The following is a 115,343-nucleotide window of genomic DNA, read 5'->3' as shown; positions in this document are numbered from 1 at the left end:
TGTTCCCGTGGTTGGGTCCAGAACAAACAGTTGCGCAGCGGTTCCTGGGGTTATCAATGCCAAGCCTTCCGGGGTGATCTCAATGCCGCTGATCCGCACGGCCTCCTCGGGAAGGGTGATGCTCCCGGCAGCCGCCCCGGTGGTGTCCATTCGCCAAACTTGGGGATTGGAGAAATCGGAATCGGAGACCAGCACGTAGAATTGGTCGGCAGCCGGGTCCCATGCAAGGTCCCGAATCTCACCCGTGAAGCCTGTACGAACGATCGGAATTTTGGTGAGGATTGAGGGGAGCTTCATCCGGTAGATGGTGTCGCTTCCGCGAGTGCTGGCCCATAGATAGCCGTGGCGAATGGCCAACGCCTGCGCAACAAACCCGCGTTGGTTCAGCGATTGGGTGTTGGCCGCAGCGGTCAGCGTGAAGAAAAGGGATTCCACTGTTCTTCCGCTCTCCTTCTCAATCACTTTCACTTTTGCGTTGGTTGCGCGCGCCAACGGCAGCTGGACCTTTGTGGAGTTTCCGGCGACATCATCCGCCACGGTTTCCCAGGTTCTGCCGCCATCGTAGCTGATAAGAATCTGGACGTTCTTCGTAAAACCAAGCCATGAGACGGTAAGCTCGCTGGGGGTTTCGATCACCTCTCCTCCGGCTGGGGCAACCAGCAGTGGCTGCACCTGTGGGTTTTCGATGCTGATTTGGAACATGGAGCGGCCAAAGGTTGCGGCCACGAGGGTTCGGCTGTCGCGGTGAATTTTCAGATCGAACACCAGCGTCACCGGAAGCCCTTCGCTGAAGGGATACCAGGTTCCGCCGCCATCCAGCGAGACGAACACGCCGATATCGGTGCCAACAAACAAACGATCCTTGTTGATGGGGTCCACCTCAATGGCATTGACCGGGATGTTGGGGAGGTTGTTGGTGATATCCACAAAATTGGCCCCGTCATCATCGGAGCGATAGACGTGGCGGCGGTTGTACCCGCTGAAGGTGGCATACACCCGATGCTCCACCCCGAAATCATACACCAGATCGGTAACGTACAGGTTGGGCAAGCCTTTGCAGGCTTTCCATGTTTGGCCATCATCGGAAGAGTAATAGACCCCTCCGCTTCCTTTCCCCACAAGCATGGAAACGCCATCGTGGGGGGAGACGGCCATTGTTGAAGCAAGCCCCCCAGGCACAGGATTACTGCTCCACGATGTGCCGTAGTTAGTGGTGCGCCAAAGCTGGGTGCGGGCGGTGTAGAAGGTGGTGTAGTCGGCAGGGTTCATTGCCATTGGGGTGGACCAATTCCCCGGATCGCTCTCCATCGGCGCGGTGTTTAACCAGCGAAGATTGTTGGTTCTGGTGTTGAACAGGTACATCGTCTCCCCATTTTGCGACTCGGTGAAGACTTGGTCCGGCACGTTCAAATCCACCACGGCCCAGAAGCCATCCCCTCCTGACATGAATCTCCACTGTTGGCCGAACTCTGTTTTCCCGCTGAAGGTTCCATGTGTTCCGTTGTCCTGGGACCCGCCATAGGCGCGGTACGGGCGCGACTGGTCAACATCCATTTTGTAGAACTGCGTGATTGGCAGCAGTGCGGAGCGTTGCCAGTTGTTGCCACCATCATCGCTTCGGTAATATCCGCCGTCGTTTCCATTGTGAACCACATCGGGGTTGATGGGATCGAACGCAATAACGTGCTGGTCCGGATGAGTTACGTCGAAGGGTGGATAGGCGGTGTAGTTGTTCGTCAAGTTCACCCACTCCACGCCGCCGTTGATTGTCTGGTAAAGGTCAATCCCTCCTGCAATCACAATCTCAGGATTGGTGGGATGGACCTCGATGCAGTTGTTGTAGTAGCCCTGATTGCGGAAGAATCGCTCATCAAATTTTTTGGAGAGCGTCCAGGCATTTCCGCCATCCTTGCTGACATAGATCTCCGCAAGGTTGTTCCCCCCTTGCCCACCGAATGTTGAGAACAGGGCATAGACCCGGTTGGTATCGCTTGGGGAAATGGCCACGCTAACCCGGCTGGCGTTTGGGAATTTGGATCCACCCAACGCAACGAAAGCAATGCCGCCATCGGTTGAGCGATACAGCCCGTTGGTGGTGGCAACAATCAGGGTGTTGGGATTTTTTGCATTGACCGACATATCGAACAGATCGTTATTGAAGGTCTTATTCCACGTTTTTCCGGCATCGTCCGAGCGATAAAATCCGCCATTACTTCGTGCGGCGGCGGCATAGACGATGTTCCGGTTTTGCCAGTTCACGGCAATCTTGCTGAATGCCCCCACCGAACTCAATCCCAGCGGTTCCCAAGTATTCCCTCCATCGCTTGATTTGAAGATGCCCTCGCCTTCGTAGGTCGGGAAGGCCGGCACGTTCTCGCCAGTTCCGGCGTAGATGGTGTTGGTATCCGTTGGGTCAATGGCGATTGCCCCCATAACCAGCGCAGGCTGTTTATCGAACGTGGTGGACCAGTTCGCCCCTCCATCCATTGTTTTCCAGACACCACCGCCAGCCGCGCCAATGAAGATCGTCTGCGAGTTATACGGGTTCAGCACCACACTGCGGATGCGCCCGCCAGAGTTGAACGGACCGATGGATGTCCAGGCGGTTGCCCCAAGGAATCCTGCTGTTGCTTGCTTCTTCATCGCCGTTGCCAGCTGGTGCTGCATCGCCTCCATTTCCTGGAGTGCTTGGATGCGCCCCTCGCTTGGGATCACGTCGTACGGGTATGCACGCTGGTACCGGAACCATTCGTCGCGCCCGCGAACATCCTCTCCGGTCTCCTCACGGTTGCGGTCTTTCAGCGATTCCTCAAAAATTTTCTGATGCTTCTCGGCCTCTTTTTCGGGGTTAAACACGGGCGTGCGCTGCTGCGCAACCAGCGTTGAACTGAGCAACACCAGCAGCGCAGCGGCGCAGCCGTAAAGTCTGTTTTCAGTAGCAGTCATGGGCAGGTACTGTTTGGCGTTCGTGCATTGTTGACGAACGCGCAAGGTAAGGAAGGAAAGGAAAAAACGGGGCAAGGAAGGAACGCATTTTCAGCGTGCCCAACACCGCCCCGACTGGATCGTGGGTGATAAAACTTGAGCCTTCGGCTCAGTCAGGGTAGCCGAAGGTCTTTAGCCTTCGGTGTCTTTTGACTGGGCAGGCTAAAAACCTGTTATCAATCCCGACGGATGTCGGGGCCGCTACCTTTTGGTGCCGCGGCTCCGGTAGCCGAAGGTCTTTAGCCTTCGGTGTCTTTTAACTGGGCAGGCTAAAGACCTGTTATCAATCCCGACGGATGTCGGGGTCGCTACCCTTCGGTGTCACAGCTCCGGTAGCCGAAGGTCTTTAGCCTTCGGTGTCTTTTAACTGGGCAGGCTAAAGACCTGCCGCTACCCTTTCTACTGGGAAGGCTAAAGACCTGTTATCAATCCCGACGGAGGTCGGGGCCGCTACCTTTTGGTGCCGCGGCTCCGGTAGCCGAAGGTCTTTAGCCTTCGGTGTCTTTTAACTGGGCAGGCTAAAGACCTGCCGCTACCCTTCGGTGTCTTTTAACTGGGCAGGCTAAAGACCTGTTATCAATCCCGACGGAGGTCGGGGCCGCTACCCTTCATGCAGAACGCGCTGCGGGCGTTACCGCATCAGCACCACTGGGCGGACGGCGCGGTGGCCGTTGGCATCGGAAAGCGCCACGTAATAGATCCCGCCGGCCAAGCCGTGGACGTTAAAACTGAGGTTGCGCGTTCCGGCTTCTACCCAGCCGCTGAACAGCGTTGCGGCGCGGCGGCCATCGGCACTCCATAGCTCCAACTGGATATCCCCGGCATTGCGGACGCTGAAGCTGATGTTCCCTTCTTCGCGGAAGGGATTCGGGGTCACCGTGCCGATTGCAACCGTGGCGGCCTCGGTCGCGCCGGTTGCGGGGGCTGCGCCAATCGCCGTCCCCCCTTGCAGGGTCAGCCGATAGATCGCGCCGTTGGTATCGGTGGCGTAGAATATCCGTTTTTCGGCATTGCTGTTGCCGTTGTCCCATGCCAGCCCAACAAACTCCAAATTCAGCTGGTTGTTCAGGATCACCGGGGTTGCTTCGGTAACGGTCAGCGGGTCATTCAATCCAAGCCGCTGAAGCTGGGTTGGGAACTGGCTTCCCACAACCGCTTCTGGGATGCCTTGCATCAATCCTTGCCCGTCCCATGCAAGCGAACGGCGATCCTGGCCGTTGGCTCCTTCCAGCTGGCCATACTGCGCCACCACGCTTCCGCTGGAAGGATTCACCACATAGAGCGTTGCTTGGTTTCCCGGGGTTATCAGTGCCAATCCTTGCGGGGTCATGTCAATGCCGCTGATTGCCGTCACCCCTTCCGGCAGCGGGATTTGGCCAAGCGCGGTGCCGGTGGTGTCCATCCGCCAAATGCCGGGGTTGGTGTAATCGCCATTGGCCACAAGTGCGATAAACTGATCGGTCGCGGCATCGTACGCCAGGTCCCGAATCTCCCCGCTGAACCCGGTGCGGACGATTGGAGTTTTGGTGAGAATGGAGGGGAGCTTCATGAAGTAGAGCGTGTCGCTGCTGCGCGAGGCAGCCCACAGATAGCCGTTGCGCACGGTTAAGGCCGTGGCCACAAACCCACGTTGGTTCAGCGATTGCGTGTTGGCCGGGGCCGTCAGCGAGAAGCTGCCCGATTCGGCGGTGCGCCCGCTGGAAATCTCCACCACTTTGATTTTTACATTCGTTGCGCGGGCCATTGGAAGGGGCGTGCTTAGGCTGCTTCCGCTGGCGCGTTGCGAAAGCGTGTCCCACGTTCTTCCGCCGTCGTAGCTTATCAACACCTTGACCTCGCTCTCGAATCCGGCCCAGCGGATTTCCACGGTGTCGGGCGTTTCAATCACCGCTCCGCCAGCGGGGTTTATCACGATTCCCTGCACATCAGGGTTATCAATGTTGATAGCAAACATCGAGCGGCCAAAGGTGGCGGCCACAAGGGTGTGCGTTGCTTGATGGATACGGAGGTCGTTGACGACCGTCAGCGGGAAGCCTTCGTTGAAGGGGAACCACGTTGCCCCGGTGTCAAGGCTTACGAACATCCCAACATCGGTCCCAACAAACAGATGCCCATTGTTGGCCGGGTCCACCTCAATGGCATTCACCGGAATGTTGGGAAGGTTGTTGGTGATCTCAACAAAGTTCGCCCCCTTGTCATCGGAACGATAGACGTGCCGATTGCTATATCCGCTGAAGGTGGCATAGACCCGCGCTGGGTTGACCGGATCATACACCAGATCGGTGACGTACAAGTTGGGCAGCCCTTTCGATGCAGTCCATGTTGCGCCGTCATCAACCGAGAAATAGACCCCGCCGCTCCCTTTCCCAACCATCATTTGCTCGCCATCGTGTGGTGAAAGGGCCATTGTGGAGGCTGTGCCGTTGCCAGGAACATCAAGGTTCTGCCAGGAGCTTCCGCGGTTGCTGGTGCGCCACAAGTCGCGCCGGGCGGAGTAAAGGGTGACTTGGTCGGTAGGGCTCATCATCAATGGCGTGGACCAATCGCCGGGGTCGTTCTGCAGGGCACTCACATTCAGCTGCGAGGTGGCTCCGGTGGTCACGTTCACCCGATAAATTCTTTGGCCGTAGTAGATTTCGGTATAAACAAGGTTGGAGTTGGATTTATCAACCGCCACCCAGAAGCCATCGCCGCCGCTAAGATCGTTCCAAGTTTTGGAGAAGCCTGAAGTCCCGGCCACGGTTCCGTTGGAGCCATTATCCTGGGTTCCACCGTAGGCGCGGTAGTTCCGGTTTTGGTCAACATCCATGGCATAAAACTGGGTGATGGGTAGCTTGTTTCCGATACGGCTCCAGTTGTTTGCGCCATCCACCGAGCGGTAGTATCCGCCATCGCTGCCGATGTGCAGAATGTCAGGATTCTTTGGGTCGAAGACGATCACGTGATGATCGGGGTGGGCAACGGAGAAGGGAGGGTATTGGGTATAAACGTTCGTCCTATTCTCCCAAGCAACTCCACCATTGGTGGTGCGCCAAGCATCTATCCCCAAGGCTATGACGATATCTGGATTCGTGGGGTGAACCTCGATGGCGTTGTTGTAGTTCCCCTGGGTACGGAAGAAGGATTCGCCGAATTTTTTCGAGAGCTTCCAGGTAACGCCGCCATCAATGGAGTAGTAGGCATCGGCAAGGTTGTTCCCTTGCGAACCGCCCGTGCGTGAGATCAGGGCATAGACGCGATTGTTGTTGCTTGCCGACATGGCAATGCTGATACGGTTGCCGTTGGTTCCGTCGAATCCACTTCCGGTTCCGCTTACCCGCGTGAATGTTTCGCCCCCATCGGTCGAACGATGGATACTGTTGGTGGTGCTAACCAGCAGAACGTCGCTGTTGGTTGGGCTTACGGTAAGGTCGTAGGCATCGGAGCTTAGCGTGCGGGTCCAGGTAACGCCCGCATCCACCGATTTGTAGAACCCGCCGTTGGATCGGGTGGTGGCGGCATAGATGATATTTGGCCGCTGGCGATGGACGTACAGCTTGGAAAACGCCCCAACCTGGGTCAGTGCCAACTGTTGCCACGTCTCCCCCCCATCGGTTGATTTGAACAGCCCTTCCCCGGTCAGTGACATCGGGTGCGGGGTGTTCTCTCCGGTTCCCACGTACACGATTTGCGGATTGGCTGGGCTTATAGCAATCGCCCCCATGGCAAGGGAGCCTTGTTGGTCGAAGGTGCTGCTCCAGTTCGCCCCGCCATCGGTTGAACGCCACACGCCGCCGGCCGCCGCGCCGATAAAAATGATGTCCGTGTTCAGCGGGTTCACCGCAATCGCACGGATGCGCCCCCCCACGTTGTATGGACCGATCTCCTCCCACTGCTTTGCTCCAAGAAGCGTGGCTCCTTTTTTGGCAGCTCCATTCTGCAAAGCATGTTGCAGTTGTTCCTGCATGACCCGGGTTTGCTGCACGGCCATTCCGCGCCCGTTCGCGGGGATGCGGTCGAACGGATAGGCACGTTGATAGAAGAACCATTCATCCCGCCCCCGGACGTCTTCGTTGATGACGTCGCGGTTGGGGTCGTTGCGGGATTCCTCGTAGATTTTCTTGATTCGTTCGGCCTGTCCCTCGGGATCATACACCGGCTGCTGGGCAAGCAGCGGGCGCAGGCCAAGCGTACACAGAAACGCCAACAACACAACACTGCGTTGCAGCAAGGGTGCAATAACCATCATGTCTTTCATGCAGAATTTGAACGTGAGAACTTCAAGGCTGGATTGGGAGCCGGGTATCCAATCTACTACTACAAGCAGATCAGGGGCAAGGGAGCAATCGCGGGCGCGCCAGCACTATCATCCTAACGGGCATTGCCGGCGCAACAAAAAGCGTGCGATTCAGGACGGTTTCCGGTGGCCGATATTTCCGCTGATTCTTCTCTTTGCAATTATCTTTCTGGCGGCTGGTTGCCGCAAGGATAACGACCCAGCCGAAGCCAGCACCGCAGCCGCCATCCAGCTTGTTGACGCGATTGGCGACACCATCCGGCTGCGCCACCCCGCCGAAAGGGTAGTGGCCCTTGCGCCCAACCTTACGGAGATGATGTATGCCGTTGGAGCCGGAAGCAAGCTGGTTGGGCGAACCGCTTTTTGCGATTACCCCCAGCAGGCCCTTCAGCTGCCGATTATGGGGGATATGCTGAATATTGAGTATGAGAAAATCCTTGCAGCAAAGCCAGATATCGTGCTGATGACCATTGCGGGAAACTCCCAAGCAGGCTATGATAAGCTGAAAGAGCTTGGACTGCGCCCCGTTGCTATTGATGCCGCAACGGTGCAAGGAGTAATCCGGTCATTGGATACGGTTGGGATTCTTGTTGGTCAACAACACCAATCCAACAAACTGGTTGCAGGGCTTCAGCAGACCCTTGATTCGGTGAAGCAGCTTACGGCCCGCTTGCCAAGCGTCAGCACGTTTATCGTGATTGACCGCTCGATGCTGATGACCGTCAGCCGCGGATTTATTCAGGAAGCATTGGTGATTGCTGGGGGAGAAAACATTGCCGCCGAAGCCGCCGCTGCGTACCCGGTTATCAGCCGCGAGGAGCTGCTGCGCAAGAACCCAGAAGCAATTATTCTTCCTGCCAAAACCGAAGCCGATGCGGAGTCGTTGTTGGAGCTGTATCCCGAATGGCGCGCGCTCCGTGCGGTGCGGAATGGGCGCGTCTCCATCATCCACCCCGATCTTCTCCTGCGCCCCGGCCCCCGCCTTGTGGAAGGGATTGTGAGGCTTTATCAATTGCTTCATCCCCATTAGCAAAAGCACCAAGCGGCCACCGGGTTTTCCTGGTGGCCGCTTGGGTATTGTGTTCATCCTTCTCCCCCCCCTTGCGGAGGAGGGAAGGTTCGTTCCTTACTTCTTCACCACGATGCTCTTCACCACTGGGCTTTGGCCACCCACTTCGATCCGCACTGTGTACGTTCCGCTCGTCAACTCGCTCACTGGCAACGAGTATTCCGTCACTCCACTCACCATTGCTCCGCTGTACACCTCGCTTACCTCCTTCCCGCTTGCGTCGTACATCACGATCCGGCCTTCGCCACCCTCGGCCAACTCCACTTGCACGCTTCCACGATCCACCATCGGGTTCGGGGCTACCACCACGCTTAGGCTCATCGCCTCATCACCGCTTACCTTCACCTGACGCTGGTCGTTGATCTCTACCGTCCCGTCCGTGTTCACCGTCACCAAGCGGTAGATGTACGTCCGGCCTCCCACTACTCCTCCATCCACCGTCCGGTACTCCGCTCCCACTGTCGCTGTTCCGCGACCCGCTTGACGATCCACCACGCTGAACTCCCCGACCACGTCACCCGTCACCGCTTCCATTACCTCGGCTCGCTGAATCTCCATCGCGCTCACGTTCTCCTCGCCGGCTGTTGTCCACTCCACCGTTACCTGACGGCGACCTGTCTGCTGTGCCGCGAACGACGACAGCTTGATCGGCAGCACTTCCGATGTGTTGTATCCGAAGAAGTCCAACCCTGCCAACACCAACCGCTTCACTCCGCTCTGCGTTGGCTCCGGCCAGAAGCGACCGGCGTGACGCCAATCAAACGCGTAGTACACCACCTGCTTCTTCACTCCCTTCGAGGCCACTCCGGCTGTCGTGTCTTGACGTACCGTTGGATCCGGCACCGGTGGCAAATCTATGTACTGATGCGATGACTTCGCCACTCCGTCAGAGTTCACTGTCACCTTCAAGATCGCCGGCATCGGTGGTGCGTCGTTCGTCACCCCGGTCCCCTGGATCATCTCGAACTTGTTCGGCGTCAGCGCGATCCCCTTGATCCGCAACCCGCTGTAGTTCGCTGGCTGCGTCGGCTTCGAGTACGTTGCGCGCAGGTAGTTGTTCACGAACTCCTTGTCGGCAATCTGACCGTTCCCGGCCGTCAACACCACGTCGTGCTTCCGTGCGACTTCTTGACCTGCGATCAGGAACTTCATCTTGTCTTTTGCCGTGCCACTCTCCAGCGCGCTCTTCAATGCTGCACGCTCTTCAGCTTCCAACCCTTCGGCTTCCTCGCCTTGTGCCCAGATCACCGTCTTCCATGGGCGGAAGTCCAGGTTCTCCTTTGGCCACATATCACGTTGGAAGATGTCGAAGTCTTCCGTTCCAAGCCCGTTCGTCCGATCCCAGGCGATCTGATTCATCGCGCTGATCACCGAGTCCGCGTTCAGTTTGTTCCCAAGAACCACTGCGTCGCTGATCCCGCTGTTCGTCACGTTCGATGGCTGGTAGCTCTCGACCGATACCAACACACGGCGCGTTGCGCGCAATACGTAGAACCGCACGATCTTCTCGTACCGGTTGTTCGTCACGTTGTCGTCCGTTCCGCTCCGCAACTGCAGGCGGTACAGCGGACTCACGTTCGCATCCTGGCCGTAGTATGGATCGCTTTGGCCCAACTCGCGAAGCGTCTGCGGCATGAACATCCCGAACGCCACGTTCCGCTGCTCGCTCACGTCCACACTTGCGCTCTTGTTCATTGTCGCAACCGTCACCCACGTTGTCCCCGTCCACCGTTGCACCGTCATCGTTGCTGCGTTCGATGGCACCGGCTGGCCACCCACGTTCCGCAGGCGTCCCACAAGGCTCACCGCCGTGTCAACCATCATGTACTCTGCATCGCTAAACTGACCGCTTGAGGCACGATATCCCACCGGTCCCAAGATGTCCTCGGCCATCACATCGTGGTTGCGGATGTGACCCGTGAACTCGTCGGCTCCGATGTCGTACCGACCGTTCAATGCTGCCGAGCCGCGTGGCTCCATGTCAATATCGTTCGTCAACCCCGCAACCTTCGTCCCGCGGTTGTTCGCAATCGAACCACGGTACATCGGTTGGATATGGAGGTCAACGCCACCCGGGTACGTCGAGACGAACTCTTGGGTGATGTCACCCTGCATCGAGTTCATATCCATGCCCGTCAGGTACCGCCATTGGTTCAGGTTCGTTGCCACTGGTGGCGATGGAATCTTGTACCCTTGTGCTGACAGGTTCTGCAACGATCCCGTCATCCCGTTCGGTACCCACAGAATATTGTGGTTCGAGATCAGCTTCGTCTTCAACTCCGATCCCACCAACCGAAGTGCGGTTGGATTGTTGGTTCCTGTCAACGCCACGATGTTGTTCTGAACCGAGCCTTGCGCACGATCCATCAAAATCCCGTACTCCACCGCTTGCATGTTGCAGGCACTTGTGTTGTAGATCGTGTTGTTGTTGACCTGGTTCCCCGTCATCACGAAGTCCAGACGGTTCGTCCCTTCTGGCGTGATCGCAATGGCTGCAAGGGTGCTGCCCCCACAATAGTTCCAAATCATGTTGTTCGATACCTTCAGGTTCGATGCCCCGTTGTTCGGGAACCGATACGTCCGGTTCGATGGCGACACAAACACGTTCTCGTTGATGTCGGCAGCGATACCACCGCTGACTCCAACAACTGTGCTGATGTTTGCAATCCGGTTCCGCTCGATCGTGATGTCGCTCGAGTACCCACGGTTGTTCGAGGCGTTCCCACCACTGGTGATCGCAATGCCAACGCCATGCAACATCGTCTTCGACGTGTTCGCAACACCGTTGATCCAGTTGTCGCTCACCACCGAGTTCTTCTCATACACCAACGTCACACCTGCACGACCTGAGTTCCAAATCTGGTTCCCGGTGTACTGGTTGTTCTGGTTCGTGTACTCCACGTAGGCACCCGGGCCAACCACGTACAGCGGTCCGGCTCCCACCGAGGCGATTCCCATGCCGAAGTCACGGATCACGTTCCCGCTGATCACGTTGTTCTGGTTCCGAAGCGTGTCGCGCTTTTGCGAGTTCGTTCCTGTGGCTCCGTCAATCGGTGCCGAGTTCCGAAGCATCACACCGGCTGACATCACCTGCGCCAAGTCATCCACAAACGTGAACGTGTTGAACGACTGGTTGTAGCTTGGAATCGTCACCGTGCTGGCCGTGTTCTTCAGGCTCCACGTGTTCCCGCTTGCTGGCTCGATCCGGCTGTTGAGCACCTTGTAGTTCGATGCCCCTTGACCCAAATAGAATGGAATCGCCAAGCGTTTGTACCCGCTGGTGCTGGTTGCCGTCGTGTTCTCCAGCACGAACCGGAATACCTTGTTGGTTCCGCCATCCCACGTGATGTATCCGCTCGGGTTCGAGGTGTCCTTCTGGCCGTACCAGATGCCGATGCCCGATGGCGATTTCAGGTTGACCGTCACGTTCGTCTTGCCGGCAACTGGCCGCCACGTGATCGGGTTGTTCGCTCCCAATCCAACCACGTATCCACGCATATCCAACGCTGGCTGCGATGGGTCGTTGTTGACTGGTTGAACCGTGTAGCTGTCGTCCACCAGTTCCAGCGTCACCGGGCCGCCAACACCGTAGGTGCTGACCGAGTCCCAGGCTTCCTGGATCGTGCGGAAGTGCTCGCCGAACCCAACGCGGTACACCCCTGCGTAGCGTGCCTTCACGTTGAAGCACCAGGTCGTCGAGTTGTTCTCCGTCACCGGGTCTTGCGGATCGTTCACCGTCACCGTCAAGCAGTACTCGCCTGCTCCGTTCGGGATGAAGTCAGGAAACTCTTGCAGCATCGGCGCGCCGCCGCTTGTTACCGTGAGGATAGTTGCGGTGCGCGAATAGACGATCTGCCCCGCAGAGTTTGTAATCACCACGCTGGCCGGAACGTTTGTTGCATCGGCAAGGCCGTTGTTGCGGAAACCAGCCGACACGTGGATCGGGCGGCCATCGGGATAGAACTCACCCGCCATCGGCGAATGTGGCGTAACGCCTGCAAGCAGAGCTTCCAGTTCGATCTCGTAGTTCACGTCGAACGGTAGTCCCCATGATTTCCAGTTCGGGAGCGTATCGTTCAAACGATTCTCATCCTTGCTGAGGTTTGTCAGCACCTTCAGGTAGTAGCGTCCCGGGCGCGTTGGAACCCAAGGGGTCAGGTTCAGATCGCGGAAGGTTGCTGGCTGCCATACTCCTGGAACAATTCCCGGAGCCGAATAGACTACTAGCCCACTGTTGTCGCGGATTTCGTAGGCAACAGGAACGTCCGTTTGGGAATTGAAGCCTGCGTTCAAGAACCGAACTTCAATTGGAACGCCAACGCCAACTGGATACTGATAATTCAGCGGCGGTTTGTTCTCGTACGGTTGCAGGATGGCCCATGGGCGGACATCGTGTGGCTTCGCAATGGCGAACTGACCGGTCAGCGTGTCGTTGCTGAAATCCTGATCCATCGGGCTGGTTAGCTGCGAGTAGATCTTCACCGTGTAGATTCCGGTGATGTCGGTTATTGGCGGAGTAACCTGGCCAAGCACAATCGTTGATGTTTGGCCTTGCGCCGCTGCGGTCGTGAACGCTGTTCCGTTCAGGGTTAGCACCGGGTTGACAAGGTCCTGATCGCGGTAAACTTTTGCCTGCACCGGGACGTTCTGGCGAACGTTTTTCCCAACGTTCAAGAACTGCGCGTTGACCGTGATGGTGCTTCCGCCCAAGTGCGTGTTGCCAAGCCGTTCCGGCGTAAACCAGATAGAGTCGGCAGCAACGTCATCGAACACTGGCGACAAGCGATAGCCGATCTGTTGCCCATCCTTTGTTGGGAACTCATAGTGCCAGATTGGGGTTGAACGATAGAGAAACGTTGGTGGGGCATAGCTTGGGTAGTAAGCATACAGCACAGGATAGTTAGCAAGAACCCCAACGTAATTGATGGTTGGCACGCGGGTAATTGCCAGCGTATCGGGGTTGGTTTTGGGGTTCTGCAGGATCACGAACTTCTCAGCATCGCTTCCGGCAGGCACCCCTTGCCCTTGCCCAAGGTTTTTAATACCAACTAACGCACCATATCCACGGCGATTGGGGCCGGGCTAAGAACCGGTGCGGTCAATGGAATTGGGACCATAGATAAACTCCATCTTGCCCGATGGGGACTCGTAGAGTTTCAGTTGGAAGTTGCCAGGATTGCCAGCCGGCTGGCTGATCCCCTGCACACGCCACTCAATGGTTTGAACGCGGTTACCTGGCGTGCCATCAACTCGCCAGTAGATACCACGTTGGGTTGGTGTGGTGGTTAAGTCAGCGGAATACACCCAGATGACTTTGTTGTAGTATGCATAGGTCGAACTCGTTTGATAGTAAAGATATGGGTAGACCGCTCCATTGCGCGGGATTGCACCGTTGAATCCAAGATACCCGGACATGGATGCAATCATGTTGAACCCGGCACTATAGTTCGTTCCTAAAAAACTGAACGTAAACTGCAGCGGAATTCGCCACTCGTACGGGAAATTTTGGCCGGTGCTCCCAGACACCAGTGTGGTTCCTGTTTGCCCAATAATGCTGGTGAAGTTATTGGGAATAATTGCCGCAACATAGTTGTTCCATGGCATGTTGCTGGCGGGCGGGGTTTGCATCGCGTACTGCGCTCGCAGCGGGAACGCGATGCAACAAAGCAGCAATGCTGATAGCCACAGCCTTGCTCTCGTAGCTTGTCTCATGATTCCTCCGAATCGGTTGAAATGGTTGACGTGTATTGTTGAAGCAGAGAAGATCAATCTTATGATATGTGTGATAGTGCGTTTGTTCTGCGGTATGCTCCTGATAATGATGTTAGGAATGGACTATCCAAGACCACGTTGAGAACACGGCTTGGCCGGGAAAGGTTTCTTAAAAGTTGCTGTTTTTCCTCTCTCCGCAAAGACTTTTTTTCTCACCATGCTGGATTCCTTCGGAATTCAGCATTTTTCGGCGATGCCCCTCCCCTCTTACTCCTCAATTTCGTTGATGCAGCGGGTGGTACCCATTGCTGACCGCAAAACTTACCAAGGACTCCCTCCATGATGATGCTTGGCCTGCACGTTCTTGATTGGCTTGTTCTGCTCCTGTTCTTTGCCGTGATGATCCTGATTGGATTGCGGGCGCGAAGAAGAATCCGCACCACAAGCGATTTCTACCAGGGCGGACGCTCCTTCGGCAAATGGCTGACGGCGTTTCTGAATTTTGGGAACATGACCGATGCCGGCCAAGCCGCCGGTGTCACCCGCGAAATTTACCGGCAGGGGTTGCAAGGGGTTTGGTTCCAGAACCTTGTGCTGTTCCATACCCCTTTCCAGTGGTTCATTGCCGCGCTGCAACGCCGCGCCCGCTACCTTGGTCCCGCCGACTTGTTCCTGCACCGCTTCGAAAGCCGCTTCCTTGCCGGGCTGTACGCCGTTGTGCTGGTGTGCGGCGCGGCCTACGGCAACGCCACCGGATACCTGCTTACCGGAAAAACCTTGCAAGCAATGATGGTGAAACCCGCCGCCGAATACACCCCAGAAGAACAAGCCGCCATTGATGGATTCGCACGGCTGAAAACCTTGAAAAGCAGGGACTACGCCACGCTTCCAACCGCCGAACAATCGGAACTGAAATCGCTGCAGGAATTGGAGAAGCAAGGGAAGCTGAAAGCCTTCATCTCCTACCTTGATCTCACCACTTTCTATTTCATCTACGCCGGGCTGATCGCGCTGTACACCATTCTTGGCGGGCTGTTTGCCGTTGCCATTCTGGACGTTGTGCAGGGGCTGCTTATCATCTTCCTTTCGCTGGTGCTGATCCCGATCGCTTTATCGGCGATTGGCGGAATCGCAGGGATGCAGCAAACCGTCCCTGCGGCAATGTTCCAGCTGTTCGGCAGCAGCGCGGCAAGCGATTACACGTGGTACTTCGTGGCCAGCTTCGCACTGCTGAACCTTGTGGTGAACGCGCCAAAAAATTTCACCATGGGTGGCTCGGCAAAGGACGACCGCTCGGCACGGATCGGCTTTGTCACCGGAAGCATCTTCAAACGGTTTATGATGATCGGATGGGCGTTTACCGGGCTGCTGGCGGTGGGGCTGTACGCGGGCCAAGTTGCGGACCCCACCAACATCTGGGGGGTGATGACGCGTGACCTTCTTGGGGTGGGCGCAATCGGCCTGATGATTGCCGCAATCTTCGCGGCCAACATGGACGGCGCGGCAACCGCATCGCTGGACGCTTCGGCGGCGCTTGTGAAAAACATCTATCTCCCAATCCGCCCCGCCACCACCGAGCAACGGCAGATGCTGATTGGGCGCGCCACGGTTCTTGCCATCCTTCTCTCCTCCATCTTCTTCGCGCTTCGTGCCGACGACATTGTTGCCGTGTTCAAATACGCCTTGCAGATTGGGGCGATTGTTGGACCAACGTTCTGGCTGGTCTATTTTTGGCGCAGGCTAAACACCCGCGCCGTTGCTGCCCAGATCATTCTTTCCATCACCCTCACCATCATTATTCCAAACGCCTTGCCGGAGCTTACCGGAATGCGGACGGACCCCGCGCTAACCCAACGAACAACCGAACGGATTGTGGAAGTGGAGTCGCGTGCAACCGCTGAAGATGTGAGATCCGGGAAAGCCGAAACGCTTGGCCAAAAGATCATCAAAACCGAACGCGTGCCCCCCGTTGGAATCTATTTCGAGCGGGTGGTGGAAACGCCGCAAGGGCTGCGCGGCGAAGGATTGTTCCGAACAAACATCTATCTGATCTCCTTCGTTGGGGGCGATGTTGCCGGGTGGTTCAGTGCCGAAATCTCCACCGCCAACTTGCTGATTGATGCCACACTCCCCTTCCTGCTGCTGATCCTTTTCTCGATGCTGACCAAACCAAATGCCGAACCGGTTCTTCGCGATTTCTACGCCCGAATCCACACCCCTGCGGTGGCCGATCCGGCAGAAGATGCGCGGCTGGTTCAGGAAAAAATCAGCAACCCAGAGCTTGTTGAACGGAACAAACTTTTCCCCGGAACCAACCTGATGTTCTGGAAGCCAACCCGATTCGATATCCTTGGATTCCTTGCCTGCATCGGGTTCGTGCTGCTGATTGTTGGGCTGTACATGGCCGTGGCCAGCATTGGGATGGAGTAGCAATAACGCGGAAAGCAACAGCAACTGAAAGAGAGATCAACAAAGCATCCCCTCCCCTTTTCCAAACAGCATCCATGCAAGCACTTCTTGATTTCGCAAACCACGGGATTCTCCCGTTTGTTGGAAGGGAGCATGAGTTCCAACGGCTGGCCAATTTTTGCCAACGCCGGGCCGATGACGCGGCACTGCGTGCGGGGCTTCTGCTTGGCGAAGCTGGTTCCGGAAAGTCGCGGCTGTTCGATGAAGTCCTTCCCAATTGCGAAGCTGCCGGCGTGATTGTTGTTCGGGTGAAACTCCATCCGAGCGCGGCCAATGCCATCACCCCGTTGATTGCCCAATCGCTTTACCTTCTGCCGGCAATTCGCCAGCTTCTGCGTGCCGAGCCGGAAGCGACGCTCCCTTCGGTTATCGCCACGCTGCAGCGGTTGGCGCGGTTGCGCCCGGTGGCGATTGCGTTGGAGGATATCCATCTGCTGCCGCAGCATTCCGTGGGGGAGCTTGCAACCCTGGTTGGCGGCATTGCCGATGAACCAATCACCCTGCTTTGCAGTGCCCGCCCGCTGGACCTTCCGGTGCGGGGCGTGCTGGAACCCCACCTTGTTCTTGAGATAGAGCTTTCCGGAATACCGCAGCAAGCGTTGTTGCAGTTATGGAACGGCCTGTTCGGCAGCAATCCGGACCCGGCATTGCTGGCCCAGCTTCAGCAGCGAACGATTGGCAACCCGCTGGCGGTGCGTTCGGCATTGCGCGGTGCGTTGCGTGCGGACCCGGCACCGGACCTGCCAAGCAGCACCGTGCAACTGCGGTTCGACCTCTCCGGTTTCCAAGCATCGCTGGAGCGGAACGTGAAGCTGTTATCCGAAGGAATGATTGCTCACCTAAGCCCCAACGAACGGCAGCTTGCTGGGCGGCTTGCGTTGCTGGGGGAAGTCTTCGCACGCGAATCGGCGGAGCTTCTGCTTCAGGATTCGGAGAGCATCATCACCAGTTTGATGTTCAAAGGGGTGATTGCTCCGGCATCGCTTTCCACCACCTCCATCACTGGCTCGGCAAGCCGGTTTCCATTACTGGCATTCACCCACACCCTGCTCCATCACCACCTGCTGGAGGAAGCCGAAAGCAGCGCAACTGCGGAGACGCTTGGCCAGCTTACGGCCATACTTCAGCAGCGGCTGCCACTGTTCGCAATGGCCGCAATCGAGTATCTGGATCGCCACGCGGGGGAACTTGGCATTGCGAAGGACCAGCGTTCGGCACTGCTCCATTCCTTCATCAGCATGGCGTTGCGGCTTACGGGAACCGCCGATTGGGACATCGGTCTGCGGATCGGAACCGTGGCGTTGAAGCTGTACGATGCCAGCACCACGTTGTGGGAAGATGCCGAGTATCTGGAGCTTCGCTTGCGTGCGCTGAACCTTCGCACAACGGTTCAAACGCGGGAGTTCCGCATGGCAGAGCTGGCGGCAGCAATCCAAGAATATCTTCAGGAAACCTCCGGCGAGCTTCCCCCCCAGTTGTTGAATCATCGCCTGCGTGCGCTTGGGCTGGTCAACAGCCAGATGCCACATCCGAACCTTGAGCTTGGATTGGGGGCGTGGGAAGAAGGGGAGAAAATTTTGGAACGTGCGCCCGGCCTTCGGTTCAGCAGCGATTACCTGTACTTCCTGAACGGAATCGCCCGCCTCCATTACTACAACCAGATTGAAGGGGTTGGCCATATCGAGCAGCGCGTTGTTGACCTTTTGGACAGCGATGACCTTCCCGCAACCTTACGGCAGGAGCTTGCCCGGGACGTGGCCCCCCAGATGTTCCCCCTGTATTTCACCGCCAACGAGGTGCAGCAACGGTTGGCGTTATTGGAGCGGATCGAGCGGGAGAATTTCCCACCAACATCGGCAACGTTTGTGGCAACGCTGGGATTGCTGCATTCGGCGGGGCAGTATCAAGATTTCGCGGTGATGCTCCCCAACGCGCTGCGCACCTTCAAGGATATGGGCCACTGGCGGAACTACACCCTTGCTCTCTCAAAATCCCTGCTGGCAAAACTGATGCTTGGCCACGATGCCGATCAGGTGCTGAAGGAATGGGAGCAATTGATTGGGTGGCTGCCACCGAACAGGCTGGGTGAGTTACGGGGAAGTTTCCAACACACGCTTGGCTACCACACCATCCTAACCGGCACCACTGCCGGGGCCGACGCACTGCTGCGGAAGTTCAACCTGCCAACAATTTCGGAGGATCATTTTTGGGCCTACAGCCACGGGGTTCTTGCTGGCGACTGGGAAGCCGTGGAGCAAGCATTGCGGAAGCCATCGCACTCGCCATTTCGCCGATTGGTGGAATCGTTGGGGAGCAATCCAGCAACCGTTGCCAGCACCATCACCGACATCCTTGAGCCAGAAGTCACCACGTACGAAAGTGGTTTTTACCTGTTTACCATCGGCATAAAGCTGCTGGACTTGGTGCATCGCACCACCGGAAGCAACCTGTTAGACGGGCGCGAGCATGAGGTCCAGACAGCCTTCAGAAACCGATTGGAGTGGTACCACGCGCGCGGGATGTTCCGCTGCATGGCGATGATGATTGGGCATATCGGCCACCATCTTCCGGAGAAAGAGCAAGGAGTTTGGAAGAAACGGATTGAGGAATTGCAGAAGCAATTTCAGCAGCAGCAGCAAAGCGCAGCCGACAGCCGCCGGTGCACGCTGACGATGCTGGGCCGAGTGGAGCTTACCATGCCCGACGGAACCGTGCAGGCGGTACGTGGGGCAAGGATGAAATCCATTTTGGGGCTGTTAGTTGCCGACCGCATGAGCCGCCGCCCGTTATCGAAACAGGAATTTTACCTGCTGGCGGCCGGCGAGGACGGGAAGGATTTTGAGCTTGCCCGCAAAACCGTCAACATGGCGATTGCAAGCCTTCGGAAACTGCTGGGCGACCAAGCGTTTCAACGGAGCGAGGAGACCATTCAGCTGAATTTTGACTTCATCACGGTGGATATTTTGGAGGCTTGGAAGGCATTGCAAGGGGCACTTGCGGCGGCCAAACGCAGGTCCCTTTCCCACGCGCGAATTCAGTTGCTGCAAGCCCTGCAGGCTGCTGCTGGCGAGGTTCCGTTCCCGTCGCTGTATGACGACTATTTTGAAGCCGTTCGGGAAGATTTCGAGACACGGATGCGCGCGGCAACCGTGGATATTTCCAGGATGCTGCTACGCGAAGGGGACGCAGCCGGGGCCGAGGAGATATTGCGGATCGGTTTTGAATGGCTGCCCGACGATGAAGAAATTGCCGAGCTACTGCAGCAAGCCCTGATTGCCGACGATCGCCGGGGCGAAGCCGAGCGGGTGAAACTTCGATTAGCTGGGGAGGATTGGTAGCATTACTTACTGGCGATTGGATCAATCCGCTTGAACAGAATGAACTGGGCAACGGGGGTGCGGATTACCGTCTGATATCGCGTATTCAACAGGGAATCAACGCCCGGCAATGCGCGCAATCCTTGCTCCGAGGTCAAATCATTTCCGGTTAAGGTTGGAGCATCATCATTTTGCTCGGTTAATATCCATTGTGGCACGGAAGTGCGTAAATAATTCGCCGTTTCTTGTTTCCAATGAGTTGGCGCAAACTCTGCACGAAAGAACATCGAATACGTAAATTTGAACGGTGGCATTCGATCGGTAATCGCATATGCTAAACCAGTGGACAAAGAGCAGGCATACAAGGTATCCTGTGGCGTTCCAGAAGCATCAATTAATGAATCTATTTTCTGCAGTTCTAGGTATTGACCAACCGTTAGTGCATCATATCCCCAATAGATTTTACCCTGAACCGTTTGAAAATATACAGCAAGAGCGTTACGGAACATTCGGGTAAGTGGGCTGTAAACTATTAGCAAGCACAATGTTAGGGCCGTAGCTACTTTTCCAAAAAAATCCATTTGAAATCCATACCGCAGAAGTTTGACCAATAGCAGCACACCAGCACCAGCAAGGATTGCTCCGAATGGAAAGATTCGAGAGAATTGATAATCGAACATCTTACCTTCGATGAGTACAGTAAGGGTCATACCTAAAAATTCCATCATTACTATTCTAAGCAATGCGCTTCCTGTAAAAGAATAATCCTTGAAATTGATCAATTGTACTCCTTGCATCTGGGAAAATGGTTTTCCTGATACAACAGCATAAAAAATCCCAATAGCTGTTGAAAACACAAGGAACATCGAATAATCATCTCCAAAATACCCCGGAGTACCTGATAAATAGGATTTTACTACTCCTGCAGGATTCAACCATTGGATCATTCCATACTTTGACATAAAAGTGCTGGCCTCAAGGAAGCCCCCCCATGCCCCCGACGCAACAAGCCACGCCGCCAACAGCAGTGGAATCATCATAAATCCGGCAAATAAAAATAGCGATCGCTGTACTGCTTGCCGGAAAGAATCTCGGAAAAACCAAAACTCAGAAACCACAGCAATCGCAAAAATTATTCCCATTGGATACTTGAGCGTAAACAGTGCCCCTAAAAAAAATCCAGCAGCAACTAACCCCCAGCGAGATCGTTTGAAGAATTGAAACCACAATGCTGTAACAGCACAAATCCCCGCATAAGATTCCGTTTGTGCCGAATTCATCATCCCTAATCCAGAATAGAGGGACACGTACAGTAGCACGCTAATCACGGCCCAAACGCTGTTCCCCGTTGCCCGCCGAATAAGGCTAAGCATGACCCCGCACGTAATAAGCTGAATAAGAACATCAAGAATTCGAGCGGAATACTGGTGGGGACCGAACAGAAAAATCCCACCAGCATAAATCCATGCGATTAACGGGGGTTTATTATCAATAAAATCACGAAACATCACCTTCCCTTCCAACAACTGCTTCCCCAGTAAATAAAACACTGCGGTGTCGGGGCTCCAAGCGTACGTAACCATCATCCCCAGCAGCACAACAATAATTGCCCAAAAACCGCCCCACACCCAGCGCGGAAGCGTTGGATACAATCCGAACAGCCATTCGGGCGATAACATTGAGGTTGAATCACTCTTGATCTGTTTCATTGCTCTGGTAGGAATCGTGAACTGGGAAGAGAGAGAGTGTGTGTGTGTGTGTGCGCGCGCGTGTGTGTGGGCGCACTTGCTGTGCAGGAAAAGGATGCGCAATTTCCGGATGTCAGAGAAAAAAAGAACGCCCTTGCCATTATTGACAGGGCGTTCCTGTAAAAAACATCCGTCCAATATGTGGCTTACGCACGCTCGGTGATCGGCGCGTACTTCAGCTCCGTTGGGCCGGTGTATTCGCTTGCGGGGCGGATGATCCGGTTGTCGGCTTGTTGCTCCATGATGTGCGCCGTCCATCCCACCATGCGACTCATGGCAAAAATTGGGGTGTATAGGTCAATCGGAAGCCCCATCATGTAGTAGGCCGATGCCGAATAGAAGTCAACGTTCGGGTACAGATTCTTCTGCTCAAGGACGTAATCCTCGATAATCCGCGACATCTCGAACCACTTCGTCTCTCCCATTTCTTCCCCTAATTGCTTGGACATTTGGCGAAGGTGGGTGGCGCGTGGGTCCTCGGTTTTATACACCCGATGCCCAAAGCCCATCACTTTTTTCTTGGAAGCCAGGGCTTCGGTGATCCATTCTTTGGCCGCCGAAACTTCGCCGATTTCCAGCAGCATCTTCATCACTTGCTCGTTCGCGCCGCCGTGCAGCGGGCCTTTCAGCGCGCCGATTGCCCCGGTAACTGCCGAGTGCATATCGGAGAGCGTCGCGGCAATGCAGCGTGCGGTGAAGGTGCTGGCGTTGAATTCGTGGTCGGCATGGAGCGTTAGGGCTACATCAACAATGCGGGTGTGGGCGGCGGATGGCTCCTTGCCAAACAGCATGTAGAGGAAGTTGCCGGCGATTGAGAGGTCGTTCCGTGGCATCACCAAATCGCCACCGGAGCGGATGCGGTGGAACAGTGCCACAATCAACGGCGTTTTGGCAATTAAGCGGATTGTTTTCCGGTAGTTGGCTTCGCGGCTGTTGTCGGCAGCGTCGCCATCGAAGAAGGAAAGGTTGCTGATGATTGTCCGCAGCACCTCCATCCCGTTGGCGTTTGCGGGAAGGCGCAACATCTGCGCAAGAATTTCGCTGGGCAGGTTCTGCTCCGCACGGATCTGCCCGATGAACTCATCAAGCTGGACTTGGTTCGGCAGCGTGCCGTTTAGAACAAGGTATGCTACTTCTTCGAAGGTCGCGCCACCGTTCACAAGGTCGTGGATGTCGTAGCCTCTATAGATCAGCCGCCCTTCGCGACCGTCAATGAAGCAGATCGCTGACGTTCCGGCAATGATGTCCTCAAGACCCTTTTTTGCTACTACTGCTGTGCTCTCGGCCATAATGTCAGGTGCTCCTATCTGGGTAAAGTACAAGTGGATATGTTGCTGTTAGAACGCCAAAGATAGGGAACACAGTTTTGCAGGGAGGTTATCGAACCGTAAAAAAAGTTTTTTGAATCCGTTACCCGCCTCCCTGGTCCTCACATTCGCTTTGCTGGATGCAGCAGCGGCTGGTGTGTTCTGCTTCTCTTTCTATTTTGGAGCCATGCACGTTCGAACCTGGGCACTCTTCATTGCCCGCCGCTACCTTGCCCCGGCCCGCCGCAATCGTTTCATCGGGTTCATCACCCTGATCGCGACGCTTGGGGTGATGTTCGGAACCACCGCGCTGCTGGTCTCCCTTTCCATTTTGGATGGCTTCGACAAAACGCTCCGCAGCAACATGATCTCCTTCATGGGGCATATCGAGGTAACGTCCATCAAACAAGGCCGCCCGCTGAGCGGATACCGTGAGGTTGTTGCCAGCCTTCCGAAGTTCGAGCCGCAGGTCACCAACGTCAGCCCGTTTGTTCGCCGCGAAGGGATCATCCGCTCCAGAACTGGGCTGGAAGGGGTGCTGGTGAAAGGGATTGACGCGGCCACGGATCTTTCAACAATCCGCCAGCGAATCGTTGCCGGAACGTTCGACCTTCCCGAACCCGCGCCGGGCGAGCTTCCCACCATGGTGATTGGCGAGCGGCTTGGAATAAAACTGAAGCTGCGCCCCGGCGATACCGCCGTCATCTTTGCCCCGAACGGGACCCCAAGCCCAGAAAATCCAGCGGGGATTGAGCAGTTTGTTGTTGGCGGGCTGTACCGCACCGGAATGGCCGAACACGACGACATCTACACCTACACCTCGCTCCGCACGGCGCAACGATTGTGGAAATATCAGGACGACCAGATCACCGGTTACGACATCCTGATCCGTGATGTTGACAGCGTTGCCCAGGTTTCACAGCGGATCAGCGTTGCGCTGGGCTATCCCCATTTTGCCCAAACCTTCTACGACATCTTTGCCCCGTTCTTTGCATGGCTTGATCTGCAACGGGTCCCCATTCCCATTGTGCTGACGCTGATCAGCATCGTGGCGGTGTTCAACATCGTCAGCACGTTGCTGATTATGATTCTGGAGAAAACGGAGTCCATCGGCGTGCTGACAACGTTGGGCGCGGGGCCCGGCGGGGTGATGTCGGTGTTTGTGGGCCAGGGGCTGCTGATTGGCGGCGTTGGGACCGCGCTGGGCTGCCTGATCTCGCTGGCGTTTACGTTGGCTCAGCAGCATTTCCAGTTTCTTCGGTTGGATGCCGACATCTACTTTATTGACGCGGTTCCGGTCTCGCTCAACCCCTGGCATTATTTGATTGTGATCTCCGTTTCGGTGGTGCTTTGCGTCCTCTCGACCCTCTTCCCCGCCTACGTTGCCTCCCGATTACGCCCGGTGGATGCGCTGCGATTCCAATAACCCTCGCCAGCAAGCCACCAGAAAACAGTAAAGCCGTTTCCAGAAATCCCTGGAAACGGCTTTAGAATTTTTACGCGGCTGCTGCGCTGTTGGCGCGACTACTTCCCTTGTGCCGGAGGTGTTGCCGGAGCCGACTGTGCCGGTGCGGCTGGAGCAGAGGTTGCTGGCGCAGAAGTGGCTGGCGCAGAAGTTGCCGGAGCCGACTGGGTTGGCGCAGGAGCAACCGGAGCGGGCATTCCTGGCACGCTTGGAACCGTTGTCTCGGTTGAGATCGGGTTCTTCGTGGTGGCCACTTCGCCGCGTGGGATCAGGAACATATTGCTCAGGATTGCCAGCGCGGCGATAATGCCCGCCACCCAGACCGTCCCTTTCGCCAAAAAGTCAAGAGTGCGGCGCGAGCCGAACGTTGAGCCGAGGGTGGACCCCAACCCGCCGAACGCACCGCTTGCCCCCCCGCCCTTGCTTGGCTGAAGAAGCACCATGATAATAAGAGCCACCGCCAGCAGCAGTGTGATAATCAGAATTGCGTAGAACATGGTTGTATTGGCCTTTTGAAAACGATTTTTCGGTACGAAAGGGCGGCAAGCTACAACAGGCCGCGCTATTCAGGAAGGGGCTTTTCGGTCGCAAACTGTTTCCGAAAAGCATCGGCGGGGGCAGCCGTAATTTTTTTGGGATGCGATTGCCCCGCATCCTTCCCCCGAACGCTATCTTTGCCGGGCGTTTTCCCGCTTACGCAAACTCCCTTTTTCACATGGCCGACCCAACCCTTACCGAACGCGCAGAACAGCTGCGCCAGCAATTGAACGAGGCAAACCACCGCTACTACGTTCTTGCTTCCCCCACCATCAGCGACCGTGAGTTCGACGCGTTGCTGCAGGAGCTTCAGGCGATTGAGGCCGCCCACCCGGAGCTTATCGCCCCCGACAGCCCCACGCAGCGTGTTGGGTCCGATCTTACCCCCTCCTTCCCCACCGTTGCTCACCTTCGCCCGATGCTCTCGCTGGGGAACACCTACACCCCCGATGAGCTTCGCGAGTTCGACCGCCGCGTGCGGGACCGCTTGGGGGATGAGCCGTTCAGCTACGTTGCCGAGCTGAAAATTGATGGAGCATCGCTCAGCATGATCTACCAAGATGGGCTGCTGCTGCGGGGTGTTACCCGGGGCAACGGCGAGCAAGGGGACGACATCACCCCGAACGTCCGCACCATCCGCACGCTTCCGCTGCGGGTCCGGCGGGCAATGGCCGAAGGGGTCCCGTTGGAATCGTTCGAGGCACGGGGCGAGGTGTACATGGCCGATGCAGATTTCGAGGCGATGAACGCCGAACGTGAGCTTGCCGGCGAGAAGACGTTTGCAAACCCACGGAACTCCACCGCCGGAACGCTGAAGCTGCTGGACCCCAAGATTGTTGCCGCCCGCCCCCTGAACGTGTTCGTTTATTACCTCTATTCCGACTCCATCCGGCTGCAAAGCCACTCGGCAAATCTTGAGCTTTTGCAAGAGCTTGGATTCCCCACCAACCCGCACTGGCGGCGGTGCGCCACGATTGACGACGCGTTGGAGTACTGCGCCGAATGGGAACGCCGCCGAAGCGAGCTTCCCTACCAGATTGATGGCGTTGTGGTGAAAGTGGATTCGCTGCGGCAACAGCAGGAGTTAGGGATGATCTCCAAATCCCCCCGATGGGCGATTGCCTTCAAGTTCGAGGCACGCACGGCGCAGACGTTGATGAACGCCATCACCCTGCAAGTGGGGCGGCTTGGCCGCGTCACGCCGGTGGCGGAGCTTCAGCCGGTGGCGCTTGCCGGATCAACCATCAGCCGCGCAACGTTGCACAACGAGGACTTCATCAAGGAGCGGGACATCCGCGTTGGCGACACGGTGCTGATTGAGAAAGGGGGCGATGTGATCCCGAAAGTGAACGAGGTGGTCCTTGCGGCGCGGCCCGAAGCAACCGAGCCGTTCATCTTCCCAGAACTTTGCCCCTGCCCGCTGAAGACGCGGCTGCACCGCCCCGAGGGTCGCGCCGACCATTTCTGCGAGCACTCCGAATGCCCGTGGCAGATTCGCGGGCGGATTGAGCATTTTGCCAGCCGTGCGGCAATGGATATCGAGGGGCTGGGCGAAAAAGTGGTGGATCAGTTTGTGGCGTTGGGGTGGCTTTCCAGCTATGCCGACATCTACGACCTGCACCGCCGCCGCGACCAGATTGCGGCGTTGGAACGCTGGGGCGAGAAGTCCGCCGACAACTTGCTGGAAGGGATCGAGCAAAGCAAAACGCGGCCATACCACCGCGTGCTGTTCGCCATTGGCATCCGCCACGTTGGGGCAACGGTGGCGCGTGCGCTGGCCTCGAACTTCAACACGATTGACCGATTGCTTGCGGCAACCCAGGAAGAGCTGACCGCCGTGAGCGAGATTGGCCCGCAGATTGCCGAATCGGTGGTCCGCTACTGTGCCGACGAAGGGAACCGAGGGCTGATTGAACGGCTTCGCGCTGCCGGGGTAACGCTGGATGGCCCGGCAAAAAAAGTGATTGCCGCCGGCGAAAACCCGATTGCCGGCAAAACGTTTGTGCTGACCGGAACGCTTCCCACCCTTACTCGGGACCAAGCCGCAGCAATGATTTTGGAGCGTGGCGGGAAAACCTCATCCAGCGTCAGCAAGAAAACGGATATGGTCCTTGCCGGGGCCGAAGCGGGATCGAAGCTGGCAAAGGCGCAGGAGCTTGGCATCAAGGTGATAAGCGAGGCGGAGTTCCTGGAACTGATTGCCGAGCCGGAGTAGCGGGTTAGCGCGCGGGCGGTGGCGGGATTTCCCGATCCATTGCCCCCCTTCCAATCGTTTCCAACTGCTTGATTTCCGAAGTGCTCAATTCTCGCACGGATTCCAACAACCGATCTTCCAACACTGTGTCCCGAACCTACCGTTTAGAAAGCCGCTCCATCACGTGGGGATTTCTTTCACCCTGGCTGCTGACGCTTGGGTTGTTTTGGCTTTGGCCGTTGCTCTATTCTTTCTATCTGAGCTTCACCAGCTACAAAACCCTTAGCAACCAGATGACGTGGATTGGCCTGGGCAACTACTCGCGGTTGTTCGGGGATGAAGTCTTCTGGAAGGCGTTGGTCAACACGCTGATTTTTGTTGTTGGCACCATTCCGTTCACCACCATTTTCGCGCTGTTGCTTGCGGTGCTGCTGAACAAGAACATTGCCTGGAAAGGGTTTTACCGCAGCGGCTATTTTATCCCGTCGGTCACCTCCATCGTTGTCCTTTCGCTGATCTTCACGAACCTGTACAGCCATGATGGCTACATCAACAGCCTGCTGAAGATGGTTGGATTGCCGTGGCCGAAGGAGGGGTGGCTGCTGAACACGGGAACGGCGCTGGCGGCAATCATGGCCATGGATGTTTGGATTGCGATTGGCTACTACACCGTGCTGTTTTTGGCCGCGCTGCAGACCATTCCCAACGACCTGTACGAAGCCGCTTCGCTGGACGGGGCAACGCAATGGGACCAGTTCCGCACGGTAACGCTGCCCGGGTTGCGGCCCATGCTGCTGTTCATCATCGTTATCAACACCATCCGCTCCTTCCAAGTGTTCACCGAGGTGTATGTGATGACCAAAGGGGGGCCGCTGAACGCCACCACAACGCTGGTCTATCAGGTGTACGAGCACGCGTTCGAGCGGGCAGATATGATGGGGTATGCGTCGGCGGTGGCGTACGTTGCGTTCCTTCTGATCCTTGCGGTCTCGCTGGTGCAGTTCCGATTGTTGGGGGTGAATCGGGAGGTAGGGTCATAGAATGTGGGGGTCACAGTAGTGTGAAGGGCTGAAAGATCAATCCTTCATCGCTGAGTTGCAGGTAGTAGCGGTCCTTCAGCCATGCACCAAGGTTGATATACGTCCCCCCTTCCAACTCCACACGCCGTGGGACGTGGCTGTGGCCCATCACCACAAGCTGGAAGCCTTCCTGGGTGATCTTCTTCTGGGCAAATGCATACAGCCCGTCCGACTCCCCAGGTTGTTCGGCATCAAGCCCTTTGGCTCCGTAATTTTTTTGGGAGGTGTAATCGCGGCTTCGCTGCGAGGCCCACATTGCCAGGCCGATTCCAAGGTCGGGATGCACGGCGCGGAACAGGATGTTGGAGATGCGTGCACGCAAGATTTTTTTCAGGATCAGATAGCCGGTGTCGTTGAATGCTTTGCCGTCGCCGTGGCTGATGTAGCATCGCCGCCCGGCAATCGTGGTGGCCAAGTCGCCGGTGTGAACCGCCACGCCAAGCTCGTTCTGGAAGAAATCGCGGTGGCCGAAATCGTGGTTGCCAATCACATACTCCACGCGGGTTCCCGCCTCCACCAACTCCGCAATTGCCGATAGGGTCCTGACGAATTGGCGTGGGATCACGGTGCGGTAATCGAACCAGTAGTCGAACAGGTCGCCAACGATGAACAGGGTCTGGGCGCGCTGCTCACCCACCATCCGAAGGAACCGGAGCACAGCTTGTTCGCGCTGGCGGCTGGCGGCGGGTTGGCCTAATCCCAAGTGGGCATCGGAGAAGAAGAAGTGCATGGGGCAAAGATAGCGGGGAAGGTTGCAGAATGCTTCGGTATTCTTCCGTTACGGCGGTTGGCCTGGGGGCGTTCCTGTGTATTTTGCGGCGATGGTGCGATGGTGTTGCGGCCACCGGCATCCAGAACGCACACAATCCGCCACGAAACTTTTCGGGTTCTGGTGCATTTCAATACCGGTACAGCAATAAAATTTGTGCCGCCAGTGGCGCAGGGAAAGGCAATCCTTCCTAAATTGCGCGCCGTCTGTTGCTGCACGCGGACCAGCGGTGGTGCACACCGGAAGCGCGATTCTACCAAGGATCACCTACCAACTACTTCCGAATCGCTGTTGGCCACACACACGCTTGCTGTGCCAACCGGCGCACTTCGATTACGCAGCCGCGCCGCTTGATCCCGGCAGGTCATTCATCATTCAGGAGGAGGTTTCTTAGGGACATCTTGGTACTTCAAGCATGTGCATTTTTATCATGTGCATCGTCAGCAATGGTGCCAACGCACCGGGGCTACGTCCCTTTCCAACCATTTTCCTGTGAGCACGCCTATCGGAGCAATGTACATTGTGACCACTACCCAAACGGGCATTGTCGCTTGTGTAACTCCCATTCAACGACTTCGGCACGGTTTTGAATATCGAAAGCACGCAACAAAAGACGTATCGGCGGCAACCATTGCAGGCAGCAGTAGCAGCACTGCCCCGTGAGTACGATTTTCGGGTTACCCGAATTGCTGACGGGATAAGCGTTTCCCCCACGGAAACCCTTCACCGCCCAGAGCCTATCGCCCATCTGGCATTCCAGCCAGCCCTTACCCCGTTCCAGCAAATCGCAAAACGGGCGTTCGACCTTGCCATTGCGGTCTTGTTGATGCCAATCATCCTTCCGCTGATGGCCATTATCGCCATAGCCATCAAGATTGATTCCCCGGGGCCTATCCTCTTCCGGCAGAAACGGATCGGGGAAAAAGGGAAGGTGTTTGGGATGTACAAGTTCCGTTCGATGTATCATAACTCGGACGATATGCTTCGCCACTACCTGCGCGAAAACCCCACCGCACAGCACCAGTGGAACACCTACCGAAAACTGCGCCAGGACCCCCGCGTGACCACCGTCGGCAACTTCCTTCGCCGAACCAGCCTTGACGAACTTCCCCAATTGCTGAACGTTCTGCAGGGAACCATGAGCCTTGTTGGCCCGCGCCCGATCCTCCCCCGCGAAATTGAGGACTACGGCCATAACCTTCCAATCTATGAGCTTGTCCGCCCGGGAATCTCTGGGTTGTGGCAAATCAGTGGAAGGAATATGCTGGGATTCCATGAACGCGTCATGCTCGACATGCAGTATATCCGCAAGCAGACTTTGTGGAGCGACTGCGTCATCCTTGTGAAAACGCTTGGAGTGGTGTTCCGCCGGCAAGGGGCGTGGTAAAAAAAGAACCCAGAATCTTTGGATAAATATGAAGCAGCAACGCCTTCCGAACAGATGATTCGGAAGGCGTTGCTGTTTGAATGATTGCGGGAAAGCGATTGCACCAACCGCGCCCAGATAGTTCCTCCCCGCGTTACTTGCCCAAGCCGATCATCAGGGCCAGGCCATAGTTCAGCTTCCGCAGGTCGCTGATGTTGCCGCCGCCAATCGGGTAGTGGTAATCGGCCGTCAGCCGGATATCGAAATATGAAGCCGGCGAGAACCCGAGGCTGATGCCCGGACGCAGCAGGAAGTAGCCTTCATCACGATACCGCTCAAGGATTTCGTGGCCGGTGGAGTCAACAATGTCGGGCCGCTTTTTTATCATGGTGATCTCGCCGCCGCCAATCATCACCGTTGGCCGGATGGAGAATTTCTGGTACAAGAACTGTTGGTCGTAGCCGGTGATAAACCCGCCGAAGCTGAACGTAAGCTCGTCATACTTCGGCGTAAGGTCGTACAACGTAACGCTGGACCACCCGCCACCCAGGATAAGCCCATTGTTGATCCCCAAGATTTCCCCTCCAAAAAAGATGAACTCCCCGCTAAGGTCGGGGTCCAAATCTTTTGGCCGAAGCTCGCTGAACTGAATCGTTGCGCCCGCCATCAGCCCATCTCTTGTGGAAAAAAACGATGGCTCTTCGTAGTAGTTGCTGTAATCGTACTCTCCTTCAGTGCTATAGCCGTAGTCTTGACTGGTTCCGTCGTACGGGTCGCTGTAATCGTAGGCGGTGTCGGGGTCCATTGGTTCGTTGTACAAGCTGTCAACGATGATGGAGTCCCCCTCGGGGGCGGTGGCATCCCCATCGCCCATCTGCGCAAAGGCGGGGACGGCGGCGCACATCCAGAGGGTGAAAAGGGAAAGAAGCAGTTGTCGGTTCATCAATGAATCTCCGGTGTTGTTGGTCTCAAGTGAATACGTCGTGAAGTTGGTTGTGCGGTGCGGGGCAGCTCAGGCAGCATCAGAAATTGAATGAGGGCATTCGGACCGCGAACATCAGGTGCGCGCCGTAGCTGAAGTTGTTCAGGTCGCGGGCGTTCTCCGGTCCAAACGCCATCATGTAGCCCCCCGCCACGCGAAACAAAAACGAAGCCAACGGAAGCTGAAGGATTGGAACCCCAAGGCTTACCGATGGGCGCAGATAGAAGAAATCTTCGCGGCGATACGCCTCCAACAAGTCATGCCCGGTCGAGTCGGTGTGGGTTGTTCGCTTTATCAGCTTCAGCGTTCCGGTCCCCGCTTCCGCGCCAATGCGAAACGTGAACGTGTTCTTGAAGAAGGAGGTCTCGTACCCCGTTCCGTAGCCGCTGTAATCGAGCAAGAATTGGTCGTACGTGCTTCCCAGATCATACATATGGGAGCCAACCGTGCTGAAGTTGAAGTACCAATCGCCAATCAGGACTGAGTATTCCCCGCCATACATCACCAGCGTTCCGGTAAGCTGCGGGTCCAGCTTCGCAAGATCCAACCCCGATTTCTCGGCGGTGAATCCTGCGTACAATCCGGCAGCATAGCCATCCATAACATCTGGTTCGTAGTCAACGTAAATATCTGGCTCCATCACTAGCGTGTCGGGGTAGTCCGGTTCGGTGGTGTAGGTGGTGTCGGGGGGGGAAGGAGGCTCGCCCCCTGTGGATTGGGCAACCGCCGCGCCGCCAGCGCAAAGCAGCAGCAGCAGCAGCGCAATTGGTAGAAATCGTTGTAGCATTGAAAGTGTTGGTCTGTTGTCCGTGTTCAGCCTGCAAGTATCGTTCGCTTCCCCCTTTGCCTCCCTTCTCTGCTTAGTCCTCTTCCTCGTACATCTCCGCAAGGTCTTCTCGCAATTCGTCGCCAAGATAACGCCCAACGGCCATTGCGCCATCGTTCAGGATGCGTCGGATTTCTTCTTCCTCAAGATTGAACAACCCAACTGCGTTGCTTCCACTGCTTGCGGCATCGGCCTCCCTTTTATCGGACCCGGAAGAACTCCCCCACAGCGGGATCACCGTTGTCTCCCAGTTATCCCAAACAACCTCCCCGGTGGGAATATGAACAATCCGCGACTCCCCCTCTATCCGCGCAGCCACCCCTTCTGAACTGGAATGGATTGCATAGTCGGTCAGCGTCGTCTCCACCAGATACTCCGGCGTTTCGCTGGAATTAATCGGGGGGCGAAGCTCGAAGTAATCCATGGCCGCCTGGCGTATCCCAACGGAAAGGTTGGCCGCAAGCGAATCGGCATTGATTGCGCGGTCCAATTTTTTTTGCGCTTCCGCACTCAGGGCGATTGATCCGGCAATGGCGGCGATGTCGCCAATCCAACTGTCGGTTGGGTTGCTGATGCTGACCGATGAGGAGCCGCCGCCCGAGGCAAACGAACGGAACAGAGCGGGCTTGCCCCGAAGATGATAGCGTGCAAGATGGTTGGTGTGGCTGCAACCGGCGGCAATGGCCGCAACGGCGCAGATCGCCAAAAGGAGAAGCGACCGGGAGGTACCGAGTGTGAAGTGTTTCATGGTTCTGCTTGGTTTGTTTGGGAACGCTCCAAGCAGCAATCGCCGGAACGTTTAGCAGGGGATAAACTGGCGCGCACCGGATGAGAACGCGATAATCAGCTCGGCCTCCCCTTCGCCGATGTTGGTGGTGCTGTGTGGCGTGTTGACAGGGACCGTAAGCACCTGGCCCGGCTGCTGGCGCACCACTTCTTCCCCGATGCGGTGCTCCAGCAATCCCTGCTGCAAGTACAGCACCTCCTCGCAATTTGGGTGGAGGTGACGGTCGTTTGTGGCCCCCGGTTTCATGGTCATCAGCCCCAGCGTTAGGCCGGTGGTGTTGCCAATCTCACGGCTGCCAAACCACCACATGCTCCCCCAATGGAAATCCACCCGCCCTTGCTGGACTTCGGCAGTGGAGCGGAGGAAGAACGATGGAGTTGTGGAACAGGATTCGGTTATCATGGTGTTGGAAATGCTACGGTGTGCAATGGCAGTGTGGCTAGCGGATGTCCAGCGGGGCGCGGTCCCCTTTGCTGGTAAGCGGCTTGCGGAAGTGGACCAACGTCTCGGAAACTTGGTAGCCAAGATGTTGGTGTGCTTGCTGGCTAATGGCATTCTCAACAACAGCATCGGACCCCATTTCGTTGCACCCTTGCTGGCGCGCCCACCCTTCGGCGGCGTGCATCAGGGCGGACCCAATCCCGGTTTGGCGATATTCTTCATCCACCCACCACCCTTCGATATACCCAACGCAATCGGTGCGGCATCCTTCGGCGTAGCTGCGGATGGCAACCTCGATAAACCCCGATAACTGCCCCGGTCCCGCTTCGCTAACGAAGACGGCACAAGGTTGGGTTGGGGCAAGGTAATCGGCAAGGCCGTTTACGATGTCGGCAGCGTCCTCCTCCGGCCACAATGCTTCGCGCATGCGAAGCCACTCCACGATGTCGTGCGGTTGCAGTTGTCGAATGGTCACGGACAAATCTGAAAAAGATGCGAGAGATGTTGCCGATTGCTTGGCAACGCCGTTGTTGAAAACGTCCAGTGGAACCGGAGTGCGGTTGGAGGCGCGAAAATACAGAGAAGTGTTTGGGCTTCGCATACTGATTAGCTGTAATTAGGGATTCGGCATGACTTAGTTACCAGATCGCTGCAAGCGTTCCCCCAACGCCCCTCCTGAAAACGTCATCCTTCAGCAACTGCCTGCATTGCCTGCTCGGCAGCCCGAAGGGTGTGTGAAATCTCCCACTCCGTATGGGCCACGCTAACGAACCACGCCTCGAACTGCGACGGCGGCAGATAGACCCCACGCTGCAACATCGCATGGAAGAACGTGGCGAATTGCCCGGTGTTGCTGGCCACCGCGCTGGCGTAATCGCTTACCGGCGCGGCCCCGAAAAATGCCGTTAGCATCGAGCCGGTGCGGTTCACCTGCAGCGGAATTCCGTGGTTGCTGGCGCTTGCACGCAAACCATCGGCAATCGTTGCGGCGGAAGATTCCAATTGCCCGTACGGGTCGCTTTCTATCAACGTCCGAAGCGTGGCAAGCCCGGCGGCCACCGCCAACGGATTCCCGCTTAACGTTCCGGCCTGATAGACCGGCCCCACCGGCGAGACAACCTCCATCACCTCACGCCGCCCCCCATACGCGCCAACCGGCAGCCCCCCGCCGATGATCTTGCCAAACGTGTACAGGTCAGGGACGATGCCGTAGATGGAGGCCGCACCCCGCAACGCCACCCGGAACCCGCTCATCACTTCGTCAAAAATCAGCACTGCCCCATGCTTGCTGCAGAGTGTCCGCAGCCCCGAAAGGAATTCCGGCGTTGCCGCAACCACCCCCATGTTCCCCGCCACCGGCTCGATAATCACCGCCGCAATTTCCCCCGGGTTGCTGTTGAACAACGCCTGGACGGAATCAAGGTCGTTGAATGTGGCCACCAGCGTGTCGGCGGCGGCCCCACGGGTTACGCCCGGGGAGCTTGGGTTGCCGTGGGTCAGCATTCCGCTTCCGGCTTTAATCAGGAAGGAGTCGCCATGCCCGTGGTAGCACCCTTCAAACTTGATGAACTTCTCCCGCCCGGTGAACCCGCGCGCGGCCCGCACTGCCGACATCGTCGCCTCGGTCCCGCTGCTGACCAGCCGCACCAACTCAAGGCCCGGGATCAGCCCCGTCAACAACTCCGCAAGCTCCACCTCAAGCCGGGCGGGCGCGCCGAAGCTGGTGGCCAGGTCGGTTTGGCGATGGAGCGATTCGCGGACCCGCGGGTGGCCATGGCCCAAGATGAACGGCCCCCACGATCCAACGTAATCCACAAACTGGTTTCCGTCGGCATCGTACAGATATGGCCCCTCGGCCCGTTCAAAAAATATCGGCGTCCCCCCCACCCCTTTGAAGGCGCGGACCGGTGAGTTCACGCCCCCCGGGATAACGCTTTGTGCACGCGAAAACAGGGCAGAGCTTTGGCTGAAATCAAGCATACGTTGGTGCTGAAAGTTTTAGCTGAAAGTTTTAGAGGTTCTCGCGAAGTCGCCGCGCAGCGCGTTTGGCGAAATAGGTTAGGATGATGGAAGCCCCAGCGCGGCGTATGGCCATCAGCGACTCCATCATTGTTAGCTCAAGGTCCGTCCAGCCGTTGGCCGCGCTGGCGTGAAGCATGGCGTACTCACCGCTCACCTGGTAGGCCGCAACCGGAACATCGGTGACGTTGAAGACCTCGCGGATCACATCCAGACATGGCATGGCGGGTTTCACCATGATGATGTCGGCCCCTTCGGCAAGGTCCAGTTGAACCTCTTTCAACGCCTCGCGGATGTTCGCCGGGTCCATCTGGTGGGACCTCCGGTCGCCAAACTGCGGGACCGAACCGGCGGCATCGCGGAACGGGCCGTAGAAACTGCTGGCATACTTCACGGCATAGGACATGATCGGGACGTTCTGGAATCCGGCATCATCCAGCCCGTTGCGAATCGCCGCAACCCTTCCATCCATCATGTCCGAAGGGGCGATAATATCGGCCCCGGCGGCGGCGTGGCTGGTGGCGGCGCGGGCAAGAAGCTCCACGGTCTCATCGTTCAAGATTTCATCGCCGTGCAGCAATCCGCAATGGCCGTGGTCCGTGTACTCGCACAAGCAAACATCGGTGGCAACCAGCATCTGGGGGAACCGCTGCTTGATTGCGCGGGTTGCCTGCTGGACAATGCCGTCGGCGGCATATGCCCCCGACCCAACGCTATCCTTCGCCTCGGGAATTCCAAACAGGATCACCGCGCCAACCCCCAACCCCAGCAACTCCTCGCACTCGCGCAAGGCCATATCCACCGAAAGCTGGAACACCTCCGGCATGGACCGAACCGGGTTCCGGACTCCATTCCCCGGAAGAATGAAGAGTGGATAGATGAAGTTTGCCGCATCAAGCCGGGTTTCCCGAACAAGGTTGCGGACCGCTGCGGTGCGGCGCAAACGGCGCGGGCGGGCAATCAGCGATTCAATCGTTGCCGTATCAAGCGTTGCCATAATCAACGGTTTGGGTTTGTCGTGTGTGCAAGAAGGGTTGCGGCCAGTGCGCGGGCAGATTTCACGCAGTCGGCCACGGAAACGCCCCCGTGGTAATTTCCAACAAGATGCAGCCCCGGCAGGTCCTTCGCGGCAGCCTCAATCGCCCGCAGCACCCCGCCGTAGCCAACGTTGTACTGCGGTATCCCCCGCGGCCACACCGATAGGTTGAACGTGCGGGGCGGCGCGGCGGCACCAAGCAACGCCGCGTGTTCGCCAAAGACAAGTTGGCGGAGCCGATCCTGACCAAGCAGCGCGACTTCCGGCTGGCGCGCACCGCCAAGAAACGTTGTCAACGTCACCATCCCCTGCGGGGCACGCTGCGGGAACAAGGTGGAGGAGAAGATCACCCCAAGAATCTTCCGGTTTTCAACTTCGGGGATCAGCATCCCAAAGCCATCAAGCGGGTGGCGGATGTCGGCGCGGCGGTACGTGCTGACGGCAGCGGCAACCGGGGGATACTCAATCCCCCGCAGCGATTGCGCCGCCGGGGCGTGGTGCGGTTCCAGAAGCCCCGCAGCTGTGCCGGCATCGGTTGCAAGGATCACCCTTTTGGCGCGGAAAACATCCCCCCCCGAAACCGCCAGCCAGCCGCCATCGGCCTGGCGTTCCAAGCGGTCCACCGGCGCGCCCAGCCGAACTTGGCGACCCCATCGCGCTTCAATCGCGGCGGGAATCACCCCCATTCCTTCACGGAAGGAGACCAGCTTGGCGCGGTCGCGCGGGACCTGGCCCCGTTTTGCGGCCTGCCGCCGCGCCCGCCCGCCACGAATTGCCCCGCGAATCAAACTCCCATACTGTTGCTCAAGGGCATGGAGTTTTGGGAAGGCATGGCGCAGCGATAATTGCTCTGGCCGCCCGGCATACACCCCCGAGACAAACGGGTTGATAGCATACTCCAAAAACTCCGGCCCAATCCGCCGCCGAACGAACTCCGCCACCGATTCCTCCTGCGCCGAACCTGCCGGGGCAGGGCCAACAAACGGCTCGCGCAGAAGCCGCAGTTTTGCCGAAGCAGAAAAGAGTGAGGAACGAAGAAATGCCGGAGGTGACATCGGCACAGGGTGGAGCTTCCCGCCGCGAAGGATGTAGCGATTGCGGGCCAGCGGGTCCGCCTCAACCATTTGGTCCAGCAGGCCCAGCGATGCAACCAGATGGAGGAAATCGGGATTGCTGGTTTGGGTGCTGTTCGGCCCGGTTTCCACCAACGCCCCGGCTTCGTTCCGGTAACTTCCGATAACCCCGCCAAGCCGCTCCCCTTTCTCCAGCAGCATCACATCATCCCCAGCCTCGGCAAGGTAGTGGAGCAATGCCGCGCCGGAGATACCGCCGCCGATGATAAGGGAGGAGAGCATGATGATGGAAGCGCGTGCCGTGAAAGAAATCTTGGAAAGAATTACCCCAACTGTATGATTCGGTTATGCGTGCCGAAGGCTGTTCCGTTGTTCCTGTGGTCCCGGGTTTGCGGCTTATCCGTGGCTGTGGATCCGCCCTTTGTACCTCCGTTCCACAACGTCGGCAAGGGCGGCGATGAATGGAGGTTCGGCGTTTAGGGCGTACATCACTTCGTACTTCGCAATCCCCGCGTGGTGGGCTTCTTCGCGGAACTCGATGTCAATTTCGTGCAGCGTCTCGATGTGGTCCGTAACGAACGCAATGGGGATCACCAGCAGGCTGTTCACCCCTTTCTTCCCTAATTCGGCAATCGTATCCTGGGTGTATGGTTGCAGCCATTTCACCGGTCCCACGCGGCTTTGGAACGAGAGATGGTGGGGGTAATCGTTGCCGCGAAGCTCCATCACCAACTCCACGGTTTTCCGAATCTGCCCCGAATACGGGTCGCCGGCTTTTACTTCGGAAATTGGGGTGCCGTGAGCCGAGAAAAGCAGGTGAAGCCCGCGCCGTTCGGCATCGCTGAACTTGCTGCGGATGGTGGCTTCAATCCGTTCGTTGATCGAGGCGATGTATTGCGGGTGGCTGTAGTAATCGCGCACCGACTTCACCCGGAACCAACGCCCGAACTGGCTGCGGTGAAGGTCCCGCCATTCTTTCACGCTGGAGCCGGTGGTGGTGCGGGAATATTGCGGATACAGGGGGAGCAAGAAGACGTTCCGAATCCCCTGGCTGCGGAACTCGTTGGCGGCAGCCTGGGTGAACGGATGCCAGTAGCGCATCCCCAATTTCACATGGAACTGCGCTGTTCCGGCAAAGCGGCGGTTCAGCTCCGACTCCAACGCCTGGGCCTGGGCCACGGTTCGCTCCACCAGCGGCGATTTCCCCCCAATCTGTTGGTAGTTCGGGCGCACTTTTGGGGTGCGCCGCCACGCAACAACCTCCGCAAACAGCTTCCTGGGAAAGAGCTTTTCCAACGGCTTGGGAAGTGGGATTCTGATGATCTCTGGATCAAGAAAAAGGTTGCGAAGGAACGGGCGGATAGCCTCCAACGAGTCGGGGCCGCCCAGGTTCAACAAGATCACACCTATTTGTTCCATGCGGGGAAAATACGGCTTGCGCCAAACGGCTTTCTGTCTTGATTTGAAAATAGCCCCGACAAGGTATTTAGCCTGCCCAGTCTGATACGCCGAAGGCTAAAGACCTTTTATCAATCCCGACGGAGGTCGGGGCGGCTACCTTGGTTTGTCTCTTATCCCCCCCACCCTTGCCCAACATCATCAAAATTTTATTTTGCTGGCATCTATGACTCACCAAGAAATCTACGACGAGCTGAAGATGCTCGCGCAGGAGATGGGCCTCTCCATCCGCTCGGAACTTGGGGACTTCGATGGAGGTCTCTGCACTGTTAAAAGCCAACGCGTAATCCTTGTCAACCGCCGCCACGATATGGGGCGGCGTATTCATATCATCGCTCGGTCGCTCCATTCGGTTGGGCTTCAGGATCGTTTTATCAAGCCGGCCTTGCGCGAGGTGATTGAGGATGAAATCGCGACGCTGAAATACGCCTAAACTCCATCCGAACCACACAAACCAGCCATGTTCACTGGATTAGTTGAAGAAATCGGGACGGTCCGCAGGGCGATTCGCGAGGGGGGCGCGGTGCGGCTTGAACTTACCGGAAGCCGCGTGATGGATGATCTGAAGATTGATGACTCAATCGCCCTGAACGGCTGCTGCCAAACCGTGGTGGAACGGGGAAGCGATTGGTTCGCAGTGGTGGCCGTGGAGGAAACGCTGAAGAAAACCACACTGGGGAGCTTTGCCAGCGGAACCGCCGTAAACCTTGAGCGTGCCTTGCGGGTTGGCGACAGGATTGGCGGCCATTTTGTGCAGGGCCATGTGGATTGCGTTGGCACGGTTGCCGAAGCCACCACCCGCGAAAGCTCCTGGCTCTACTGGGTTCGCTATCCCGACAGCTTTGCTCCGTTGGTGATTCCGGTTGGCTCCATCGCCATTAACGGTGTGTCGCTGACGGTGGCGCAGGTGGGGGAATCGGCCTGCATGGTTTCGGTGATCCCCCACACGTTTTCGGTGACGACGTTCCGCGACCTGCGCGAAGGGGATGCTGTGAATCTAGAGTTCGATATGCTGGGGAAGTACATCCGCAACCTTGTGGCCCCGGCCAACGCGGGGCTAACGGAATCGCGGCTGAAAGAATTGGGGTATTAGCTCCCCAAGTGGTTTGGCTTCCCCGGGGGCGTGCATCGCAACGGTGCATCGGTTTACCGCCGGTAGATCGCGAAAAAACTCCCTCTCCTCTCTTGTTTTTCTTGGGGGGAAGTGTGATTTTTCTGCGTCTCCATTTCGGTCGTTTGTATCAACCTTATTGAAGGTGTGTTATGCCCCCGATGCTACGATACTCGACGACTTCTCTGCTGCTGCTTCTTTCCCTTGCTTGTTCTCTTTCCGCGCAATCGTTTTCGGTGTTTGGCGTGGATGCTTCGGCGTACCCTGAAATCTCGGCAAAGTACCTTTTGCTGGATGGCGCGGGAAGGCCAATCACCAACCTTTTCACCGATGATTTTTCGATTACCGATAATGGTGTCGCGGCCCAGGCCGTGGTGCAAGCGCAATGCCCCCCACCGACGGATGCCGGCCCGGCCAGCGTGGTGCTGGTGAACGACCACAGCGGCTCGATGATTGAAGAAACCGAATCGGGCGTTTCGCGGTTGGATGTTGTGAAGGAGGGGACCCGCGCATTTTTAACCACGTTCGATTTCCAGCAAGGAAGCGAGGTTGCCCTGACGGCCTTCAACACCAAGCCCTCCATCCTTTGCGATTTCCGCTCCTCCCCCTCCCATTTGATCGCCGCAATGGACACCATGCGTGCCGATGGCGGGACCGACTACAACCCCGCATTTCTTGACGCACTGCTTGGCGGCATCACCATGCTTTCCGACCGCCCCCTCAACAACCGCCGCATCTTGGTGTTCCTTACCGATGGCTTGTCGGGGACGATCACAAAAACGTCGCAGATCATCAACAATGCAAAGGCCTTAAACATCGAGATTCACGTTATCACGATCGGCCTATCCATCCCTTTTTCGCTGCGGCAGATTGCCGAGGAAACCGGCGGGACGTGGTACAGCAACGTCAACAGCAAAGGGGAGATGCAGGGGGTGTATCGCTCGATTGCCATCAGCAACCAGGGCTACGCGCCGTGCACGCTTCGCTGGAAAGTGAAACCCATTTGCGGGGACGAAAGCATCTTCCGCACCGCCAAAATTGAGTTAATCCCGCACGGCAAAAAAGCCGAGGTCCGATACATAGCCCCCGAGGAAAAAGTGGCGGTGCTGGAAGCGCAGCCAGCGTTCCTTTGGTTTGGTGGTTATCCGGAAGGGAGCGGGCGGGTGGTGCAATGCACCATCACCGCAAAGCGCGGGCCGTTCACGGTGCAGGGGGCGACCATTACCGCAGGGCAACCGTTCAGCATCACCGATTGGGGGGGAAGCGTGCCGCCGTTCACCCTGGACGCCGGGCAGCAGCGCGTCCTTAGCGTCCGGTTCGATGCCGACCGGCACGGCTCCTACACCGCACTGCTGCAACTTACCACCGACCCTTGCCCCGCCAACGACATCTTCCTTGCCGGCGGCAGCGACCGTCCGGCGCAGGGAGGGGACCAGATTCAACTCCTTTCTCCCATCAGTGGCGCAATCTATTCCGGCTGCGACAGCATCCTGATTCAATGGGCCGGCCCCCCTCCCGAAACGAAGGTCTGGGTGGAGTATTCCGGCAGCGATAAGCAATGGCACTTTATTGACACCGCCACCGGTGGCCAAATGATGTGGGCACCGCCAAGCGCCGGGCCGTACCGGATTCGCGTCTCGGCAAACGATTTTACCTCTTCCCCACTTTTCACCGTTGCTGGCGGCGGACCCGGTGGGGACCTTATCCAAGCAACCGCTGCCGAACTACGCTCCCCAACGGGAATATCCATCAGCAACAACCGATTGTTTATCGCCGAATCCGGTGGGCACCGGGTGCGGGTGGTGAACTTGCAGACAGGGATTATCAGCACCATGGCGGGAACCGGCGCGCCGGGGAATTCCGGCGATGGAGGCCCGGCCAACCAGGCACGGCTGGCGGGTCCGGCGGGGGTGCTTGCCATGAACGACCGGGCCTACATTGCCGACCACGATAACCACCGCGTCCGCATGGTGGATTTTGCCACGGGGCAGATCAGCACTGCTGCTGGTATCGGCCAAGCGGGGTTCAGCGGCGACGGCGGCGATGCACGGGCGGCGATGATCTACGGCCCGCTAAATTTCACCCTTGGGTCCTACGGATCGCAAGGCATCCCCTACCTGTTTTTCTCCGACGACAGCTACCGCATCCGCGCCATTAGCCTTACCGATGGAACCATCTCCACCGAAGTGGGAAATCGGATTTTGCTGGAACGGGGAACCGCTCGCGGGGCGTATCTGCTTGCCCCCATCGGAATCGCGATGCAGGGGGATGAGATGTTCATTGCCGAGGCAGGAAGCAACCTTGTGCGCCGCGCCGATTTGGGGGCAAACCAGATTCAAGACCTTGTTGGAGTAAGCACCGACCCCGGCAGCAAGCCAATCAGCAATTGGCAACTGCGGTCGCCAACGGGGGTGGCGGTTGTTGGCCAAAACTTATTCATCACCGATGCCAGCAACAACCGGATTCTTCGGGTGAACTTGCTGACCGGAGCAACAAGAACGGTGGCGGGAACAGGGGTTGCCGGCTACAGCGGCGAAGGGAAACTTGCCAACGAAAGCAAGATCAATTTCCCGATGTCGCCACTGGTGTACAACGGCACGCTCTATTTCTGCGATGTTCGGAACAACAGCGTCCGCGCGTTCCAGCTTCCCACCGATGCCGGCGTTGACAGCAACAGCCAAGCATTCACGGTTGCACGCCCCTCCATCCTGCTTCGCCCCTGGACCCCGAACCGCACGGTGGATTTTGGCCGCCAAGCAATCGGCAGCCGGCGCGACACGTTGCTGCCGCAAACCATCTGCAATGTTGGCAGCGTTGCCGCCGCCATTGACTCGTTCGCCATTGTTGGCCCCGACTCCGCCTCGTTCGAAGGCGTATCGGGGTTGACTTCGGACATCCTGAACCCCAACGACCGCCGCACTGTTGAGCTTCGGTTCTTCCCACAACGCGCCGGGACGCTTTCGGCAACGCTGGTGATCTTTGGCCCTTGCGGAATTGCCGACACCCTTGCGCTTCGCGGCGAAGGCCTTCTCCCCTGTGGCCTTACCTTCACCCCGCTGGCCGAGCTTGGCGAAATCGTGCTTGGCAACCAAGCCAAGGATACGGTGCTGACCGTCCCGCTGTGCAACACCGGGTCCGCACCAATCTCGGGCCGATTGGAGTTGAATCCGCCCAACGGAGCGTTCCGGCTTCTTTCCACCGGCGGGAAGTTTACGTTGCAGCCTGGGGATTGCCTAAACGTGCAGGTGCGGTTCGCGCCCCTTGCGTCGGGAAGGATCACGGCGGAATTGGAGTACAACATTCCAACCGAATGTGGATACGCTTCCACAACGCTGTACGGGCGCGGGCTTGCGCCGCAGCGGCTTGCCTCGGTTGCTGGCGTGGGATTCCCCACAACGGTTTGCACCGCCGCCCCGCACGACACCATCATTGCCGTGCAGAACCTGGGCGACATCCCGCTTAGCATCACCAATGCCGACATCCTTCCTGCCGATCAAGGCTTCGCACTGCTGAACCCGCCAACCCCAGCCGCGCCAATGGTGATCCCTGGCGGCGGAAGCGACACGTTGCGGGTGCGGTTCAATCCAGCAACGGCTGGCACAAAAGGGGCCGTGCTGCGGGTGATATCAAACGACCCCGCCAGCCCCTTTGCAATCCCACTCACCGGCCAGCGCGACACCATCGGCGCACGTGCCGAGCAAGGCTCGCTGACGTTTACCCACCCCGCAGCCAGCTTCCCGGTGGATACGTTCGTGGTGGTGTGGAACACCGGAACCTTGCCGATTTCCATCACCGATGCGGGCATTGTTGGGAACCATGCAAGCAAGTTTTTGCTGATGCCAGGGCAAACGCCTCGGGCAATCCTGCCGGGGGATTCCGCGCGGTTTGCTGTGCGCGCGTTGCAGCGTTCGGCGGGGGCGATTTTCCAAGCGGAATTACGGCTGGCCTTCAGCCCAAATTGCGGCCCAGATACGCTGCGGGTTGCCCTGAACACGCTCGGCTCGCGACCGCTGTTGGCGGCCACAACCCCAAACATCCGCCAACTGGTTTGCGACCGCGACACCATGACCGAAGGGACCTTCCAGATTACGAACGAAGGGGCCGACCCGCTGACGATTACCGAAATACGAATCGAAGATGACCCCGACGGCGAGTTCACGCTGCGGCTGCCAAGCGCGCCGCCAATCACCCTTCCCCCCCTTGCCACGCAAACGATTACGGCGCAGTTCCGCCCCCGCAGCAACGGGGTGACGCTGGCCCGCGCCGTGCTGGTGAACGACGGTGCCGACACCGCAATTCGGGTCCCATTGGTGGGGATCAAACAGACCATCAGCTTCATACTCTCGGCACAAACGATTGATTTTGGATTGCTCCCCAGCGGCGGAGCGGCCCAGCAAACAATCACCGCCACCAACACCGGGACCTTCCCGATTGAATGGAATGTGCCGCGCTCGGTTGGGGCGTTCACCATTGTTTCCGCCGCGCCGCCAATCGTGCAGCCTGGGGAATCTTCAACGCTCACCATCCGCTTTGCGCCCGCCGCCGATGGTATTGTTGCCGACAGCATTCTGGTGGCCGAAAAACTTTGCGATCAATCGCTGCCGCTGGCGTTGTTCGGGCGTTCGGGCCGGCAGACCTCCACCCAGGTGACGCTTCCGGTGGCATCGGCCTACGTGGGGCACCAGGTGCTGCTCCCAATCACGCTTCGGATACACGACCCTGCGACGTTCCAACAGATCGCGCCCGATTCCTTCAGCACCACAATCTCCTTCAGCAACGCAATCCTGCGGTGCGATTCGGTGATTGGTGCCCAGCTGGTCTCGCAGGTCCGCGACAAAACCACGGGCCAGGTGACGCTCACCATCGCCGGCGATTACCGCAACAGCGACACACTGGCAACCCTGCTTGGAACGGCGTTGCTGGGGGACCGGAAGATCACTCCGTTGCAGTTCCAATCGTTCGCTTGGAACAAGTGGAACGTGAGTGCCGACACCGTCAACGGAACCTTTGCCATTGTTGGCGATTGCTGGGAAGCGGGGCTGCGGTTTGTGGCGCAACCACGCGTGGTGAAAATCAGCCCGCAACCCGCGCGCGACCAGATCACCGTTGAGGTGGATGCTCCCGACTGGGCAACGCTCCGCTTCCGCCTTGTGGCTGCTGATGGAGCCATCCAACACCAAACCGCGCCGCAGGTGGTTGCCGCCGGGCATCACCATCTGCAGCTACCAGTTCTTAATCTTTCCAGCGGAGTTTATCAGCTGGTGTTGGAAACCGATTACGGATGGGCAGCAACGCCGGTGGTGATTCTTCGATGAGGGTGAGTAGTGGATAAGGGTTTCACCGCCGCGCCCCCCTGCTTCGCCGCAAGCGGCGAAGCGTCCCCCCAATGCTGGGGGGAAATGGGTTTGGCGGTTGATTCCGTTCTCGGTGAAGCTCATGTCACTTCTGGCAGCTACAGACACCGAAGGCTAAAGACACCGAAGGCTAAAGACCTTCGGCTACCCTGTTCCTTGAATCCTGGGGGAAATGGGTTTGGCGGTTGATTCCGTTCTCGGTGAAACTCATGTCACTTCTGGCAGCTACAGACACCGAAGGCTAAAGACACCGAAGGCTAAAGACCTTCGGCTACCCTGTTCCTTGAATCCTGGGGGAAATGGGTTTGGCGGTTGATTCCGTTCTCGGTGAAACTCACCCCACCTCTGCCAGCTACAGACACCGAAGGCTAAAGACCTTTTATCAATCCCGACGGAGGTCGGGGCGGCTACCCTGTTCCTTGAATGCTGGGGGGAAATGGGTTTGGCGGTTGATTCCTTCCTCCGTTCTCTTCATTCTCCTGCCTCAGATATTTTTTCTTCACAGCAATCATGCCCATCTGCCTTATTCTTCGGAACGTGATGCCACTGCTCTGCTGGTTGGTGTGTGGCGGGCTGGTTGCCCTTGTGCCACCGGCGGCCAGCGCGCAGCGGTTTGATCTGTTCGATGTTGACATCACCGCGTTCCCGCTGGTGACGGCGCGGTTTATTGCGTTGGATGCCAACGGGGATGTGGTTCAGGGATTGACCCCGCAAGATTTCAGCATCACCGAGAACGGCGCGCCGGTTGCAACCATCCTTTCCCCACCTGCCCGCCGCAGACCCCACCCCAGAAAACCGCCATTCGGATTCTTGCCGACCGCAGCGGATCCATGGGGAACGGGAAATTAACGCTGGCCATTTCCGGCATGATTGACTTCACCAACAACTTCAATTTCTCCACCGGGAACACCATTGGGCTGACCTCCTACCACAACATTCCCACCACCGAAACCGGTTTTATCGGCACGGCGGAGCCAATCACCAGCAGCCTTGGATTGCTGTATCACACCGGCGGAACCAACACCGCAAACGCGTTGCTGGAGGATGGTGCCGGCGCGATCGCATCGTTCAAAACCGTTCCCGCAGCCACCCGCAAAATGATCCTTCTGGTGACCGATGGCTCCTCCATCCAGCAATCGGATGCCGACTCCATCATCAAGCTGGCAAAGGCCCAGAAGATTGAGATTCATGCGGTCATCATCCGCGCCAGAATCCCTTTTGAGATGCGGCGCGTTGTTGAGCAAACCGGGGGCGAGTGGTTCGACATGGTGACGACCGAGGAGGAATCGCGCGCGGCAATGCGCGGCATTGGGTTGGGCGTTGGCGGGTATCGGCCATGCAAGATTCAGTGGATTAGCCCCATTGGCTGCGGCGCAATCCAGCGGGGGCGCGACCTTGTGATGACGCTGGTTCGGCTGAAGCTGCAGAACCGCCGCAACTACCTTGCCCCCCCCGTTCGGAATGGATTGCTGGAGGCCAGCAACACCTTCCTCTGGTTCGGAACGGTTCCGGCGGGGGGCAGCCGCGATCTTTCCATTCGGATCACCGCCCGGCACGATTCGGTGGTGGTGGCAAGCGCGTTGCTCCTTTCCGGGAAGCCGTTCAGCATTGCCGATTGGGGGGGCGCGCCGCCGCCGTTCACCCTGCAGCGCGACAGCGGGCGCACGGTGGTGATCCGCTACGCCCCGGCATTCCCCACGGTCCCCGACACCGGAACCGTGACGTTCGGAACGCTCCCCTGCCCCAGCGCGCCGGTTGTGGTTGTGGGGGGAACGCCCAAACCGCAACCAACGGGGACCCTGCGGCTGCTTAGCCCCACCGGCGGCGAATCGTTCACCATTTGCGATTCGGTGCCGATTTTCTGGGCCGGCGTTCCATCGGGGACACCGGTGCGGCTGGAGTACTCCGGGGCCGATCGTATCTGGCGGGCAATCACTTCGGTGCAGGGCTATTCGTACACGTGGAAACCGCCAATGGCGGGGGCGTATCGCATCCGCGTTTCCACCATCCCCGACCCACGCTCCATCATCACAACGGTGGCCGGCGGCGGGAACGGCGGCGATAGCATCGCGGCGTTGGGGGCAAAACTTTGGAGCCCCACTGGGATTTCCATCAGCGATAGCATCCTGCTGATTACCGAGGAAGCGGCGCACCGCATCCGGCAAGTCCATCTTCCAACAGGGGTGATTACCACCGTGGCGGGAACCGCGCAACCAGGGTCCAGCGGCGATGGAGGTCCGGCAACGCTGGCGCAGCTTCGCAACCCACGCCACGCGCTGGCCGATGCCCAGCGCATCTACCTTGCCGATGCCGGAAACAACCGGGTCAGGGCGATTGACCGGCGCACAAGGACGATTGGAACCATTGCCGGAAATGGCCAGCCCGGAAACAGCGGCGACGGCGGCGATGGAGTGTCGGCAACGTTCAGCTCCCCGCAGGCGCTGGCGGCGGGAAGAATCGGCCCGGGCCTGGACCCCACGCTGTTCGGCTCCGATGGGGTGGACCGCATACGGGCAATTGACCTGCGGACGCGAACCATCACCACCATTGCCGGCCCAATGGTCCCCGGGGATTCCACCGCTGCGCGGAGCATCCGTTTGGGGAATCCAACATCGGTGGCGTTGCGCGGCGACGAGCTGTTTGTGGTGGAGACCGCAGCGAACGTCGTCCGCCGGATTACCCTTTCCACTGGTGAAGCGGCAATCGTTGCCGGAACTGCCGACGGAGGGGTTGGAGGATTTGGTGGCGATGGAGGTCCCGCCACCGCCGCACGGCTGGACCGCCCTTCCGGGATTGCTGTGGCCGGGCGGTTTGCCTACATCACCGATGCGGCCAACCACCGGATCCGCCGGCTGGACCTGCAAAGCGGCATCATCACCACAATCGCCGGAACCGGAACGCCGGGATTCAGCGGCGACAAAGGGGACCCGTCGGCTGCCCAACTGAACTACCCCACCGCCCCCATTGTGGCCGATAACCGCCTGTACTTCTGCGACCTGAACAACCACCGGGTTCGGGCGATTGATCTTCCTATCGAGCCGCTGCAAGATTCCTCCCGCAGCTTCTTTTCCGTTGAACGCCAGCAGGTGATGTTGTTGGAAGGGGATGCTGGGTTTGCCGGGGTTGTTCTCCGCTATCAGTTTGGCCAGGCCGATTTCCCCAACGCCATTCGCAACCCGGGGACCAGGCCTCTGCAAGTGGATTCGGCGTGGGCAATCGGTCCCGACGCAGCGATGTTCAGCGTGGTTCCTTCCGGACTGCCAGCAACAATCAATCCCGGGGAATCGCTGCCGCTGCGGCTCCGCTTTGGCCCCACCCGCCTTGACACGATTCGCGCTTGGCTGGTGGTGGCCGGAAGCTGCGGCGCACGCGACACCGCAAGCATCTTTGGCATTGGGGTCCAGCCCTGCCAATTCACCCACCAAAGCGTGATAGATATGGGGAACCAGCCCGAAGGGCGAACCCGTTTCGACACCACCGTTGCCCGCAGCATCTGCAACACCGGAACCGACACCTTGCGCGGGGAAGCAGAGATTATCCCAAGCGATGGCCCGTTCCAGATTGCCAGCGGCGGCGGGGCTTTTGCGCTGGCCCCCGGGGAATGCCTGAGCCTTCTTTTACGCTTCTTCCCTGAGCCAGGGAAAGCCGCCAGCGCCGAGCTTCGGTTCACGCTGCAACAAGGGTGCGGGAGCGCCAGCACAATCGTTACCGGGCGGAGCGCGGCAATCCCCACGTTGGGTGCGGTTGCGCCCGTTGCGCTTCCGGCGATTGATTGCGGCGCAGCCGCACGCGACACCATCCTGCAGCTGAGGAACGTCGGCACGGTGGACCTTTCCATCACCACGATTGAGCTTGCCGACAACAACGAAGGCTTCCAACTGCTAAGCATCCCCACGGCAAGCGGGCCGGTCACGGTTCCGCCCCAGGGGGCAATCCAAGTTCCGGTGCGGCTTGCCCCGGCAACCTTCGGCGAAAAAACGGCGACCCTGCGGGTGGTTTCCAACGACCCCACCAGCCCAGCAACCATCGCGCTTCGTGGCCGCCGCGACTCCATCATGCTGATTGCCGAGGTCCCCAACATCACGTTCCGCACCGGAGCCGCCGCCCCGGTTGACACCTTCGTGGCGTTGTGGAACCGCGGGACGATTCCGGCAACGGTGCAGGGGGAAGCGATTGGCGGGAACGACAAAGCGTGGTTCAAATTTCTGGATGGGCAGCTCCCCCGAATCGTTGCCCCGGGCGACTCGGTCCGGCTGCATATTCGGTTGCTGGTGCTTCCGTTCAACACCACGTTCAATGCCGAAATCGCCTTTGGATACCAGCCGAATTGCGCCGACTCCGCAAGGGTGAAACTGCTGGCTTCCGGGAATCAACCAATCGCCACCATCACCCCCCCCGCGTTCGACACCTTGTGGTGCGTGGCCGAGAGCGCGAAGAGTGCGATGATGGAGATTGAGAACAATGGCGGCGCAGAATTGGCGATTGATTCGGCAACAATCATCAACGATCCCGAAGGAAATTTCCGCATTGAAGGGGCGTTGCCGTTGCGCGTTCCGGTTGGCCAGAAAGGTGTTGTGGCCATTGGGTTCCGCCCAGGTTCGGAGGGGGAGAAACGGGGGGCAGTGGTCCTGAAAAACAACGGTCCCAGCGGCCACGACACGATCCAGCTGCGCGGGTATCGCCACGCCATCCGGTTCCTGTTGCTTGACAGCGTTGTGGTGGCGGGAAATCATCCGCCGAACGAAGCCGCCAACTTCACGCTGCGCGTGGTGAACACCGGAACAGCACCGCTGGCTTGGAATCTTCCGGTGAGTGCTGGGGAGTTCCAGATCACCGGCGCAACCCCGGCCAACCCGTTGCCCGGGCAAACCGCGTTGCTGAACGTGCGGTTTCTTCCAACCGCGCCCGGGCAATTCAGCCAGACGTTGGAAATCGTTGATGGAAGATGCGGGGTTGCCGCAACCATCTATGCCAGCGGCGAATCGGGGGAGCGAACGGCAACCACCGTGCGGCTTCCCGAGGCATCGGCGCACGTCAACCAGCCGGTGCGGCTGCCGATTGTGGTGCAGCTGGCCGACCGCGCAGCGTTCAACCGAATCGCGCCCGACACCTTCCGCACCAGCATCAGTTTCAGCACGGCACTGCTCCGGTTCGACAGCGCGGCGGGGGGGGCGGCAACCTATAAGGCCAATCCAAAAACTGGCGATGCGACGGTGGAGCTTGTGGGGCATCTATCGGATGCGAACGCCGACACGATTGCCACCCTGTTCTGCACCGCAATGTTTGGGGACCGGAAGATCACTCCGTTGCAGTTCCAATCGTTCGCTTGGAACAAATGGAACGTGAGTGCCGACACCGTCAACGGGAACTTCACACTGTTGGGCGATTGCTGGGAAGCGGGGCTGCGGTTTGTGGCGCAACCACGCGTGGTGAAAATCAGCCCGCAACCCGCGCGCGACCAGATCACCGTTGAGGTAGATGCTCCCGATTGGGCAACACTCCGCTTCCGCCTTGTGGCTGCCGATGGAACCATCCAACACCAAACCGCGCCGCACGTGGTTGCCGCCGGACACCACCATCTGCAACTGCCAATTCCCGAACTTGCCAGCGGGGTTTACCAGCTGGTGTTGGAAACCGATTACGGGTGGGCCGCAACGCCGGTGGTGGTTCTTCGCTGAGGCTTCTGCGCCTGGCTTTTTCCGCCCCTCGTTCGAGCGTGGCAGATGGAGGAATCACTCACTCCAAACAAGCAATGCCGCTGCCGCAATCGCCCCCACCAAGCAGCACGCAAGGTTGACGGCATCGTTGTTGGCCCATGCGAAGCCGCGGACCAGTTCCGTTGCCGCGCCGCAATGCTCCTTCCGCTCCGTGTCGGCCAAGCAGTGGGGGCAGCGGTAGCCGGCTTGCACGGTTGCGCCAAGCGCGCTGTCGGCAAACGCGCCAGCAATCCCGGCAACCGTTGCGCCGATTGCAAACCGGAGCGAACCACCAACAAACAGCGCCCCAACCCACGCCACCAAGCAAGCCCCGGCAACGCTGCCAACGCTTCCCACCAACGACACCCCACCCGAAGTCCCCGGCGGAACCAGCCGGAAGGTGAGGACCGAGCGGACGCTTCCACGGCTTAGCACGCCAATTTCCGTTCCCCATGTGTCGGCAGCGGCGGCGGAAAGGGACCCAACAAAAGCGGCATACCAAAGCGGATCGGGATGGAGGAAGTTCAGCACCACCGCCACGCCAGCAACGCCACCATTGGCAAGCACCTGCCCGGCATCGCGCTCCCCCCCTTTTTCAAACACCTCGGCAAAATCGCGCCGCGCACGCCGCTTGCTGATTGCGGAAAGAAGGCTGCTGAACACAAAGAACGCCAGCAACGGGGCCGCCCATGCAACCCCGCCCAACCCGAACGTCACGCTTCCCAGCAATGCCGTTGCCACCGCGCCGGACCGCGAAAGCGCACGGGCACGCCGCGCCGCAATCGCCACCGCAGCCGCAGCGGCAACACCGCCCAGAAATTGTTCGGTTGGAAAGCTCATTGGAAGACTCATGCACCCAGCAGCGGGTCCAAATTACCATCTTGAACATCTTCGGCGTGCGGCAGGATTTCCGCGCCGATTATATTTGCCCTCCCTTCAGTGCGCGGAAGTGGCGAAACTGGCAGACGCACCATCTTGAGGGGGTGGCGCCGTAAGGCGTGCGGGTTCAAGTCCCGCCTTCCGCACAAACGCCGGGTGAGCAAGCTCATCCGGCGTTTTTTATTGCTTGCAACTGGCAGCCGGTTGGTGTGGCGGAAGGGTGAGGTGCCGCGCCAGACAATCCTTGCCAGTGTTGTTTGCCAACGTTATTCCCCAATCACCGCGCTGCGTGTTCCATCGGCCATGGTGATTGCAACCTCGGTTCCCGCTGGCAATTGGGCGATTCCGGTTTGGGGAACTCCATCGCGCTCAACAATCGCATAGCCGCGCCGCAGCACGTTTGCCGGGTTCAGGGCCTGCAGCGATGCCTGCATCAGCCGCAGCCCCTCCGATTGGCTGCGAAGATGCCCCCGAAGCCCGCGGTTGGCGCGCCCGGTTAGCTCGTCCAGCCGCTGCTCGTGTGTTCGGATCAGGTCCGCTGGGCGGGAGAATCCACGGCTGCGAAGCAATGCCTGCAGCTCGCGCTGGTGGGAACGGATCAGCACCGAAACTTGGTCGCCCATCTGCTGGGCGATTCCTTCCACGTACTCCAACAACTCCAATTTGTCGCGCACGGCAAGCTCGGCAGCGGCGGTTGGGGTTGGTGCGCGAAGATCGGCAACGAAGTCGGCAATGGTGAAATCGGTTTCGTGGCCAACGGCGCTGATCACCGGAATCTCCGACTCAAAAATCGCCCGCGCCACCGCCTCCTCGTTGAACGCCCACAGGTCTTCGGCGGATCCGCCGCCGCGCCCAACAATCATCACATCAATCCCCCCCACGGCATTCAGCGTGCGGATGCCACGCGCAATCTCGGCTGCAGCCGCCCCTCCCTGGACCAATGTTGGATAGAGCATCACGTTCACCAACGGCATTCGGCGGCGGAGTGTGGTCAAGATGTCGCGCAGGGCGGCCCCATCGCGTGAGGTGACAAGGCCGATGGTTTTTGGGAACTCCGGCAGCGGCTTCTTCCATTCGGGGTCGAACAAGCCTTCGGCCAGCAGCCGCGCCTTCATCGCCTCGAACGCCATTGCCAACGCCCCCTGGCCCAGCGGGAACAAGGTGGTGCAATCAAGCTGATACTGGCCGCGTGGCTCGTACAGGGTGATGCGCCCCCCGGCCACCACGCTCATTCCGTCGCGAATGGCATGGCGAAGCTGCCGCCCGCGCCACAGCACACACCCCAGCGATGCCCCGGCATCTTTCAGCGTGAAATAGGTGTGGCCGCTGGCGGCGCGATTCCAGCCGGAGATTTCCCCCTGGACCAACACTTCTGGGAACCCAACTTCCAACACCTCGCGCAGCTGGCGCGTGAACTGGCTAACGGTTGGGATTTCCGGCTGGGACGGGGTTGCGGCGGGGGGTGCTTCCGAAGCGCGACGAATAACCATAGGGCGCGAACTTAACCATTGGGCTGTATATTTGGCGGCCTTTGTGCAAACTCACACTCTTGTTGGCGCACGCGCAAAGGCCGCGATTATCCGTGGTTGTCCGTTCCCCAGAACCAGGTCTTTCATCTTCATTTTCGTTCCGACCCATGGCAAAACAGCCGTCAAAAAAACGGGAGATTGAACCCCTCACCGTCCGCAATCCACGCCGTGCAGCCGCCGCATCGAAGCCGTTATACGAGCCGCCCAACTACGTTGCCTACGGCATTTTCATCCTGATTACACTCCTGTTTTTCAGCCCCTTTCTGTTCGGGAGCGGATATTTGTGGGAAGATTTTTTGGAGCAATTCTTCCCCCACGAAGTCTTTGCTGCGCGGAACTTCAGCCAAGGGGTGATACCGTTTTGGAACCCTTACGCCTTCTGCGGAATGCCGTTTTTGGCCGATCTCCAAAACGGCTTCTTCTACCCCGGCAACCTGCTGATGTACCTGTTCAGCGGCGGCGACCTGACGGCGCGGCTGGCGCAATTTTTTGTGGTTGCCCACTACTTGGTGGCGATGATCGGCGCGTGGAAACTTGCACGCCAGTTAGGGATTGGCCAATGGGGCGGAATCTTCAGCGGCATTGCGTGGGGCCTGTGCGGAATGATGGTTGCCCACATGATCCACCCGAACATGATCTACCACCTTGCCTGGTTCCCCTTTGTGCTGATGTTCTTCCACCGTGGCGTAACCCAGCGGAGTTGGCTGCACGGCATTCTGTCGGGAATTATTCTTGGGCTGACGATGCTGAGTGGGCACCCGCAATCGGCACTGTTTATGGTTTTCTACATGGCCTGCTTCACCCTTTTTCTTCTGCTCCCCGACCTTCGCGGAAGCGATGCCGAGCGGAAAGCCACCGCCTGGAAAGGCGCGGCGATTGCCCTGCTGGTGGTGGCCATTGGCGCGGGCATTTTTGCAATCCAACTGCTTCCCGCCCAGGAGCTTGCCGGGCTTAGCGAACGCGCCGCCAGCAGTTACGAGAAATCGCTGGAAGGCTCCATCACCATTGGCCATTTGGTGACGTTGGTTGTTCCAAAATTCTTTGGCGTTGTCACCGGAAACACGCCGCAAGGGATGGAGTATTGGTACCGCCCCGAGACGTTCTACTTCTGGGAGACCTGCATCTACGTTGGCGTTGTGACGCTGCTGTTGGCCGCGATAGGGCTGGCCTCCAAACGGCTGGGCGCGCTCCGGTGGTTTGTTGCTGGGATGGCGTTGTTCAGCCTTCTGTATGCTTTGGGGGATAGCTTCTTCCTCCATCCAATCATCAACAAGCTGCCGTTGTTCGGGAGCTTCCGCGTCCCCACCCGCATGATGCTGTTTTTTGGATTGGGCGCGGCGTTGCTTGCGGGGGTTGGGCTGGAGCGTGCAATCCGCCCCGACGACGACGGCGAATCGCCCGCGCTGATGCGGACCACGTGGATTGCCGGCGGGATCATTGTGCTGATTGGATTGCTTTCGGTAAGCGGAGTTCTGGGGGGGATGTTCAACGCCCCCGCCGAAGTGGCAAAGGCAACGGGGGCAACGGGGATCACGCCAATTCTGATTGGGCTTGGCGCGGTTGCGGTGCTTTGGGCCGGGCTGAAACGGAAGATGCCCGGGGCCGGGGTGGCCGTGGCGCTGCTGCTGCTTGGGACGATTGACCTGTTCATTTTTGGCGCGGAACAGAACCCATCGCCGAACAACCCAGAGCAGATCTACCAGCGGAACGATGAGCAATTCGCGATGCTGAAAGCCCAAGCCCCCGACCGGTTGTTCCGCGTGAAGATGCGGGAATCGGGGGCGATGCTGATGCAACGGAACCAAGGGCCGTACAGCCAGATCATGCTGTTCGAAGGCTACAACCCGCTGCTGCTTGCGCGGCGCGTTCCCCCGGCCCAAGCCGCCGGCCAACCCGGGAACTACGAACCCGCCTACGACCTGATGAACATCCGCTACGCCGTGCGGGTTGATGCCGCCACCCGCAGCGCAGGGCTTGCCGAACGCCCCACCGCCTTCCCCCACGCACGGATGCTGTACGATTACCGCGTGGCCGACACCGCTGCAATCAAGAAGATGCTGGGAAGCGGCGAAATTGATCTTTCCAAAACGGTGTTGTTGGAGAAAGAGCCAAGCGTGAAACCGGACGGAACCGGAAGCGGAACCGCCACCATCAGCCACTACGACCCCGCACGAATTGAGGTGGGTGTGAAGACCGACAAAGCAGGGATTTTACTGCTGAGCGAGGTCTGGTATCCGGCCTGGCACGTTTATGTTGACGGCGCGGAGACGGAGCTTCTGACAGGCGATTACTCGCTGCGGGCAATCGCCGTTCCGGCGGGGAACCACACGGTTGAGCTGCGGTTCGAGTCATCGGCCTACTCCACCGGAAAATGGATCACGATTGCAACGCTGCTTCTATCAATCGGCGGCGCGGTGGCAATGGGGGTGAGAAGAAAACGGGGAACACCCTCACAGGTAGCGGCCCCGATTCATCGGGGCCCAGTGATAGCACTGAAGGATGACACCGAAGGCTAAAGACCTTCGGCTACCCTGTGGCGGGCGGAGCCGTGGCGATCCCACAGGTAGCGGCCCCGATTCATCGGGGCTCAGTCTTCTCGCCAAGATGATACACCGAAGGCTAAAGACCTTTTATCAATCCCGACGAAGGTCGGGGCGGCTACCCTGTAGGCGGGCCAATAACAACCGGAGGAACCGCTGTTGCCAGCGATTCCTCCGGGTCCACCAACCAGTGCCTTCGTTAGTTCGTTAGCACCAGTCTTTGTACGTCGCGGCGTGCGCCGGCAATAATCTCAACAAGGTAAGTTCCGGCTGGTTCCCCTTTGCCGCTCCATTCCACCGCATGAACGCCCGCCGGAAGCTGGCGGTCCAGCAGATCGGCAACCGTTCCCCCCAACAAATTCAGCACCCGAACCTTCACATTCCCCGACTCCGGCAAGCGGAAACCCACGGTGGCCGCGCCATTGCTGGGGTTCGGGAAAACGCGTAGGCTAAGCCCCGATTCGCGCAGTTCCCCGGTTTCCCCGGGCACAGCCTTTGCCGCGCCAGAAACCGCCGACGGCTGGAACATCAGCACTCCGCCAGCCGAGGCGGTGAACGTTCCGGCGGGATTTTCCGCCACCGTCACCACGCCGTTGCTGATGGCTATCTGATATTTCCCCGCAGGCTTCATTCCGCACAGCAGATGGGTTGCGCTGGTTGCCCCAACCAACGGGTAGTTGGTGGAAGCAATCGCCAGCGGAACCGTCCCCGCTCGGTTATTGAACAGCACCAGATACTCCTCCCCCGCTGCGGTGATAATTCGGGAACCGATCATCAGTGTGTCGGTGGTGGCGAACGCGCTGGTGGTCAGCTCCGAAAGGTTCGCCGGCCCAACTTGCATCACCGTCAGGAACGGCATTTCCAGCGGGTTCAGTGTGTCGCGCGCTTCCACCCGCCACGTGTTGCTTTGGAACAGGTAGTTCAAGCTGGGATCGTTGTAGGTGTTGTCTGGATTGCTGTTCTGCAAACTGTACTTGGTGTACCCGACGGTTGCCGGAATCACCGTGTGCATCCAAATGCGCGAGGCCCCTTTTTCGGCATGGATGCTTTTCCCGTTGATTGTTGGCTGGTCCGGGAAATGCCAGCGCAGATGCTTCCGATAAGCCCCCAAAGGGTTGTTGCTGCTTTTGGCCTTGATCTGGTCGTACGTGACAAAAATTCCGGGACCTTTCAGGTACACGAAGTTCCGGTAGAACTTCTCCAGCTTCCGCTGTGTGGTGTCGGAAAGTTGGGTGCTGGATTGCGTTGCCGGGTTCCAGCCCGCAAAGTTGTAAGCCGATGCCAAATCGCTTCGGGCGTAGCCGTAATCCTCGGTGAATTCGTTGGCCACCGGGCGGTCGAATCCGTACACATCTTGCCCGCCGATGTTCCCACTGGACTTCCGTTGGTAGTCGCCGTAGTCGTCGAAGAACAGGGTGTTCTTCACGCCGGAGTAATCGGTGTAGCCAATGCCGTTGCCAACAATTCCCAACCCTGTTGGTCCCCCTTTCCAATTGCTTGGGCTGATAAGAAGCTGATCCCGCCCGCGAACGATATGCAGGTGCCCGGCGTGCAGATGCTGGTGGTCCCCCCATTTCGCGCTTCCCATTTGCAACGATGCCCACACCGCTCCGGTGTCCCAACTGCTCCGCATCATGTAGTATGGGATTGCGCCGTTCGGGCTGCTGCCGTTCGGCGTTACGCTGTTGATGTTGTTGTACCACGTTGGCATCACCGCTGGCGTTGCGGGCCGGGTGAAGTCCTGGTAGTAGAAGGCTTCCCATTCGCGCAGCTCAATAACGCGGACATCTTGGGCGTAGAAATTCCAGGTGTGGTTCTGGGCCATTTCCACGTTGGCAAAATGCTGGGCAGTGGGTCCATCGGGTGTGGATTGCAGCACAAACGACAAGCGATGCGGCAGCCCCGGTTGGATTGCGACGGCGTTGTTCCCCCCCCAATCGCCAATTGGGTCAATCATAAAACGGCTTGGCATCAGCGAATGGCGAAGCGAGCGGTACATCCCGCTGAACCAGCCCGGATATTGCTGGAAGAAGTCTGGTCCGCCAGCAGTTTTCATTGCCTGAAGCAGGTCAATCATCTGGCTGAACTCGCCATTGCCGTAGGCCCACCCCTGGAAGTTATGCCCGCCCCGGAACGGCGTGCCGTAAATGCCCGGGGTGGAGCTTGGGATTCCCCAGATTGAGCCGACGTAGTTCCGCACGCTCCCCTCAAAATCTTGTTTGCGGTTGCTGGCGGGGATGTCGGTGGAGGCAAGGTTTGGCGTAAGCGTGCCATCCATCCGGACGATTGCCCAATCAATCAGATGCTGGGCGCGTGGGTTGTCGCCGTAGCTGGCGTAGCCCATCCACCCCGCGGCTGCCATGTGGCCGCCGTAGTGGTTGCCGTTCGATGGTCCGTTGTTCTCGTAAGCACTTCCGCCAGGAACCCGAAGCGAGTCGAACCAGCGGTTGAACAGCGTCACCATCTGGTTTTTGCGGGTCGCGCCCAGGTGGTCGTAGCACCAATCGAAGATGATGGCCGCCGCCGGGCCAACATAGCGCGACGGGAAGGCGTTCCCCAGCGTCATCGGCGAACGCCCGATTGGTGGCTGGTTTGCCGGGTCGTACTCGGCGCGGATGAACTCGTCGGCAATCGCCAGCAGCTTGTTGCAGTAGTTGGTGTCGCCGGTCATCTGCCACGCAAACGCCAGCGGTATCACATCGCTGTACCACCCCTCCCCCTGATAGCCGTAGAAGATGGTGTTGGCAAACCAGTTGTAGGCGGTTGCGGTTTTGTACTGGGTGATTGGATAGGTCAGAAGAATGTCCGCACGGGTTTTCAGCGCGGTCCATGTTGGGTCGTTGGCTTGGACCTTCGCAAGCAGCGCGGTCTTGATTGCCGGGGTCAGCAGCAATCGCGGGTGGCCAGCGATGATCGCTCCGCCGCCGTTGTTGTTTCCGCCACCGCCATTGTCTCCGCCGCCGCCGTTGTCTCCACCACCGCCGTTGTCTCCGCCGCCATTGTCTCCGCCGCCGCCGTTGTTTCCACCACCTCCATTATCTCCGCCGCCTCCATTGTTTCCACCACCTCCATTATCTCCGCCGCCTCCGTTGTTCCCATCATCGTCATCTCCGCCACCTTGCGGCGTGCCTCCGGGCGGGGTGAACTGCAGGACCCCAGCGGCGGTTGTTGTGAACGCCCCGGTTGGGTCCTTGGCCACCACCACAAACGTTCCTTGCAGCTCCACAGTGTAGGCGGTGTTTGGCTCAAGCCCGCACAGGGTGTGGGTTCCGTTGATCGAGCCAACAAGGGGATAGTAGGCGTAGGTGATTGGCTGCGGCACTTGCCCGGGGCGGTTGTTGAACAGCATCACATAGTCCCGCCCGTCGGCAAGCTCGATAGTGGTTCCAATCATCAACGAATCAGTGGTGTAGAAAAGCTCCGATGTCGGTTCCGCAAGGGATGTGGTTCCGGCCTGCATCACCGTTAGGAATGGCTGCTGGAGCGGGTTGGCCGCATTACTGACTTCGGCGCGGTAGGTTTTGCTGCTGAACAGATAGTTCAGCCACGAACCCCACGTGTTGTCGGGGTTGCTGACCAAGCTGGTGGTGGTGATTGTTGGGCTTGCCGGAAGCAGTGCCCGCATCCACAGCCGGGCATCGCTGTTATCCACGCGGATGCTGCTTCCGCTAACAACGGGCTGGGTTGGGAAATGCCAGCGCAGCCGCTTGCGGTAGGCACCGTTGGCGTTGCTGCTGGCGGCGGCTTTTACGCGGTCGTACACCACAAACAAGTTTGCCGGGCGCAGATAGACGAAGTTTCGGTAGAAATACTCCAGCTTCCGGTTGGTTGTGTCCCCCACCGAACGTGGCCAGTCCATGTTGTTGTAGGCGGTGGAAAGGTCGGCACTGATATAGCTGTAGCTGGGGTTCATCTCCTGGGCAACAACTTTATCCTTCCCGTGCGGTCCCTGGCCGCCAACGCGGGTCGAGCTTGTGGATTGGTAGTCGCCGAAGTCATCGAAATAGAGAGTGTTTTTCGCGCCGGAGTGGTCGCTAATCACCGGCCCCAAGCTGGTGACCCCTAATCCCGAGGAATCCCCTTTCCATGTTGTTGGGCTTATCAGCAGACGGTGGTTCCCTTTTGCAAGCTCGATATGCCCGGCTTGATAATGCATGAACTCATCATACACCTGCGCCCCCATATTCACGCTTGCCCAGACCGCATTGCTCCCCCAGGAAGAGCGCATGGTGAAATATGGAATAGCTCCGTTGCCGGCCCCGGCCGCTGGGTAGTTCGGCGCAAATGGGGTGTAGGCAAGGGGAAGCGCAACCGTTGCGCCGCTTCCTGCGGTGTTCCGGTACAGGAACTCCTCCCAGGGTTGCAACGCCGCAACGCTAACGCCCGCCACCGAGGAAGAAGTGGGTGGGATTTCATCCCACGCAAAGGTTGCCGCCGCCGCGCCAACGTTCGGGACCGAAGCCAGCGCGGTGGCAATCCGTGCGGGAAGCCCACGCTCCACAACGGCCCCCTGGCTTCCGCGCCACTCGCCGTTGGGATCAATCAGCAGGTTCCCCGGAAGCGTGGCTTGGCGGTGGGCTATGAAGATGTCGGCCAGATATGTTTGATACATTCCCGGCAGGTCCTCCCCCGTTGCCGATTTCACCACCAGCATGTAATCCACCATCCGCCCGAACTCGGCATTGCCGTACCACCAACCTTGCGGGAAGATTCCCCCTTTCATCGGCGCGCCGGTTGCCCCTTGCGTTGTGGAAGGAACGCCCCAGCGCGAACCGAACCACGACTTGATCCCCCCGGTGAAGCCTTGCATCCGGTAGGTGGTGGGGTAATCGCTGGAGGAGAGCGTTGCCGATTGAGTGCCGTCGAACCGGGCGCGTGCCCAGTCAATCATCCGCTGCGACGCGGTGTCGTCGCCAGCAATGGCGTATCCCATCCATGCGGCGCAGCTAAGATGCGAGCCGAACCACGCGCCGGTGGCTGGGCCATTTTTTTGATAGACATCGCTGCTGGCCGAGCCATTCCGCAGGTGGTTGAACCATTTGACCATCACCGCACGGAGCTTGGCTTTGCGTGCCGAATCAAGCCGGGAGTGGCACCAATCGTACAGCACGGCGATTGCCGGGCCAACATGGCGCGAGGTGTAGGAGCGGTCCAGCGTGATCGGGGATTTGCCCGTTCCCTGGTTGTCCGGGTCGGCATCGGCGCGGATAATTTCATCGGCCAACGCCACGGCTTTGTTGGCGTAGTTCGTGTCGCCGCTGATTTGCCACGCCAGCGAAAGGGTGAACGCCGCGTGCATCCAGCCGGAGCCGTTCCCCTCGAAATAGATGGAGTTGGAGTACCAGTTGGAGTAGTTGTTGTACTTACACTGGACGATGGTTTGGTTCAGCAGCGCATCGGCTTTGGACTTCAGCGCAAGCCATGTTGGATGGTTGCTGTTTTTCTTTGCGGTCAGTGTGGTTTTCACCGTGGGGGTCAGCAAGATTCGGGGATGCCCGGCAACCGGGGTCAACCCGGAAGCCAGCCCCTGCGTGGTGATCCCCGCCAGCGCAACAGCCCACAGCGCAAGCAGAAAGCGTAAAAACTTCATGGTGATCTCTCTCCTGTGTTGGTGATTGGAATTTGTGTGGCGGTAAAGCTGGCAACGGGAACTCACAGAATACTCACAGAAAAGGGAGGGCAGCAAGGTGGGCCAAACGATTTGGGAACGTTCGGTGCTTTGAAATATCAGCAACTCACCCTACGCAAAGCATAGGGTTGCAGCGGCCTAGGGTTCGCGCAGGTTCTGAAGGGGACTCCGCGCGCTGGTGGCCATGCCCCCACCTCTTCCGCCCAAACAGGAGATGGTAGGTGGTGATGAACAAAAAAATCAGATAAAAAGATTCAGAAAGGTTGGCTCGACACATCTCCCCTTCCTTTCTTCCCCCCTTCTCCAGTTTCCTCCCCCTCACTCCTCCACCACTTCTTCGGCAAACAGTGGTGTCTGGTGGCGGAAGGTGGCAAAGGTGTAGCCAAGGTAAAGGGAAAGAAGGTCCGATGGTTGGTCGTAGTACAGGGCGTTGCTGGTTCCGTCGGGGTTGATGGTGCGGATGTCGTAGGTGATGGTGGACCGGTAGTAACGCATGGCCAGCGCAAACCGATTCCAGAACGAAGAAACCACCCCAACCGAAAAACATGGCGCGGCGGCAATGGAGGAATGCTGCGTGATTGCCCCGCGCTCGGAAGCCAATCTCACCAACGAACTGCTCCCCACCACAAACCCAAACTGCGACTGCACGCCAATGCTCCAGTTGTTGGCCAGTTGGTAGTTCCCCTCGAATCCGGTCAGGACCGAGGCCGTGACCCAGGGGCCGGCCTCAACAATGGGGTTGGCATCGGGGGGGATGTTGAACTCCTGCGCCAGCGCGGCCTTCACCCCCGATTGATCGGAACCGTTGGCGGAAACCAACAACGTGGAAACCCACCCGGGCGAAACCAGCAACGCAAACGAATCGGCGTGGACGGTGTACTCTATCCCTGCGGAGAATCCTGGGGTTGCGAACCCGGGGCGCACTCCAGTTGTTTCGGCATACTCACCCATGGGGAACGCTCCGCCAGCAATCGCCGTCAGCTTGCTGCCGAACCGCAACGTGTCAATGGGGATAAGGATTGGAGCCGATGCCGCAACCGCCATTGCCGAGTCGTTGCTTGGCGATGGATCGTTGTTCTGCGCAGCAGCGGGATACCACGCCAGCATGGCGAGGGCGAGAAGTGGAAACAGACACCGAATTGCCATAACAGATGCTCATAGTGGAAAAGAATGAATGATTTCCCGGCGGGCATCTTCCCCTCCACGCAATGCTGCCATTGCCATGCAAGGGGAAGCGGCATCAAGATAGCGGTTGCGGTCGCTCCTCACAACGCCCCTGCCAAAGGCTAAAGATCTGCTATGAATCCCGACTGAGTCGGGGTGGCTACCGGTGTGATTCCCCCAACGAACCGGCGGTGGGTGACACCGAAGGCTAAAGACCTTTTATGAACCCCGACTTCATGTCGGGGCGGCTACCTGTTTGATTTTCTCAACGAACTGGCGGTGGAGAACGATAACCGCTTGCCCCACCCCTTTTCCCATCTACCCAACATCAGCATATTTCAGCGAGCGTTTGATGGAGTCTTGGAAGGCTTGGGCGATGCGCTGGTTGGCGGGCGATTGCAGCTCAGGGTCGCGGCGGATGACCCCGAACGCTGCGTCGCGGGCCGCCCCAACGATTGGCCCATCGGTGATAAGGTTGGCGTGGTGGAACTCCGGCAACCCGCTTTGGCGCGTTCCCACAACATCGCCGGGGCCGCGAAGCTCAAGGTCAATTTCGCTGATGCGGAAACCGTCGTTGGTCTCGGCCATTGCGGCCAGCCGGCGGATTGCGGCGCGGCGTTCCTGGCGTGCCTCGTTCGCGCTGATCCCGCGCCGCATCTGGTAGCGGTAGTGGTCCTTCGTCAGCAAGATGCAGAAGGATTGATCGGCACCCCGCCCCACCCGCCCGCGAAGCTGGTGCAGCTGCGACAACCCAAACCGCTCGGCATTCTCAATCACCATCACCGAGGCGTTCGGAACGTCAATGCCCACCTCGATCACCGTGGTGGCGATAAGAATATCCACCTTCCGCTCAAGGAAATCACGCATGGCGTCCTCCTTCTCGTACCACAGCATCTGCCCATGAAGCAGCCCCAAGCGGAGGTCAGGGAAGACGCTCTCCTTCAAGAACTCGTAATGCTCCACTGCCGACTTCAGCTCCAATTTCTCCGACTTCTCCACCAGCGGATAGACGATGTACGCCTGCCGCCCGGCCATCACCTCGCTTCGGACAAAATTCCAGACAGCATCCAACTGATTCTCGAACCGAATGGCGGTGCGGATTGGCTTGCGCCCTGCGGGAAGCTCATCAATGATGCTGACATCAAGGTCCCCGTACAGGGTCATTGTTAGGGTTCGGGGGATTGGGGTGGCGGTCATAATCAGGGTGTCGGGGCGGCGACCTTTGTTCCGCAGCCGTGCGCGTTGCTCAACGCCAAAGCGGTGCTGCTCATCAATCACCACCAGCCCAAGATTGGCGTACTCCACCCCCTCCTGGAACAGCGCGTGGGTCCCCACAATGATGTTCGTCTCGTTGTTCCGAAGCTGATATAGCACCTCCTCGCGTGCCCGTTTTTTTTGCCCCCCCACCAACTGCGTCACCTTCACCGGCAAGCCTTCCAACAGCCGTTGCAGCGTGCGGGCGTGTTGCTCGCTCAAGATTTCGGTGGGGACCATCATGGCGCATTGGTAGCCGTTCTCCACCGCCACCAGCATTGCCAACACCGCCACGATTGTTTTGCCGGAACCAACGTCCCCTTGCAGCAGTCGGTTCATTGCCGTTGGCTTCTCCATGTCGGCCAAAATCTCCTTCATTGCGCGGCGTTGCGCGGCGGTAAGCTCAAAACCGAGCTTGTCCAACAGCTGCCGCGCAAGGGCACTGTGGATGTTGAAGCTGATGCCTGGTTCGGAGCTAAGCTGGACCTCCTTCCGGTAGGCAAGGCCAAGTTCAAAGAAGAAGAGTTCCTCGAACTTCATCCGGTACAACGCTTGTTTCAGAAGCTCTTCATCGCCCGGGAAGTGCATCTGATAGACGGCATCGGCAAGGGGGAGCAGTGCGTACTCGCGGATCAGTTCATCAGTTAAGGTTTCGCGGAGTTCCTCGGCAACGTATCGCTGGAAGGTGGCTTCCATCAGCTTCCGCATGGAGCGGCTGCTAAGCCCTGCGGATTTCATCCGTGCGGTTTCGCGGTACTGCGGGATAATCCGCCCGCTGTGGATCAACCCCCGCTCCTCCTCCTCCAATTTTTCAATTTCGGGATGGGTCCATTGCAGCATTCCGCCAAAGATTTCTGCCGGGCCGCTAATCGCCAGGCTATCCCCCACTTGGTAGGATTTGATGAAATACTGCGCCCCTTGGAAGAAGACCAGATTGGCATCGCCGGTTGGGTCCCCAACGCGCATAATCAGCCGTTTCTGCCCGCGTCCGCTTTGCAGAATTTCCATCCGGCGGACCGTCACAATGGCGGTGATTTGGTCGGGGATTCCTTCCTCACCACCAAGCAGCAGCCTGGTTTGCCGAAGCGGGAGCACGGTGCGGCGGTCCAGATATGACTTGGGGGTGAACATCAGAAGGTCCCGCACGGTCCGCACGCCAGCTTCGGCCAATGCAGCGGCGCGTGCTGGGCCGATTCCTTTCACGAACTGCAGGGGGAACAGATCCCCCCCGGCGTTCTTCACATCCTCGGCTTTAATTTCTCCTTCGGGGCGTGTGCGTTTTGCGGGAGTTGTCATTACTTTTGCGCGGCACTTGAACCGGCTGGGGAATTTCCGCCATTGCCGTGCCCAAAGTTACAACAACCAACCGCCGAACCGAACGCGCAGCCTCCGGATTTGGCAACGACCAACAACCTATCTGCCGATGCAAACACCGCTACGCCTCCCCTTTCTGCTGCTGATGCTGGCAGCAATGTTGCCGGAGCAAGGAACCGCGCAACCCTTGCAGCCCCCCGCCAACAACGCCGTTGCGGTGCGTCCTTCCCCCCTGCCGTTCGACCGGATTCTGAACCCCGACGCACGCGGCATTCTGGTTGGCCCCTACGCCGGGATCAACTTCAACATGCACAGCGGGGAGTTTGTGCTGACCGAGAACGGGATCGTCTGCTGCACGTTCGATGAAGGCTCCGGAATTGGCCCGGTGTTCGGCGCAAAGGCGATGATCCCGCTAACGGACCAACTCTCCCTTTCCCCGCGGCTTGCCTACGAATCCCGCAAAGGGAATTTTGAAACCGCCAGCGACCCGGTGCCATTTTTTGGGCAGAACAATCAGGTGGAGAACGTCATCTTCACCGACCGGTTGGAAGCCAACCTTGCCACCTTCAACATTGACCTTCTGGGAACCTACACGCTGGCGGACTTCGGGCTGTACGTGGCGTTGGGGCCATCGGCAGGGATTGTGATGGGGAAAGATTTCACGAAGACGGAGGAGATCACCACGCCAAGTGGGGTGGAGTTCCAAAACGGGACAGGGACCGAGCAGGAGTTGTTCAGCGGCGAGCTTGACATCGTCAACACGTTGCAGTTCGAGCTTCGGGGCGGGCTTGGCGCAACCATTGAAATCAGCGATGCAATCTTCCTGAATCCGGAGTTGCTGTACGGCTTTCCATTCACCAAAATCTCCAAAGAAGACGACTGGAAAACCAGCCCGATTCAATTCACGCTTGGCATTCTTTTCTCCATCTGAATTAACCGAAATCTGAACCAACCAAACACAGGGTCTATGAACCGCCGCACATGTGCTACTCTATTTCTGTTGCTTGGCCTTGCCGGTTCGGCATTGGGGCAGGAGCTGTTCAACTACACGTACGAAATCCGAACCATTGATGCCGTCAACTCGGCCCAGGACGATTACGGGCCGGCACTCTCCAAGGACCGCGGCACGCTTCTGCTGACCTCCACCCGTGCGGAAGGGACGCTGGGGGAAGCGGACATCTTCAGCGCAAGCCGGGTGCAGGGGGGATATGGGACCCCGGTAAACCCAGGATCGCCACTGAACAGCAGCGGCAACGACGGCGCGGTGGCGATTGCTGCCGACGGCAAAACCGTCGTCTTCAGTGCCGATGATGGGCCCGACGGCAAGGGAAGCACCGACCTCTACATCGCGGAAATTGCCGACGGGCGGATCACCAACATTCGGAACCTGGGGGAAGCGTCAACACGTCGGCATGGGAGTCGCAACCCTCGATCAGCAGCGACGGGAAAACGATTTGGTTTGCCAGCAACCGCAAAGGGGGATATGGCAAAACCGACATCTGGTACACCACCCTGAGCGGGCAGCAGTGGTCCACGCCGATGAACGCCGGCCCAATGGTCAACACCAAAAACGACGAGCGTTCGCCAAACATTACCTCCGACGGCGGGACCCTGTATTTCAGCAGCAACGGCCGCTCCGGCTTTGGCGGCTACGACGTATTCATGGCGGTTCGCGAAGGGGCAGAATGGGGGCAGGCCTCGAACCTCGGGTCGCTGATTAACAGCAAGAAGGATGAGCTGTTTTTCTTTGCTCCATCGAAGCATGAACGGTTCTACTTCGCCAGCGGGCGCGACGGCGGGCAAGGGGGATTGGACATCTACTACGGCACGCCGAACGTTTTTGGCGAGGGGATAACCCGCATCCTTGTCAGCGTGGTTGACTCCACCACGGGGAACCCGCTTCCCAGCGTTGTGGAGGTGATTGATGAAGCCACCGGGCAGACGGTGGCCACGTTCGCCACCAACCCACAGGTGAAAGAGTACGAGCAGTTCCTTCCCGCCGAGCGGAAGTACCGGTTCCAGGCAACCGTCCGGGATCTTCCGCCGCGCTCGGCCAGCATCACCACGCCGTTCGCCAACGAACAAGCCACGGCAACCGTGAAGTTCGGGCCGATCTCGCTGGCGGAATTCGATCTTGGCCGCTACAACGTCCCCTTCTTCGTCACCGGCTACTACCGCCCCAACACCCGCGAAAACCTTGATGGGCTGTACCCGCTGTTGGAAGGCCCGCTTGGCGATGCCACCTACATCGAGCGGTTCCGCAAAGGGTCCAAGCGGTACAAAGATTACCTGAGCTACAGCGAAACAATCGAAGGGATTTTCAAGGAGGTGACGGGAACCACGCTGAAGGAGATCGTCCCACGGTTCAAAGCCAGCATGCTCCCCGGGGAAGTGTTGGAGGTTCGGATCACCGGCTATGCGGACCCGAAGCAGTTCGTGGGGAAATATTTGGAAGATGAGACGGTGACGTTCCAGGACAATGCCAAGATGGAGTATGAGATCAGCCGTGGCGACCAGATTGGGAACCTTGAGCTTTCGGGATTGCGCGCCTGGTACAGCGGCCACCACCTGGACCAAATGCTGGCCGCCAGCGGCAACGAAGATTACCGCCAGCTAAAAAGTGACGGGCGGATTCAGTTCCGCTACATCGGCGGCGGCGAAAGTCGCGACCGTGCCGACCGCGCCGCGCAACGCCGTATCCATATCGAGATTGTGCGAACCGGAGGGGCAGGCGGCGGGCAAGAGTTCGACATGAAGTAGCACCGGACGGCAGACCGCATCTGGTGCGTGGCAACGGGACACCATGCCGCGCACCAGATTTCTTTGCACCAGATTTCTTTCATTGCAGCGGCCCTCCGCTCTCCTCCGCTGCGCATTTTTTGCTTATCAACCAACCATCATGCCACGCGCACTCCGTTACTACGTCCCCGACACCGGAACCACCCCACTGCCGGACAGCATTTGGAAGGAGATCGCCAGGTTGCAGCACTGGTACAACTCCGAATTCATCTGGAGTTGCGACCGCATTGGGCTGAAGCGGTACATCCTGTTCCCCAACTACGACCACATCCCCGACATGCCCTACCACACCGCACGCTACCACTTCCGCAAGCGATTGCTGGCAAAGAAAATTGAGCTTCAAGATGAGCTTGCGGCGGTTCGGGCGATGGAGTTGGAAGGGCTGTTCACCGTCCGTTGGGGGGGCGTTCGCGACAGCTCGGTTGCCAGCGGAATCACCCACGTTGCCGACAACGAATTCAACGCCTACTTGCTGTGCGAGTTCCTGCTGAAATGCAGCACCCTTGCCCCCGAAGCGGAGTTCCATGTGGAGGATGAAGGGCGGTTTATCCTTACTGGCAAAGCGATGTTCCGCAATGGCGAAGTGGTTGTGCAGCCGGACGATGCCTGGCCCAATCGCGGGGACCAACCGATACCGCTGGATCCGCCGCAAGTCTTCGCAGTGGTGAACCCCGCCAAGTACGACGAGCACCCGGGATTCACCCAAACCGTTGACGGATTCGACGACCTTGATGAGGAAGCGCAGATTGCAGAAGTGCGGGGATACGGCCAGCTAGGATTCACCAACAACTACGAAACCGCCTGGGGCGACAACGACGGCCTGAACCTTCAACAACGGGTGCGGAAAATTGTGGTTGGATAACGCCAAAGGGTAGCGGCCCCGACATCCGTCGGGGTAGCGGCCCCGACATCCGTCGGGATTGATAACAGGTCTTTAGCCTGCCCAGGATCGAAGGCCGAAGATGACGCCGAAGGCTAAAGACCTTCGGCTACCCTTTGCAGTGGTTGTCCCGACAAAGTCGGGGTAGCGGCCCCGATCTTTGTCGGGGCCCAGCCGAAGGGTAGCGGCCCCGACCTTTGTCGGGGCCGAGGATCGAAGGCCGAAGATGACGCCGAAGGCTAAAGACCTTCGGCTACCCTTTGCGGTGGTTGTCCCGACAAAGTCGGGGTAGCGGCCCCGATCTTTGTCGGGGCCCAGCCGAAGGGTAGCGGCCCCGACACAGGTGTTGCCTATGGGCTTGGAATCACACGTTTATGGAATAATCAAATGCGCTCTTCCCTCCTTCTTCTACCTCTGCTGCTGATTGCTTGCGTAATTCAGGGAAACCAGCCGGCGCATGATGCTCCTGGCGAAGCACGCTCGGCCACGGGAATGGTCAGCGCGGCCACGCCGGAAGCAACAGAAGCAGGGTTGCGGGTCCTGCGGAACGGCGGGAACGCGGTGGATGCTGCGGTGGCTGTGGGATTTGCGCTGGCCGTCACCTACCCGCAGGCGGGGAACTTGGGAGGCGGCGGGTTCATGGTGATCCGCATGAGCGACGGACGCACCACCACCATTGACTTCCGCGAACGCGCCCCGGCGGCGGCAACCCGCGATATGTTCCTTGATTCCAGCGGCAATTTCCTTCCCGAACGGGCACAGCTTGGCGCGCTTGCTGCGGGCGTTCCCGGGTCCCCGGCGGGGCTGCTTCTTGCGCTGGAACGCTACGGCAGCAAGCCGCTTCCAGAGGTCCTTCAGCCAGCCATTGCCCTTGCTGATTCCGGGTTCACGATTCATCCACGGCTGCATGATGACCTTGCTGAAAAGCGGGATCCGTTCCTGCAATTCCCCTCAACCCGCGCCATCTTTTTGCCCGGGGATTCCACGTTGGCGGCGGGGCTGACCTTCCGCCAGCCGGAGCTTGCCGCAACGCTTCGGCGGATTGCCGACTTGGGGAAACAAGGCTTCTACGGCGGCCAAACCGCACGGCTGATTGTGGAGCAGATGCAACGTTCCGGCGGGATCATCACCGCTGCGGACCTTGCCGATTATTCGGCAACCGAGCGAACCCCACTGCGCGCCACGTATCGGGGCTATGAAATCATCACCATGCCCCCACCCTCCAGCGGCGGGGTCCTGCTGGTGCAGATGTTGAAAATGATGGAGCCGCAAGACTTCCGCCAGCTCCCCTTCCACTCCGCCCCGCACGCTCATTTCCTGGCCGAGGTGATGCGCCGCGCCTACGCCGACCGCGCCGAATTTTTAGGCGACCCAGATTTTGTTGAGATACCGGTTGCCGGACTAACCAGCCAGGAATATGCCGCCGCACGCGCCGCCAACATCACCCCACGCGCAACGCCAAGCAGTGCCGTTGGCCACGGGGACCCCAAGGCATTCCAACGCGAAAGCCAGCAAACCACCCACTACTCCGTTGTGGACCGCCACGGGAATTGCGTCAGCGTCACCACCACGCTGAACAGCGCGTTCGGGAGCAAGTTGGTGGTGGGGGGCGCGGGATTTTTTTTGAACAATGAGATGGACGACTTCAGCGCCCGCCCGAACACACCGAACCAATTTGGGTTGATTGGCCGCAGCGCGAACGCAATCCAACCTGGCAAACGGATGCTGAGTTCCATGACCCCAACGATTGTGCTGCGCGACGGCAAGCCCTGGATGGTGGTGGGAACGCCCGGCGGAAGCACCATCATCACCACCGTACTGCAGATGATCCATTCCCAAATTGATTACGGAATGGACCTTGCTGCTGCCGGCAACGCCCCGCGCATCCATCACCAATGGCTTCCCGACACCCTGTTCCACGAGCGTGGCGCGTTCACCGCCGGGGCTGCCGACTCGCTGCGGGCAATGGGGCATCGGCTGGTGGAGCGGCCAACGGTATCGGGCAGGGTGGATGCCGTGCGGATTGAAACGGATAGCTTGGCGAAACCGTTGTTTATTGGCTGGAGCGATACCCGAGGGTACGGGCTGGCAAAGGGGCCAGACTGAGAGGGGGGGCATGAGAGGAGAAGTAACGAGAGAAGAAATGAGAGAAAAATCTCGGGAAGGAAACGGAGGGAACGCCCCCTTCCCTTCCCCCACGCCAGCAACAGCTTCTGCACACATCATCAACTCCATTTTGCATTGATGACATCATTGATGCCATTCCATTTTTTGCTTCTGCTTTCCCTTGCTGCGGTGATTGGCGGTTGCGCCAGCGGCCAGGGCGCGGCCCCGCGTGGCGGCCCCCCCGACACAACCGCTCCGGAGATTATCGGCACCAACCCCACCGATGGGACGATCAATTTTGCTGGGGAGAGCGTGACGGTGGAGTTCAGCGAGTATCTCAACGAAGGTGCAGCGGCCCAAAACGTGGTGATAACGCCAATCCCCGCAACGCCGCCGGAATTTGACTGGAGCGGGCGCGAGCTAGAGATCACCTTCCGCCAGCCGCTGCTGCCGAACCGCACCTACGCCGTGACCTTTGGCGCAGGGCTGACCGACTTGTCGAACAACCGGCTTGGCCGCGGGCGCACGCTTCGGTTTGCCACCGGACCGAACCTTGACAGCGGGACGATTCGCGGGACCGTTGCCGGCGTTGCCAAACGGCGGGCGGTGGTGTTTGCGTGGCTTGTTCCCCCGGGGAACTCACGGTTCCTTGACACCCTTCGCCCCGACTCCGTCCGTCCCGATTTTGTTGCCCCCATCAGCGACGACGGGCTTTTCTCGCTGGAAGGGCTTCCCGCCGGAACCTTCCGGCTGCTTGCCGTTGCCGATGAGTTCGGCGACCAGTTGTTGGACTTCGGGAACGACGCGTTTGGGGTGTTTGATCGCCAGGCCACGATCCCCCAAAACTACACCCAGCCGGTGACGGGATTTCACGCACGGTTGCGCCCCGCACCGCTGGACCAGAAGCCCCCCAATCTTTACTCCGTTCGCTCAATCGCCAACACCCGCACCGAGCTTCGGTTCAGCGAGCCGATTGACACGGCAACGCTGCGGCCAAAGAACTTCACCATCACCGCAGGGGGTGGGGTTGGAATCAGCCCCGGCAGCGTTTGGCAAACCGCCGAAAGCCGTTTGATTGTTCAACTCCATCACGCCCCGCTTCCGCCTGACACCGGCGCGACGCTGGCGGTTCGGAACCTTGCCGACACCGCAGGGAATCAACTGCCCGACAGCAGTGGCTTGCAACGCTTCGCCGTAACGGCCCTTCCCGACACGCTTCCCCCCACGCTCCTTCCGTTGGATGTGGACACCACGCGCAGCTATGCCGTCAGCGATTCGATTCGCCTTCGTTGGAGCAAAGCGGTAACGGTGGCGCAACCGGACGAGCTTGCCACGCTTCGCGACACCGCCGGAAAGGTGGCACGGTTCCGCGTGGTGCAGGTTTCCCCGGTGGAGCTTCACGCCTTCCCGATTGACACCCTTGCTGGCGTTGGCCGCGCAATGTTGCAGTTGCAGCTTGGACGGATCAGCGACCTTTCCGGGAACCGCACCGACACCACCCTCCGCTTCCCCGTTCGGCTTGTGCCGGCGCGGCTGCGCGGGACCATGCAGGGGAACTTGACCGACACCGCCGCGCCAACCAGCACGCACAACATTTTGGTGACTTCTGTTGCGACCGGAGTGGTGTGGCAACTGCGCGGAGTGAGGGCCGGGGCGTGGGAGATGAAAGGACTTCCCGAAGGTGAGTACCGCGTGGCCGCCTTCCGCGACGCAAACGGAAATGGCAAGTACGACCAGGGAGAGATTGCCCCGTGGACCGGTCCCGAGCCGTGGACAGAGTTCAGCGGGACCGTCCGCGTCCGCCCGCGATGGACCGTGAACGAGGTGAACCTGGTGATTACGGAGTAGCAGCGTTGCGGCTGATCTTTCCTGACGATTCAATCAAGCCGTAGCTGTATTTTTCCGGGCGTCCGTTTCGTCCATCGTTATCCATCAACAGCCGACGTGAGGTCCATCATGCCTTGCCGGAATCGAACCGCGAACTCCATTGTTCTTCCGATGCCAACCCGCCCGCCGGAGCAAACGCCCGGGCGAATACCAACGCGAACGGCGACCCGCATTGGCCGGCGTGTTGGATTCCTTGCGCTTCTTTGCTCCCTTTTGTTTGGCACGGCAGCGGCCCAGCCAACAGCTGCCGACACCGCAGGGGTTCGCGGGGCGGTTGAGGGGTTTTGGAAAGCGTTTGGGGAGATGAACCCCCAGCAGGTGAAACGGCTTCTTAGCTTCCCCTGCGTGGTGATGGAAATCCCCGATGCCGAAAGCGAACGCCCGGCGAAGCATGGGCTGTTTGCCACGGCCAAGGAGTTCGATGCCGAATGGAAACGTTCGGCAGGAAGCGGCAAGAAGAAGCATGGAGATTTTTACGGAGCAACGTTAAGCAACTTCGTGATAACCTTCAGCGGACCGCACGTTGCCCAGGCAACCTACACCTTCGCGATTCCCAACACCACGCTGCAACTGCTTGCGGTGCTGGCGCGGAACGGCCCGGCAGCCACATGGCAGTTTGTGGTGATTTCCGTCCCCAAATAACGGACCCGGCGGGCGCATCCCAACGCTCCGAACATCGCGACCAATCCATCCCCGACGCGGGTGAACAACTACTAATATCCGTCTTCAGCTATGCCATCCACCATCTACCTTGTTGCCAGCGGCGATCTTCGGCTTGCCGCAAACCAGAATTGCCAAGCTGCCCAAGCGGAAATGGAGCAGAAGATCATTGCCGTTGTGGAGCGGGAAGGCCACCGCGTGCAACGTGCCCACCCGATTGATCCAGAAAAAGGGCATGGATTTATTGACAGCCAGCGATATGGGATCAAGGTCTTCCAATCCATCCCCAACGATGCCCCGCTGATTCTTGCCATAGCGGTGTGGCAGTACAGCCACCACGTCCTTGCTGGGTTGTTCACCCACAAGGGGCCAATCCTGACGGTTGCCAACTGGAGCGGGATGTGGCCAGGCTTGGTGGGGCTGCTCAACTTGAACGCCTCGCTGACGAAGGCCGGGATCCGTTACAGCACTTTGTGGAGCGAGCACTTCACCGATGATTTTTTTGTGAAAGGCCTGCGCCAATGGCTTCGCAAAGGGAAGGTACAGCACGACACCTCGCACGTTCGGCGATTCGACCCCGCCGAAGCGCCGGGGCGTGCGGTGCGGGTTGGGCAGAAGTTTGCCGCCGAGCTTCGGAAGCGGAAAGCGATCATGGGGATTTTTGATGAAGGGTGCATGGGGATGTACAACGCCATCATCCCCGACGAACTGCTTCACCCCACCGGGGTTTTCAAAGAACGCCTAAGCCAATCCACCCTCTATGCCCGAATGCTGACCGTTACCGAGGCCGAGGCCCGCAGCGTGTACGAATGGCTGCGTGCCGAAGGGATGACCTTCCAGCTTGGGACCGACGAAGCCACCCAGCTGACCGAGCGGCAGATTCTGGAGCAGTGCAAGATGTACATCGCTGCGGTGCGGATTGCCGATGATTTCGGCTGCGACACCATCGGCATCCAATACCAGCAAGGGCTGAAGGACCTTACCCCCGCAAGCGATCTGGCCGAAGGAATCCTGAACAACAGCCACCGCCCGCCGGTCTATCGCGAAGGCACTACCCAGGAGCTGTTCCCGGGCGAGGCCGTGGTGCATTTCAACGAAGTGGATGAGTGCGCGGGGTTGGACGCGCTTGTCACCTACCGACTGTGGCGGCAGCTTGGTTTCCCCCCCGAGACCACGCTGCACGACCTTCGCTGGGGCCGGCATTACAAGGGGGGCGGGGTGAACGATTTTGTGTGGGTGTTGGAGATCAGCGGCGCGGCCCCGCCGGCACATTTTATTGACGGATACGCCGGGGCCACCAGCGAACGCCAGCCGCCGATGTATTTCCATCTTGGTGGCGGATCCGTTAAGGGGATTAGCAAGCCCGGGTGGGTGGTGTGGAGCCGTGTGTTTGTTGCCAACGGGCGGCTGAATTTCGACACGGGGTTGGCCAACGTGGTCGCGCTTCCGGCGGCGGAGACCGAGGAGCGTTGGCGGCTTACCACCAGCCAATGGCCAATCATGCACGCGGTGATCCAAGGAGTAAGCCGCGACCAGATGATGGCTCGCCACAAATCGAACCATATCCAAGTTGCCTACGCGCCAAGCCGCGCCGCCGCACGCACCGCAATGTTCGCCAAAGCCGCCGCGATGGAGGCGCTTGGGCTGCGGGTCAGCATCTGCGGGGTCTAAGAGTCACCCTCTCCTCTCCCCAATTCTGTGGTGGGTCCACAACAGAAAGCGGCAATACCTTGCTGTGGTATTGCCGCTTCAAGCATTCATGCTTGGGCATCCTGCCTCACTCAACATTCGGCTTTGCAGCAGGCGGCTCCGTTGCAGCACCTGCTTGGCTATCTGATGAAGTGTTAGGCGATTCCGGCATGGCTGTTGCGTCCTGATGCCACGGGGTAGTTGCCTGCTTGGTGGTGGCGGAGCCGGAAATCTTCTCCCAGATATTGCTCTCCTCGTTCTTAGTTGGAGGCAGCAATTCGCAGGTGCCAGAGATTTGGCCGGTGCAATCGCCAGAGATTGTGCAGGCGACCTTGTTCGCTGCGCCATCAACAAACGAGAGGGTCCATGAATAGATGCTCGCCCCACAGACTTGCGAGGTTAGCTCAGCTTTGAATGCCCCTCCGGCAGGAATCCTCCATTCGTGATCTTGAAGTTCTTGGCCACTGCTGGAACTCCAATCATACCCCGCAACGCGGCCATTGCAGGTGGCAATCATCATGTAGTCGTAGGTCCCATCCCCGTTTTTATCAAGGTAGAGGATAAAGGCTTGCACAATGGTGCTTCCTGCTTGGCCCTGGGGACCCGGGACCATCAGCGGTGGCAATCCCGTTGCTGCGTTGCTAACGGAAGCACAAAGCAGAAGCAAACCAATCACCAAGAACCGTCCGTTTTTTCTCATCGTTTCTCTCCTCCACAAGGGTTAGGCATTGATGAACCGCTGGCCGTACGCACGGCCCACATTGCAAGTGGCAACAAACGTACAGAACGGGGAGCAACGCTCCAAGCCTTTATCCCCCCGATGTTTCAGGTTGTTCCCCCCACGGCTTCCCCCCCAACTTTCGTTTTGCCACCGCACCCTGCCGGACTATTTTTGTAGTCCTTTGCCTCAAAAGGGGTAAAAGAATTATTGAACACTGCACTTGACGCAGCCAACCGCCGTTGGCCGCCGACCCGATAGAGCCGAAGAGCGAAGTACCGAATGTTTGAGAACCTTAGTGCCAAACTTGACGCAGCAATCCGCCGGATTAGCGGCGAAGCGCGGCTAACCGAAGAGAATATCTCCGAAGCACTGCGCGAAGTCCGCCGCGCACTGCTTGATGCCGACGTCAACTTCCAAGTAACCAAGAAGTTCGTTGACGACGTTCAGAAAAAGGCACTTGGCCGGAACGTTGTGGCCTCGGTAACGCCCGGGCAGATGATCGTCAAGATCATCTACGATGAGTTGGTGGAGCTGATGGGGAACAACCTTGCCGAGATCAAAATGGCACCGGCGGGTCCCACCATCATTATGATGTGCGGACTGCAAGGCTCCGGCAAAACAACCCATTCGGCCAAATTAGCCAGCTACTTCAAGGGGAAAGGCCGCCAACCGATGCTGGTTGCTGCCGACACCTACCGCCCCGCCGCCATTGACCAGCTGAAGACGTTAGGGGAACAAATCGGGGTTCCGGTCTTCAATCTGGAAGGGGAAAACCCGGTAACGATTGCCGAACGCGCCGTTGTGGAAGCCAAGCGATTGGGGAAGGATATCATCATCATTGATACCGCCGGACGCTTGACGATTGATGAGGCGATGATGGAAGAGGTGGCCAAAATCAAGGACCGCACCCGCCCGAACGAAATTCTGTTCGTGGTGGATGCCATGATCGGCCAAGATGCCGTCACGACCGCCAAAGCCTTTAACGAGCGGCTGAACTTCGACGGCGTTATCCTTACCAAACTTGATGGCGACACCCGCGGCGGCGCCGCGCTCTCCATCCGCTCGGTGGTGGAGAAACCGATCAAGTTCATCGGCGTTGGCGAAAAAATGGACGCGCTGGAGCAGTTCTACCCGGACCGCATGGCCTCCCGAATTTTGGGAATGGGCGACGTGGTCTCGCTGGTGGAAAAAGCCCAGCAGCAGTACGATGAAGCCGAAGCCCGGAAATTAGAAGAGAAATTCCGCAAGAACCAGTTCACGCTGGAGGACTTCTACCAGCAGCTTCAGCAGATCAAAAAAATGGGATCCATCCGCGACCTGCTGGGGATGCTTCCCGGAATGGACCGGGCAATGAAGGGGGTCCAAGTGGACGACAAAGCAATGGGGCGGCTGGAAGCGATGATTACCTCGATGACAAAAGAAGAGCGGAACAAGCCGGAGATCATCAACGCCAGCCGGCGGAAACGGATTGCCAGCGGAAGCGGGACAACAATCCAAGATGTGAACAACCTGCTGAAGCAGTTCGACGAAATGCGGAAGATGATGCGCCAACTTAGCGGCGGCGGAATGGGGAAAATGGCAGGAATGGCCGCAAAAGGGCTGATGGGGCGGAAACGGTAATCCGAACGACGCAGACAATTCTTTCAGAACAAATACAGCAACACTAACTCAACCAACGCAGAAACATGGTCAAGCTCCGCTTGAGAAGAATGGGACGGAAAAAGGCTCCGGTGTACGATATCGTCGCCGCCGACAGCCGCAACACACGCGATGGCCGCTTCCTTGAGAAAGTCGGCCAGTACAATCCACTGGTGACCGGTAATCCTATCACCATCCTTCAACGCGACCGCGTCCACTACTGGCTGAACAGCGGCGCGCAACCAACCGACACCGTCCGCGCCCTGCTTCGCCGCGAAGGCGTTCTGATGGAACGCTACCTTCTTCGCAAAGGCGTTGCCGCCGATACCGTCGCAAAAGCGGTAGAAACCCACCTTGACAGCAAACGCTCTGCCGACGAAAAAGCACGCTTAGCCGCTGCCGCTGCTGCCGAAGCAAAAGCCAAAGCTGAAGCCGAAGCCGCCGCAAAAGCCGAGGCCGAGGCCGCCGCTGCTGCCGAAGCTGCTGCCGCTGCTGCAAAAGCCGAGGCTGAAGCCGCCGCCGCTGCCGAAGCTGCTGCAAAAGCCGAAGCCGAGGCCGCCGCTGCTGCCGAAGCCGCTGCACCTGCTGCTGCCGAAGAAGCACCCGCTGCCGAAGCCGCTGCGCCCGCAGCCGAAGAGAACGCAGGATAATTGTTCAATAATAGCGGGGAAGTTGGTCCCCCTTCTTCCCTGCTATCAACCATGAGCAATCAACCTTCAACCCTTGTTCGGCTTGGCGTGCTGACCCGCGCCTTTGGCCTTGAAGGGAAGCTCCGCTGCAAACTCGATCACGAAGTGATCCCGCAGATTGCAACCCCTTGTGCGGCATGGATTGGCTACTCCGCAAATTTTGCACGCCCGATTGAGCTGACCTTGTGCCAAGCCCATGGCGACGATCTTCTTTGCACATTTGAAGGGGTTGGCACAAAAGAGGGGGCCGATGCAATCGTGGACCAAGCTCTTTTTCTGGAGCCAGCGGCCATTCAGTACTCCGATCCCCTCACCGATCCGGGAATCGTTGGCTTCCAGCTTTACTCCCCCGAAGGGGAGCCAATGGGGGAAGTAATCGGGCTTCAGCAAACCGCCGCCCACGCGGTCTGGACGGTGCAGAGTGGTGGGAACGAGTGGTTGTTCCCGGCAGTGCCCGCATTTGTTGCTGCGCTGAACCACGAAGAACGAACCGCGACGATTGTGACGATACCGGGGATGATGGAGAATCAAGAGGATGAGTAAGCCCTTGCCCGCCCCCCCTCGCGAAACTCCGTTGCTGCGGATTGACATTCTGAGCGTTGTGCCGCAAACCTTCGCCAGCGTGTTGGATGCTTCCATCGTCAGCCGTGCGCGCAAGGCGAACCTGGCGGAGATCAACATCCACAACCTGCACGATTACGGCCTGGGCCGCTACAAGCAGGTGGACGACACCCCCTACGGCGGCGGAGCCGGAATGGTTCTTCGCCCCGAACCGATCTTTGAATGTGTGGAGCGGCTGCAGGCCGAGCGCAAGTACGATGAAGTCATCTTCCTGACCCCCGATGGCCAGCAGCTGACGCAATCGCTTGCCAATCGCCTTTCGATGGCCGCAAACCTGATACTGCTGTGCGGCCATTACAAAGGGGTGGATGAGCGGGTTCGCCAAACATTGGTGACGCAAGAAATCTCCATTGGCGATTACGTCCTAACCGGCGGCGAACTTCCGGCAATGGTCCTGACCGATGCCCTCGTCAGGCTGCTTCCCGGCGCGATGGGCGACAGCGAATCGGCGCTGGGCGACTCCTTCCAAACCGGATTGCTTGACGCGCCGCAGTACACCAAGCCGGCAGAGTTCCGGGGCATGAATGTCCCAGAGGTTTTGCAAAGCGGGGACCACGCAAAAATTGCCGCATGGCGCGAAGCCGCAGCACTGGAACGCACGCGCCAACGCCGGCCAGATATTTTGGACACTCTGGATGAGTGAGCTTGCCGATTACTGATTTCCATTTCCCGCAGCGCAGTGCGCCGCCCAACGCAGGCAGCACGCCAACGGGAACCAACAGCACGGCACAGCCAAGAAATTTTTCAGCAACAGACAACAGATACACGGAGGCATACCATGAAAGAAATTGAAGAACTGACCCAGCAGGTGATCGCGCAGACCGCCGCAACCCGTCGTGCCAAAAACAACGACGCCGATGTGATGATCCCTTCCTTCCGCCCGGGGGATATGATCAACATCGCCGTGCGCGTTGTGGAAGGGGGAAAGGAGCGCACCCAGAACTTTGAAGGGATCGTGATCTCGCGCCGTGGCGCAGGCTCCAGCGAAACCTTCACCGTGCGGAAAGTGAGCAACGGCGTTGGCGTGGAACGGATTTTCCCGGTTCACTCGCCAACCATCCAGGGGATTCGCATCGTCCGCGAGGGGAAAGTTCGCCGCGCAAAACTCTACTACTTGCGCAACCTTTCCACCAAAGCTGTTCGTTCCAAAACAACCTAACGGCAGCACAACGGCGAACCATCGTAAAAGCCATCTGCGCATATCGCGGATGGCTTTTCTGTTGCGCCCCTTCCTTCGCCCCCATGTGGCATTCCTGTGCAACCAACTCTTCCTATCTTTACAGCCATGATCTACAACCCTCCAACACTTGGCATTCTTGGCGGCGGGCAACTTGCGCGGATGACCGCAATCGCCGCATTCCAGCTTGGGATGAAAGTCCACATTATGGAAAACCATGCCAACTCACCCGCCGGGCAAATTGCCCACCGCGAAACCGTTGCCGACCCTTCGGACCACATTGCCTTGCTCCATTTTGCCAGCAACTGCGACGTTATCACGTTAGAGAGTGAGTTCATTGAGGAAGCCCATTTAATGGTGATTGAACGGGCAGGGTTTGTATTGCGGCCTGGCGCGGCATCGGTCGCGAAAATTCAGGATAAATTGATCCAGAAGCAGACGTTCGACGATGCGGGAATTCCCGTGGCGGCCTTCCGTGCGGTTGCAACCCACGGCGACGCGCAAGCATTTGGCCAGCAATTCGGGTATCCATTTATCCTGAAAAGCCGGCGCAACGGCTACGACGGCTACGGGAACGCGACGATCCGCAAACCGGAGGATATTCCCATCGGTTGGGAAAAAATCACCAAGGGAAATCCAGCACGTGAATTATACTGCGAAGCCTTTGTGCCGTTTGTGAAGGAGCTTGCGGTGATGGTTGCGCGGGGGGCAAATGGCGAAACCGCGTTGTACCCGGTGGTGGAAACCGTGCAGGAGCATCATATCTGCCGCACGGTGCTTGCCCCGGCCCGCGCAGGCGAACCGGCCACCACCCTTGCCCGCGACTACGCCCGCCACGCCGTGGAAATTATTCATGGAATTGGAATTTTTGGCGTTGAGCTTTTTCTGACCGGCGACGGCGAAGTGTTGGTAAACGAAATCGCGCCGCGCCCCCACAACAGCGGCCATTACACGATTGAAGGCTGCGTCACCTCGCAATTTGAAAATCACATTCGGGCAGTGATGGGGTGGCCATTGGGTCGCACCGATTTACGCGCCCCGGGCGTTGCAATGGTCAATATTTTGGGAAAACATAACGGGTCCGGTGCGGTTGCCAATTACGAAGAAACGCTGGCGGATCCCAGCGTGCATCTGCACATTTACGGGAAGGAGCGTTCACGGCGTGGGCGGAAAATGGGGCATATCACCGCGCTGGCCTCCACCCCCGAAGAAGCCGCCAAAGCAGCAACCGAGGCAGAGGAACGATTGCTGTTTGAGGAGGTTCTCATGTTTGCAAACGAACAATCCTGAAATGTCCAAACTTGACACCATAACTATTAAAGGCTTTAAAAGCATCAATTCAATTAAGAATCTGATGCTCGGGTCTGTTAATGTGGTAATTGGTCCAAATGGCTCAGGTAAATCAAACTTCATTGAAGTTTTCTCCTTCCTTCACGCAATTCGCGAAGGGCGATTACAGGAATATGTTGTCAAATCAGGCGGTGCAAACAGGATACTCCACTTCGGTTCCAAAATCACTTCGCAAATAGAAATAGGAATTTCTTTTGATGAAGGGGTAAACCAGTATTCCATTGAATTATCCGCAACAGAGGATGACCGATTGTACCCCATAGATGAGGTGGTAGGATACTGGAATAAAGCCAAATATGATACCCCTATGAACAATAGACTTACGTCAAAAGGGGGCGAAGCCGGAATTAATGATATAGCGTATAATAGGGTTGCTGATTATGTTCGCAACCATTTAAATAGCTGGCGCATCTATCACTTTCACGATACGGGCATAAGCTCGCCGATGAAGAGGACTTCGGACATCAATGACAATCGCTATTTGCGGCCTGATGGAGCCAATATAGCCTCATTTCTGTACTATTTACGCCAACGCCACGAAACATCATACACGCAAATCAGGCGTACAATCCAGCTTGTCGCTCCATTTTTTGATGATTTCTTGCTCGAGCCACAGCGGTTAAATCCCGAGAAAATTCGGCTGGAATGGACGCACAAGAATTCCGATTCCTATTTTGATGTCTCTTCATTTTCTGATGGAACTCTACGGTTTATTGCGCTGGCAACCTTGCTGCTGCAACCCCACCGCTACCGCCCTTCCATCATCATAATAGATGAACCAGAACTTGGCCTTCACCCCTATGCGATTGCCATACTGGCTTCAATAATTCAAGAGGTGTCGTTCCAAACGCAGGTGATCGTTTCAACGCAATCTCCGCTGTTGCTTGATCAATTTATGCCGGAAGATATTCTTGTGGCAAACAGGGTGCATAGTTCCACTGAATTTACCAGACTCAACTCAGCAGAATTAGCGTCTTGGATGGAAGATTACAGCTTGGGTCAGCTATGGGAGAAAAATGAAATTGGGGGTCGCCCCGCCATGGAATAATATGATGAGCCGCTTATTGATTTTAGTAGAAGGAATAACTGAAGAACGCTTCGTTCATGCAGTTTTGGCTCCTCACCTCTATAATTATGGTTATAGCGAGGTTAGCCCAAAACTGTTGGGGGACTCGCGAATGAACAAAAACCGCGGCGGCATTCGCTCTTGGCCATCGGCTCGTAAGGATATCATCAAGCACCTAAAAGCCGACAAGAAGCGTTTGATAACCACCATGGTAGATTATTATGCGTTGCCCTCAACTGGTGATAAATCTTGGCCTGGGAGAGGTGAAGCCTCAAGGCTTTTATTCTCGGAGAAACCAAGCAGAGTACAACAAGCCATACTGCAAGACATCGAACGTGAGCTTGGCGGCGACTTCTATCCAGCACGTTTCCCTCCTTATGTGGTTATGCATGAATTTGAAGGGCTTTTATTTAGCGATTGCAAAGCATTTGGAGAAAGCATAGGCCGCCCTGAGTTAGTAGAAGACCTAACAAAAGTGCGCAGGCAATTTGAAACTCCCGAAGAAATCAACGACTCCCGTCTCACTGCTCCATCAAAGCGTGTGGAGGCAATCATTCAAGGGTATCGAAAACCGCGAATGGGCACTTTGGCAATACAATCAATCGGATTAGCAACGGTGCGGCAGGAATGCCGTTTTTTTAATGAATGGTTGGGGAAGTTGGAACAATGGCCGAAGCAGACAATGAGCACCACCAATTAGAATATCAGGCAACTCCATGAGCGCATCTCTATTTTTCTGGCTATTCATTTTTTTTACGGCTATTCCCCTCTTTTCCCAACCTGCCAACCGCAACGATTCCGCCCTTTTTCGCTACGTTTTTGATATTCCCGGAGGATACGTCAACGACCACTGTTTAATTCAGGGAACCGATGGTTTATGGCACCTCTATTTTATTGAGGGGACTGTGAGCAACGAGGTTTGGTATCGCGACAGCAACCAGATTGTTATTGGCCATGCCACAAGCCCGGATTTATTGAATTGGACGCACCTGCAGCCAGCCTTGCGGCTTGGCCCACCCGGCACGCTGGATGCCGGACACGTTACCGCACCCTACGTGATTGAATTTAACGGCCAATATTACATGTATTACGTGGGGAAAGAAGCAGGGGTTGGATATTTTGCTGGGGAGCACATGATGCTGGCAATTTCCAACGACCTCTATACTTGGCAACGTCACTTTATTAGCCCAATTATGGCTCCCGATACTTCCTGGGCAAGCTATCATCCAAAAGGGTATTTGGGCGGTTCCGGCGGGCCGGTTTCTTGCCGCGACGCGCACGTTATTCCCCACCCACAACATGGCTGGATTCTCTATTATGTGGCTCGGTTAAAGGCCGATCCCAACCGCCCTTCTGCCGACCAAGAATATAGCTGCGTTGCGGCGGCAACCAGCCCCGACCGCACACATTGGACCGATCGCGGGCCGGTACTGACCCGCAAGACTACCGGAACCGAGGAATTCACGTACGCTCATCCCGAGTCGCCATGTGTTTTTCAGAGGAACGGGTTGTGGTATTTATTTTGGAAAGGGGGGAACGGTACCCGGTATGTCATCAGCGATAATCCGCTTGATTTTAACGACCGCAGCGAATATTTCCTTGCAACATCGCACGCCAGCGAAATTTTTGATTGGCAAGGAAAATGGTTTATCACTTCATGCAGCCGCCAAATCAACGACGTTACGCACTCCTTCAGCGACCGAACACGATGGCTTTTTTTGGCTGGTATCCAGTGGGAAGGACGCTATCCAACAGTGGTTCCATTACAGCCCAGTGGTGTGAGCAATCAAGACCAATGCAAGATTTCCCCTGAGCTAATTATTTCGCCAAACCCGGCACGCAACCGAACACTGAAGCTGCAATTACAAGGAATTTCTGCACACGCTCCATGCGTTGTTGAATTGGCAGATGTTATTGGGCAAAAAATTCCCATTGAGCAACCAATAAATCTCACCGAAACCAAGAATGGAGCAACGGCAGAGTTGGTTGCGGAAGGGATTCCAGCAGGAGTCTATTTTCTTCAACTCCAAATTGGGGAGAAATCAATGGTAGAATTATTGGTGCTGGAGTGAGCCACCCCCCTCTACCGCAGCGCCTTCTCCACGGCAGCATCAAGATCGTTGTGGCGCAATCCGTAATCCAAGTGTTGGGGATATACTCAACCGCATCGCTTGAGAGAGGTAGCCCACCTTTATTTTTCCCCCACGCAGGAACGCATCATCTACAGCTGTCTCTGTTCGGCAACGTTGCTTCGGAACTATCTTCAACGTAACCAAATGGAGGTCCCCATGATGCGCACTTCTCTGCTTGCAACGCTCTTCTGTTGTGCTGCTTTCGCCAGCATTTCGGCCCAACCGTTTACCCCTATTGACCTGCTGGGAACAGGCCTCTACAAAGGATTTTCCGGCGGACTGTATCCCGGCGGCAGCAACACCCCGCCACGCGCCCACACAACCGCGCTGGAACACGTCACCATCCGCATCACCCCGCTGGACACGGCGGGGGTTGCTTCGGCAAATGGGAAAATTGTGCTGCTGCTGCTTGGCGCAAGCAGCCCCACGCAGGAGTTCCCGGCATTTGTTGATGAGGCAATGAAGCTACCGAATCTCAACCCGTCCCTGCTGTTTGTGAACGGCGGGCAAGGGGGAATTTCGCTGGAGAAAATGAACGATCCCAGCGGCAGATATTTTGAGAACAACGTGGGGCGGACCTTGCGCGATGCTGGCGCGTCGTTCAACCAGGTGTCGGTGATCTGGCTGAAGACCGGATCGTTGGAAGGGCGCGGCGACACACTCACCTTCCCCGATGCCGTCAACCGCGAGCGTGAGGGATTTATTGAGCTGCTGCAACGGATCCGCACCACTTTCCCGAACCTTCGGGTGGTGTACGTCACGGGGCGGAACACCACGCAATACGTCTCCCCCAAACCGGAGGACGACGGATTGGTGAAGCATCTGGAGCCACGCGCCTACTACAACTCATGGATGTGGAAATGGTTGATCGAAGCACAGATTGCCGAAACGGATCCACGGCTGGACTGGCATGGCGATGACCGCAAGGCTCCGCTTGTTGCCTGGGCCGCCCCTTTCTGGACCAGCGGCGCAACCCCGAACAGCGTTGGCCACACGTGGCTGCCGGAAGATGTGGAAGCCGACGGCGTGCACCCCAGCCCAACTGGCGAAGCCAAAATTGGGAAGCTGCTGGCCACGTTCTTCAGCACCGACCCGTACACCAAGCAGTGGTTCCTGAATACCAAAGGGACATCCTTGGCAACGCCCAACGAAGCTCCCACCCCAACCCAACTTGATTTGGAGTAAGCCAAGAAGCTGCTCCATCAACAACAGGGGATCGCATCGCGCTGCTGCACCTTCGGCATCCGCTTCCACACAATTCGCCAAAACAGAATGCGCATTGTTGATTGCCACAACCTGGCCTCAACAATGCGCATTTCATTTCGGTTCGGCGGGGGACGCCGCTAATTCTCCACGGTCAATTCTCCAGGGGGGTTATTTGGCGATCAGCACTGGCTGGATGCGCCCCACTTCCCCCCCCACACTTGCCCGCACGGCATACCAGCCGGAAGGGAGATCGGGGTTGAAGAAAAGCGTTTGCGCCGATGCTGAAAGAACGCCATCAAGCAACCGCTGCCTTGTGTTTCCAAGAAGGTCAATCAGCTCAATCCTCACCGGCTTTCCTGCATACTTCTCCGCCAACTGAACCGCCACGCCTCCATTGGTGGCGCGCAACTCTATCCCCGGCGTGCCCCCCGTTTGCGACGCGGCGTGCGGTGCCGAAAGCGGCGGGGTGACGAAGACGTTGAAGTTATCCATTGCGGCAAACACAAGGCTGGTCCCAAGCGTGTCGCGGGTGCGGATGCGGAATTTCATTTGGGTGGTTAGGGGCAGATATTCGCCCGGCTCCACCGTGTCCGATGCCCAGCCGGACCGCCCTTCGGCGTGCCACCGCATCAGCTTCCAGGTTTGCCCGCCGTCGTTGGAAAGCTCAATCCAGAGCGAGTCGCGGACCGAGTCGGCAGGGTAGTGGACGAACCAGCGGTCGTACCGGATTTTCACGCCGCTCCAGCCGAACAGGTCCATCATCGGGGAGGTCAGCGTGGTTTGGCCACGGTTCACATCGTTGATCTGCGGTGGCGCGTTGCGGGGAGGTTCGCCGGTCATAAAAACGTAGCCGTTCTGCCGCGTTGGCTCGGCATCGGGATGAATCCAATTGTAGCCCAGATAGGGAACAATCCGGACCCAGCGCCCGGTGGTGGCGTTGTCGGCGGGGTCGTCGTAGCTCCAGCCAAGGTCCAGCGTTGCGTCATCTTCGTAGCCGGTTTGCAACGTCACCGTCAGATCCTTCCCCCCTTCCGGGATTTTCACCGGCGTGCGGGTGATGCGGTATCCCCACTTCCCCACGGCCACCATGAAGGTGCTATCGCGTGAAAGAAGAAGGCTTCCTTCTCCATTGCTTGCCTTCTCCGAATGGCTGATCGGCTCCACCGCAAACAGGAAGTCGTTGATCGGCACCCCTGCGGTGTCCTGGGCATGGATGGTTAGCCACTCTTGAGGGAGTTTTGTTAGAAGGATATCCTGCTTCCGGTCCCCCTGCAACACCTCCTGCGTTGTGGCTCCAGCGTAGGGGAATCGCGAGGTGTTAAGGGTGATGGTGGTTCCGGCAACGCCGCCAACGTAGTAGGCTCCGTCGGCGTTGGTGGAAATCGTCAGCTTCAGTTGCGGGACGGTGATGGTGGCGTTGGCAATCGGCTGGTTGGTGGCGGAATCGCGCACCACCCCGGAAATGGAGCCAGCGGTGGCGTTGTTGAAGTTCATCACCCACAACCCGGTGTTCCGGTCGCTGGCAATCACCTTCCCCGATTTGAACCATCCATACACCTCCCACACACCGTTGTAGCCGTTGCTTATGCCGGGATAGGTGTCGTAGAAACCGACCTCGCGTGGGTGGCGAGGGTCAATCATGTCAATGATCCGCACGCCAGCGGTGTACCATGCCACATAGGCGTAGCGGCCAATGAAATGGACGTTATGGATAACGTCGTCCAAGTTCGGGGTGAATTCCGCCACTTTCTGGATGTTGTTCAGGTCGCGGATGTCCCAAATTTTCAGCGTCTTCGGGGTGAAGTTTATCTCATCGGACGTGCCGATGTAGTTGCCGTCGGGGGTAAGCTCGGCGTTGTGGGTCCCGCTGTACGGATAGTTGAAATTGGCAAGCCGAACCGGAGCCGCCGGGTTGCTGATGTCCCAGATGTCGCACCCCTGGCCATAGACCGCAGCGCCAACGAACGTGTCGTTCCGGGCGTAGCTGTCGTGGAAGTAGTATGGATCCACTTGGCCAATCCTGCGTGGCGTTGTTGGGTCCGGCTCAAGGTCAAGGATAATCGTTCCGCCGTTGGCTTTCCCTTCATCCGGTTGGGTTCCGTTCACGTACAGGTAGTGGTCGTTGACGAACAGGGTGTGGGCACTGCTGAAGTTTGTGGTGTCGGTGCGGATCAACTGGACGGAGTTGGGAAGCCCGGAAAGGTCCACAATCTGCAAGCCTTTCCCTTCGGTATGGGCTTCGCAGACAATGTAGGCGTAGTGCTTGTAGGTTTTTATCTCACGCCAGGAATTGCGTGGTCCCCAAACAAACGCAACCTCACGGATTGGCTGCGTGGTGATGTCAATGATATGGGTTCCAATCTGGCTACCGAACAGGGCGTACTCGCGGCCATCGGGAGCGGTCCAGCCCCAAAGGGCGGCATGGGGGCCAACGGTGTCAACGGGGTTCAGCTGGCCAAACAGCGTCATGTTCAGCGAATCGGCCCCGACAAGGTTGGATTGGGAGCACAAAGGCAATGGAGTAAGGAGTGCGATTCCTATCAACAGGAACTTGAGCGCGCAGGCAAAGCGAGAGGTCAGCGTAGTAGGCATACCATTAACTTCGGATCAAATGTATTGGGCGACAAGGGATGGATTGATCCCTACAGTCTCTTTTCTGGCGTATATAAACACGCTAAATCTGTTTTTGCTACATAGCATAGGAATCCATGGGCGCAACCTATCCAGCAACAGTAAGGCGGGTCAATTCAGTGTTGAAAAGATCCCTTGACTCCAGAGTTCCATAAAAAGCAAAATCCGAGATGATGGAATCGCCGGGATGTTGCGCTGCCGCGCCATTATCATTTGCTTCGCCAAACAGTGACGTTTGCGATTGGCTGGGTTGCTCGCGTCCAACAAAATCCCCTAGCGGCTGCAGTCCTGAGTAAAACCTATTGAGGATTGTCCGTATTGCTATTTGGCTGGAATCTATTCCAATCCATCGTCGGTTCAATGTAGAAGCAACGGCAAGGGTTGTTCCCGATCCTGCAAAACAATCCAGAACCAAATCGCCTTTATTAGTAGCTGCTTCAATGATTCTTTGTAGAATCATTGGATTTTTTTCGGTTGGATAGCCAGTAGTTTTTGTGTTTTGGTTATTAACATCTAAATAATCAAGCCAAATATCTTGCACCGGAACCCCCTTGTTCTCGTCAAACAAAACTTTCCTTCGCGGATTTCCATTTGAAGACCAATAAATTTCATTGTTGGCATCCATAGCATCTAGTTTATCCGGAGTGTACTGCCAATGTTTGCCAGGGGGGGGCAGCATATTTCTCCATGCTTGCCCGGTAGCACCATTACGAATTCCGGGTGCATGAAGTGGAACGCGTTTGTGGCGAACTCCATTAGCTTCATCAATGTAAGGATATTCTTTTTTGATTTTATCCTCAGTCCAATCTTCATACGGACGATTCCAAACAGGGGAATCCGTTTTTGAATAATAGAGAATATAATCCGAGATATTGCCAAAGGTTTTTCGAGTATAATTTTTCGGCTTGCATTTTTGACGAGTAATCATTCCGCGAAATTTTCCATTTCCGAATATCTCATCCATCATCACTTTTACATGGAACACCATAATGCTATCCAAATGAAGGAATATCGAGCCATTATCTGCCAATAGTCCGTATAGAAGTTCTAATCTTTTTCGCATGAAATCAAGATAATCATCCCCTTGGAGAGTGTCCGAGTATGCTTCCTCCATAGAGCGTGTTTGAAATACCCCGCCAGTAGCATACGGCGGGTCTATGTATATCAACTGCACACTATTGTGAACGTTAGGTTCCTGAGATAACAGTTGTAGGATATTCAAGTTATCGCCAAAATACAAACGATTATTTGAGCCCTTATCTTGATTCCACAGTGGGACAATAGGGTCACTACTTACTTGAGTAAGGTTCTTTTTTTGAAGACGAGATTGTGATATGCTAACAGCCATGCTTTTTCCTTACGATAGCAACCATTGCTTTGTAATCCGTTCGTTCACCATGCGCAGTGTAGTGACTACAACTCTATTTTTGCGAATTGACTCAATTGCAGCATAGTCATCCCACATAGAACCAAGCAGCAACCCGGGGCCATCATTGAGAAAAATGATTTTTGTTTTCAACGAATGTTTATCCGCATAACGTAAAATTTCCTTTGCACAATTGATATAGCCACCTACGCGATCATCTTCTTGGGAACCGCCACGGTCGCTATCATATCGGGCTAACCCGATTGCTACCGTTTTCGCTTGATGCTGAATAATAAAATCAACTGGGCGACGAGGATTGGGATAGTTTGTGAAGATTTCACCTAGAGGAATATCACGCCCAGCACCCTCTGGCCCAGCGATGATAAAATCCGGGAAGTTTTTCCTGAAAACCTCAAAAAATCGTGATGTCAGATCATATCCTTTCTTCCCACGGTCTTTGTATTCCCAAAGCAATGCACATAAGGCCTCATCAGGAATAGGGCGGCTGTCGAATGCACGCTGGACTTGGTTAATAGCACGGAAATTCTTGCCAAATCGCTCGCATATCTCTTGTATTTGATTTTTCCTCTTTAACATTTCTACTGGAGTTTCAGGGCTGACGTATTTTCGGAATACACGGGATAATTGAATACGCATCCATCCCTCGGGCACCTGCCCAATTTCCTGCAATACTCGGATAGAACTCTCCGACGATCGTAAAATTTTCCCAAACATCACCAAAACTGGTTCATATAACGTGCAAGCATCATGGAGGATATCAGGGTAGTATTCGCCCCCTGCAAGCGTAATCCACGTATGTGCTTCAGTTTTATACTCTGCGAATGTTTTCAACTTTGCATTCATCATTTTTAATGGTTTTCATAGATGCTTTTCTCTTTTCTCCCTTCCTTTATCTGGGATTCGTACCGAAGCCTTGATATCCGGCAGCACCGGTTGCGGCAAGGGGGTGTTGGGGATCCACATCATAATCGTTGTCCCTTCCCCCAACACGCTTGTTAGCTGGATTGCCCCGCCATGCGCTTCCACAATGGATTTGGTAAGCGATAACCCCAAGCCATACCCCCCCGTTGCTCGCGAACGGGAATCGTCGGTGCGGTAGAATGGCTCGAAGACTTTTGCCTGAGCCTCGGGCGAGATGCCGATTCCACGGTCCGCCACAACGATACGCACGCCGTCGTCGTCGGGAAAGACGGAGATTTTTACCGGGCCGTCGCTGCTGGAAGAATATTTCAGCGCGTTGGAGATCACGTTGCGAATGGCGATCATCAACCGCTGGCTGTCGGCAACAATGGGAAGGCTTTCGGTTAAGGTATCGAACTCCAATCGCGCCGTTTCTTCGGTGAAGGAATCCACCACCCCGCGTGTTAGCCCAACAATCTCCACATTCTCGTGGACAATCTTCCCCCCCAACACGGCAAGCCGTTCGTTCTCCAGAAGCTCGGTAATCATGGTGTTCAGCTCGCGGGCGTTCCGTTCGATTGAGGTGCGGGCTTTCCCTTCGGGGAGCATCGCCAAGGCTACCGTCATCCGTGCGATTGGCGAACGGAGTTCGTGGCTAACGTCGAACAGCAGCCGGCGCTTGCTGGCGATGATTGCCGCAACTTGCTCGGCCATCAGATTGAACGCCACGCTAAGCTCCCCCAACTCATCGTTCGATTCGGTGCCGATGCGGAACTCAAAATCCCCTTTGCTGACTGCCTCCACCCCTTTCATTAGCTCCCGAATTGGGCGCAGAAATCGCTGGACGTAGAAATAGGCGGCGGCGAAAAGCAGGAACAACGCACCAACCAGAAGCACCGTGGGGAGCAACCACGTGGTTTCCTGCGGGACCGAGCGCATCCGAACGATGTACGTTGCCTCAGGGTGGCGAATAATTCCGAACAAATGGTCCTGGTAGGTGCGGAACAGGAACTCCGTTCCGTCATCGAAATTCCCGGCCGATGTCTCGCTGGTCAGCACCGCAGCGGTGGGGATCAGGTCGGTGCTGGACCAGGTTCCCGTTGCCTGCTCAATGGCGATGTCGAACGGATATCGCTTGGTAAGCAACCGCGCCCGTGCGGTGTCGGGCAAGTGGGCCACCGAAGGTGCGGGGTGGGCGTGGTGCTGGTGCGGCAGGTGTTGCGGATGGATGGAAATATCATCCACCACAAGGTGCATGTAGCTGCTAACCTGCTCGCGCAGAAATACCGAGTAGCTGTCGCGCAGGACGTACCGGAAGTAGAGGGCAATCACCACAGTGCTGGCAACGGTGGTGATGGAGATCAGCACCAAGACCTTCCAGAAAAGTGTGCGCCGCCCCATCTGAGCAACGATCGAGGAGCGGTTATGCGGTGGTGGCATCGGCACGCAGCATAGATAAGTTCAGGGAACAGGTTGTTTGGCGAATCCTTTGCTGAATCTTCCCCGCAGCGAAGGTTCATCACAGGAACAAAGGATTGCCGGCAAAGCAGATGGCTTGGATTGAGCGCAAAAACCAAGCAGAAAAAAGAAAGCGGAGCGGGAAGTTCGATTGCCTTCTCCGCTCCGCGCTACGTCTCCTCTGCAATTTGCGCGATACCGACGGAGGGGGGGAAATTACCGCTTCTTGCTGCGGCTTGACTTCTCCTCTTTGACCTCGACCGGAGCCTCTTCCACCACTGGTGCGGCTTCCTCGGCAGCCTCGCCGGCAGATTCTTCACCGGTTTGGCCAATGAACATATAGCCGGTTCCCCAGATTGTTTTCAGGAAGCGGGGATGGCGCGGGTCGTCCCCTAACTTTTGGCGCAGGCGGCTTACCACAACGTCAACCGAACGGTTGAACGACTCCCAGGGAATGCCACGTGTTTGCTCCATCATAAAATCGCGGTCCAGCGGCTTCTGGGGGTTTTCGGCAAACAGCCGCAGCATCTCGAACTCGGCAGTGGTTAGGTCCAGTGCCTTTCCATCCAGCTTCACCGATTGCGTGTTCACGTCAATCTCCAATCCATCAAAATCATACTGGCCGGTAACGCCAAAGTTTTTGTACGTGCGGCGCAGCACCGCTTGGATGCGGGTCCACAGCTCACGAACGTCGAACGGCTTTGGCATGTAATCATCGGCTCCGATTTCCAGGCCGGTGATGCGGTCGTTGACATCGCCGCGTGCGGTCAGCATGACGATTGGAACGGCGGAGTTTTCGCGGATTTTCTTGGCGACTTCAAAGCCGTCCATTTCGGGCAACATCACGTCCAGCACAACAACGTCTGGATGTAAGTCGCGCACCTTTTTTAGCCCCATCGAAGGGCGTTCGACCGTGATAACCTTGGCCCCTTGTGACTCGAAGAAATCGCTGAGAAGATCGTTCAGCTCCGAATCGTCGTCAATCACAAGAATTTTGGTCTGGCCCATTGTGACTCCCAGGTTTTGATTGCAAGGTAGATGAGCAGTGCTCAGGTTCAATGTTTCCGCGAAGTTACGTTACAAAACCAGATTATCAGCCCACCCCGTTCCGAAAACCATAGGAAACAATCAGTTGTAACAGCGGCTTCTTTCTTCATTTCCCCCTTATTCCTCTTTTTTCCACGATCTCTCCGGCGGTTTGTTCGGACCGCCCCTTCTGTACATCCGAACATTTTTGTATTTCGTAAACGACTGTGGCTGCGGGAATAGTTCGGCCAGCTGGTGTGTTTCATAGCCAGCAAGATTCCGGCAGCCCGCAGCAGCCACATTCTCGTGCGGCCAACGGCAGCCAGTCAACGCACGCACACGCAGCACACACACTCTCTCTTTCCATTCGCCAGATGAACGTAGCAATTATCGGGAACGGCATTGCGGGGATCACCGCAGCGCGGCACATCAGGAAGCTGAGCGATCACCAGATCACGGTCATCAGTTACGAGACCGAGCATCACTTCTCCCGCACCGCCTTGATGTACGTCTATATGGGCCACATGACCTACAACAACATCAAGCCCTACGAAGATTGGTTCTGGCAGAAAAACCGGATTGACTTGGTGAACGGCTACGTGGAAGCCATTGACACCGAACGGCAACAACTTGCCGTCAGCGGCGGGCGGACCATCGGCTACGATGTCCTGATTATTGCCACCGGATCAAAGTCCAACAAATTTGGATGGCCGGGCCAGGACCTTCAAGGGGTGCAAGGGCTGTACAGTTGGCAGGACCTGCAAACAATGGAGCGGAACACCAAAGGAATTGCGCAAGGGGTGATTGTTGGCGGTGGGCTGATTGGCATTGAGGTTGCCGAGATGCTCCACTCGCGCCACATCTACACCTCGATGCTGGTTCGCGAGGAACACTATTGGAACAACATCCTTCCGGTTGAAGAAGCTGATATGATCGGCAGGCATATTCGCCAGCAAGGGATTGATCTTCGGCTGGGGAGCGAGTTGAAGAAGATACTCTCCGATGGAGAAGGCCGGGTGATGTCGGTGCTGACCACCGACGATGAAGAAATCCCTTGCGAGTTTGTGGCCCTGACCGCAGGCGTCAGCCCAAACATCGAGGTGGTGAAACGCTCGGCGGTGGAAACCGGGCGCGGGGTGCTGGTGAACCAGTATTTCGAGACGAACATCCCCAACATCTACGCCATTGGCGATTGCGCCGAGTTCCACGAACCGCAGCCGCTGGCCCCCAAAGTTGAGCAACTGTGGTACACCGGGAAGATGCATGGCGAGGTGGTGGCGCAAACCATCTGCGGCAATCGCACCCGGTACAATCGCGGGGTGTGGTTCAACTCCGCAAAGTTCTTCGACATTGAGTATCAGACCTACGGCTATGTTGGGAACAAACTCCGCGAGGGGGAAGCAACGCTTTATTGGGAGCATCCCGATGGCCTCCACTCCATCCGCATCAACTACGACGCAGCAAGCCGCCATGTGAATGGGTTCAACCTGTTCGGCATCCGCTACCGGCAGGAGGTCTGCTCCCGCTGGATTCGCGAGGGGCGCACGCTGGAGTATGTGGTCCAGCATTTAGGCGAAGCAAACTTCGACCCAGAATTTTTCCGGCACTACGAGCCTGAGGTCTTGAAGCTCTACAATCAACAGAACCCCAACCATCCACTAACCCAGCAACGCAAGCAGGGGAAGGCAATGGCGGAGAGTAGATAGAACAGAGATAGATAGAGGGTCGCCCCAATGACCGGCACCGAAGGCTTCCGCGCCGGCGCGGGCTGGGGAAAAGAATCAATTCATCATCGAAGAACAACGGAGTGGCTTCCAGGCTTCTCCACTAACCGATTCCTGACATGAACTACTCACCAAGTTTTCAACTTACCAGCAACCCCGCCGGGCACGTTGGCTTTGCGCAGCGGATGGCCTTGGCCCTGATAGGGCTGGGGATGTTGGCACTGCTTGTGGCAGCATTCGGCGCGGGAACCACGCAGCCAATTCTGATGCTATCGCTCAGCATGGCACTGCTGGTTGGGGGCGGGCTTCTGTACATCACAAAGCAGTATGGGAAAGGGATTGCCGGGATTAAAAACAACGGCATCACCTTCTCCAGCTCCACCGCACGGGGAAGCGTTGGGTGGATTTTGGCGATTGTCATCACCGGGTTCTACGTGCTGCTGTACTGGTTCCCGCAAACGCTGGAAGGGCTGATTCGGATGATGGATCCGCTAAGCTACACGCTTCGCGGCCAACCCGCGGACCAGTGGTTCATGTACGGGACCTTCTACACGCTGGCAATTCTGGTGATGGGGTTCCGTGCAATCCTGAAATATCGCCATAGCCGCTACCAGATGATCCGCACCGCCAGCGTGATGTTCTTCCAACTCTTCTTCGCCTTCTTGATCCCGGCGTTGCTGGTGATGTTCCAGCAGAAGGAATTCTACTTCACCTACTTCTGGCCGCTGAAATACTACTACCTGTTCCCCAGCGGCTACGAAGAATTTGCGCAAGGGGGCGGGCTGGCTCCATTCATGATCCGCTGGGCCGCAATCATGACGTTTATCGGAACCCCGGTGCTGACCTATTTCTTTGGCAAACGCTGGTACTGCTCCTGGGTGTGCGGCTGCGGCGGCCTTGCCGAAACCGCCGGGGACCAGTGGCGGCAACTTTCCGATAAATCGCTGAAGTCCTGGAAGATCGAACGCTGGATGATCCACTCGGTGCTGGCGTTTATCACCATCACCACCGCGCTACTCTGGATTAACTCTGCCAGCCAGGGGGCAATGCTGGGTGATCTCTCGCAAGGATTTTCGTCGGTTTATGGGTTCGTTATCGGCGCGATGTTTAGCGGGGTGATCGGCGTTGGGTTCTATCCCATTATGGGGACCCGCGTCTGGTGTCGGTTTGGCTGCCCAATGGCGGCCATTCTTGGAATCCTCCAAAAAAAATTCTCCCGCTTCCGCATCACCACCAATGGCGGCCAGTGCATCTCCTGCGGCAATTGCTCGACGTATTGCGAAATGGGGATTGACGTGCGCAGCTACGCCCAGCGCGGCCAGAACATCATCCGCGCTTCGTGCGTTGGCTGCGGGATGTGCGCGGCGGTGTGCCCACGCGGGGTCCTAAACCTGGAAAACGGCCCCACCGAAGGGCGGTACAACGGCGGCCAGTTTGTGGCCGTGGAGTCCATGCAACTCCCCAAACGGTAGATAGAGATATTCCCCCCAAGCCAAATAACCAAAGGGCATGATTCCCAGAAAACGGGATCATGCCCTTGCCATTGTTGGAGGTGATGGAAGCTGAAGCCCCCCCTCCCACAGCATATTCCCACCGCATAGAATTTTACCGCACATTCGGTTATCGCTCACGATCTTTGCGGCAAAGGGGGTGCGGCGCAAAACAATGGTCGCCACCAAAAGAAGTGCTTGGAAGAACCGCAACGATTTCTTCAACGCCTTCTTAGCCTTCGCCCCCCTTCCTTGCGGCCAAACAGGCGGGCTTGCCTCCTTCTTCCAACAGCCCAATTCCAACAACCAACTTCCGATTTCCGCTCAACCATGATCTTGCAATCACGAATCGAAGAACTGTTCGCGCTTCCCATTTCCGAGCTTCCGCTCCAGGAAGCAAACGCCATTTTTGCCGAGCTGAAACAGCATCTGAACAACGGCGAAATCCGCGCGGCCCAACCCGACGGCAGCGGCGGCTGGAAGGTGAACGCTTGGGTGAAACAAGGCATTCTGCTTGGGTTCCGCGCTGGCCAGTTGGCCGACGCTTCCACCGGCGGTTTCAGCTTTTTCGACAAAGCAAATTTGCCAATGCGCAACTTTTCCCTTGCGAACAACGTGCGGCTGGTCCCTGGCGGGTCCGCCATTCGCGACGGAGCGTACGTTGCGCCGGGCGTGATCTGCATGCCGCCAATGTACATCAACATCGGGGCTTACGTGGACGAAGGGACCATGGTGGATTCGCACGCGCTGGTGGGGACCTGCGCCCAAATTGGGAAACGGGTCCACCTGAGTGCCGCCGCGCAGATTGGCGGGGTGCTTGAGCCAGTGGGCGCAAACCCGGTGGTTATCGAGGATGAAGTGTTGGTTGGGGGGAATTGCGGCGTGTACGAAGGGACCATCGTTCGCCGCCGCGCGGTGTTGGCCGCTGGGGTTGTTCTTACCGCTTCGTCGCGGGTGTACGATGTTCCGAACCAGCGCGTTCTTTCATCAGCCGAAACCGGGGCGTTGGAAATTCCCGAAGGCGCGGTGGTAATCAACGGCAGCCGGCCAATCCGCGACGACTGGGCGCGCGAGCAGGGGCTAAGCCTATCAACCCCAATTATCCTGAAATACCGCGACGACAAAACCGACGGGCGCACAGCGATTGAGTCGGCATTGCGGTAAAAACATCAATCGCCAGAAAAGCAAAAAAACTTTCCAATCGCCACTATGCCCGAACCAGCAATCAGCATCCACGGCCTTGAAAAAATCTACAAAGGATCGGGGCGGAAAAAGCAGCCGATTCACGCATTAAAACCGCTCCATCTAGAAATTCCCGCCGGCCAGATTTTTGGTTTGCTGGGGCCGAACGGAGCCGGCAAAACCACGTTGGTGAAATTGCTGCTGGGAATTGTTTTCCCCACCAGCGGGAAGGCAACAATTCAGGGAAGGGCCGCCGGAACCGCCACGGCAAAACAAATCATCGGATACCTGCCGGAAAACCACCGATACCCGCCATATCTGACCGGGCTTGGCGTGCTCCATTATTTCGGCCAGCTTAGCGGGTTGGATACGCCAACGATTGAGCAGCGCAGCAGGGAGTTGCTGGAAATCGTGCAAATGGGCCAATGGTCCGCCACCCGTATCCGCCAATATTCCAAAGGAATGATGCAGCGGATTGGCCTTGCCCAAGCAATGCTGAACAACCCCGATGTGATCTTCCTTGACGAACCAACCGACGGCGTGGACCCGGTTGGAAGGCGGGAAATCCGCGAAATAATTGCCGAATTAAAAGCGCAGGGGAAAACCGTTTTTCTGAACAGCCACCTGCTTTCTGAAGTGGAACTTATCTGCGACCGCGTGGCGATTATGAATAAAGGGGAATTAGTGAGGATGGGAACCGTGAAAGAATTAACCGCCATGCAAAAATTATGGCGGATTGAAGTTGACGCGTTGCAGCAGGAACAACTCCGCACGTTGCTGCCGCGCATCCCCGCCTGCACCGTTACCGAAAATGCCATGCTCCTAACCGCCGAAACATTAACCGACCTGAACCACGCAATTGATGCCATTCGCTCTGCCGGAATTCTTCTCTCCGCAGTTCGCCCCGAGCGGCAAAGCCTGGAGGATTTGTTTATTGACATCATCACCGAAGGAGGTGTGAAGTGAAAGTACGCGCACTGATCGCCGACACGTTTCGTGAGATTTATGCCAAGAAAGTAATTCTTGGAATTGTTGTGATTGAAGTGCTGGCACTGCTCATCACCGGGTTGGTTGTTGGAATGATTTCCGACAGCTACGACACTGCGCGGGCAACAACAACCTCGTCGGTTATTACCGCAGTTGAAGGCGATTCCACACTGCTACTCGACACGACGGCCGAGCGGTTGTTGGGCATTGGGGAAGACTCCGCAACAACGGCGGACGCGGCCACGCCCGACACAACCACACCAAGCAAATCCCTGGAAATAACCCCAGCCGACAGCCTGCAACTCCGCTCGCCCGCCAGCCAGGAAGCTCTTGTGACGGAGATGGTGCGGGGCCAGCTTGCTGCGTACAGCACCTTGGTGGGGGTGGCGGTTTTTTTGCTGGCAATTTTTGCCACCGCCGGCATTGTCCCCTCCATGATGGAAAAAGGGACGATTGACTTGCTGATATCGAAACCTGTTGACCGCGGGGTGCTTCTGCTTGGCCGAACTTTGGGGGGAATTATTGCTGTTGGCGTAAACCTTCTGCTGTTCGTTGTGGGGATATTTGTCATTTATGGGGTGTTCTCCGGGGTGTGGCTTACCTCCTTCATCGTTTGGACGTTTCTTATCTCACTTTTTGGTTTTTTGGTGTTTTACAGCTTTGTGGTTTGCATGAATGTCATCACAGAAAGCTGGGTGCTTCCGATGAGCCTTGCGTACATCCACATTTTTCTTTTTTCATCATTTCTGAGCAACCGCGAGGAGACGCTGTACATGTTTATCACCAGCCCGATTGCCCAAGCAATGATTGATGGGCTGTTTTGGATACTGCCACAACCGTTTGATTTAGTGGAAGCGAATCGCTCCTTGATTTTTTCTGGGATGGTGAGCAGCTCCGCTCCATTTATTCAGGGAGCTATTTTCTTTATTGTGATGTCAACCATTGCGGTTTGGCGTTTCAGGAAGCAAGATTTTTAAGGGGATCGGAAGCAACGCAGCCTTTCAGGCTAATTCCTGAAAGGCTGCTTCATTTTACCGACTCTATCTTGCACCCTTACCCCCCAATCTGCGCGCCACCACTTTCAATCGTTCCTATTTTTCCGCCGCCGCTGTTGGCTTGCGATTCCAGCAGAACGCCGCGCCGCGCCATTGTTGGCTCACCTTTTAACTCCATTGGCAGGCCATATTCCTTCCAGCGTGCGGAGACTGCGTCAACAATTTCTGGAGTCATCTCTAACTCCTTCGGCCATTCGCGTGGGAAGCCTTCGCTTTTCCATTTTCGGGTTGCGTCAATCCCCATTTTTCCGCCCCAACCGCTCATGTCGCTTGCGTGGTCCAGAACGTCAATCGGCCCGCGCACAATTTGGATATCCCGCTGCGGGTCAACATTTGCGCCAACATGGAACATCACGGTGTCGGTGTTCTGCACGTCAATGTCGCAATCCACCACCACAATGTATTTGCTTAACGACATCTGCCCCAACCCCCACAGCGCGTACATCACCTTCCGCGCGTGGTGCGGATATTCCTTGCGGATGGAGACGAAACAGAAATTATGGAACACCCCAAAAATTGGCAGGTTCATATCCACAATTTCCGGCACTGTTTTTTTCAGGATGCTCAGGAAAATTCGCTCGGTGGCTTTTCCCAAGAAATAATCTTCCTTCGGCGGCTGGCCCACAATCGTCGTCCAATACACAGGGTTTTTCCGCGTGGTGATTGTGGTGATATGGAACGTTGGATACTCATCCTTCAGGGTGTAAAATCCGGTGTGGTCCCCAAACGGTCCTTCGGTGCGGAAATCCTCAAGATCAATGTACCCCTCCAACACAATGTCCGATTCGGCGGGGACTTTCAGGTCGTGCTCCAGCGTCTTCACCATCTCCACTGGTTCGTCGCGCAAGAATCCGGCAAGCAGCCATTCATCAAGTTCGGGGGGCATTGGCGCGGTGGCGGCGTAGGTGGCAACCGATGGGCCGCCAATCGCCACGGCACACGGAATTTTTGTGATCCCACGCTCGCGGTAGCTTCGCAAATGCCCCGCAGCACCGTGGTGCGCTTGGGCGTGCAAAAATGTTGTGTTTTTATCAATCACCTGCATTCGGTACATCCCAACATTCGGCGCGCCGGTTTCTGGATTCCGCGTGACAACCTGCGGCAACGTGATGAACTTCCCCCCATCCTCCGGCCAGCACTTGATGATTGGGAACATCCCCAAATCCACCTCGGAACCACGATAGACCACCTCCTGGCAAGCGGCCTTCTTGACGGTGCGCGGCGGGAAGTTCCGAACCTGCGCAACGTGCGGCAATAATTTCAGCGACTCCTTCAGCGACGTTGGCGGCTTGATTTCAATCAACGAGGTGATCCGCTCGGCGATTTCATCCAGCGACTCAACCCCCAACGCCATGCACATCCGGCGGTAGCTTCCGTAGGCGTTAATCAGCAACGGAGTTTTTGCGCCGCGAACGTTCTCGAACAACAGCGCCGGGCCATATTTCCTCATCACGCGGCAAGCGATTTCGCTTACCTCCAACTCAGAATCAACCTCAGCCTTGATCCGGACAAGCTCGCCAGCTTTCTCCAGGGCTTGAATAAACTCGGCAGTAGTGTTGTAGCCACGCATGGTTCGGTTCCTGTAATGATGTGATCGGTCAATTTTTTTGGCCGCAGCAAAAATAATCGTGCAAACTGGGGGGCGGTGTAAACGGCTGCATCTTGAACATTTCGCAACTTGCAGGGGAATGGGGAAGGTGGGATTTTTCACCCTCCTTTTTCTGCAAGGCAGCGGCATTGCTGGCGCAGGTAATCAGCAGCATCAACTCAAAATATCCTCAACACATCCATGAAACGTATCGGCATTTTCACCAGTGGGGGCGATGCGCCGGGAATGAACGCGTGCATCCGCGCCGCCGTTCGCTACGGAATCGCGAAGGGATTGCAGGTGTTCGGCATCAAGCGCGGCTACCAGGGGATGATTGATGGGGATATTATCCCGATGGATCGCGCCAGCGTCAGCGGAATTATTGGGCGCGGCGGAACAGTGCTGGGCACCGATCGCTGCCCCAAATTTGCCACCCCAGAAGGACGCAAACAAGCGTTGGAAAATCTTAAACAATATGAGATTGAGGGATTGGTGGCGTGCGGCGGAAATGGAACATTCCAGGGCGCGACGGTCTTCTTCGAGGAACACGGAGTGCCAGTGATTGGAACCCCAGGAACCATTGACAACGACCTGTACGGAACCGACTTCACCATTGGCTACGACACCGCAGTGAATATTGCCATGGAGGCTGTGGACCGCCTGCGCGACACCGCCGAAAGCCACGGGCGCACATTTTTTGTTGAGGTGATGGGCCGCCACGCAGGATTTATTGCCCTGGATGTTGGCGCGGCCGTCGGGGCCGAGTACGTGGCTGTTCCAGAAATCGTCACCAATTTCGAGGATTTATGCAGATATGTTGGGGGAGTAAATCAGGAGAAACGGCACATTTTTATTATCAGCGAAGGGGATGATTACGGCGGCGCGTTCAAATTTGCCGAGGATTTTAAGAAGCGATTTAACATTGAAGCTCGGGTAGCAATTCTTGGGCATATCCAACGCGGCGGCGCGCCCACCGCACGGGATCGCATCCTTGCCACCCGGCTTGGCGCGGCGGCTGTGCAGGCGCTACTGGATGGAAAAAGCTGCATGATGGCCGGTGAAATTAATGGCGAGGTTGTGCTGACCTCGATGCGAGAAGCGTGGGAGAAAAAAGCGGAGATTGACCGGGGCTTGCTGGAGTTGGTAGAAATTATTCGGTGATGACACTTCTCCAAAAAATAGCACGCCTCCACCACCGTGAATTTCGCAGTGGCAGAGGCGCGTTATTTCGTTCAATTTCTACCAGCTATTCCACCAGCAGCATTCGTGCCGAGCGTGCTCCCTTGCTGGACACTTCCGCAACGTACATCCCTGGTGGCAACGATCCGATACTCAGCCGCTGACCCCTTGCTCCATCTACCCGTAGAACCTCCTCTCCCATGATATTCCGGACAATTATCGCAACATCCCCCTCACCTTCAACCACCACATACTCCCGCGCAGGGTTTGGGAAAAGATTGAGGCCCTCTGTGAATCGTGCTTCCGGTTCAACGCCAGACGTTTGCGTTGCCCGGCTAAAAAACTCCCAAAAATAATTTGCGGCTGCATACGGCACATTTTCACCGTTGGGATATTGATGATAGAGGTTGTCAATCAACGTAAACTGAAATCCTTCCGCCTGCGTTTGCCTGTTCGGGTCGGAGTAATGGTAGGTTAAAAAAACTTTTGTGGAGTCTTTCGTGTAGGTGGTATCGTAGCCATAGGCTCCTGTGAATCGCCCAATAAGTTTACGGTACATGAACACAATACTGTCATTCAGTGGCAGCTCGGTAATGCCATATTGGGCAAATGCTTCCAACCAGCGGTCATCTAAGGTGCCAACGGTTAGCCACAGCGGAATATTTCGTTTTGGCTTGGCAGAATCCAGATAATTAAAGCCGCCACCGGAAGCAGCGATTGCCGCAAAAACATCGCTCATCTCCACTGCCAACTTGAACGCAAAGCAAGCACCGTTGGAAAATCCAGAAACGTAAAACTTGCTGGGATTAACCGGAAAGCGACTTTTAAGGCTATCCACCATTGCCCGAACAAACGTCACGTCATTTTTTAGATTTTGGCCAGGGCAAGCAACTTCCACTAACTCTCCACAATTCCATTTTGTTGTGGTTTTCTGCTCGCCATCTTCGGTGATGCAATAGGCCCGCGAGCTTGGGAAAACAGAGATAAATTTCTCGATTTCCCCTTTTTCCTTCCATCCAGAGATGTTGAAGAACTTCTCCCCGTCGCCGCTGGTTCCATGGAACATGAAAACAACCGGATACCCCCCCGCCGGCGGCGTTCCCGATGGGACTGCGACAATAACCTCGCGCTTTACCGAGTCCACCATCATGGTGATGTCGTAGCGGGTTTGGGCAGATAGATGCGTGGCCACAGCTATCAACCCCACAACCAGCGCGAGCAAAAGGTTCATGATTTTTTTCATCGGTCCTTCCTGTTTATTTGAGAGTTAGCGTACGCTCATGCAATGGTAACATAAGCAATGGAAGAGGACGGAGGTATTGAAGGATCAAGGAAATCGCGTAGCTACGCAATGGAGAAATCGGCTGGCTCCGCCCCGATTCAGTAGGGCGGTCAAGTGAAATGGTGAGGGAAGGTGTGTGATCCTAATTATTCTTCCTAAAAAAACTCACCGTCTCCAGAATGCCTTCTTCAAAATTCAGAGAAGGATTCCATCCTAATTCTTGCTGGGCGCGTTGGTAGGTGCAGACGGAACGCAATTGTTCCCCGGCTCGAGCGGGAGCATGAGTTTCCAAGCAATCGGAGCCTATCGTCTGATTAAGGAGATGGAATAATTCATTGACCGTGACCTCGGTATTGGTGCAGATATTAAACACTCCGGAGCGGCCTGCGGCAAGATATTCCTGCGCCAGCTGGTTAGCATTGGCCACATCCAACGCAAAAACATAATCGCGGGTTTGCTGGCCATCGCCGTACATCACTGGGTTTTGGCGGCGCAGCATCTGCTGGCAGAAAATAGCCACCACCCCCGCTTCGCCGTGCGGATTTTGCCGGGGACCATACACGTTGGTGTAGCGAAGCACCACGTAATTCAGCCCGGCAACATGGCGGTAATAATGGAGGTATTTCTCGACCGTTAGCTTGGCGACTCCGTAAGGAGAAATTGGGTTGGTTGGATGGAGTTCGTCGGCGGGGAAATATTCTTGCTCACCATACACGGTTCCGGCACTGCTGGCAAAAATCACGTGGCGCACCCCTGACTCCACCGCCGATTGCAGCAGATTCAGCGCACCGATGATATTCACTTCGGCATCGAATTGCGGGTTGCGAACGGAGACGCGGACATCAAGCTGGGCGGCGTGATGGTTGATAAGATCAAACTGCCCGGATTGCAGCAGCAGCCTTACTGCGTCGCGGTCGCGAAGATCGGCTTCCACAAACTCCGCCTGCGGGTTCAGATTTTCCCTGAGGCCGGTGCTAAGGTTGTCCAGCACCGTCACGCGATGCCCGCCAGCAAGGTAGCGGTCCACAATGTGCGAGCCGATAAATCCCGCCCCGCCGGTCACCAAGATGTTCATCGGTTGCCCGCCCTCCCAGCCGCGCGGTGGCCGATGTCGCTGCGGTAAAACGCGCCGTCGAAGCTAATCCGCTCCACAGCATAGTAGGCCTGGCGAATCGCCTTCAGCAAATCCCCCTGCTGGTTGACCGAGGCAACGCCAAGCACGCGCCCGCCGTTCGTCACCAATGCCGCGCCGCGCATTGCCGTTCCGGCATGGAACACAATCCCCCCTTCCTCCGATTCAGCAGCCCCAATCCCCACAATCTCCCGCCCTTTTGGGTAGCTGGCTGGGTAGCCCTCGCTGGCCATCACCACGCAGGCGGCAGCGCCGTTGCTGGTTAGCTGGCCAATCTGGTCCATGGTTCCGGTGGCGGCGGCAAGCATCACGGTGGCAAGGTCGTTGGTGAGGATTGGAAGGATCACCTGCGTTTCAGGGTCGCCAAAGCGGCTGTTGAACTCCACCACCCGCGCAGCTCCATTGTGGATCATCACCCCAACATACAAGCAGCCAACGTAGGGCGTTCCTTCGGCGGCCATTCCGCGCAGCGTTGGCTCGATGATCTGCTGGCAGATGCTCTCCATCAGTTCCGGGGTGACGATTGGGGCGGGGGCGTAGGCTCCCATTCCGCCGGTGTTTGGGCCGGTGTCGCCATCGCCAACGCGCTTGTGGTCCTGGGAGGGGGCAAGCACCCCGTAATTCTTCCCGTCGGTGATTGCAAACACCGATGCTTCCTCGCCCTGCATGAACTCCTCGATTACCACCGTCTCCCCCGCTTCCCCGAACGCGCTTCCATCCAACATTTGATCCAGCGCGGCAAGGGCTTCGTGGGTGGTTTCGGCAATCACTACCCCTTTTCCGGCAGCAAGCCCGCTGGCTTTTAGCACCACCGGCAAGGGGTGGGCATTGACGTACTTGTGCGCGGCATCAAGCTGCTGGGCGGTGAAGGTTTGCGAGGCTGCCGAGGGGATTCCATGCCGCTGCATGAAGCCTTTGGAGAACGATTTATCCCACTCCAGCCGCGCCGCCGCCTGGCTTGGACCAAACACCACCGCGCCCGCCTGGCGCAAGGCATCGGAAACGCCAGCGGCCAACGGAGCTTCCGGCCCAATCACCACAAGGTCGGCGTTGTGATGCCGCCACAGCTCCACCACCGCGTCGGCATCCTCAGGGGCGACCGGGGCAAGCTCACCCAGCGAAGCCATTCCGGGATTTCCCGGCGCGCAGATCAGCCGGGTAACGGTTGGGGATTGGCGCAGCTTCCAAGCAATCGCGTGCTCGCGCCCACCGGAGCCAAGAAGAAGGATGGTCATGTTGATTGGTATCGGTCGTGATTCAGTCACTTTGGAAATATGTCGGCTCATTGCTTCGCCACAAGCGGTAGCCGCCCCGATTGAATCGGGATTGATAAAAGGTCTTTAGCCTTCGGCGACTACCCACTCGGCAGGCTAAAGACCTGCCGCTACCCCACTTCCGGTAGCCGCCCCGATTGAATCGGGATTGATAAAAGGTCTTTAGCCTTCGGCGACTACCCACTCGGCAGGCTAAAGACCTGCCGCTACCCCACTTCCGGTAGCCGAAGGTCTTTAGCCTTCGGCGACTACCCACTCGGCAGGCTAAAGACCTGCCGCTACCCCACTCCCGGTAGCAGCCCCGATTGGGGGAATGGATACTGTTTTAGATCCGCACCGAATAGGCCAGTACCCTTGCAAGGCGTTCGGCAAGTTTGCGTTGGTCGTATTCTTCGGCTGCCTCGCGCCTCCCTTCCGGAAGCGTTCCCGATTTCCATTGGTGGTAGCTGTCAAGCAGTGCCTCGGCAATTGCTTGCGGGTCGGTTGGCGGAACAACGGTGGCGGCTCCGTAGACAGCAAGCGTCTGGGTTAATGCCCCTTTTTCGGTTAGGGCAAGGATGGGGCGACCCGAACCCATGTACTCATACACCTTGCCCGGAACACTTGCGGTGTGGTAGTTCGCAAGCCAAAGAAGGTGGCTGCTTAGCAGAAGCCCCGGGACATTCTGATGCTCCACATATCCAGTGGAAACCAGTGCCGAGGCAACCCCGATATTGGTTGCCATCTTGCGGAACACTTCCGGCAGCACGCCAACAAACACCGCCTCGATTTCCCCTCGGGTCTGCGGATGCTGGGCAAAGATTTTTGCAAGTGCTTGGAAGAAGTACTTCGGCGTGTGGCGTGCGTCGAACGCGCCGCAGTAGGTGATTCGCATTTTCTCCTGCGGGCGGACCGTGTGCCGCCGCGCATTCTGGAATTCCTTGATGTCGTAGCCGCCCGGGATGATATGGACGGAGTCGTGCGTCAGGAATGGATAGCGTGCAATCAGCCGCTCCTTAATCCGGCGGGTGACCACCACGCACGCGTCGGCATTCTTCAAGATTTCTTCCTCCAACCCCGCCGCGTAGCTTCGGTGGATTGGCGTTGCGTAAAATTGCTGCGGGTTGTCCAGCCAGGTCTCCTGGTAATCCACCACCAACGGAAGGCCGTACCGCTTTTGCAGCTCGCGCCCAATCATAAAATCGGTGAACGGCGGGGCGGTGGCCAGCACCAGATCGAAGGGGCGTTCCTCCATCAACTCTATCGCCCGCTGCAGCGCGTAGCGTTTCCAGCCGATCTTGTTATCGGGCTGCAGGAAGGTGTGCGAGACCCCCCGAAGAAACCCCCGATACCGCTCCACCGGGACCTTCTTCATCCGCTTGTTCCCAAGCAGCCGCACCGGGTCCATGGTCTTGGTCCGCTCCACCTGCACGCCACTTTCCAGCACCTCTTCCAGCAGCGAAAAATCTTGCACGAAGTATCCAACATCGTTCACCGTCAGCACCGTTGGCTCCCAGCCGAATTCGGTAAGATGTTTTGCAAGCCGCGCAATCCGCAGCACGTGGCCCAAGCCGATTGGGGGGAAGTAGTAGGAGACGATCAGCACCCGCCCACGCCCCGGGCGGGCTGCACGCCGGGGAGCGATTGCCGATTCTTTCGGGGGGAACTCAATCTGCAACGGGGCATCCTCCGGCAAGGGTTCCTTGCTGGCGGAGGGTTCCGGTTGGTGCTCGATCTGATGCTCCATCGCCCCGGCACTGGCTGCGGTTTCGCTGGCCCGGGGTGCGGCTTCCTGCGGTTCGATATTTGGGTTCGGTTCGGTCACTCGTGTCTGGGCAATCCCAATTATTTTTTTTTAGACGATAATCAGTTCGCGTGGTGAGGAGGTCAGGACCGTGCAGCCGGTTGCGGTTAGCAGCACGTCGTCTTCGATGCGGACCCCTAATTGATCGGGGAGATAGATCCCTGGCTCGATCGTCACCACTGCCCCTTCCGGCAATATCTGTTTTTCGGAGCGGAAGCTGACACCAGGTTGCTCATGGACCTCGATCCCCAACCCATGCCCAGTCGAGTGGCCGAACTTGTCGCCGTAGCCGGCTTCGGTAATCAGGTTGCGGCAGACGTCGTCCAGCTCTTTCCCGGTCATTCCGGCGCGGGCGGCGTTCACGCCGGATTGTTCGGCGTTCAGCACGATGTCGTAAATCTTCCGCGCCAGCGGCGACGGCTTCCCGACGGCGAAGGTGCGGGTCATGTCGCTGTTGAACCCGTTGTGGATGCAGCCAAAATCGAGCGTCACCAACTCACCCGACTTGATTTTTTTGGTGCTGGCGCGGCCATGCGGCAACGCGCCACGCGGGCCCGATGCCACGATGATGTCGAATGCGTCCCCCTGCGAACCGAACTTTTTCCCCAAGTAGCTGATCTCCATCGCCACCTCGTTTTCCCGCATTCCAGGCTTGACGATTCCAAGGATTTCCTGATAGACTCGCGCAGCAATGTCGGCAGCGGTGCGGATTGCGGCAACTTCATCGGGGGTTTTCACCATGGATGTTTTGGTCACCATCGCGCCGGTGGGGGCAAACTTCACCTTGCGGAATTTTTTGCGGAGCGCGGCCAACGCCGCAACCGTCGTGTAGCTGTCTTGGAACCCGATCTTCATCCCTTCGCGGATCAGCTTCTTCTCGGCAATCGTCTCGTGCGGGGTGCTGGTGATGATCGTTTTGAAATCGGGGCGAAGCTCGGCAGCGGCTTGCTCCTGGTAGCGGAAATCGGTGATGAACCACGCCGCACGCCGGGTAAGCAGCAACTGCCCGGAGCTTCCGGAGAAACCGCTGATGTAGCGGATGTGGGGAAGGTGGGTCACCAGCAATCCATCCAGGTTTTGCTTTTTCATGCTGGCGCGAAGCAGCGCAAGGCGGTGGTTGTTCATGCTTGCAATGGTTATGATGTTGTTGTTGAGATTCGGTCCAGAATGTTCGCCAGTTCGCCGGTCAGCCTTCGGCGGTCGAACCGGGCAACGGCGGCGGCATCGGCAATCGGAAGTTGCGATGCTTGTTTCTGCTTGGCCAGCCGGAGGATTGCTTGCCGCAGCGCGTCGTCGTCGTCGGGGTTCACGATCACGGCGTGATGGAAGCCTTCAAGAATGGTGCGGATGTCGTTCTCCGGCAGCACCGCAAGGATCGGTTTGCGGCTTCCCAGATACTCGAACGCCTTCCCCGGGGAAACCGTCTGGAAGCCTTGCGACCGCGCACCAATGTTGAACCAGACGACATCGGCACGCTGTATCCAGGCGATGGACTCGCGGTGTTCAACATACCCGTGGTAATGGAAGCATCCATCCACCCCCATCGCCTGGGCCATTGCCCGATATTCTTGCTGCACATATCCCACCATGTGGAACGCCAGCGTTGGGTAGATGCTTGGATGCTGCGCCTTTATCTGAGCCAGCACCCGGAACAGCTGCTTGGGGTCGCGATCCTCGTAAAAAATTCCTGTATAAACAAAGTGAGTTTTTGCCGGGTCCAGCGGCTGCGGCGCGGATTCCGGCAAAGCCGACATCTGTTGGAAATCTTCGGGATCATACCCCTGCGTCAGCACCGAAAGGCGGTTGCCCAACTGAAGCTCGGGATAGCGTTGCAGCAACAACCGGCGGATATGGCTGCTGGTGACCACCACAGCGTCGGCGGCGGCAAGCGATTTCTGCTCCAACGCTTGATGCTTCTTCCGGTGCCAGCCGGTCCAGTAATAATGGTAGGGGAACTCCAACCAAGCGTCGCGGTAATCCAGCACCAGCGGGATGCCGTAGCGGTGGCGCAGCTTGCCGCCCAGCAGGTGGCTTGTGAACGGCGGGGCCGTTGCAAACAGGGCGTTGAATTGGCCAAGATCGCGGCGTTTCAATTCCCGGAAGGCCTGCTTCCCCCACCCGGTTTTGTTGTCGGGGATGAAGACGGCTTGGCTGATACGGTTCAGCATCTTGCGCCCACCTTCGTTCTTCAGCGGAACGGTTTTTCGCCCTTTGAACAGGGAGAAAATCCCCGCCGGCGCAACCCTCCAGATTGGGATTTCTTTCCCTTCCAGTTCCTGCAGCAGTGTGTCGTCGAAGGCGAAGTAGGCGTGCGGCTGAACGGTCAGCACGGTTGGTTGCCAGCCGAACTCTGGCAGATACTTCACGAATTTCAGCGTCCGCTGCACTCCGCTTAACCCCATTGGAGGGAAGTAGTAGGCGATAACCAGCAATTGCTTCATTCGTGCGTCGGTGTGGGTGTTGCCCCGCGTGCGGATTGCCCCGCAAGGCAGCGGCGGCTTACATGTAGTTTGGTGATTCTTTTGTGATCGTCACATCGTGGGGGTGGGATTCGCGCAATCCGGCCGAGGTCATCCGGACGAACTGGGCACGCTGCTGCATCTCGGGGATGGTGCCGCAGCCGCAATACCCCATTGCTGCCCGAAGCCCCCCCACCATCTGGAAGGCGATGTCGGACAATGGACCTTTGGATGGAACGCGGCCCTCAATCCCTTCGGGGACCAGCTTCTGCAGGCCATCCTCAACATCTTGGAAATAACGGTCGGCGGAGCCATCGGCCATTGCCCCCATGGACCCCATCCCGCGATAGACCTTGTAAGAGCGTCCATCCAGAAGGATTTTCTCCCCTGGAGCTTCGTCGGCACCGGCAAGCAGGCTTCCCAACATCACGGTATCGGCACCGGCAGCAATGGCTTTGGCGATGTCGCCGGTTTGGCGGATTCCGCCATCGGCAATGATCGGGATTCCGTGGCGCGCGGCAACGCTGGCAACCTCCATCACCGCCGTAAGCTGCGGCACGCCAACGCCAGCAACCACGCGTGTGGTGCAGATGCTCCCCGGCCCGATCCCAACTTTCATCCCATCCACCCCGGCCTCGGCAAGCGATTGTGCGGCTTGGGCGGTGGCGATATTTCCGGCAATCACCTGCAGTTCTGGGAAGGCATTTTTCACTTCCCGCACCATCTGGATCACCCCTCGGGAATGGCCGTGGGCGGTGTCAACCACCACAACATCCACCCCTGCGCGGCATAATGCCTGCACCCGTTCCAGGGTGTTGGCGGCAATCCCAACGGCGGCCCCCACCCGAAGGCGGCCATGGTCATCCTTTGCGGCGTTGGGGTGTTGGCGTTTTTTGCGGATGTCCTTGAAGGTTATCAGCCCGTGCAGCCGCCCGTCGGAATCCACCACTGGCAATTTTTCGATGCCATGTTTTTGCAGGATTGCTTCGGCACCTTCAAGGGTTGTTCCCAGCGGGGCGGTGATAAGATTTTCGCTGGTCATCACCTCGGTGATCGGAAGGTTCTGCTCCGGCTGGAACCGAAGGTCGCGGTTGGTGACAATGCCAACCAGCAGCCCGTTGTCGTCAATGATTGGAACGCCGCTGATGGAGTATTTCCGCATCAGGTGAAGGGCTTCGCCAACGCGGCTGTTCAGGCCCAGGGTGATCGGGTCCAGGATCATTCCGCTTTCGGAGCGTTTCACCCGTTGGACCTGCTCGGCCTGTTGCTCCACCGTCATGTTTTTGTGGATGATGCCAATCCCCCCTTCGCGTGCCAGCGCGATAGCCATTGCCGACTCGGTAACGGTATCCATTGCGGCGGAGATCAAGGGGATATGAAGCGTGATGCCACGTGACAAACGGGTGGTGAGGTTCGTTTCTCTTGGGAGAACCTCGCTGTACTGTGGGATGAGCAAAACATCATCGTAGGTAAGGCCTTCGCCGACGATCTTCGTAGTGTCCATGGTCTGTCGAAGTGTGAAGCCGCCCCCCGCAGGAAGCGGGGTAACGAGCGGGAACGTTTGGCAAACTTACCCAAGTTCACGGTGGCCGTGCAAGGGAACAAGGGGGTAACTGGGTGCTCGCATAAGGCTGTTACGTGTTGCGGAAACGATGCGGAACGATTTCCCGAACCGTGACGCCCGGGAACGGGTGCACAGATACAGGGGAATTTGTACTTTTGCCCAACGCAGTTCCCAGCGAACAGATTCAACACGGATATCCTCCTTTTTTAACCGAAGCACACCATGATTGATTTGTCGGCAGCGGCTGAACCACTTCAGGAAATTGAAGGGCCAATCGAGTTCTCACCGGAAGAGCTTGCAAAAGTGGAGCAGTTGAAAGGATTGTACCCCAGCCCAAAATCGGCCATTATGCCCGTTTTGTGGATGGCGCAAAAAAAATGGGGCTGGCTTTCGGTTGGGGTGATGAAACACGTGGCCGAGGTTATGAACCTCCCCTACTCCCACGTTTATGGTGTGGCTTCCTTCTACACCATGTACTTCAAGAAGCCGATGGGGCGATACCACGTGCAGGTGTGCACCAACGTAAGCTGTATGCTGCGCGGCGGCGAGGCGGTCTATCAACACGTTTCCAGCAAGTACGGGATTGGCCATAACCAGCGCACCGCCGACGGCAAATTCTCCTTGGAGGAAGTGGAGTGCATGGGGGCCTGCGGCGGCGCGCCAATGGTGGCGATTAACGAAGATTACTACGAGAATATCACGATTGAGGAACTGGATCGAATGCTGGATGCACTGGGCTAGCCCAGGCAACAGAGCCCAGGCAACAGAGAAAGGCTTTTCTTCCCCCAGCATCGCAGCCTATGAAACATTTTTGTGGTGTGCCAGTCTCAACGCGCACATCGTCAGGAAAACACTTTACTGAGGGAACTTCACAGGCACAATTCTTGCTACAGGTGACGGTATGAACAGACAACGTACTTCCTTTCGCTCGCTTCTTCAATCGGCATTGCTTGGCGCGATGCTGCTGGGGTCACAAGGGTTGTTCGCTGCGGAAGCGGCGCGCAACGTGGTTCCCGGGCAAGCCCCCAACTCCATTCCTTTCGAATCTATTTTTTCCCGATTCCTTCTTACCGGGGTGGATATCCGTGGCGAATCGCCAGTGCCGGAGCGTCTGTTTCTGGACCAGAATTTCCCCAACCCCTTCAATCCAACAACCATGATCCGCTACGGCATCCCGGTTGAAACCAACGTGAAGCTGACAATCTACACGTTGCTGGGAACGCCAATCCGGGTGTTGGTGGACGAACGCCAGGAAGGGGGAATCTACGAGTACGATTTTTCCGCGATTGATCTTCCGTCGGGAGCGTATTTCTACCGGCTTCAAACATCGCTGGGAACGCTGACACGCCGCCTGACTGTCTCGAAGTAATCCCCAACAGTCTCATAAAAAAGCAACTACCGAAACGGGCGACCATTCTTGCGAAATGGTCGCCCGTTTGTTTTGTACCGATGCTGCCGTGGGGCAGTTATTTGGCATATCCAACCGACCGCCGCTCCCGAATCACCGTCACCTTAATTTGCCCGGGATACTCCATCTCTTGTTGAATTTTTTCGGCGATGTTGTGGGCAAGTTGGTCGGCAATCAGGTCGTCCACGCGTTCCGGCTCCACCATCACCCGAACCTCCCGCCCGGCTTGGATGGCGTAGGTTTTCGCAACCCCCTCGAAGGAGCGGGCCAAGGTTTCCAACGTCTCAAGCCGCTTCACGTAGGCCTCCAGCGATTCGCGGCGTGCGCCCGGGCGCGCGCCGGAGATTGCGTCGGCAGCCTGGACAATCACCGCAATCGGCGTTTCCATCTCGATGTCTTCGTGGTGGGCACCAATGGCGTTGCAGACGATTGGATGCCCCTTGTACCGCTTGGCGATCTCGAACCCCAACAGCGCGTGCGGCCCCTCGATGTTCCGATCCACGCATTTCCCCATGTCGTGCATCAGCCCGGCGCGGCGGGCAAGGTTGGCATCCAGCCCAAGCTCGCGAGCCATGATTCCGCACAGGTAGGAGACCTCGATCGAGTGGCTTAGGACGTTCTGGCCGTAGCTGGAGCGGTATTTCATCTTGCCAATCAGCTTCACGATTTCGGCATGGACGTTGCCGATTCCAAGCTCCAGCAAGGTGTTGTTCCCGGTGCGGATGATATCCTCCTCCAACTCCTTCCGAACTTTGTCCACAATCTCCTCGATGCGTGAGGGGTGGATGCGGCCATCGTGCATCAAGCGTTCCAGCGCGATGCGGGCAACCTCGCGGCGGAAGGGGTCGAAGCCGGAGATGATGACCGCTTCGGGGGTATCATCCACGATAACATCCACACCGGTTGCGGCCTCGAACGCACGGATATTCCGCCCTTCGCGCCCGATAATCCGCCCTTTCATATCCTCGCTGGCCAAGTTCACCACCGAGACGGTAGTCTCCACCGAGTGGTCGGATGCGGTCCGTTGGATTGCTTGAACAATCACGCGTTGCGCTTCGCGGCGGGCCTCCAGCTTTGCTTGGTCGCGGATTTCTTTCACCTGTTGGGCGCAGGCCAGCTTGGCCTCGCTGACCATGTTTTCCATCAGGAACTTGCGGGCATCCTCTTTGGACATTCCGCTGATTCGCTCCAAGCGGTGATTCTGCTCCTCAACCAACGTATCAACAACTTTTTTCTGCTGTTCGATGGTTGTTTTGGCGTTGTCAATCTGCTTTTTCTGAAGCTCGGTGGCCTTGCGTTGTTCTTCCACTTGCGCCACTTTCTTCTCCATCTCCTTCTGCTGAACCAGCAGTTCCTTCTCCCGTCGGGTGGCGATTTCTAATTTTTTGGAGAGGTTTTTCTCGATGTTCTCCTCTCGCGTTTTGATTTGTTTTTCAATCCCTTGCAGCTTTTCCTTGCGCCGGTTGTGGTCTTCTTCAAGTTGCCGCCGTTTTTTGCTAAGGTCGTCTTTGGCTTCCAGCAGTTTTTCTTGTTTTAGGATTTCGGCTTTTTGCTGCGCGTCGCTGATAATCTCCTGGGCGCGTTCCTCGGCGTTGGCCAGTTGTTGCTTCGTTGATTTGGTTGCGAAGAAGTAGGATAACGCGAAACCAAGAATCGAGGCGGCCAGGACTATGAGAAGGGTTGATGTTTCCATACTTGGAACCCCCACTGAAAAAATGGAATGTGATAATTACTGCGCAAGGGTCGCGGCCAATGCCAGAACCATGCGCAGCCCCCGGCGCAAGGCAGAAGAGCAATAGAGGGGAAAATGTGAGAGATCGGAGACCGG

Annotated in this window: 76 protein-coding genes and 1 tRNA gene (1 of these 77 running past the window's edge); 40 read left to right on the top strand and 37 right to left on the bottom strand. The window is 57.5% G+C overall.

What is annotated here, in order from left to right; translation table 11 throughout:
• A protein-coding gene (locus tag IPM61_11590) for a hypothetical protein (protein MBK8911958.1) crosses the window boundary here: on the bottom strand, positions 1 to 2,946 show its 5' portion. It extends 624 nt beyond the left edge of the window; only the first 2,946 of its 3,570 coding nucleotides appear in the window; its start codon is at positions 2,944 to 2,946; its stop codon lies beyond the left edge, outside the window.
• Positions 2,947 to 3,616: 670 nt separating this feature from the next.
• On the bottom strand, positions 3,617 to 7,213 hold the full coding sequence (locus IPM61_11585) for a hypothetical protein (GenBank protein ID MBK8911957.1): 3,597 nt from the start codon (positions 7,211 to 7,213) through the stop codon (positions 3,617 to 3,619).
• A 7-nt stretch (positions 7,214 to 7,220) separates the two neighbouring features.
• On the opposite strand from IPM61_11585, the gene IPM61_11580 reads away from it, so the two are divergent.
• Entirely contained in the window at positions 7,221 to 8,291 is a 1,071-nt protein-coding gene (locus IPM61_11580; protein ID MBK8911956.1) for a cobalamin-binding protein, read from the top strand.
• Between the two features lie 96 nt (positions 8,292 to 8,387).
• Here the strand turns inward: IPM61_11580 and IPM61_11575 are convergent, their stop codons facing one another.
• Entirely contained in the window at positions 8,388 to 13,346 is a 4,959-nt protein-coding gene (locus tag IPM61_11575) for a T9SS type A sorting domain-containing protein (GenBank protein ID MBK8911955.1), read from the bottom strand.
• A 66-nt stretch (positions 13,347 to 13,412) separates the two neighbouring features.
• Positions 13,413 to 14,042 (bottom strand): hypothetical protein, encoded by a 630-nt coding sequence (locus tag IPM61_11570; protein ID MBK8911954.1) that lies wholly within the window; start codon positions 14,040 to 14,042, stop codon positions 13,413 to 13,415.
• Between the two features lie 339 nt (positions 14,043 to 14,381).
• On the opposite strand from IPM61_11570, the gene IPM61_11565 reads away from it, so the two are divergent.
• Positions 14,382 to 16,472: a sodium:solute symporter family protein gene (locus tag IPM61_11565; protein MBK8911953.1), complete on the top strand. Its 2,091-nt coding sequence runs from the start codon at positions 14,382 to 14,384 to the stop codon at positions 16,470 to 16,472.
• Positions 16,473 to 16,546: 74 nt separating this feature from the next.
• Positions 16,547 to 19,849 carry an AAA family ATPase gene (locus IPM61_11560; GenBank protein ID MBK8911952.1) on the top strand — a complete coding sequence of 1,101 codons (3,303 nt, stop codon included), beginning with the start codon at positions 16,547 to 16,549 and terminating at the stop codon, positions 19,847 to 19,849.
• A gap of 2 nt (positions 19,850 to 19,851) precedes the next feature.
• Here the strand turns inward: IPM61_11560 and IPM61_11555 are convergent, their stop codons facing one another.
• Both IPM61_11555 and IPM61_11550 read right to left on the bottom strand, forming a co-directional pair.
• Positions 19,852 to 21,537 (bottom strand): glycosyltransferase family 39 protein, encoded by a 1,686-nt coding sequence (locus IPM61_11555; protein MBK8911951.1) that lies wholly within the window; start codon positions 21,535 to 21,537, stop codon positions 19,852 to 19,854.
• 185 nt (positions 21,538 to 21,722) lie between these two features.
• Positions 21,723 to 22,865 carry a citrate synthase gene (locus IPM61_11550; GenBank protein MBK8911950.1) on the bottom strand — a complete coding sequence of 381 codons (1,143 nt, stop codon included), beginning with the start codon at positions 22,863 to 22,865 and terminating at the stop codon, positions 21,723 to 21,725.
• A gap of 205 nt (positions 22,866 to 23,070) precedes the next feature.
• Between IPM61_11550 and IPM61_11545 the strand changes: the two genes are divergently transcribed.
• Positions 23,071 to 24,309, top strand: a complete 1,239-nt coding sequence (locus IPM61_11545) for an ABC transporter permease (protein ID MBK8911949.1) — start codon at positions 23,071 to 23,073, stop codon at positions 24,307 to 24,309.
• A 98-nt stretch (positions 24,310 to 24,407) separates the two neighbouring features.
• On the opposite strand, the gene secG is transcribed toward IPM61_11545, so the two are convergent.
• Positions 24,408 to 24,845, bottom strand: coding sequence for a preprotein translocase subunit SecG (secG, locus tag IPM61_11540; GenBank protein ID MBK8911948.1), 438 nt, complete (start codon positions 24,843 to 24,845; stop codon positions 24,408 to 24,410).
• Positions 24,846 to 25,063: 218 nt separating this feature from the next.
• Between secG and ligA the strand changes: the two genes are divergently transcribed.
• A complete protein-coding gene (gene ligA, locus IPM61_11535) occupies positions 25,064 to 27,100 on the top strand; it encodes an NAD-dependent DNA ligase LigA (GenBank protein ID MBK8911947.1) in 2,037 nt (678 codons plus the stop codon).
• 125 nt (positions 27,101 to 27,225) lie between these two features.
• Complete coding sequence (locus IPM61_11530) at positions 27,226 to 28,119, top strand: sugar ABC transporter permease (GenBank protein ID MBK8911946.1); 894 nt, start codon at positions 27,226 to 27,228, stop codon at positions 28,117 to 28,119.
• Between the two features lie 10 nt (positions 28,120 to 28,129).
• Here the strand turns inward: IPM61_11530 and IPM61_11525 are convergent, their stop codons facing one another.
• Positions 28,130 to 28,888: a UDP-2,3-diacylglucosamine diphosphatase gene (locus IPM61_11525; protein ID MBK8911945.1), complete on the bottom strand. Its 759-nt coding sequence runs from the start codon at positions 28,886 to 28,888 to the stop codon at positions 28,130 to 28,132.
• A 625-nt stretch (positions 28,889 to 29,513) separates the two neighbouring features.
• Between IPM61_11525 and IPM61_11520 the strand changes: the two genes are divergently transcribed.
• Positions 29,514 to 30,314 (top strand): sugar transferase, encoded by an 801-nt coding sequence (locus IPM61_11520; protein MBK8911944.1) that lies wholly within the window; start codon positions 29,514 to 29,516, stop codon positions 30,312 to 30,314.
• Positions 30,315 to 30,447: 133 nt separating this feature from the next.
• On the opposite strand, the gene IPM61_11515 is transcribed toward IPM61_11520, so the two are convergent.
• The 9 genes from IPM61_11515 to hemH form a co-directional block, all read right to left on the bottom strand.
• Positions 30,448 to 31,236 (bottom strand): hypothetical protein, encoded by a 789-nt coding sequence (locus IPM61_11515; GenBank protein MBK8911943.1) that lies wholly within the window; start codon positions 31,234 to 31,236, stop codon positions 30,448 to 30,450.
• 79 nt (positions 31,237 to 31,315) lie between these two features.
• Complete coding sequence (locus tag IPM61_11510; GenBank protein ID MBK8911942.1) at positions 31,316 to 32,062, bottom strand: hypothetical protein; 747 nt, start codon at positions 32,060 to 32,062, stop codon at positions 31,316 to 31,318.
• Positions 32,063 to 32,135: 73 nt separating this feature from the next.
• Entirely contained in the window at positions 32,136 to 32,849 is a 714-nt protein-coding gene (locus IPM61_11505; protein MBK8911941.1) for a hypothetical protein, read from the bottom strand.
• Between the two features lie 51 nt (positions 32,850 to 32,900).
• Positions 32,901 to 33,290: a cupin domain-containing protein gene (locus tag IPM61_11500; GenBank protein ID MBK8911940.1), complete on the bottom strand. Its 390-nt coding sequence runs from the start codon at positions 33,288 to 33,290 to the stop codon at positions 32,901 to 32,903.
• A gap of 37 nt (positions 33,291 to 33,327) precedes the next feature.
• The gene (locus tag IPM61_11495; protein ID MBK8911939.1) at positions 33,328 to 33,804 is read right to left on the bottom strand and encodes a GNAT family N-acetyltransferase; all 477 of its coding nucleotides are present in this window, start codon (positions 33,802 to 33,804) and stop codon (positions 33,328 to 33,330) included.
• Between the two features lie 209 nt (positions 33,805 to 34,013).
• The gene (gene hemL, locus IPM61_11490) at positions 34,014 to 35,309 is read right to left on the bottom strand and encodes a glutamate-1-semialdehyde 2,1-aminomutase (GenBank protein ID MBK8911938.1); all 1,296 of its coding nucleotides are present in this window, start codon (positions 35,307 to 35,309) and stop codon (positions 34,014 to 34,016) included.
• 31 nt (positions 35,310 to 35,340) lie between these two features.
• Positions 35,341 to 36,345: a porphobilinogen synthase gene (gene hemB, locus IPM61_11485; GenBank protein ID MBK8911937.1), complete on the bottom strand. Its 1,005-nt coding sequence runs from the start codon at positions 36,343 to 36,345 to the stop codon at positions 35,341 to 35,343.
• A 2-nt stretch (positions 36,346 to 36,347) separates the two neighbouring features.
• Positions 36,348 to 37,739, bottom strand: a complete 1,392-nt coding sequence (gene hemG, locus IPM61_11480) for a protoporphyrinogen oxidase (protein ID MBK8911936.1) — start codon at positions 37,737 to 37,739, stop codon at positions 36,348 to 36,350.
• Positions 37,740 to 37,853: 114 nt separating this feature from the next.
• Entirely contained in the window at positions 37,854 to 38,876 is a 1,023-nt protein-coding gene (gene hemH, locus IPM61_11475) for a ferrochelatase (GenBank protein MBK8911935.1), read from the bottom strand.
• A 205-nt stretch (positions 38,877 to 39,081) separates the two neighbouring features.
• Between hemH and IPM61_11470 the strand changes: the two genes are divergently transcribed.
• The 5 genes from IPM61_11470 to IPM61_11450 all read left to right on the top strand — a co-directional run bounded on the left by IPM61_11470 (position 39,082) and on the right by IPM61_11450 (position 51,058).
• Positions 39,082 to 39,348: a hypothetical protein gene (locus IPM61_11470; protein MBK8911934.1), complete on the top strand. Its 267-nt coding sequence runs from the start codon at positions 39,082 to 39,084 to the stop codon at positions 39,346 to 39,348.
• Between the two features lie 27 nt (positions 39,349 to 39,375).
• Complete coding sequence (locus IPM61_11465) at positions 39,376 to 40,008, top strand: riboflavin synthase (protein ID MBK8911933.1); 633 nt, start codon at positions 39,376 to 39,378, stop codon at positions 40,006 to 40,008.
• A 170-nt stretch (positions 40,009 to 40,178) separates the two neighbouring features.
• Positions 40,179 to 45,341: a choice-of-anchor D domain-containing protein gene (locus IPM61_11460; protein MBK8911932.1), complete on the top strand. Its 5,163-nt coding sequence runs from the start codon at positions 40,179 to 40,181 to the stop codon at positions 45,339 to 45,341.
• 549 nt (positions 45,342 to 45,890) lie between these two features.
• Complete coding sequence (locus tag IPM61_11455; GenBank protein ID MBK8911931.1) at positions 45,891 to 46,229, top strand: hypothetical protein; 339 nt, start codon at positions 45,891 to 45,893, stop codon at positions 46,227 to 46,229.
• Positions 46,211 to 51,058, top strand: coding sequence for a choice-of-anchor D domain-containing protein (locus IPM61_11450; GenBank protein MBK8911930.1), 4,848 nt, complete (start codon positions 46,211 to 46,213; stop codon positions 51,056 to 51,058). Before IPM61_11455 ends, IPM61_11450 begins: the two co-directional genes overlap by 19 nt.
• Positions 51,059 to 51,112: 54 nt before the next feature.
• Here the strand turns inward: IPM61_11450 and IPM61_11445 are convergent, their stop codons facing one another.
• Positions 51,113 to 51,916: a DUF92 domain-containing protein gene (locus IPM61_11445; protein ID MBK8911929.1), complete on the bottom strand. Its 804-nt coding sequence runs from the start codon at positions 51,914 to 51,916 to the stop codon at positions 51,113 to 51,115.
• A gap of 103 nt (positions 51,917 to 52,019) precedes the next feature.
• Here IPM61_11445 and IPM61_11440 point away from each other — a divergent pair.
• Positions 52,020 to 52,101: transfer RNA gene (locus IPM61_11440), tRNA-Leu, on the top strand.
• A gap of 120 nt (positions 52,102 to 52,221) precedes the next feature.
• On the opposite strand, the gene xseA is transcribed toward IPM61_11440, so the two are convergent.
• Positions 52,222 to 53,445, bottom strand: coding sequence for an exodeoxyribonuclease VII large subunit (xseA, locus tag IPM61_11435; GenBank protein ID MBK8911928.1), 1,224 nt, complete (start codon positions 53,443 to 53,445; stop codon positions 52,222 to 52,224).
• Between the two features lie 146 nt (positions 53,446 to 53,591).
• Here xseA and IPM61_11430 point away from each other — a divergent pair, with 146 nt between their 5' ends.
• A complete protein-coding gene (locus IPM61_11430) occupies positions 53,592 to 56,000 on the top strand; it encodes a hypothetical protein (GenBank protein ID MBK8911927.1) in 2,409 nt (802 codons plus the stop codon).
• 223 nt (positions 56,001 to 56,223) lie between these two features.
• On the opposite strand, the gene IPM61_11425 is transcribed toward IPM61_11430, so the two are convergent.
• From IPM61_11425 to recG, 3 genes are all read right to left on the bottom strand, one after another.
• Positions 56,224 to 61,614, bottom strand: coding sequence for a hypothetical protein (locus IPM61_11425; protein ID MBK8911926.1), 5,391 nt, complete (start codon positions 61,612 to 61,614; stop codon positions 56,224 to 56,226).
• A 357-nt stretch (positions 61,615 to 61,971) separates the two neighbouring features.
• The gene (locus tag IPM61_11420; GenBank protein ID MBK8911925.1) at positions 61,972 to 62,799 is read right to left on the bottom strand and encodes a hypothetical protein; all 828 of its coding nucleotides are present in this window, start codon (positions 62,797 to 62,799) and stop codon (positions 61,972 to 61,974) included.
• A 336-nt stretch (positions 62,800 to 63,135) separates the two neighbouring features.
• Entirely contained in the window at positions 63,136 to 65,367 is a 2,232-nt protein-coding gene (gene recG, locus IPM61_11415) for an ATP-dependent DNA helicase RecG (GenBank protein MBK8911924.1), read from the bottom strand.
• Positions 65,368 to 65,494: 127 nt separating this feature from the next.
• Here recG and IPM61_11410 point away from each other — a divergent pair, with 127 nt between their 5' ends.
• From IPM61_11410 to IPM61_11375, 8 genes are all read left to right on the top strand, one after another.
• Positions 65,495 to 66,316, top strand: a complete 822-nt coding sequence (locus IPM61_11410) for a PorT family protein (protein MBK8911923.1) — start codon at positions 65,495 to 65,497, stop codon at positions 66,314 to 66,316.
• A 36-nt stretch (positions 66,317 to 66,352) separates the two neighbouring features.
• Positions 66,353 to 66,901, top strand: a complete 549-nt coding sequence (locus IPM61_11405; protein ID MBK8911922.1) for a PD40 domain-containing protein — start codon at positions 66,353 to 66,355, stop codon at positions 66,899 to 66,901.
• A gap of 23 nt (positions 66,902 to 66,924) precedes the next feature.
• Complete coding sequence (locus tag IPM61_11400) at positions 66,925 to 68,145, top strand: PD40 domain-containing protein (GenBank protein MBK8911921.1); 1,221 nt, start codon at positions 66,925 to 66,927, stop codon at positions 68,143 to 68,145.
• A 139-nt stretch (positions 68,146 to 68,284) separates the two neighbouring features.
• A complete protein-coding gene (locus IPM61_11395) occupies positions 68,285 to 69,046 on the top strand; it encodes a hypothetical protein (protein MBK8911920.1) in 762 nt (253 codons plus the stop codon).
• A gap of 405 nt (positions 69,047 to 69,451) precedes the next feature.
• Positions 69,452 to 71,170 (top strand): gamma-glutamyltransferase, encoded by a 1,719-nt coding sequence (ggt, locus tag IPM61_11390; protein MBK8911919.1) that lies wholly within the window; start codon positions 69,452 to 69,454, stop codon positions 71,168 to 71,170.
• 138 nt (positions 71,171 to 71,308) lie between these two features.
• Positions 71,309 to 73,018: an Ig-like domain-containing protein gene (locus IPM61_11385; GenBank protein MBK8911918.1), complete on the top strand. Its 1,710-nt coding sequence runs from the start codon at positions 71,309 to 71,311 to the stop codon at positions 73,016 to 73,018.
• Between the two features lie 150 nt (positions 73,019 to 73,168).
• Entirely contained in the window at positions 73,169 to 73,699 is a 531-nt protein-coding gene (locus tag IPM61_11380) for a hypothetical protein (GenBank protein MBK8911917.1), read from the top strand.
• A 90-nt stretch (positions 73,700 to 73,789) separates the two neighbouring features.
• Positions 73,790 to 75,388, top strand: coding sequence for a fucose isomerase (locus IPM61_11375; protein MBK8911916.1), 1,599 nt, complete (start codon positions 73,790 to 73,792; stop codon positions 75,386 to 75,388).
• Positions 75,389 to 75,494: 106 nt separating this feature from the next.
• On the opposite strand, the gene IPM61_11370 is transcribed toward IPM61_11375, so the two are convergent.
• Positions 75,495 to 76,106 (bottom strand): hypothetical protein, encoded by a 612-nt coding sequence (locus IPM61_11370; GenBank protein ID MBK8911915.1) that lies wholly within the window; start codon positions 76,104 to 76,106, stop codon positions 75,495 to 75,497.
• 300 nt (positions 76,107 to 76,406) lie between these two features.
• On the opposite strand from IPM61_11370, the gene ffh reads away from it, so the two are divergent.
• From ffh to IPM61_11320, 10 genes are all read left to right on the top strand, one after another.
• Positions 76,407 to 77,747 carry a signal recognition particle protein gene (gene ffh / locus IPM61_11365; GenBank protein MBK8911914.1) on the top strand — a complete coding sequence of 447 codons (1,341 nt, stop codon included), beginning with the start codon at positions 76,407 to 76,409 and terminating at the stop codon, positions 77,745 to 77,747.
• A 65-nt stretch (positions 77,748 to 77,812) separates the two neighbouring features.
• Positions 77,813 to 78,415, top strand: a complete 603-nt coding sequence (rpsP, locus tag IPM61_11360; GenBank protein ID MBK8911913.1) for a 30S ribosomal protein S16 — start codon at positions 77,813 to 77,815, stop codon at positions 78,413 to 78,415.
• A gap of 51 nt (positions 78,416 to 78,466) precedes the next feature.
• Positions 78,467 to 78,997, top strand: coding sequence for a 16S rRNA processing protein RimM (gene rimM / locus IPM61_11355; protein ID MBK8911912.1), 531 nt, complete (start codon positions 78,467 to 78,469; stop codon positions 78,995 to 78,997).
• A gap of 34 nt (positions 78,998 to 79,031) precedes the next feature.
• Positions 79,032 to 79,718, top strand: coding sequence for a tRNA (guanosine(37)-N1)-methyltransferase TrmD (trmD, locus tag IPM61_11350; protein MBK8911911.1), 687 nt, complete (start codon positions 79,032 to 79,034; stop codon positions 79,716 to 79,718).
• Between the two features lie 135 nt (positions 79,719 to 79,853).
• Positions 79,854 to 80,234 carry a 50S ribosomal protein L19 gene (gene rplS, locus IPM61_11345; protein ID MBK8911910.1) on the top strand — a complete coding sequence of 127 codons (381 nt, stop codon included), beginning with the start codon at positions 79,854 to 79,856 and terminating at the stop codon, positions 80,232 to 80,234.
• A 126-nt stretch (positions 80,235 to 80,360) separates the two neighbouring features.
• Positions 80,361 to 81,542, top strand: coding sequence for a 5-(carboxyamino)imidazole ribonucleotide synthase (locus IPM61_11340; GenBank protein MBK8911909.1), 1,182 nt, complete (start codon positions 80,361 to 80,363; stop codon positions 81,540 to 81,542).
• Position 81,543: 1 nt separating this feature from the next.
• The gene (locus IPM61_11335; protein MBK8911908.1) at positions 81,544 to 82,650 is read left to right on the top strand and encodes an AAA family ATPase; all 1,107 of its coding nucleotides are present in this window, start codon (positions 81,544 to 81,546) and stop codon (positions 82,648 to 82,650) included.
• A gap of 4 nt (positions 82,651 to 82,654) precedes the next feature.
• On the top strand, positions 82,655 to 83,368 hold the full coding sequence (locus IPM61_11330; GenBank protein MBK8911907.1) for a DUF4276 family protein: 714 nt from the start codon (positions 82,655 to 82,657) through the stop codon (positions 83,366 to 83,368).
• A 205-nt stretch (positions 83,369 to 83,573) separates the two neighbouring features.
• Positions 83,574 to 84,740: a family 43 glycosylhydrolase gene (locus IPM61_11325; protein MBK8911906.1), complete on the top strand. Its 1,167-nt coding sequence runs from the start codon at positions 83,574 to 83,576 to the stop codon at positions 84,738 to 84,740.
• Positions 84,741 to 84,956: 216 nt separating this feature from the next.
• Positions 84,957 to 85,985 (top strand): SGNH/GDSL hydrolase family protein, encoded by a 1,029-nt coding sequence (locus IPM61_11320; protein MBK8911905.1) that lies wholly within the window; start codon positions 84,957 to 84,959, stop codon positions 85,983 to 85,985.
• A 189-nt stretch (positions 85,986 to 86,174) separates the two neighbouring features.
• Here the strand turns inward: IPM61_11320 and IPM61_11315 are convergent, their stop codons facing one another.
• The 5 genes from IPM61_11315 to IPM61_11295 all read right to left on the bottom strand — a co-directional run bounded on the left by IPM61_11315 (position 86,175) and on the right by IPM61_11295 (position 93,390).
• Positions 86,175 to 88,598 (bottom strand): choice-of-anchor B family protein, encoded by a 2,424-nt coding sequence (locus tag IPM61_11315; GenBank protein MBK8911904.1) that lies wholly within the window; start codon positions 88,596 to 88,598, stop codon positions 86,175 to 86,177.
• 127 nt (positions 88,599 to 88,725) lie between these two features.
• On the bottom strand, positions 88,726 to 89,985 hold the full coding sequence (locus tag IPM61_11310) for a site-specific DNA-methyltransferase (protein MBK8911903.1): 1,260 nt from the start codon (positions 89,983 to 89,985) through the stop codon (positions 88,726 to 88,728).
• A gap of 9 nt (positions 89,986 to 89,994) precedes the next feature.
• The gene (locus IPM61_11305) at positions 89,995 to 90,867 is read right to left on the bottom strand and encodes a bstEII (protein ID MBK8911902.1); all 873 of its coding nucleotides are present in this window, start codon (positions 90,865 to 90,867) and stop codon (positions 89,995 to 89,997) included.
• Positions 90,868 to 90,882: 15 nt separating this feature from the next.
• Positions 90,883 to 92,364 carry a HAMP domain-containing histidine kinase gene (locus IPM61_11300; GenBank protein MBK8911901.1) on the bottom strand — a complete coding sequence of 494 codons (1,482 nt, stop codon included), beginning with the start codon at positions 92,362 to 92,364 and terminating at the stop codon, positions 90,883 to 90,885.
• Positions 92,365 to 92,598: 234 nt separating this feature from the next.
• Complete coding sequence (locus tag IPM61_11295) at positions 92,599 to 93,390, bottom strand: response regulator transcription factor (GenBank protein MBK8911900.1); 792 nt, start codon at positions 93,388 to 93,390, stop codon at positions 92,599 to 92,601.
• A gap of 392 nt (positions 93,391 to 93,782) precedes the next feature.
• On the opposite strand from IPM61_11295, the gene IPM61_11290 reads away from it, so the two are divergent.
• From IPM61_11290 to IPM61_11270, 5 genes are all read left to right on the top strand, one after another.
• Complete coding sequence (locus tag IPM61_11290) at positions 93,783 to 95,114, top strand: FAD-dependent oxidoreductase (protein ID MBK8911899.1); 1,332 nt, start codon at positions 93,783 to 93,785, stop codon at positions 95,112 to 95,114.
• 137 nt (positions 95,115 to 95,251) lie between these two features.
• Complete coding sequence (locus tag IPM61_11285) at positions 95,252 to 96,604, top strand: 4Fe-4S binding protein (GenBank protein ID MBK8911898.1); 1,353 nt, start codon at positions 95,252 to 95,254, stop codon at positions 96,602 to 96,604.
• A 348-nt stretch (positions 96,605 to 96,952) separates the two neighbouring features.
• Positions 96,953 to 97,786, top strand: a complete 834-nt coding sequence (locus tag IPM61_11280) for a 2,3,4,5-tetrahydropyridine-2,6-dicarboxylate N-succinyltransferase (GenBank protein ID MBK8911897.1) — start codon at positions 96,953 to 96,955, stop codon at positions 97,784 to 97,786.
• Between the two features lie 45 nt (positions 97,787 to 97,831).
• Positions 97,832 to 98,770, top strand: a complete 939-nt coding sequence (locus tag IPM61_11275; GenBank protein ID MBK8911896.1) for an ABC transporter ATP-binding protein — start codon at positions 97,832 to 97,834, stop codon at positions 98,768 to 98,770.
• Positions 98,767 to 99,768, top strand: a complete 1,002-nt coding sequence (locus tag IPM61_11270) for an ABC transporter permease subunit (protein ID MBK8911895.1) — start codon at positions 98,767 to 98,769, stop codon at positions 99,766 to 99,768. Before IPM61_11275 ends, IPM61_11270 begins: the two co-directional genes overlap by 4 nt.
• A gap of 76 nt (positions 99,769 to 99,844) precedes the next feature.
• On the opposite strand, the gene IPM61_11265 is transcribed toward IPM61_11270, so the two are convergent.
• Positions 99,845 to 101,416 carry a menaquinone biosynthesis decarboxylase gene (locus tag IPM61_11265; protein MBK8911894.1) on the bottom strand — a complete coding sequence of 524 codons (1,572 nt, stop codon included), beginning with the start codon at positions 101,414 to 101,416 and terminating at the stop codon, positions 99,845 to 99,847.
• A gap of 219 nt (positions 101,417 to 101,635) precedes the next feature.
• Here IPM61_11265 and IPM61_11260 point away from each other — a divergent pair, with 219 nt between their 5' ends.
• On the top strand, positions 101,636 to 102,595 hold the full coding sequence (locus tag IPM61_11260) for a 6-phosphofructokinase (GenBank protein ID MBK8911893.1): 960 nt from the start codon (positions 101,636 to 101,638) through the stop codon (positions 102,593 to 102,595).
• Positions 102,596 to 102,680: 85 nt separating this feature from the next.
• On the opposite strand, the gene IPM61_11255 is transcribed toward IPM61_11260, so the two are convergent.
• From IPM61_11255 to guaB, 7 genes are all read right to left on the bottom strand, one after another.
• The gene (locus tag IPM61_11255; GenBank protein ID MBK8911892.1) at positions 102,681 to 103,844 is read right to left on the bottom strand and encodes a hypothetical protein; all 1,164 of its coding nucleotides are present in this window, start codon (positions 103,842 to 103,844) and stop codon (positions 102,681 to 102,683) included.
• A 193-nt stretch (positions 103,845 to 104,037) separates the two neighbouring features.
• Positions 104,038 to 104,970, bottom strand: coding sequence for an NAD-dependent epimerase/dehydratase family protein (locus IPM61_11250; protein MBK8911891.1), 933 nt, complete (start codon positions 104,968 to 104,970; stop codon positions 104,038 to 104,040).
• Positions 104,967 to 106,262: a phosphoribosylamine--glycine ligase gene (gene purD / locus IPM61_11245; protein ID MBK8911890.1), complete on the bottom strand. Its 1,296-nt coding sequence runs from the start codon at positions 106,260 to 106,262 to the stop codon at positions 104,967 to 104,969. Before purD ends, IPM61_11250 begins: the two co-directional genes overlap by 4 nt.
• A 364-nt stretch (positions 106,263 to 106,626) precedes the next feature.
• A complete protein-coding gene (locus IPM61_11240) occupies positions 106,627 to 108,105 on the bottom strand; it encodes a glycosyltransferase (GenBank protein MBK8911889.1) in 1,479 nt (492 codons plus the stop codon).
• Between the two features lie 30 nt (positions 108,106 to 108,135).
• On the bottom strand, positions 108,136 to 109,209 hold the full coding sequence (locus IPM61_11235) for an aminopeptidase P family protein (protein ID MBK8911888.1): 1,074 nt from the start codon (positions 109,207 to 109,209) through the stop codon (positions 108,136 to 108,138).
• Positions 109,210 to 109,220: 11 nt separating this feature from the next.
• Positions 109,221 to 110,525, bottom strand: a complete 1,305-nt coding sequence (locus IPM61_11230) for a glycosyltransferase family 4 protein (GenBank protein ID MBK8911887.1) — start codon at positions 110,523 to 110,525, stop codon at positions 109,221 to 109,223.
• A gap of 58 nt (positions 110,526 to 110,583) precedes the next feature.
• Positions 110,584 to 112,047 (bottom strand): IMP dehydrogenase, encoded by a 1,464-nt coding sequence (gene guaB, locus IPM61_11225; protein MBK8911886.1) that lies wholly within the window; start codon positions 112,045 to 112,047, stop codon positions 110,584 to 110,586.
• Positions 112,048 to 112,329: 282 nt separating this feature from the next.
• Here guaB and IPM61_11220 point away from each other — a divergent pair, with 282 nt between their 5' ends.
• Both IPM61_11220 and IPM61_11215 read left to right on the top strand, forming a co-directional pair.
• Positions 112,330 to 112,848 (top strand): NAD(P)H-dependent oxidoreductase subunit E, encoded by a 519-nt coding sequence (locus IPM61_11220; protein MBK8911885.1) that lies wholly within the window; start codon positions 112,330 to 112,332, stop codon positions 112,846 to 112,848.
• Positions 112,849 to 113,008: 160 nt separating this feature from the next.
• Positions 113,009 to 113,476 carry a T9SS type A sorting domain-containing protein gene (locus IPM61_11215; GenBank protein MBK8911884.1) on the top strand — a complete coding sequence of 156 codons (468 nt, stop codon included), beginning with the start codon at positions 113,009 to 113,011 and terminating at the stop codon, positions 113,474 to 113,476.
• A gap of 97 nt (positions 113,477 to 113,573) precedes the next feature.
• On the opposite strand, the gene rny is transcribed toward IPM61_11215, so the two are convergent.
• Positions 113,574 to 115,208 carry a ribonuclease Y gene (rny, locus tag IPM61_11210; protein ID MBK8911883.1) on the bottom strand — a complete coding sequence of 545 codons (1,635 nt, stop codon included), beginning with the start codon at positions 115,206 to 115,208 and terminating at the stop codon, positions 113,574 to 113,576.
• Positions 115,209 to 115,343 lie beyond the last annotated feature (135 nt).

The organism is Chlorobiota bacterium, from assembly GCA_016710285.1.
Taxonomy (GTDB): Bacteria; Bacteroidota; Ignavibacteria; order OLB7; family OLB7; genus OLB7.
This window is presented reverse-complemented; position numbering and strand designations above follow the sequence as displayed.

Excerpts from the sequence above, each read along its gene's own strand:
- IPM61_11585 (MBK8911957.1), bottom strand. The coding sequence starts at position 7,213 with ATGATGGTTATTGCACCCTTGCTGCAACGCAGTGTTGTGTTGTTGGCG.
- IPM61_11580 (MBK8911956.1), top strand. The coding sequence starts at position 7,221 with ATGCAGAATTTGAACGTGAGAACTTCAAGGCTGGATTGGGAGCCGGGT.
- IPM61_11570 (MBK8911954.1), bottom strand. The coding sequence starts at position 14,042 with ATGAGACAAGCTACGAGAGCAAGGCTGTGGCTATCAGCATTGCTGCTT.
- IPM61_11565 (MBK8911953.1), top strand. The coding sequence starts at position 14,382 with ATGATGATGCTTGGCCTGCACGTTCTTGATTGGCTTGTTCTGCTCCTG.
- IPM61_11560 (MBK8911952.1), top strand. The coding sequence starts at position 16,547 with ATGCAAGCACTTCTTGATTTCGCAAACCACGGGATTCTCCCGTTTGTT.
- IPM61_11555 (MBK8911951.1), bottom strand. The coding sequence starts at position 21,537 with ATGAAACAGATCAAGAGTGATTCAACCTCAATGTTATCGCCCGAATGG.
- IPM61_11550 (MBK8911950.1), bottom strand. The coding sequence starts at position 22,865 with ATGGCCGAGAGCACAGCAGTAGTAGCAAAAAAGGGTCTTGAGGACATC.
- IPM61_11545 (MBK8911949.1), top strand. The coding sequence starts at position 23,071 with ATGCACGTTCGAACCTGGGCACTCTTCATTGCCCGCCGCTACCTTGCC.
- secG (MBK8911948.1), bottom strand. The coding sequence starts at position 24,845 with ATGTTCTACGCAATTCTGATTATCACACTGCTGCTGGCGGTGGCTCTT.
- ligA (MBK8911947.1), top strand. The coding sequence starts at position 25,064 with ATGGCCGACCCAACCCTTACCGAACGCGCAGAACAGCTGCGCCAGCAA.
- IPM61_11525 (MBK8911945.1), bottom strand. The coding sequence starts at position 28,888 with ATGCACTTCTTCTTCTCCGATGCCCACTTGGGATTAGGCCAACCCGCC.
- IPM61_11515 (MBK8911943.1), bottom strand. The coding sequence starts at position 31,236 with ATGAACCGACAACTGCTTCTTTCCCTTTTCACCCTCTGGATGTGCGCC.
- IPM61_11510 (MBK8911942.1), bottom strand. The coding sequence starts at position 32,062 with ATGCTACAACGATTTCTACCAATTGCGCTGCTGCTGCTGCTGCTTTGC.
- IPM61_11505 (MBK8911941.1), bottom strand. The coding sequence starts at position 32,849 with ATGAAACACTTCACACTCGGTACCTCCCGGTCGCTTCTCCTTTTGGCG.
- IPM61_11500 (MBK8911940.1), bottom strand. The coding sequence starts at position 33,290 with ATGATAACCGAATCCTGTTCCACAACTCCATCGTTCTTCCTCCGCTCC.
- hemL (MBK8911938.1), bottom strand. The coding sequence starts at position 35,309 with ATGCTTGATTTCAGCCAAAGCTCTGCCCTGTTTTCGCGTGCACAAAGC.
- hemB (MBK8911937.1), bottom strand. The coding sequence starts at position 36,345 with ATGGCAACGCTTGATACGGCAACGATTGAATCGCTGATTGCCCGCCCG.
- hemG (MBK8911936.1), bottom strand. The coding sequence starts at position 37,739 with ATGCTCTCCTCCCTTATCATCGGCGGCGGTATCTCCGGCGCGGCATTG.
- hemH (MBK8911935.1), bottom strand. The coding sequence starts at position 38,876 with ATGGAACAAATAGGTGTGATCTTGTTGAACCTGGGCGGCCCCGACTCG.
- IPM61_11470 (MBK8911934.1), top strand. The coding sequence starts at position 39,082 with ATGACTCACCAAGAAATCTACGACGAGCTGAAGATGCTCGCGCAGGAG.
- IPM61_11465 (MBK8911933.1), top strand. The coding sequence starts at position 39,376 with ATGTTCACTGGATTAGTTGAAGAAATCGGGACGGTCCGCAGGGCGATT.
- IPM61_11460 (MBK8911932.1), top strand. The coding sequence starts at position 40,179 with ATGCCCCCGATGCTACGATACTCGACGACTTCTCTGCTGCTGCTTCTT.
- IPM61_11455 (MBK8911931.1), top strand. The coding sequence starts at position 45,891 with ATGCCCATCTGCCTTATTCTTCGGAACGTGATGCCACTGCTCTGCTGG.
- IPM61_11450 (MBK8911930.1), top strand. The coding sequence starts at position 46,211 with ATGGGGAACGGGAAATTAACGCTGGCCATTTCCGGCATGATTGACTTC.
- IPM61_11445 (MBK8911929.1), bottom strand. The coding sequence starts at position 51,916 with ATGAGCTTTCCAACCGAACAATTTCTGGGCGGTGTTGCCGCTGCGGCT.
- xseA (MBK8911928.1), bottom strand. The coding sequence starts at position 53,445 with ATGGTTATTCGTCGCGCTTCGGAAGCACCCCCCGCCGCAACCCCGTCC.
- IPM61_11430 (MBK8911927.1), top strand. The coding sequence starts at position 53,592 with ATGGCAAAACAGCCGTCAAAAAAACGGGAGATTGAACCCCTCACCGTC.
- IPM61_11425 (MBK8911926.1), bottom strand. The coding sequence starts at position 61,614 with ATGAAGTTTTTACGCTTTCTGCTTGCGCTGTGGGCTGTTGCGCTGGCG.
- IPM61_11420 (MBK8911925.1), bottom strand. The coding sequence starts at position 62,799 with ATGGCAATTCGGTGTCTGTTTCCACTTCTCGCCCTCGCCATGCTGGCG.
- recG (MBK8911924.1), bottom strand. The coding sequence starts at position 65,367 with ATGACAACTCCCGCAAAACGCACACGCCCCGAAGGAGAAATTAAAGCC.
- IPM61_11410 (MBK8911923.1), top strand. The coding sequence starts at position 65,495 with ATGCAAACACCGCTACGCCTCCCCTTTCTGCTGCTGATGCTGGCAGCA.
- IPM61_11405 (MBK8911922.1), top strand. The coding sequence starts at position 66,353 with ATGAACCGCCGCACATGTGCTACTCTATTTCTGTTGCTTGGCCTTGCC.
- IPM61_11400 (MBK8911921.1), top strand. The coding sequence starts at position 66,925 with ATGAACGCCGGCCCAATGGTCAACACCAAAAACGACGAGCGTTCGCCA.
- IPM61_11395 (MBK8911920.1), top strand. The coding sequence starts at position 68,285 with ATGCCACGCGCACTCCGTTACTACGTCCCCGACACCGGAACCACCCCA.
- ggt (MBK8911919.1), top strand. The coding sequence starts at position 69,452 with ATGCGCTCTTCCCTCCTTCTTCTACCTCTGCTGCTGATTGCTTGCGTA.
- IPM61_11385 (MBK8911918.1), top strand. The coding sequence starts at position 71,309 with ATGACATCATTGATGCCATTCCATTTTTTGCTTCTGCTTTCCCTTGCT.
- IPM61_11380 (MBK8911917.1), top strand. The coding sequence starts at position 73,169 with ATGCCAACCCGCCCGCCGGAGCAAACGCCCGGGCGAATACCAACGCGA.
- IPM61_11375 (MBK8911916.1), top strand. The coding sequence starts at position 73,790 with ATGCCATCCACCATCTACCTTGTTGCCAGCGGCGATCTTCGGCTTGCC.
- IPM61_11370 (MBK8911915.1), bottom strand. The coding sequence starts at position 76,106 with ATGAGAAAAAACGGACGGTTCTTGGTGATTGGTTTGCTTCTGCTTTGT.
- ffh (MBK8911914.1), top strand. The coding sequence starts at position 76,407 with ATGTTTGAGAACCTTAGTGCCAAACTTGACGCAGCAATCCGCCGGATT.
- rpsP (MBK8911913.1), top strand. The coding sequence starts at position 77,813 with ATGGTCAAGCTCCGCTTGAGAAGAATGGGACGGAAAAAGGCTCCGGTG.
- rimM (MBK8911912.1), top strand. The coding sequence starts at position 78,467 with ATGAGCAATCAACCTTCAACCCTTGTTCGGCTTGGCGTGCTGACCCGC.
- rplS (MBK8911910.1), top strand. The coding sequence starts at position 79,854 with ATGAAAGAAATTGAAGAACTGACCCAGCAGGTGATCGCGCAGACCGCC.
- IPM61_11340 (MBK8911909.1), top strand. The coding sequence starts at position 80,361 with ATGATCTACAACCCTCCAACACTTGGCATTCTTGGCGGCGGGCAACTT.
- IPM61_11335 (MBK8911908.1), top strand. The coding sequence starts at position 81,544 with ATGTCCAAACTTGACACCATAACTATTAAAGGCTTTAAAAGCATCAAT.
- IPM61_11330 (MBK8911907.1), top strand. The coding sequence starts at position 82,655 with ATGAGCCGCTTATTGATTTTAGTAGAAGGAATAACTGAAGAACGCTTC.
- IPM61_11320 (MBK8911905.1), top strand. The coding sequence starts at position 84,957 with ATGATGCGCACTTCTCTGCTTGCAACGCTCTTCTGTTGTGCTGCTTTC.
- IPM61_11315 (MBK8911904.1), bottom strand. The coding sequence starts at position 88,598 with ATGCCTACTACGCTGACCTCTCGCTTTGCCTGCGCGCTCAAGTTCCTG.
- IPM61_11310 (MBK8911903.1), bottom strand. The coding sequence starts at position 89,985 with ATGGCTGTTAGCATATCACAATCTCGTCTTCAAAAAAAGAACCTTACT.
- IPM61_11305 (MBK8911902.1), bottom strand. The coding sequence starts at position 90,867 with ATGAATGCAAAGTTGAAAACATTCGCAGAGTATAAAACTGAAGCACAT.
- IPM61_11300 (MBK8911901.1), bottom strand. The coding sequence starts at position 92,364 with ATGCCACCACCGCATAACCGCTCCTCGATCGTTGCTCAGATGGGGCGG.
- IPM61_11295 (MBK8911900.1), bottom strand. The coding sequence starts at position 93,390 with ATGGGCCAGACCAAAATTCTTGTGATTGACGACGATTCGGAGCTGAAC.
- IPM61_11290 (MBK8911899.1), top strand. The coding sequence starts at position 93,783 with ATGAACGTAGCAATTATCGGGAACGGCATTGCGGGGATCACCGCAGCG.
- IPM61_11285 (MBK8911898.1), top strand. The coding sequence starts at position 95,252 with ATGAACTACTCACCAAGTTTTCAACTTACCAGCAACCCCGCCGGGCAC.
- IPM61_11280 (MBK8911897.1), top strand. The coding sequence starts at position 96,953 with ATGATCTTGCAATCACGAATCGAAGAACTGTTCGCGCTTCCCATTTCC.
- IPM61_11275 (MBK8911896.1), top strand. The coding sequence starts at position 97,832 with ATGCCCGAACCAGCAATCAGCATCCACGGCCTTGAAAAAATCTACAAA.
- IPM61_11265 (MBK8911894.1), bottom strand. The coding sequence starts at position 101,416 with ATGCGTGGCTACAACACTACTGCCGAGTTTATTCAAGCCCTGGAGAAA.
- IPM61_11260 (MBK8911893.1), top strand. The coding sequence starts at position 101,636 with ATGAAACGTATCGGCATTTTCACCAGTGGGGGCGATGCGCCGGGAATG.
- IPM61_11255 (MBK8911892.1), bottom strand. The coding sequence starts at position 103,844 with ATGAACCTTTTGCTCGCGCTGGTTGTGGGGTTGATAGCTGTGGCCACG.
- IPM61_11250 (MBK8911891.1), bottom strand. The coding sequence starts at position 104,970 with ATGAACATCTTGGTGACCGGCGGGGCGGGATTTATCGGCTCGCACATT.
- purD (MBK8911890.1), bottom strand. The coding sequence starts at position 106,262 with ATGACCATCCTTCTTCTTGGCTCCGGTGGGCGCGAGCACGCGATTGCT.
- IPM61_11235 (MBK8911888.1), bottom strand. The coding sequence starts at position 109,209 with ATGAACAACCACCGCCTTGCGCTGCTTCGCGCCAGCATGAAAAAGCAA.
- IPM61_11230 (MBK8911887.1), bottom strand. The coding sequence starts at position 110,525 with ATGAAGCAATTGCTGGTTATCGCCTACTACTTCCCTCCAATGGGGTTA.
- guaB (MBK8911886.1), bottom strand. The coding sequence starts at position 112,047 with ATGGACACTACGAAGATCGTCGGCGAAGGCCTTACCTACGATGATGTT.
- IPM61_11220 (MBK8911885.1), top strand. The coding sequence starts at position 112,330 with ATGATTGATTTGTCGGCAGCGGCTGAACCACTTCAGGAAATTGAAGGG.
- IPM61_11215 (MBK8911884.1), top strand. The coding sequence starts at position 113,009 with ATGAACAGACAACGTACTTCCTTTCGCTCGCTTCTTCAATCGGCATTG.
- rny (MBK8911883.1), bottom strand. The coding sequence starts at position 115,208 with ATGGAAACATCAACCCTTCTCATAGTCCTGGCCGCCTCGATTCTTGGT.